This is a genomic window from Nonomuraea sp. C10 (genome assembly GCF_008017515.1).
Classification (GTDB): domain Bacteria; phylum Actinomycetota; class Actinomycetes; order Streptosporangiales; family Streptosporangiaceae; genus Nonomuraea; species Nonomuraea ferruginea.
In genome coordinates this window covers 4,982,925-5,094,879 of record NZ_VPFF01000001.1, presented here as the reverse complement: position 1 = coordinate 5,094,879, position 111,955 = coordinate 4,982,925, and the positions used below count along the sequence as shown (strand labels likewise).

The window sequence follows — 111,955 nt, the reverse complement described above, 5'->3', positions numbered from 1 at the left end:
GCCGGTCGAGCAGCGCCAGCAGCCGGTCGACGTCGGCCGGGTGCAGGCCCCTGGTCGGCTCGTCGAACACGTACACGTGACCGGTCTCGTGCAGCCGGTGCGCCAGCTTGAGCCGCTGCCGCTCGCCGCCCGACAGCGTGGCCAGCGAACGCCCCAGGGTCAGGTGGCCCAGCCCCAGCTCGCCCAGCCGGTCGAGGCCCGGCAGGTCGTAGTCGCGCACGGCCTCGCCGGCGGTCAGCGCCAGCACGCCGGCGATGTCGCGCCCGGCCAGGCGGTACGACAGGGCCTCGCGGTTGTAGCGGGTGCCGCCGCAGGCGTCGCAGACGCGGGTCACCGGGTCCATGAACGCCAGATCGGTCCTGATCTCGCCGCGCCCGCCGCACTCCGGGCAGGCGCCCGCCGAGTTGGCGCTGAACAGCTTGGCCGGCACCCCGTGCGCGGCCGCGAACAGCTTGCGCAGCCGGTCCATCGCCCCCAGGTAGGTGGCGAGCGTCGAACGGGGCGAGGCGTGCACGGCCGACTGGTCGACCAGCACCGTGCCGGGGTGGCAGGCGGGCAGCTCGCGGGTCATCAGCGTGCTCTTGCCCGACCCGGCCACGCCGGTCACCGCCGTCAGCACGCCCAGCGGCACCCGGACCGTCACGTCCGCCAGGTTGTGGGTCCGGGCGCCGCCGATCGTCAGCCACCCGGACGGTTCGCGTACCCGCTCCTTGAGCCCGCGCGCCCGCCGCAGCGCGCGGCCGGTCGGCGTGTCGCCGAGCCCGGCCACCGGGCCCTGGTAGACCACCCGCCCGCCGTCGGCGCCCGCGCCCGGCCCCAGGTCGACCACCTGGTCGGCGAGCGCGATCACGTCGCGGTCGTGCTCGACCACGAGCACCGTGTTGCCCTTGTCGCGCAGCTGCAACAGCAGCCCGCCGAGCAGGTGCACGTCGCGCGGATGCAGGCCGGCGCTGGGCTCGTCGAAGACGTACGTGAGACCGGTGAGGCCGCTGCCCAGGTGGCGCACGGTCTTGAGGCGCTGGGCCTCGCCGCCCGACAGGGTCGGCGTCTCCCGGTCGAGGCTGAGGTAGCCGAGCCCGATGGCCTCGACGCGGCGCAACGCCTCCACCGCCGCGCGGGCGACCGGGTCGGCCGTCTCCGCCAGCACGCCGATCAGGTCGGTGATCTCCATCGCGCAGTGGTCGGCCAGGCTGCGGCCGTCGATGCGGGAGGCCAGCGCCGCCGGGTTGAGCCGCCGGCCGCCGCACGCGGGGCAGGCGCGCTCGCGCACCACCTCCCGCGCCGCCTGGTCGAGCGACTCCACGTCGCGGTGGAGGTGGACGCGGTCGAACCGGGTGATCACGCCCTCGTAGTCGTGGGCGCGGCCGTCGCGCTCGACCTTGAACCCGCTCCCGTGCAACAGCAGGCCGAGCTCCCGCTCGGTGTAGTCGCGCAGCGGCTTGGCCGGGTCGAACAGCCCCGACTTCGCGTAGAGGCTCCACACGTAGCCGCCGACCGCGTACGGCCGCAGCGCTCCCTGGGCCAGCGACAGGTCGAAGTCGACCAGCCGCCCGACGTCGACCTCCGTCTTCCGCCCGAGGCCGGCGCACTCCGGGCACATGCCCGCCGGGTCGTTGAACGAGTAGGCCGTCGCCGGGCCCGCCGAGGGCTCGCCGCGCCGCGAGAACAGCACCCGCAGCATGGGGTGGATCTCGGTCATCGTGCCGACCGTGGAGCGGGCGTTGCCGCCCACCGGCCGCTGGTCGACGACCACCGCGGCGGTCAGCCCCTCCAGCCGCCCGGCGCGCGGGCGCTCGTGCTTGGGCAGCCGGTTCCTGACGAACGCGCTGTAGGTCTCGTTGAGCTGGCGCTGCGACTCGGCCGCGATGGTCTCGAACACCACCGACGACTTGCCGGAGCCGGACACGCCGGTGAACACGATGAGCCGCTCCTTGGGCAGCCGCAGGGAGACGTCGCGCAGGTTGTTCTGCCGGAGACCGGTGAGCACGATCTCGCGGGACATGGCTCTCCTCCATAGCTTCAGCTATTACCTGTAGCCTAAGCTACATGTCATGGCTGACATTCCCGATCGGAGGGCCCGCCGGCGGGCGGAGACGCTGGAGGAGATCCTGGCCATCGCCCTGGAGGTGATGGCCGAGGACGGCGTGGCCGGGCTGAGCCTGTCGGCCGTGGCCAGGCGGCTCGGCATCCGGCCGCCGTCGCTGTACAAGTACTTCCCGTCCCGGCACGCCGTCTACGACGCGCTCTTCGAACGCGGCCAGCGGGCCTACCTGGAGGCGGTGCTGCGGGGCGCCGCGGGCGCGGAGCCCGGCCTGGCCGCGATGGCCGCCTCGCTGGAGGCCGGCGCGCGGTGGGTGATGGCCAACCAGGCGCTGGCCCAGCTGCTGTTCTGGCGGCCGGTGCCCGGCTTCGAGCCCTCCGAGCGGGCGTACGCGCCGGCCCTGGCCGTCCACGACCACTTCACCGCGCTGACGTCGGCCGCCATCGAGCGCGGCGAACTGCATCCGGACGCCGCCGGCGAGGAGGGTCAGGCCCTGGGCTCCAGCCTGATCGCCGGCCTGCTGTCGCAGCAGCTCGCCAACGAGCCGGGCGCCGCGTTCGAGGAGGGGCGGTTCACCCGATGGGTGGCCCGCCTGCCCGGGGTGCTCGGGGCGATATACCCGCCGCGGTGAGCTGCGCCCCCAGCGGGGGCGCGCCGCGCCGGTTGTCGATCTCCAGGTGCGGCACCGCGGGCGGCTCGTCCACCCTGATCCTGGCGAGGTACGCGTCGAAGGCCGCCAGCTTGCCCGCGTCCCTGGGCAGGCCCCTGGCCTCCAGGCGCTCGCGCAGCGTCGAGGCGTCGGAGCGCACCCACACCAGCCGCACCGGCGGGCCGCCCAGCTCCGTCACCCAACGTCGCCAGCGCGCCGCGTCGTGCACCTGGCCGGTGAAAGGGCCGTCGAGCATGACCGGGCAGCCGTGCTCGCGGATCCGCCGGGCGGTCGCGGTCATGCCGGCATACTCGTGCCGTTTGACGTGCTCGTCGTACCAGGAGCCCTCGCGTTCCCCATGAGGCCTGCCGTAGCCGGCCAGCACCTCGGCGACGAGGCCCCCGTACATCGTGTCCTTGTCGAGCAGGGCGGGCACCGGCGACAGGCGGGCGAGCAGCGCGGCGGCCACCGTGGACTTGCCCGCCCCCGGCGGGCCGCTGACGACCCAGATCACGGTCTCAGTCTGGCAGGCCCCAGGAGATGACCTTCGCCGGCTTGACGCGGATGACCGCGTCGGACATGCCGGGCCTGGGCGGGCGCACGCCGGTGAGCGCCTCGGCGGTGCCGCGGATCTCCACCCCGCGCACGATCCACGGGCTGACCGAGGCCAGCTCGTCCACCACCAGCGAGACCGTGCTGCCGGCCTGTACGTTGCGGAACTTCTTGGTGGCGGCCAGGTCGAGGCCGCCGATGTCGATCGTGCCGGCCTCGGCGTCGACGAAGAAGCCGACGGGGTTGTTCTGCACCTGGCCGCCGGGCGCGACCGTGGCCAGGCGGCCCAGCCGCTGGGTGGACAGGAATGCCAGCTCGGATTCGGTGAGTCTCATGACCTCAAGCATGAGACCTCAACTCAGCTTGAGGTCAACCCGTCCGTCAGCCAGCGCAGCGGGTTGTCGTGGGTGATCGCGCTCAGCGTCTCCCCTTCGACGCCGGCCTCGCGCAGTCCGGTCAGCACCGCGGTGGTCAGGTGCCCGTAGCCGGGGCCGCCGTACTTGCCGAGCTGCGCGACCCGGCTCACGCCGCTGCTGAGCAGCAGCCGGCCGGCGTGGCCCTCGCGGATGAGGTCCAGGGCGACGGCAGCGGCCCGCTCGGCGCCCACGCCGATCGAGCCCAGGCTCACGTACGCGCCGGACTCGGCGATCTTGCGGGCCGCGGCCGGGTCGGCGCCCGAGCAGCCCACGGACACCCGGGAGGCGGGCAGGCCCTCGATCATCAGCAGTTCCAGCATGGCCAGGCCGTCCTGGCCGTAGGTGGCCACCGACAGCCTGGAGGAGAGCGCGGCGCGGGCGGCGGCCCGCAGGGCGCGCTCCTCGGCCGGGGTGGGGTGCGCGCCCCAGCAGCCGACCTCGCCGATCACGCCGGGGAACACGCCGCTGTCGTCCATCCCGTCGAGGATGTCGGCCATCAGCAGGCCGGTGAGCGTGTCGGCGTCGGCGTCGGCGGCGCCGGAGAACGGCCCGGTGGAAAGGCCCGTGGCGGCGACCACCGGCACACGGCTGCCGGCGGCGATCCTGGCCAGGGCGGCCGCGTCGCGGCCCATGCCGATGGAGGTGAGCTCCACGACCAGGCCGAGCGGGTCGTCGCCGGTGCGCAGCGCGCGGAGCTCGGCGATGACGGCCTGCTCCTCGTCCAGCCAGCGGTACGGATCGGAGTCGATGCCCACTGCCCAGCGCATGTCGGCGCGGAGGTGTTCGTGGGGGAGTACGGCACCGGTCACCGCGGCCGCGCGGACGGGGCCGGTAACAGTGCGAAGCATAACCTCGGGCATGCTCTACAGTAGCTGAGAAAAGCCCGATATATCCTGGTTTAGCGCCAGATTTTACCGTTCAGCGGGTTTGACGGACGTTCCGGGTGTAGTCCACATTTGGCCACTCGTGCCTGTGGGCCTACCCGTATCCTGGTGACCACACCGACTGTCCGGGGGGACCGTGCCGACGCAGAAATCCGAGACGGGGGACGCCGACCTCATGAAGGACGAGGCCGCGCGTCACTCCAGCATTCCTCGCCGTCGCGGGCTCAAGGGCTGGCTCGACGGCGTCAGGGCCACGCGCACCGGCGCGCTCACCCTCAAGGTGGTGATCGGCGTGATCGGCACCATCATGGTGGTCGGCGGCCTGATCATGGTGCCGTTCCCCGGCCCCGGCTGGCTGGTCGTGTTCGGCGGCCTGGCGGTGCTGGCGACCGAGTTTCACTGGGCGCACCGGGTGCTGGAGTTCGGCAAGCGGATGCTGCACGCCTGGACCGAGTGGTACAAGCGGCGGGGCTGGACCGTGCGGATCATCGTGGCGTTCGTGACGCTCTGCGCCATGGGCCTGATCATCTACCTCAGCCTGCTCACGTTCGGCGTGGACGTCATCCAGGTGGCCAGGCAGTTCGTCCTCCCCTGAGGCGGGGGCCTCAGAGATAGAGACCCGTGCCGTGGTCGGTCTCCTGCGTGGCCACCGCGTGCAGGTCGCGCTCGCGCATCACGAGATAGGTCTGCGCGTGCAGCTCCACCTCGAACTGGTCTTCAGGATTGAGCAGCACCTTGTCGCCGACCCGGACCGAGCGCACGTTGGCGCCGACCCCGCAGACCTCGCCCCAGGCGAGCCGGTTGGCCATCTTCACCGTCGCCGGGATGACGATGCCCGATCCGCTGCGTCGCTCCTCGGTGTCGCGCTCCAGCCGGATCATCACCCGATCGTGCAGCATCTGAATCTCGAACTTCGGCTCTTCCACGTGCCAAGTTTACGTTCCGCCGGGTAAGGATCACTCCACGCCCGTACGGCGGACTTCAAGGAAGGGTGAGAACGGCGGAGACCGGGTGGTGGTCGGTGCCCTTGAGCGTGTGCACGCCGAAGGAGCGGACGCCGATGCGGGAGTCCGCCAGGACGTGGTCGATGGCGACTCCCGGGAGCGGGCCCCAGCCGCCCTGCGGCCAGGTGGTGCGCAGGCCGTGGCCGGTGACGTCGGCGGCGTCCCGGTAGCCGCTCGCGAGGAGCTCGCGCATGGGCAGGTGGTCGAGCGTGGCGTTGAAGTCGCCGGCCAGGACCCGCAGCGGGCCGCCGGCGCGGGGGAGCGCCTCCAGCCCGGCTCGCCAGCAGGGCTGCCGACCGTACCTCTTGGGCGCGCACGGGTGCACGGAGACCAGCTCCACCCGTGCCCCGCCCGGGTGCGCGAGCGCCGCGCGGACCTGGCCGAAGCGGCCGTGCTCGATCGCCTCGCCGGGGGTGAGCGGGTGCCGCGCGTACAGGGCCGAGCCGCCGGCTCCCTGCCTGGGCCGGGTCACGGCGTACGGGAACGTCTCGGGCAACCCGGCTTCCTCCAGCCGCTCCATGGCGTCAGGCGTCAGCTCCTGCAACGCCAGCACGTCGGGCCGGAGGCGGGCCACCAGCGCCATCAGCTCGCCGGTGTCGGCCACGCCGACCATGAGGTTGGCCGCCAGCACCCGCAGCGGCGCCCCGGCCGGCTCCGTGCCGCCGTCGGCCAGGCTCCTCGGCACCACGGCGAAGCCCAGGGCCACCGTGGCGGCCAGGGCCAGCGCGGCCGCCGCCCGCTTCCTGAGCGCCGCCGCCAGCACCAGCCCGGCCCCCGCGGCCGCCGCGACGTGCGGGGTGACCGCCACCGCGGGCACCCACGGCCAGTCCGGCTCGAACCCCGACAGCCGCAGCGCCGCCCACACCGCCGCCGCGCCCGTCACACCCCACGCCACCAGACTCGCCACGATCTTCACGCCTGAGTATCGCCACAACTCCCGGTACGAGTTCACGGGATTTCCTGGCATTCCCGTCATGAGCCGTCATGAGAAGGTGTGCGCATGCGTGACGTGGAACTCAGGGTGCTGGACGCCATCGACGACTCCGAGGCCGTGAACCTGCTGGCCGAGACCGTCGGCGTGCCCAGCGTCACCGGCACCGACGCCGAGTCGGAGCTGCAGCATCACTTCGCCGGCCTGCTGACCGAGGTCGGCATGGACGTGGACGTGTGGAAGCTCGACCTCGACGACCTGCGCGAGCGCGACGGGTTCCCCGGCACCGAGGCGCCGAGGAGCGAGGGGTACGGGGTCGTCGGGGTGGTGGGCGGCGACGGCGTCCCCGCGCTGGCGCTGCAGGGGCATGTGGACGTGGTGCCCGTCGGAGACCTGGCCAAATGGGAGGGGAACGACCCGTTCGCCGCCCGGATCAGCGGCGACGTCCTGCACGGCAGGGGCGCCTGCGACATGAAGGCGGGCCTGGTCGCCAACCTGGCCGTGGTGCGGGCCGTCCAGCGGGCCGGGATCAGGCTCACCCGCCCGCTGGCCGTGCACTGCGTCGTCAGTGAGGAGGACGGCGGGCTGGGCGCGTTCGGCACCCTGGCCAGGGGGCATACCGCCGAGGCGGCCGTGATCACCGAGCCGACCAGCGGCCAGGTGATCACCGCCAACGCGGGCGCGCTCACGTTCCGGCTGGAGATCGCCGGCCGGGCCGCGCACGGCGCCGCCCGGCTGGAGGGGGTCAACGCCATCGAGGTGTTCTGGCCGGTGTTCGAGGCGATCAGGCGGCTGGAGGCCGAGCGGAACCGGGACGTCCCCGTCGTGTTCGGCGGCAACCCGCTGCCGTACCCGATCGAGATCGGCACCGTCCACGCCGGCGACTGGGCGAGCACGGTGCCGGACCTGCTGGTCGCCGAGGGCCGGCTGGGCGTGCGGCTGGACGAGGACCCGGCGGCGGCGCGGGCCGCGTTCGAGGAGGCGGTGCGGTCGGCCGCGCACCCGTGGCTGCGGGCGAACCCGCCGGCGGTGACCTGGCCAGGCGGCCAGTTCGCCAGCGGCCGGCTGCCCGCCGGTCACCCGCTGCTCAGCGAGGTGAGGCAGGCGGTCGCCGACACCGGCGGGGCCACCCTCACCGAAGCCGCCGCCCCGTACGGGAGCGACCTGCGGCTGTACGCGGGCAGCGGGATCCCGACGCTGCACTACGGCCCCGGCGACGTGCGCTTCGCGCACGCGCCCCGCGAGCAGGTGGCGGTGCCGGAGTTCCTGGAGGTGATCCGCGCCCTGGCAGTCCTGGCGGTCCGCCGCTGCGCGCCCTGACCGGGCCGAGGCGCGGGCCTCAGGCCGGGGACGCGACCCTGCGGCGGGACTCGGGGACGATCAGCGGGGTGCCCGACTGGGGGTCCTGGATGATCTCGCAACGCAGCTCGAACACCTGCTCGACCAGCTCCGGGGTGACGATCTCGGCGGGGTCGCCCTCGGCCAGCACGCTGCCCTCCCGCATGACGATGAGGTGGGTGGCGTAGCGGCAGGCCTGGTTCAGGTCGTGCAGCACGGCCACCATCGTCCGGCCCGCCTCGTGCAGGTCGGCGCAGAGGTCGAGCACCTCGATCTGGTGCGAGATGTCGAGGAACGTGGTCGGCTCGTCCAGCAGCAGGATCGGCGTCTCCTGGGCCAGCGCCATGGCCAGCCACACCCGCTGCCGCTGCCCGCCCGACAGCTCGTCGACGATCCGGTCGGCCAGCCCGGTCACGTCCGTGGCCCGCATCGCCTCGGTCACGGCCGCCTCGTCGGCCTTCGACCACTGCCGCATCAGCCGCTGGTGCGGGTAGCGGCCACGCGCCACCAGGTCGGCCACGGTGATCCCGTCAGGGACGATCGAGCTCTGCGGCAGCAGCCCGAGCCGCCGCGCGACCTCCTTCGACGGCAGCGTGGTGATCACGCTGCCGTCGAGGTGCACGGCGCCCTGCTTCGGCTTGAGCATCCTGGCCAGGGCGCGCAGCAGGGTGGACTTGCCGCACGCGTTCGGGCCGATGATCACGGTGAAGGACCGGTCGGGGATGGCCACGGACAGCTGACTGGCCACGACCCGCTGGTCGTAGGCGAGGGTGAGGTCGGTTCCCGAAAGGCGGGTGGTCATCAGTAGCGGTCCTTTCGCAGCAGGAAGGCCAGGTACGCGCCGCCGATGGCGGCCGTCACCACGCCGACGGGCAGCTGGACGGGGGCCAGCAGGCGCTGGGCGATCAGGTCGGAGGCGGTCAGCAGCACGGCGCCCATGAGCGCCGAGGAGGCGAGCGTGACGCCGGGTGAGCGGGTCAGCCGGCGGGCGAGCTGCGGCGAGGCCAGCGCGACGAACATCACCGGCCCGGCGGCGGCCGTCGCCACCCCGCACAGCAGCACGCCCGCCACGATCGCGACAGCGCGCACCGGCTCGACCCTGATGCCCATGGCGCGGGCGGCGTCGTCGCCCATCTCGATCATGCGCAGCGGCCTGGCCACGTACGCGCAGAGCGGCAGCAGCAGCGCCAGCGCGACGGCGACCGGGATCGCGTGGTCCCAGCCGCGCCCGCTCAGGCTGCCGGTCAGCCAGGCGGCGGCGGTGGCGGCGTCGTAGATGTTGGACCGCGTCAGCAGATAGGAGTTGGCCGCCAGGAGCAGCGCGTTCGCCCCGATGCCGACCAGGACGAGCCGGTAGCCCTGCACGCCGCGCCGGTACGACAGGGCGTAGACCAGCACGGCGGTGATCACGCATCCGGCCAGCGCGCCGCCGGCGATGACCGCGGCCGAGCCGCCCGCGACCACGGCCAGGATGCCGCCGGTCGAGGCGCCGGCGGTGAAGCCGATGAAGTCGGGGCTGCCGAGCGCGTTCCTGGTGAGGCTCTGGAAGATGGCGCCGCTCAGCCCGAACGCGGCCCCCACCAGCAGCCCGGTGGCCACCCGGGGAGCGCGCAGCTTGTTCACGATCAGCTCGGCGACCGGCGTGCCCTCACCCGCCAGCGCCGCCAGGATGTCCGGCACCGGCACGGTGAACTCGCCCGTCGAGATCGCCGCCACCGCCACCGCGCACGCGATGAGCAGCAGCAGCGCGGTGACGGCCAGGGAACGCGGGGCCAGCCGCATCGACCAGGGGCCCAGGCGGACGTTCATAGTGCGGCGAGCCTCCTGCGCCGGGCCAACAGGATGAAGATCGGCGCGCCGATCGCCGCGCACATGATGCCGACCTGCACCTCGCCCGGCCGGGCGATCAGCCGCCCCACGATGTCGGCGCCGAGCAGCAGCACCGGCGCCACCACCGCCGAGTACGGCAGCACCCACCGCTGGTCCTGGCCCACGACGGCGCGCACCGCGTGCGGCACCGCCAGCCCGATGAACCACAGCGGACCGGCCGCCGCCGTCGCCGCCCCGCACAGCAGCGTCACCGCCACCGCCGTCAGCGCGCGGGTGCGGCCGACCGCCACGCCCAGGGCGCGGCCGGCGTCGTCGCCCAGCGACAGCATGTTGAGCGGCCTGCCCAGGCACAGCCCCAGCGCCAGCCCGGCCACCAGGAAAGGCGCCAGCCGCAGCGCCGTGTCGGCCGTCTGCCCCGCCAGCGAGCCGGTCAGCCAGAACCGCATCCGGTCATAGGTCTGGGAGTCGATGCGCAGGATGGCCGACGACATGGCGGTGAAGACCATGCCCACCGCGATGCCCGCCAGCGCGAGCCGTACCGGACCTCCTCCGGTGCGGCCCGCCGCGCCGAGCGAGTAGACCACCAGCGAGGCCCCGGCGGCGCCCGCGAACGCGAACCACACGTAGACGGTCGGGTCCGTGAGCCCGAACAGCCCGAGCGCGAGCGTGACCCCCAGCGCGGCGCCCTCGTTGATGCCGAGGATGCCCGGGTCGGCCAGCGGGTTGCGGGTCAGGCTCTGCATGAGCGCCCCGGCCAGCCCGAGCGCCGCGCCGACGCCGATGCCGAGCAGCGTGCGCGGCACCCGGAGCTCCCTGATGACCGTGTGGTCGCTGGAGCCGTCGGGGGCGAGGAACGCGTCGAAGGCGGCCGTCAGCGGCATCGCCCGCGCGCCCAGCGCCACGCCGGCGAGGCCCACGAGGACTAACAGCCCGAGCGCCACCAGCAGCCCCGCGGCGAGCGTGACCTGCCGGCCGCGCCGCGGCGGCGGGTTCCCGCCCGCCTCGGTGGCAGGTTCGGTGTGCTCGGCCGGGCGCACCCGCCCCCCTCTCCTTACGGTCTGGCTTAGGCGAGGCTAATCTAAAGCCTCAGTACGAAGGCAAGCCTAACCTTAGGGAGTACTCATGTCGGGACCGGTCATGGCTCGGCGAGGTTTCCTCGCCGCGGCGGCGGGTCTGGCCGCCGCCGTCACGCTCGCCGCGTGCGGCGGCGCGGGCGGTACCGCGGCCGCACCGGAGGCGTCCTCCGCCCCGGCCGCCCAGCCGTGGACGTTCACCGACGACCGCGGCAAGAAGGTCGACCTCGACAAGACCCCCTCCAAGGTGGTCGCCCAGGTCGGCGCCGCCGCCGCGCTGTGGGACTTCGGCGTGCGCCCGGTCGGCGTGTTCGGCCCGCACAAGCTCCAGGACGGCAGCAAGGACCCGCAGGTCGGCAACGTCGACATCACCAAGGTCACGGGCCTGGGCAACGTGTGGGACGAGTTCAACGTCGAGCAGTACATCGCCCTGCAGCCCGACCTGCTGGTCAGCAGCATGTACGAGAACGGCACGCTCTGGTACGTGCCCGAGAAGTCCAAGGACACCATCGAGCAGGTCGCCCCCACGGTCGGCGTCATGCTCACCGGCAAGACCGCCACCGAGGTGATCGGCACGTACGAGAAGCTGGCCGCGTCGCTCGGCGCCGACATGGCGGGCGTGCCCGAGGCCAAGGCCCGCATGGAGGCCGCCACCAAGGAGCTGGCGGCGCTCAAGGACCTCAAGATCCTCATGATGTCGGGCGGCGCCGACCAGATGTGGGTGGTCAACCCGCCCGAGTACGCCGACATCCGCCACCTCATGGACAACGGCCTCGACATCGTGGTGCCAGGCAAGGTGGACGAGGGCGGCTTCTTCCAGACCCTCAGCTGGGAGAACGCCGACACCTACGACGCGGACGTGATCCTCTACGACACCCGCACGCAGGCGCTGAAGCCCGAGGAGATGATGAAGAAGCCGACCTTCGCCGAGCTCCCCGCGGTCAAGGCCGGCCAGCTCTACCCGTGGCGTGCCGAGGCCCCCTTCAGCTACCAGGGCTACGCCGACTTCCTGGAGGAGCTCGTGGCCAACCTGAAGAAGGCTAATAAGCTCCCTTGACCTCGACGATCTCGGCGAGGGGGAACTCCAGGTAGTCGCCCGCCTCCTCGCACCAGGCGTCGAGCGCCCCGTTGCGCAGCTCGCCGTGGCTGATGGTGGCGGTCAGGCCGTCGGTCAGCGTGATGCCGGCCCGCACGCCCCGGTCGACCACGAAGCCGAGCAGCGACTGCTGCGCCGTCGGCAGCCTGGTCGCCATCCGGCCGATCACCGCCCAGGTGCGGCCGTTGCGCTCGCCCGCCTCACGGCTCTCGGCGATGAGGCGGCGGGCGTGCTCGTGCGGGTCGGGCACCGGCTCGGCGATCATCGGCTCATCGGACGGCTGGGCGTCGGACAGCTCGGCCACCTGACCGCCCGGCAGCAGGATGAGCTTGCCGTTGCGGGGCTCCTCGGCGCGGGTGCGGCGGATGGCGATCTCGCCGGTGTCGGCGACGGGCACCGGCGCGTACCCCGCCTCGCGCAGCACCCCGAGCGTGCGCTCGGCGTCGGCGGAGGCGACCAGCACGGTCGGCGCGAGCAGCCGCAGCCCCAGCCGCGACAGCCGCCGGTGTGCGGCGATCTCGGCCAGCAGCGCGGGATCGGAGGCCTGCACCACGCAGCCGACCGTGGTCACCGTCACCTCGCCGTGGCGGCGGGCCACGTCGTGCACGAGGTACTCCAGCGGCTGCGGGACGGCGCCCACCCCCGACAGCTCGTCCAGCAGCTCGTCGGCGTCGTAGCCGCGGTCGAGGGCGCGGCGCACGCTCTCGGTGGTGAACCGCCACACCGAGGCAGCGCCCCGGGACTCGCGTTCGGCCACCCTGTCGAGCAGCTCGGCCAGCTCCGCCGACGGCGGCCCGGTCACCACCGCGGTCAGGTCGGGCCCGAACAGGGCGCTCCTGCGCACGCTGGCCAGCGCCCGGGTGGACGCCTCCACCAGCGCGGGGTCGTGCTCGACCAGCGGGGCCGCGTCGTCGCTCTCGCCGCCCGCCTTGGCCGCCAGCCCGGCCAGCGCCCGGCCGAGGTCGGTGAGCGCGTGGTTGGCCACCAGGCCGAGCAGCCGCGACTCGTCGATCACCGCGGAGGCGCACCGGTCGAGCAGGTCGCGGTCGACCAGCGGCGCGTGCCAGCGCACGTTGGCCACCAGGCTGTCGCGGTCGGCGAAGGCGGTGGCGGACGGCAGCCGCAGGAGCGCCGACAGCACGGCGTGACGGATGCGGGCCATCGCGGCGCCGCTCTGGTCGTCGCCCAGGACCGTGCCGTACCGTCCGTCGATCTTGCGGAGGGACGAGCGCTCCATGCGCCACCAGGCCGACAGCAGCACCCGCAGCCGGGCGGCGCCCTCGTCGAGCCGCCAGCGGTCGAACCGCTCGGTCGGCACCAGGCCGCCGGACTTCTCGTCCCACGCCAGCAGCCGCGCCACCGCGCAGATCTCCAGCAGCAGCCGGGTCTCGTCCTCGTCGCAGCCGGTCTCCTTGGCGACCCTGCGCACCTCGCGCACGCCCACGCCGCCGGTCTTGAGCAGCGGCAACGGCGCCTTGGACGTGTTGTCGAGCAGGGCCGCGCAGCGCTCCACGACGTGCGGCGCGGCCAGCGTCATCAGGTGGTCGACCTCCTCGGGGTCGACCGGGATCGTGGCCACCTCGGGCGCCCGCGGCGTGAACGGCGGATGGTAGCCGGGGCCGCGCCGGCCGAGCGCCACCTCGCGGGGCATCTCGGCGACGTTCCAGCTCGGCCGGTAGAGCAGGCCGTGGTCGGCCGCCCACTTCTCGGGCGTGCCGGGGGTGACGAACCTGCCGCCGTCGACCTCGCGTACGGGGCCGTGCCAGGCGAACTCGTCGAGCAGCGCGGCGGCTCCGGCGGGGGCGTGGCGCAGCAGCGCGGCCATGTGGCCGTCGTCGGCCAGCGCCTCGCCCACCCGCGCGACCGTGCGGCGCTTGCCGCCGTGGGAGGGCAGGCCCAGGTTGCCGGCCAGGGCGCGGAGCGTGTCGCCGCTGATCGTCCACGAGTTCAGGTAGTGGTCGAGCGGCTCGCCGAGGCCGAGCGGCGCGCTCCAGTAGCGGGTCACGGCCTCGGCCAGGTGGATCTCGCCGTCGGCCGAGGGACAGGCCAGCGCGTGGTCGTAGAGGTGGTCGAGCCACCGGTCCACCTCGGCGCGCGGCGCCCCGAGGAACCCGGCGAGCCGCTCGGCGGTCGGCCGGGTCAGGACCAGGCAGGCCTCGGCGAGCTGCAGGCAGGGGAGCGGCAGAACGCGCAGCGCCTCCATGACGGCGAAGCCGTTGCTCAGCCGCTGGGCCAGCGTGTCGAGCCGCCGCGGCCACGGCGCGGCGAGGGCGTCAGGCCGGTGCGTCAGGACGCGGGCGAGCCTGTCTTCGTCGAGGGTTCGTAGCCAGCCGAGCAGGTGATCGTCCATCGGTCAGCACTCTCATGGGGTCGCGCGTGGAACTCACCGTGAGCCATGACCATCCACGGTAGTGCAGATCACTCTCGGTCAGGAGAGGACCGCCCACACGATCTTCCCGTGGGGCGAGAGCGCGGACCAGCCCCAGCGAAGGCTCAGTGAGTCGACGATGTGGAGACCCAGGCCGCCGGTATCCAGGAGCCCAGAGTATCTCAGCGCGGGCACCGAGGACCCGGGATCGGCGAAGGCGCTGGCCACCAGGCGGCCGCGGCGCACCAGCGACATGTGCACGGGACCGAGCCCGCAGGGGTCGTCCGCGCGCAGGCCGTGCCGCAGCGCGTTCGTGGCCAGCTCGGAGACCACCAGCTCCATGTTCTCGGCCGGCTCGCTCAGGCCCCACGCGGCCAGCACCCCGGCGGCGTAGCTGCGCGCGCAGTGCACGGACGAGGCGGTGGGAGGGAGCACGAAGGTGGCGCTCGCGGACGGACCAGGCTCGAGGAGATCGCGCGCCGCCTCCGGCCACCAGCCGACAGGGGGCCACCAGTCGAACGTGGTCCACTGGCCGGCTGCCGTGGTGGATTGCACGTTGATCATTGTGCGGCAAACTCTCGTGCACTTGCAAGAGCGAATGCACGTGCAGACACGGTGTGCAAGCGCTACGGTTTCCCTTCAAAGGGTCAATCAGTGGGAAAGGGGATCTTGTCCGCGGCCCATGATCTTTCGGCCGTGAAGTGACAGACTGTGTGACAAGGAAACGACCAAGGAGCACCACGTGTCCATCGATCCGCCCGGTTCAGCTTCGACCGTTCGGCGCATCATGCTCGGTGCGAGCCTGCGGCGCCTGCGCGAGAAGCGCGGGCTCACGCGCGATCAGGCCGGATTCCACATCCGTGCCTCCGAGTCCAAGATCAGCCGTATGGAGCTCGGGCGCGTCGGTTTCAAGACACGTGATGTGGAGGACCTGCTCACGCTGTACGGCGTCATCGACAACGCCGAACGCCGTGCCCTTCTGGAGATGGTCCGAGAGGCCAACACCCCCGGCTGGTGGCAGAACTACTCGCAGGAGCTGCCGAACTGGTTCACCACCTACGTGGGGCTGGAAGAGGCCGCGAGCATGATCCGTACGTACGAGGTGCAGTTCGTGCCCGGCCTGTTGCAGACGGCCGCGTACGCACGATCAGTGATCCAGCTCGGAAATCCCGACATGTCAGCCGATCGGATAGAACGCCGTGTGCATCTGCGCATGCAACGGCAGGAGCGTTTCACCAAGAACGACGGGCCGCGCCTGTGGGCGGTCATCGACGAGGCGACGCTCAAGCGGATCATCGGCGGCCGGAAGGTCATGGCCGAGCAGCTCCGGCATCTGCTGGAGGTGGCGGCCCTCCCCAACATCACCCTTCAGGTGATGCCTTTCCGCTACGGCATGCACGCCGCCGAGGGGGGCGCGTTCAGCATCTTGCGGTTTCCCGAGTCCGACCTGTCGGACGTCGTCTACGTCGAACAGCTCTGGGGTGCCCTGTACCTGGACAAGCGCGAGGACATCGATCCGTACCTCACGGCCATGGAGCAGCTGTGCGTGGAGAGCACCACGCCGGGGGGCACCGTCGAGCTCATCGGCGGCCTTCTCAGAAAGATGTAGATGAATCAGACCTATAACGGCATGCCCGCCGGCGATCTGTCCGGCGTGGCGTGGCGCAAGAGCCGCTACAGCAACTCGCAGGGCAACTGCGTGGAGCTCGCGAAGCTCCCCGACGGTGGGATAGCGGTGCGCAACTCCCGCTTCCCCGACGGCCCCGCGCTGATCTACACCCGCGACGAGATCCGGGCTCTGGTGCTCGGAGTGAAGGACGGAGAATTCGACGGCCTGCTGGTGTAACGCGCTGTTAACCTCCGGCGGGCCCGCTTAACCGGGCCGCGCCGGAGGCGTAACGGCCCCACCGACTCCTCCGGGCAGGATCGGGTCATGCTCGACCAGACGACGCTCTACCCGATCGCCGACGACGTGCTGTTCGCGCCTGGCGGCAAGGTCGTGATCCGCACCTACGGCGTGGCGCCCGCGGCCTCCGGCGGCTCGGTCTCGTACCGGACCTGGGTGACCGGCATCAGGGACCATCCGCGCTACTGGCGCTGGGGCCACTTCGAGGACGCCACCCGCGGGCACCGCAGTGTCCTGGAGTGGCTGACCGGGCGCGGCCCGCAGCCTGGCCAGGCGCAAGCCTGAGCCGGTGCTGGTCAGACCCCGCCGACCGGCGCGTTCCAGGTCCTGATCACCGGTTCGCCGTGCTCGAAGGCCAGCCGCGAGTACGTGCCGGTGTCCAGCTTGAACAGCCGGCCGTCCGCCGGGGGCAGGCGCAGCCAGCGCGCGGTGAGCACGCGCAGCAGATGACCGTGCGCGACCACCGCCACCCGCCCGTGGACCCGCCGGCACCGCTCGATCACCCGGTCGGCGCGGGCGCCCACCTCGGCGGCGCTCTCGCCCGGGGTGCCGCCCGGTGGGACGCCGTCGCGCCACAGGTACCAGCCGGGCCGGTCCTTTCTGATGTCCGGGGTGGTGATGCCCTCATAGCCGCCGTAGTCCCACTCCCACAGATCCGGATCGACCTCGTACGAGCTGAGGCCGGCCAGGTCGGCGGTGCGGGTGGCGCGCCGCGCGGGCGAGACCACGACCAGCTCGGACGGGCTCTCCCCGAGCACCGGGATGAGCGCCTTGGCCTGCTCCTCGCCGCGCGGGGTCAGCGGCACGTCGGTCCGGCCGGTGTGCCTGCCCGTCCTGCTCCACTCCGTCTCGCCGTGGCGGAGCAACACCATCTCGTCCATGGGTCCATCATCCGCCACCCCGGCTTCAGGTGGCCGGGGTGCCCTGCTCGGACCGGCTCGCCCTGAGGAGCGGGACGGCCGCCGCCAGCACTCCAGCGGTGGCCGGCGCGGCGAGCCACGACCGTCCTGCGCCGGCCAGGGCGAGCAGGGTCTCGAGGACGGACCCCACGATCGCGGCCAGGGCGACGAGCATGAGCAGCGTGCCGCCCGAGCGGCCGAGCAGCCGGGGCGGCGTGATCGCCTGCCGGTGGCTGAGCAGGGCGATCGCCGCCGTCGCCGCGCCGGCCAGCGGCAGCGCCTGGCCGAGCACGTATCCGGCGGCCCCGGACGGGAACGCGAGCAGGAGCGCGAACGGCTGGGTCGCGAGGACGGCGAACCACGCCAGCCGGAGCGCGCCCACGCGGTGGTGCAGCACGACCGCGGCCGGCGCGCCCACCAGGGGCGGGGCCAGCATGGTGACGAGGTCCCACCCGTCCGCCAGCCCGTCCGGCCGCGGGGCGTCGATCAGCTGTTGCAGGGCCGCCAGCGCGACGAGATAGCCGGCGATCGCACGGAGCACCGGATGCCGGAGCGTGAACCGCACCCCGGCCACCGCCTCCGGCCACACCCCCTCCCTCGGCGGCGCCGGATCCTCGGGCACGTCCACGTACCGGAACAGCAGCGCCGAGACCGCGAACCCCACCGCCGGCACCACGAGCACGACCACGACGGCCGCCGTGGACGGCAGCCCCACGCTGACGGCGAAGCCGAACGTCCCCACCGACGCGATCCCGTACAGCCACGCGTTGACCGGGACGAACCGGTGCCGACCGGTCACCGCCGGCAGATAGGCCTCCAGCGCCAGCGCGCCCGTGACGGCCACCAGGGTGACGGCCCCGATCGCCAGCATGACGTGAGCCGTCGTGACGGCGCCGGCCAGGGCGGCGACCGCGAGCGAGCCGAGCGCGACCGCCCCCGCCACCCCCGACCAGACCAGCGCCGACCGGCGTGCCGCCCGGTCCACGAGCACCCCCATCGGCACCGGCAGCAGGAACGCCAGCAGCCCGGCCGGCAGGATCACCAGCCCCAGGGATTGGAAGCCTCCCTCGCCCAGGAACATGAGGGTGACACCGACCAGGCTCGCGTCGGCCCACAAGGCCATCTGGAGGACCGTGCCGCCCGCGACATAGCGGGCGAGCGGCCGGCTGGAAGTGATCATCACGGCATCCTCCCACCGAGGCCCTTCGAGTAGGGTCACGAATCGACTCATGATCGTGCGAAAGGGGATCGCGATGGAGCCGGTGGCGGTCGGTCTGGTCGGGGCGGGCCCGTGGGCGGAGATGGCGCACGCGCCGATGCTGGCCGCGGGCCCGCACACCAGGCTCGCCGGGGTCTGGGCGCGCAGGCCCGAGGCGGCCGCGCGGCTCGGCGCGCCCGTGTTCGAGCGGGTGGAGGAGCTGTTCGACGCGTGCGAGGCGGTCGCGTTCTGCGTGCCGCCCGCGGTCCAGGCCGAGCTGGCGGTACGTGCCGCGCGGGCGGGCAAGGCGCTGCTGCTGGAGAAGCCGCTCGGCGACTCCCTGGAGAGCGCGCGCCGGGTCGCCGACGCGGTCGCCGAGTCGGGCGTGCCGAGCCAGATGGTCCTCACCCTGCGGTACGCGGCCGGCACCCGGGCCTTCCTGGACCGGTGCCGGGAGATCGAGCCGTTCGGCGGGCACGCGGCCAACATCTCCGGCTCCCTCGTCGGCGACCACCCGTTCGCCACCCCGTGGCGGCTGGAACGCGGGGCGCTGCTCGACGCGGGGCCGCACATGGTGGACCTGATGGACGCCGCGCTCGGCCGGATCACCGGGGTGCGCGCGCACGGCGACCCGCTGCGCTGGGCGGGGCTGCTGCTGGAGCACGAGGGCGGCGCGGTCAGCGAGGTGTCGCTGAGCCAGGCCGCCGTCGGCGACCTGCCGCCCGCGAGCGTGGCCGTGTACGGCGGGAAGGGCGTCGCGGTGCTCGGGTCCGGCGGCGGCGACGCGTTGCCCCGGGTGGCCGAGGAGTTCGCCAGGACGGTGCGGCAGGGCGGCGGCCACCCGCTCGACGCCGCGCGCGGCCTCCGCGTCCAGGAGGTGCTCGAAGAAGCGGAATCACAGCTCCGTACCCCTTGACGCGGGCGCCTCCAGGAGGATTGATAGCGTTTGTCCGACGCGCAGTGCTGCAGCGAAGTCCGGTGCGAGTCCGGCGCTGTCCCGCAACTGTCATAGCCAGGTCGCCTGCCTCTGCGTGACGTCATCAACCCTCGTGGAAAAGGGTGATCCGTCGCTCATCGCGGGTCTCTCGGTTCCGACAGTGTGAAAGGACTACTCGTGAGGCCCGTACGCAAGGCGCTCGCGGGCGCGCTGCTGGGAACGCTCGTCCTGGCCGCATGCGGCCAGACCGGCACGACAGCCACCTCCGCCCCCGCCACCAGCCAGCCCTCCTCCAGTCAGCCCGCCTCCAGCCAGGCCGGCGCCGGCTTCCCCGTGACGGTGGAGGCCGCCAACGGCGAGATCACCATCGAGAAGAAGCCGGAGCGGATCGTCTCCCTGTCGGCCGCCCACACCGAGACGCTGTTCGCCATCGGCGCCGGCCCCCAGGTGATCGCCGTCGACGACCAGTCGAACTACCCGCCCGAGGCCCCCAGGACCGACCTGTCGGGCTTCAAGCCGAACGTCGAGGCCATCGTCGCCCAGAAGCCCGACCTGGTCGTGGTCTCCGACGACATGGACCAGGTGATCGCCGGGCTGGCCAAGCTGAACGTCCCCGTGCTGTGGGAGCCGTCCGCCAAGACCCTCGACGAGGCGTACGACGAGATCACCGACCTCGGCGCGGCCACCGGCAACCTGGAGAAGGCCGAGGAGGTGGTCACCACCATGCGGACCACCCTGGACCAGCTCGCCGCCGACGCCCCCAAGGGCAAGGGCCTGACCTACTACCACGAGCTCGACCAGACCCCCTACGCGGCCACGTCCACGACCTTCATCGGCCAGATCTACGCCCTCTTCGGCCTCACCAACATCGCCGACAAGGCCCCGGACGCGGCGGGCGGCTACCCCAAGCTGTCCACCGAGTTCATCGCCCAGGCCGACCCCGACCTGATCTTCCTGGCGGACGTGAAGTGCTGCCAGCAGAACAAGGAGGCGCTCGCCAAGAGGCCCGGCTGGAAGAACCTGTCCGCCGTCAAGAACGACCTGGTGATCGAGCTCGACGACGACATCGCCTCCCGCTGGGGGCCGCGCGTCGCCGACCTGGCGCGGACCGTCGGCGACGCGGTCGCGAAGGCGGCCTCCGAATAGTGCTCGCCGAGCAGGCCACCGGGAGGACCGAAGGGCGGGACCCGGTGGCGCACGTCAAGCCCGCCAGAGCCCGGCCGGTGTGGCTGGCCGGGGCGCTGGCGCTGCTGGCCGTCGTCATGATCGCCGGCCTGCTGGGCGGCGCCGCCGACATCGCGCCCTGGCAGGTCGTCCTCCAGGTGGCCGACTGGCTGCCATTCGTGTCGGCCGACGCCGGGCTGACGCCAGTCGAGCAGGGGCTGCTGTACGAACTGCGGCTGCCCAGGGTGCTGCTGGCGGCCGTGGTCGGCGGGCTGCTGGCCATGGCCGGGGCCGGCTACCAGGGCGTCTTCCGCAACCCGCTGGCCGACCCGTACCTGCTGGGCGCCGCGGCCGGAGCCGGGCTGACCACGACCGTGGCCGTCGTGCTGCTGCCGGGGTCCGCGCTCACCACCCCCGTCGCGGCGTTCGCGGGCGCGGTCGGCGGCGTGTTCCTCGCCTACGGGCTGGGCAGCGCCGCCGGCCGGACCGGTGGCACGGCCACGCTGGTGCTGGCCGGGGTGGCCGTCACCTCGTTCCTCACCGCGATCCAGACGTTCGTGCAGCAGCTCGGGGTGGAGGAGCTGCGGCGCGTCTACTCCTGGATCCTGGGCGACGTCGGCGGCGGCTGGGAGCAGGTCCGGCTCGTGCTGCCGTACGCGGTCGTCGCCGCGGCGGTGCTGCTGGCGCACGGGCGGATGCTCGACGTGCTGGCCGTCGGCGACGAGGAGGCCGGGGCGCTCGGCGTGCGGGCCACCCGGGTCAGGTTCGTGGTGCTGCTGGCCGCCTCCCTGGCCACGGCCGCGGCGGTGGCGGTGAGCGGGCTCATCGGGTTCGTCGGCATCGTCGTGCCGCACGCGGTGCGCCGACTGGCCGGCGGCTCCTACCGCAGCGTGCTGCCGCTGTCGCTGATCGGCGGCGCCGCGTTCCTGGTCCTCGCCGACCTGCTCGCGCGCACCGTCATCGCCCCCGCCGAGCTGCCGATCGGAGTCGTCACCATGTTCGTGGGCGCGCCGTTCTTCGTGGCCGTGCTGCGCATGACGCGGGGGACCGCCACATGATCCGGGTCAAGGAGCTGTCGGTACGGCTCGGCGGCCGCGAGGTGCTCGACGGGGTGGACGTCGACGTGTCGCGGGGCGAGTGGCTCGCGGTCGTCGGGCCCAACGGCGCCGGCAAGTCCACGCTGCTGAAGGCCGTCATGGGCGTGCTCGCCCACCGGGGCGAGGTGGTCCTCGACGACCGGCGGGGGAGCGGGCTCAAGCCGCGCGAGCGGGCCCGGCTGGTCGCCTACGCGCCGCAGACCCCCGCGCTGCCGCCCGACATGACGGTCTTCGACTACGCGCTGCTCGGCCGTACCCCGTACATCCCGTACTTCGGGCGGGAGAGCCGCAGGGACCGGGAGATCATCGCGGGCGTGCTGGCGCGGCTGGGACTGACCGGGTTCGCCGCCCGCAGGGTCGGCGAGCTGTCCGGCGGCGAGCGGCAGCGGGTGGTGCTCGCCCGGGCGCTCGCCCAGCAGGCGCCGGTGCTGCTGCTCGACGAGCCCACCACCGCGCTCGACCTCGGGCACCAGCAGCAGGTGCTGGAGCTGGTGGACCGGCTGAGGACCGCCGACGGCCTCACCGTGATCACCACGCTGCATGACCTGACCCTGGCCGGCCAGTACGCCGACACGCTCCTGCTGCTGGCAGGCGGCCGGTCCGTGGCCCGGGGCAGGCCGGCCGAGGTGCTCACCGGCGCCCTGGTCGGCGAGCACTTCGACGCCCGTGTCATGATCGAGCCGGGCCCCGGCGGGCGGCCCGTCGTACACCTGGTCAGGGGAGAGACGTGAAGCTCGGCTACCGCGTCGAGGACGGCGACCGGCTCGGGTCGCTGCTGTGGGAGTTCGGGCCGGGCTGGCGGATGATCTCCTCGGCGATGCTCGGCGGCGGCATCGGGCCGCGCACATGGGTGCTCAACGCCCAGGTCGTGGCCGGCTACGCGCGCATGGACCCGGTCGACCACCTGGCCGGGCTGGGGCCGGGCGGCGACGGCGTCGGCATGATGACGGCGGCCTCCGTCGACCGCTACACCAGCGCCGCCGACGGCGGGGCCGAGGCGGTGGCCACGGTCGGGTTACGCGTCCCGACCTGGGCGGCGGCCCCCGAAGGCGCGGCCGACCCGGAGCTGGCCCCGATGGTCGGCACCGTCAACATCGTCGCCACGCTGCCGGTGGCGATGACGGACGCCGCCCTGGTCAACGCCGTCATGACGATGACCGAGGCCAAGACGCAGGCCCTGCTGGAGGCGGGCTACCCGTGCACCGGCACCGCCTCGGACGCGGTCTGCCTCGCCGTGCCGGACTCCGGCCCGCAGGAGTTGTTCTGCGGGCCCCGCTCCGAGTGGGGCGCCCGGCTGGCCCGCGCCGTCCACGCCGCCGTCAGGCAGGGCGCGGTGTCGTGGCGTCCCGGTTACCGGAAGCCGGGGACCGAACTGAGTTGATCTTGAACAAGGTGTAACGCCGCCCGGCTTTCGCGCGATAGGGCCACGTGAGGGGTTCATGCGTCGGGGGAAGTACTGCAACCGCTTCGTCACACGCGGATCTATTGACTTACGACAGGTGATTGGGACCCTTGTTCTGACCCTTCGTGCGGGAGCGGTGATGGCGCGTCTCACAGTGCTGGCGGGCGGTGTCGTGGTGACGGTCGCCCTGCTCGCCATACCCGCGACGGCCCACGAGCATCCCAGCGGCATCACCGATCTGGTGACCCCCGCCGTGGTGCGCGTCGAGGCGGTCTCCCACGTCGAGATCACGCTCCTCGACCACGTCAGCCAGCTGCGTCACGTGGAGCGTTCCTACGATTTCCCCATCGGCCAGGGCACCGGCATCGTCGTCAACCCCGACGGCGCGATCGTCGCGCTCACCAGCGTGGTCAAGACCGACGACGAGGACGTCGCCGTAAGGGCGGCCAACAAGGTGTTCGCCGAGCACCACGACGTGAAGGTCCCGCAGGACGACAAGCGCCACTCGGTGGACGACGACCCGATACTCGACCGCCACCTCAAGGACTGCTACCCGCCGAAGAGGTCCACCGCGACCTGCATCATCGACGTCACCACCGACATCACGATCTTCCCGAACGTCTCGCCCGCCGACACCGACGGCTTCAAGGCCGAGCTGGTGCGGGCCGGTTCCGGCCCCGACGCCCCGGCCGTGCTGATGCCCGTCGCCCGCGCCGTCGGCAGCGTCGGCATGCCCACCGCCCCGCTCGCCGAGCAGGTGCCCGACCAGCAGGGCGCGCCCACCAGCGTGGCCGGCTTCCTCGGCCGACCCGGCCCCGACGTGCAGACCACCGTCGAGATCGCCCACCTGGGCAAGGGCGGCGGCGCCGGCGAGAAGGGCCGGCCGTTCGGCGACCCGGACAAGAAGGTCGACGAGCCCGCCAAGCTGGGCGGCCTGGCCGACCGCGGCCTGGCCGGCGCCCCCGTCATCGGCGACAAGGACGGCCACGTCGTGGGGCTGCTCATCGGCGGCGGCAAAGAAGCCAAGATGATCGGCGTACGGGAGATCACCTCGACCCTGTCGAAGGCCGGCATCGCGGCGCGCAGGGGAGCGATCGACGCCGCCTTCGAGGCGGCGCTGACCCGCTACCACACCAAGTACTACACCGAGGCCGCGCCGGGCTTCCAGCGCGTCCTGGAGCTCTACCCGGGCAACGTGGTGGCCGCCGACCTGCTCAAGGTCGCGCTCGCCAAGCGGGGCGGCCCGGAGGACGAGGGCACCAAGCGGACGGTCGCGCCGGCCTCCTCCGGCCTGCCGCTGTGGCCGTTCATCGTCGCGGCGAGCGTGCTGTTCCTCGCCGCGACCGTGGGCGCGTTCCTGCTGTGGCGGCGCCACCGGGCCGGAGACCGGGCCGACGACCACGGGCAGGCCCCGCCGCTCGTCCCCCCGCAGCAGGCATACGACGAGGGCGCCGACCAGACGGTGATGGTGCGCAGATCGCCGCAGTTCACGGCGGTCCCGCAGCAGCAGCAGCAGGTGCTGACCGCGCAGGAGTCCTCGGTCAAGTTCTGCACGGCCTGCGGCATGCGGCTCGGCCAGGCGCACCGGTTCTGCGGCTACTGTGGCCAGCCCATCGAGACGTCGTGATGCACGTGAACGACAGGGCGCTCATCGGTCAGGAGGTGGCCGGCTACTACGTCGAGGACATCATCGGCAAGGGCGGCATGGCCGTCGTCTACCTGGCGCTGGACCCGAGGCTGAGCCGCCGCGTCGCCCTGAAGATCCTCAACCCGGTGCTGAGCGTCGACGACCGGTTCCGCCAGCGGTTCATCCTGGAGTCCCGCACGGTCGCCAGCATCGAGCACCCCAACATCATCCCCATCTACGAGGCCAACGCCGACGCCGACGGCGTCCTCTACATCGCGATGCGCTACGTCGACGGGCTCGACCTGCGCCGGCTCATCTACGACCGGGGTCCGCTGCCGCTCGACCAGGGCACCAGGATCTTCGCCCAGGTGGCCGCCGCCCTCGACACCGCGCACGCGCACGACCTGATCCACCGCGACGTGAAACCGGCCAACATCCTGCTGGCCGCCGACCATGTCTACCTCACCGACTTCGGCATCACCAAGCACCGCACGTCGATCTCCGGGCTGACGCAGACCGACCAGTTCATCGGCACGCCCCGCTACATGTCGCCCGAGCAGATCAACAAGGAGCACATCGACGGCCGGGCCGACCAGTACGCCCTGGCGTGCGTGGTGTACGAAGGGCTGTCGGGGCGGCTGCCGTTCCAGCGCGACAACGACATCGCGCTGCTGTGGGCGCACCTGGCCGAGCAGCCGGTGCCGCTGACGCAGCTGCGGCCTGAGCTGCCGCTGGAGGTCGACGGGGTGATGATGCGGGCCCTGGCCAAGGCGCCCGAGCAGCGCTTCCCGTCCTGCGCGGCGTTCATCGTGGCGCTGCGCGAGGCGATCACCGGCTCGCCCGCCGACTCGGGCGCCTTCACCGGCCCCCGCACCGGCCCTCGCACCGGCCCGGGCACCGGCTACGGCTCCGGTCCGCATTCCGGTCCCCATTCCGGCCCGCATTCCGGTCCCCATTCCGGCCCGCATTCCGGTCCCCATTCCGGCCCGCATTCCGGTCCCCATTCCGGTCCCCATTCCGGCCCGCACTCCGGCCCGCACTCCGGTCCGCACTCGGGCGCGCGGCCCGTCGGCGTCGGCCCCGGTCCGGGCGCGCACTATGGTCCCGGTCCTGGTTCCGGTCCGCACTCCGGTCCCGGCACGGGTCCCGGTTCCGGCCCGCACTCCGGTCCCCATCCCGGCTCTCCGTACGGTTACGGGGAAGGGCCGCACACCGGACCCGGCAGCAGCGGGCCGGCGACGGGCCCGGGGACCGGCGTGTCCGCGCGCCCCGCACGCCGCCCCGGCAGGCTGCCCATCGTCGCGGCCACCCTCACCGCGGCGGTCGCCGCGCTGGCGCTGGTCGTGATGATCGTCTTCATGCAGCGCGGCGAGTCGTGGACGCGTTTCCAGGACACCGCCGCCGCCCCGGTCACGTTCGAGTACCCGGCCGGCTGGACCGCCCGCACGCACGCCGACCTGTTCGCGATCGCCTCGCCGCGGGCCGCCGAGTTCGAGTCGATGTTCGTCTCCGGCGCCAGCGCCGACTGGTCGCAGGTGAACAAGGTCATCACCGGCGACCCGGAGAACGCCGTGGGCGTGTACGTCCAGGTGTCCGACACGCTCGACCCGGGCGCCTCCCGTGAAGAGATGAAGGCCATGATGGAGGGCCTGCTGCCGGGCGAGGTCCAGGTGACGGCCCCGGTGCCCGACCGGGCGGGCAACAGCGACGCGACCCGCTACGACGGCACCCTGCGCGACCGCAACAGCGGCAACCAGCTGGGCTTCGTCAGCTACGTCATCGCCCACCGCCCCAAGCCGGTCCTGGTCCTGTACTTCTGCGCGCAGCACCGCTGCGACGACGAGACCCAGGTGCGGGTGCGTCAGAGCGTGCAGGTCTCCTGACCATCCGCTTGCACCTGACTTGCGTACGGCTTGACCTGCCTGTTCGGCGCCTGTTCACGAGCCCTCGCGACCTTTACCCTTCGGAAGCTGTGGGCATCAAAATCGTGATCGTGGACGACCAGGCGATGGTCAGGGCAGGGCTGCGCATGGTCGTGGAGAGCGACCCGGGCATGGAGGTCGTCGGCGAGGCCGCCGACGGCCGTGAGGCCATCGCCGTGGCCCGGCGCGTCAGGCCGGACATCGTGCTGATGGACATCTCCATGCCGCGCCTCGACGGGCTGAGCGCGACCAGGGAACTGCTCGAAACCCCGTCGCCGCCGAAGGTCATCACGCTGACGACGTTCGACACCGACGAGAACCTGTGGGCGGCGCTGCGCGCCGGCACCAGCGGGTTCCTGCTGAAGGTGTCGCCGCCGGAGCAGCTCATCGAGGCCATCCGCATCGTGCACGCCGGTGACGCGCTGCTCGACCCGGCCGTTACCAGCCGGGTGATCGCCTCGTTCGCGGGCCGGTCGGAGCCGACGCCGTCGCCCAGGCTGTCGGAGCTGACGCCGCGCGAGCTGGAGGTGCTGCGCCTGCTCGCCCGCGGGCTCACCAACGCCGAGATCGCCGGGCAGCTGTACGTGGGCGAGGCCACGGTCAAGACGCACGTGGCGCGGGTGCTCATGAAGCTGGCCCTGCGCGACCGGGCGCAGGCGGTCGTGTTCGCGTACGAGTCGGGCGTGGTGCGGCCCGGCACCGCGGCCTGATCTCAGCATGCGAGAGGGTTTGGCGGGGGATTCGGGTCGTATGTGTATATTTTTCGTCATAAGGCGGTAGCGACAGGAGATATTTCATGCACGCGTTCCCCAGGGTGCTGTTCGACGAGGCCCACAGCGAGTCGTGGACCATCCGGCGCGAGATCGCCGAGGCCGTGAACCCCGCACACCCCGACGACTCCAGCTACGCCCGCGCCGCCGAGCTGCTGCGCCACCTCGGCCACACGGTGACCGCCCACGCCGAGGGCCCGCTCGACCCTGGAACGCTCCGCGACCACGACGTGCTGGTCATCGCCCACCCGGCGGGCGAGCGCTGGGAGCGCACCACCGGCGGGGGCGGCCCGCTGCTCTCCCCGCGGGAGCTGGACGCCGTGCGTGACTTCGTCGCCGAGGGCGGCGGGCTCGTCGTGCTGGCCGAGGAGGAGCAGGACAAGTACGGCAACAACCTGGCCGAGCTGCTCGCCCGCTTCGGCGTGACCGTCCAGCACACCACCGTGCGCGACCCGCGCCACGCCCACCGCGGCGTCGCCTCCTGGGTCGTCGCCCCGCCCGCCACCGGCGACGGGCTGCTCGCCGGGGTCAAGGCCGCCTGCTTCTACCGCTCCGGCGTGCTAGCGGCCGAGGACGCCACCGTCCTGTTCGCCACTTCCCCTGACGCGGACCCGGCGGGCGCGCCGCTGGCCGTGGCGCTCCCGTACGGGCAGGGCAGGGTCGTGGTGTTCGCCGACTCCGACCTGTTCGGCGACGACTCCATCGACGACTACGACCACCGCACGCTGTGGGGCAACGTCATCACCTGGGCCGCCCGCGTGCCGGCCGACGCGCCGGCCGACGCGGCCGGGTCCGGTCCCAAGGCCGCGCTGTTCGGCGAGCTCAAGGCCCTGGTCGAGGAGCTGCGGCCGCTCCAGGTCAAGGACGGATCGGTGCCGGAGGAGAAGGGCCGGGCCAAGGAGCTGGTCGCCGCCGTCGCCGCCAAGGTGGGCGAGCTGGCGCCGCACTTCCCGCACGACGCCGCGTACCTCGAAGCCGTCCAGGACGACCTCGCCCGGTGGGCCGGGCAGGACCTCGGCGTGCCCGACTTCCTCGCCTCGCTCGACCGGTTCCACCCCGACACCCAGCGCGTCGACGGCCTCGAACACCTCGTCGTGTTCCCCATGTACACCCAGAACGGCAACCCCGACCGCAACCTGGAGGCCGTCTGGATCCGTACGATCTGGCCGGACTGGCTGGCCGAGCTGGAGGCCGGCGGCTACGACAACCCCATGTTCGTGCCGATCGCGTTCGAGGACTTCACCTCCGGCTACGACACCCACTCGGCCGTGCTCTTCCCCGAGACGGTCGCGGTCCGGCAGGCGCCCGCCCGCTTCACCTGGGGCGGCATCTTCGCCGACCGCGAGTCCGCCCGGTTCCGCCGGGTGTCCAGGGCCGCCGTCGACACGCTCAAGCTCGACCTGCCGCCGGACGCCGCCCGCCTGCTCGCCTCGCAGCGGCTCGCCCAGGACACGTTCGTGCTGTGGGACCTCGTGCACGACCGCACCCACAGCCACGGCGACCTGCCGTTCGACCCGTTCATGATCAAGCAGCGGATGCCGTACTGGCTGTACGCGCTGGAGGAGCTGCGCTGCGACCTGACCGCGTTCGGCGAGGCCGTCAAGCTGGAGCGGCGGGGCGTGCCGCACGCCCGGTACGTCCAGCACGCGATCCTGTTCGACCGGCTGTTCCGGTTCCCGATCACCGGCCCCCGGGTGCGCAACTACGACGGGCTCGGCGGCCAGCTGCTCTTCGCCTACCTGCACCGCAACGACATCGTGCGATGGACCGACAACCGCCTGTCCGTCGACTGGGACCGGGTCGCCGGCGGCGTCGCCGACCTGCGCGGCGAGGTGGAGAAGCTCTACCGCGACAGCATCGACCGCTCCAAGGTCGCCCACTGGCTGGCCGCGCACGAGCTGGTGAGCGCCTACGTCGCGCCCGACCCGTCCTCCCTCTGGGCCAGGGGCGCCGACGCGCTGCCGGCCGAGCAGAAGGCGAAGGTGGACGCGGTGCTCCCCGACGAGTTCCCCCTGAGCATGTTCTACGAGGCGCTGCGCCGTAAGCTGGCCGATGTGGTCGAGTCGACGAGGGGGATCAGGGCATGATCATTCTGGTCACGGGGGCCGCCGGCCCCACCGGCGCCGCCGTCCGCGAACACTTCGCCAAGCAGGGCCACACCGTGATCGGCGTCGACAAGCATGACGTCGACCTGCTCGACCGCGCCGCCGTCGAGGCCCTCGCCGCCCGCGTCGAGGCCGAGCACGGCCACGTCGACGGCGTCGTCCACCTCGTCGGCGGCTGGCGCGGCGCGTCCACCTTCGCCGAGATCGACCTCGCCGACTGGGACACGCTGCACGACCTGCTCGTCCGCACCCTCCAGCACGTCTCGCTGGCCTTCGAGCCGCTCCTGCGCAAGAGCGCGAACGGCCGGTTCGTGATCGTCTCCGCGAAGGCCGCCCAGCGTCCCACCGCCGGCGGCGCCCCGTACGCCGCGGCCAAGGCCGCCGCCGAGGCGTGGACCCTCTCGCTCGCCGACGCGCTGCGCGACACCTCGTCCGCGGCCGTCATCCTCGTCGTCAAGGCCCTGGTCAACGACGCCATGCGGGCGGCCAAGCCGAAGGCGGCGTTCGCCGGGTTCACCGACGTGCGCGACCTCGCCGAGGCGATCGGCCGCCTCTACGACCAGCCCGCCACCCAGCTCAACGGCACCAGATTGGACCTCACCACGTGACCGTCCGGCACGACCCCCGGCTCAAGGGCTTCGCCAGCGACAACTACGCCGGAGTGCACCCGGAGATCCTCCAGGCCATCGCCGACGCCAACGGGGGCCACCAGACCTCCTACGGCGACGACGTCTACACCGAGGCGCTGCAGGAGGTCTTCCGGCGACACTTCGGCGACACGGCGCGGGCCTGGCCGGTCTTCAACGGCACCGCCGCCAACGTCGTCTCGCTGCGCGCGATGACCGCCCACTGGGAGGCGGTCGTCTGCGCCGAGACCGCCCACATCAACACCGACGAGGGCGGCGCCCCCGAGGTCGCCGGCGGCATCAAGCTGCTGACCGTCCCCACGCCCGACGGCAAGCTCACCCCCGAGCTGATCGACCGGCAGGCGTGGGGGTTCGGCGACGTGCACCGCGCCCAGCCCAAGGTGGTGTCCATCTCCAACACCACCGAGCTCGGCACCGTCTACACCCCCGGCGAGATCGCCGCGATCTGCGCGCACGCGCACGACCTCGGCCTGCTCGTCCACCTCGACGGCTCCCGCCTCACCAACGCCGCCGCCGCGCTCGACGTGCCGCTGCGGGCGCTCACCACCGACGCCGGCGTCGACGTGCTCTCCTTCGGCGGCACGAAGATCGGGCTGCTGTACGGGGAAGCGGTCGTGGTGCTCAACCCCGGGGCGGCCACCGGCGTCGACTACATCCGCAAGACGTTCATGCAGCTGTCGTCCAAGATGCGGTTCGTCTCGGCGCAGTTCGAGGCGCTGCTCACGGACGACCTGTGGCTGCGCAACGCGCGCCGGGCCAACGCCATGGGACGGCGGCTCGCCGAGGCCGTCAGGGACCTGCCCGGCGTCGAGGTGCCGCGCCCGGTCGAGGCCAACGCGGTCTTCGCGATCCTGCCGAAGGACGTCACCGCCCGGCTGCAGAAGCGCTTCCGCTTCTACACCTGGGACGAGTCCACCGGCGAGGTGCGCTGGATGTGCGCCTGGGACACCACCGAGGACGACGTCGACGCCTTCGCCGCCGCACTCGCGGAGGAACTCGGCGCCTGAGCCCGGGGACGGCACGTCAGCGGAGCGCGAGGCGGGCGGCCTGCCAGCCGCCCACCCCGTGCACGCCGGGCCCCGGCGGGGTCGAGGCCGAGCAGAGGAACACCCCCCGCAGCGGGGTGCGCCAGGGCGCGGGCGACCACACCGGCCGCTTCAGGAACTGCCCCAGGCTCGCCAGCCCGCCGCCGATGTCGCCGCCGACCAGGTTGGGGTTGGCCGCCTCCAGCTCGGCCGGCCCCATCGCGTGACGGGCCAGCACCCGCTCGCGGAAGCCCGGCGCGTACCGCTCGATCTGCGCCTCGATCGGGCCTGTCATGTCCACGGTCGAGCCGTTGGGGACATGACAGTAGGCCCACAGCGTGTGCCCGCCCCGCGTCGGATCCGCCGCGTACGGCTGCACCAGCAGCACGTACGGCCTGGGGGAGTGGCGGCCGGCGGCCGTCTCCGCCTCGCTCAGCGCGATCTCCTCCATCGTGCCGCCCAGATGGACGGTGCCCGCCCCCGCCACCGCCGGGTCGCGCCACGGCACCGGCCCGTCGAGCGCCCAGTCCAGCTTGAACACCCCCGGCCCGTGGCGGAACCGGGCCAGCCGGTCACGGTAAGCAGGCGGCAGGTCGGCCATCTTGAGGAACTGGCGCGGCGACACGTCGAGCACCACCGTCTCCGCGTCGAGCTCGGCCAGCCGCCGCACCCGGTGGCCGGTCACCGCCTCGCCGCCCAGCTCGCGCAGCCGCGCCACCAGGGCGTCGGCCAGCCGCTGCGAGCCGCCCCGCACCACCGGCCAGCCCACCAGGTGGGCCGTGGCCGCGAGCATGAGCCCGTAGCCGCTCGTGATCGGCGCCCGCAGGTCGAGCAGGGAGTGCGCGGCCATGCCCGCCAGCACCGCGCGCCCTTCCACGGTGCGGAACGCCAGCCGCCCCAGCGTCGTCGCGGGCAGCGCCGCCGCCGCGCCGAACCGGGCCGCCGCGGCCAGCGCGGACGGCCGCGCCAGCCCCGCCGGCCACGGCCCGAGCGGTCGCAGCAGCAGGTCCACCAGCGGGAACCCGGCTCTCGCCGCCGCTCCCGCCGTCGCCCGCCACGCCGCCGCGTCGCGTCCCAGCCCCGCCGCGGTACGGCCGGCGTCACGGTGCACGAGCACGGCGGGACGGTCGTCCAGCGGGTGGGCGGCGGGCAGCGGCGGGTGGGCGTACTCGACGCCCTTCAGCTTCAGGTCGCGCAGGGCGGGGGAGGCCAGCGCCATCGCCATCACGGTCGCGCCCACGTCGTGGACCAGGCCCGGCAGCGTCAGCTCCGCCGACCGCAGCCCGCCGCCGAACGCGTCGGCCGCCTCCAGCAGCAGCACCCGCCGCCCGGCCTCGGCCAGCTTGACCGCCGCGACCAGCCCGTTCGGCCCCGACCCCACCACGACCGCGTCAACGCTCACCCGCCCGCCCCCCGCTCATCGGACCCGAGTCCCCTGCCGTGTTCAGGTACCCCGAAGCGGGGCCCGCGAGAGGTCAGTCGAGGATCGAGGGGAACGGCTGCGCGTCGCGGTGGCGGAGCATGTCGGTCATCAGCTTGATCTCGCCCTGCTGCCCGGTGACGATCTTGCGGGCCATGCCGGTCACCTCGTCCCGGCCGGACAGCCGGAGCACGCCTTCGGCCATCTCCACCCCGCCCTCGTGATGGCGGATCATCAGCTGCAGGAACAGCACCTCGGCCTCGGTGCCCTCCAGCTCGCGGAGCTTGGCCAGCTCCTCGGCGGACGCCATGCCGGGCATCGGATCTCCGGGCCGCGCCGAGGAGGCGTGGGCGTGGCCGCTCATCCACGCCATCGACCGCATGTCGGTCGCCTGCGTCAGGCCCCACTGCTGCAGCCAGCCCAGGAACATGCCGCGCTGGTTGGCCTGGGTGTTGATGATGTCGAACGCCAGGGACCTGATCTCCCGGGACTGGCTCTTGTCCCTGATGGTGAACGACATGTCGACGGCCTGGGCGTGATGGGTCGCCATGTCGCGGGCGAAACCGGCCTCGGCGGAGTTGTCGCCGGGGGTGCCCCGGCCGCCGAAGAGGAGCAGCGCCGCCGCCGCGACGAGAACCAGCACGGCGACGACGGCGAACATTGAGTTACGAGCGGGCTTTTCCATGGCGTTGTCCAGCGTACCCATCGCCACGCGCGGGTCGTGATCGGACGCTTACAACGCTCTTATTCTCCGCATACGCCCGGAGGGCATAAAGTGACCCCTGTTGGTTCGCCGATGGAGGAACGATGACAAAGGAGAAGGCGCAGGCGCGGCGGGAGCATCTGCAGAGGATGCGCGCCGAGCAGCAGCGCAAAGAACGCCGCACCGCATTCCTGATGTGGGGGACAGGCGGTCTGGTCATCGTCCTGCTCGTCGGTGTGGTGGGCTTCTACCTGGTGAAGCAGGCGCGCGAGACGTCGCTCGACGCCGTGGTGAGCGTCAAGTACGACGGTGGCCAGCATGTCTGGAACAAGGTCGCGTACAAGGAGACCCCGCCCGTGGGCGGTGAGCACAACAACTACTGGCAGCAGTGCGACATCTACGACAAGCCCATCCACAGCGAGCACGCCGTCCACTCGCTGGAGCACGGCGCGGTCTGGATCACCTACCGTCCCGACCTGCCCGCCGACCAGATCGCGAAGCTGAAGGACGTGGCCACCAGCACCGGTCAGCAGGACTACATGCTGATGAGCCCGTTCGAGGGACTCCCGGCGCCGATCGTGGCCAGCACCTGGAACCACCAGCACAAGTTCGACAACCCTGACGACCCGAAGCTGGGCGCGTTCATCAAGCGCTACCAGAACGGCGCGGACACGCCCGAGCCGGGCGCGACCTGCGGCGGCCCCGACGCCATCGTCACCACCGCCGACCAGGCCCCCCTCCCGCCGGAGCCCACGGGCCAGAGCCAGACCCCGATGGACACGGCCTCTCCGCAGCCGTCGCAGTCCCAGCAGTAACCCGATCCTCCCGAAAGGCCCGGCCTCGACCGCCGGGCCTTTCGCGTTGCAGGATGGGCGGGTGATCCGGTTCGACGTGGTGACGCTGATCCGGGCGGCTCCCCGCCGGGTGTTCGAGGAGTCGCTGTCCGTGGAGGCCCACATGGCGTCCATGGCGGGCTCGGGGGAGCGGGCCGTGGACGGGGTGACGTCGGGGCGGATGGGCCCCGGCGACCAGGTCACGTGGCGGGCCAGGCACTTCGGGGTCGCGTGGCGGATGACCTCGGTGATCAGCGCCTACGACGCTCCCGTGTTCTTCGTGGACGAGCAGGTCGCCGGGCCGTTCCGGAGGTGGCGGCACGAGCACCGCTTCGCCGACGACGGCGGCGGGGGCACGGTCATGCGTGACGCGGTGGAGTTCGCGGCGCCGCTGGGCGTCCTCGGGCGGGTGGCCGAGGCGGTGGTGCTGGGGCGCTACATGGAGGCGCTGATCGTGCGGCGCAACGCGCATCTGAAGGCGCTGCTGGAGGCTAGCTGAGCACCTCCTGCGGGGGCGTCCACTCCAGGCGGTGCGCCTGCGCGACCGGGCGGCTGGTCAGGTGGCCCTCGTGGGTGCTCAGGCCGAGCGCCAGCGCCGGGTCCCCGCGCAGCGCCGCGGCCCAGCCGAGGTCCGCGATCGCGAGCGCGTACGGGAGCGTCACGTTCGTCAGCGCGAACGTCGAGGTGTGCGGCACCGCGCCCGGCATGTTGGCCACGCAGTAGAAGACGGAGTCGTGCACCCGGTAGGTCGGGTCGGCGTGCGTGGTGGGACGCGAGCCCTCGAAGCAGCCGCCCTGGTCGATGGAGATGTCGACCAGCACCGAGCCCGGCTTCATCCGCGCGACCAGCTCGTCCGGCACCAGCTTCGGAGCCCTGGCCCCGGGCACCAGCACGGCGCCGATGACGAGGTCGGCCTCCAGCACCGCCCGCTCGATCTCCAGCGTGTTCGAGGCCACCGTCTGGCAGTGGCCCTGGTAGATCAGGTCGGCCTGGCGGAGCTTGTCGACGTTCTTGTCCAGCAGCAGCACCTCGGCCTGCATGCCGAGGGCGATCGCGGCCGCGTTCATGCCCGACACGCCCGCGCCGATGACCACCACGTGCGCGGCCCGCACGCCGGACACGCCGCCCATGAGCACGCCCCTGCCGCCCCGCGAGCGCATCAGATGGTACGCGCCCACCTGCGGGGCGAGCCTGCCCGCCACCTCCGACATCGGGGCGAGCAGCGGCAGCCCGCCGCCGGGCGTCTGCACCGTCTCGTACGCGATGCCGGTGACGCCCGCGTCGAGCATCGCCTTCGTGCACGCCGGCGAGGCCGCGAGGTGCAGGTACGTGAACAGCACCTGGCCCTTGCGCATCCGGTGGTACTCCTCGCGGACCGGCTCCTTGACCTTGAGTATCAGCTCGCACCCGGCCCACAGCTCGTCGGCGTCCGGCAGGATGGCCGCGCCCACCGCCTCGAAGTCCTCGTCGGGGAGCGACGAGCCGGCGCCCGCGCCCCGCTCGACGAACACCTGGTGGCCGTGGCGCACGAGCTCGTGGGCGCCCGCGGGGGTGAGCGCCACGCGGTACTCGCCGTCCTTGACCTCGCGGGGAACACCGACCTTCATGAGGACACTCCCTTTCCCGGGCGGGCGCGCGGTTGCCGTAATTCTTTCTCCATCCCCGGCTTCTGAACACGAACTCGAGAAATGTTCGGCTGATTACCCGGCACCGACCGGTCCTCGATAAGCTCACCGCAGCCCGTAGTCAGGATGGGGACGTCGACGATGGACAAGGCGGAAGAGCCGCCCAAGGCAGCGGATCCGGGGCCGCCGAGGGCCAGCAAGGTCACCACCGTCATATTGATCGTCTCGCTCGTCCTGATCGTGCTCATCGCCGGCGTGCTCGGCACCGTCGCCGTCCTGATGACCCGGACGCCCGACGCCCCGCTCCTCGGCGGCGCCCCGCCGCAGCGGCTGTCCACGCCGATCCACTTCGCCCCCGTGCGCGAGACCAAGGCCGCGCCGTGCCCCGGCGAGGAGGCGGCGCTCGACGACACGCAGACCACCTGCTACCTGCTGGAGGACGGCGTCACGGTCAACGCCGTGCAGGCCGTCGAGGCGGTCCGCGGTCGTGACGGCACCTACTCGGTGCGCATCGCGGTCGCTCCCGCGTACAAGCAGAAGCTCGTCGACCTCATCGACGAGCAGGTGTCCGACCAGCGGCAGATCGCCGTCGTGCTGGTGCCGCGTACGGTCCTGGCCGCGCCCATCGTGACCCAGGGCATGGACGGCGACAGCCTGAGCATCGCGGGGATGACCCAGCAGGAGGCCGAGGCGCTGGCCACCCGCGTGCTCGGCGACGCCGCCCCGCCCTCCTCGCCGCCCGCCTCCACCGATCCGGCCGGTACGGGTGATCCCACCAGCACCGGCACCGGCGACCCGGCCGGCACCGGCGACCCGGCCGGGACCGGCCAGACGACGGGCACCGGGACCCGGACCCCCGACCAGCGGTTCGCGAGCTGCCAGGAGGCCACGGCCGCCGGCTTCGGCCCCTACACCAAGGGCACGCACGAGGAGTACGCGTGGTACGCCGACGTCGACGGCAACGGCGTCGCCTGCAACTCCGGCGACCTGCGCTAACTGAAGAACCCGCCCACCCAGTCGATCGCGAAGTAGGCCGCGAACACCAGCGACACCACCCACAGCAGCCACGGGATCTCGCCGAACTTCCCCCGCGCCGCCTTGATCAGCGTGTAGACGATCACCCCGGCGCCCACCCCGTTGGTGATCGAGTACGTGAACGGCATCAGCGCGATCGTCAGGAAGGCCGGCAGCGCCAGATCCGGATCGTCCCACGGCACGTTCTTGCTCTGCATCATCATCAGCGCCCCGACCAGCACCAGCGCGGGCGCGGCCGCCGCCGCGGGCACCACCGCGGCCAGCGGGGTGAACAACAGCGCCAGCGCCATCAGCGCCCCGGTGACCAGGCTCGCCAGGCCGGTCCGCGCGCCCTCGCCGACGCCCGCGGCCGACTCCACGAAAACCGTGTTCGCCGAGGAGCTCGACACCCCGCCCATCATGGCGGCCACGCCGTCCACGGTGAGGATCCGGCCCAGCCGCGGCACCCGCCCCCGCTCGTCCACGAGCCCGGCCTCGTCGCTGACGCCGATGATCGTGCCCATCGCGTCGAAGAACCCCGACAGCACCAGCGTGAACAGCACCACGGTCGCGGTCAGCGCGCCCGCCGTGACGAATCCGCCGAACACGTCGACCTGCCCGACCAGCCCGAAGTCCGGCGCCGACACCACCGACTCGGGCACCCGCGGCGCCACCACCCCCCAGTCGGCCTGGTCGATCGTGGCCACCGAGTTCACCACGATCGCCACGATCGCCGTCACCACGATGCTGATCAGGATCGCCGCCGGCGTGCGCCGCGCGTACAGGGCGATCATCAGGAGCAGCCCGAAGCAGAACACCGCCACCGGCCATCCGGTCAGGTGGCCGGTCGTGCCGAGCTGCACCGGCGTGCCCGAGCCGCGTGTCACGAACCCGGAGTCCACCAGCCCGATCAGCGCGATGAACAGCCCGATCCCGACGCTGATGGCGTGCTTGAGCGCCAGCGGGATCGAGTTCATGATCAGCGCGCGCAGGCCGCTCACGGCCAGCACGATGATGACCGCGCCTTCCAGCACGACCAGGCCCATCGCCTGAGGCCAGGTCATGTGCGGGGCGGCCTGGTAGGCGACCACCGCGTTCAGCCCCAGGCCCGCGGCCAGCGCCAGCGGCGCGTTGCCGACCAGGCCCATGAGCAGAGTCGAGATCGCCGCGGTAAGCGCGGTCGACGTGGTGAGCTGCGCGATGGTCAGCTTGGCGCCGGTGACGTCGTGGGCGCCCGCGAGGATGATCGGGTTGAGCAGGATGATGTACGCCATGGCCATGAACGTGGTGACACCACCGCGCACCTCACGGCCGACGGTGCTCCCCCGCCGGGACAGCTCGAAGAACCTGTCGAGCACCGGCATCCCCCTTCAGCGACGCGGGGGATCGCCCGGTGCCCTACCCGGCGGGGGAACCGATCATGCCTTCTCGTGCCTGCCGCCGCCGACCAGAGCGGCGAACTCGTCCAGCCCGATCCGGCCGTCGCCGTCGCGGTCGGCGGCCTCGATGAATGCCTCGATCTCCGCCTCCGAGGCGCCCAGGCCGCCCATGGCCTCGTTGGCCTTCCTGATCTCGGCGGTCGTCAGCAGACCGTCGCCGTCGGCGTCGAACCGCTCGAACTCCGCCTTGGCCGCCTCGCGTGCGTCAGCCATAAGGGTCCTCCCCGTGGTCGTTCAGCCCCCGATGTGGGCCAAGGCGATATCTTCGGGTCTTATCGGAACGCGCGTCAACCGCAGGCCGGTCGCCGCGCGCACCGCGGCCGCGATCGCGGGGGTGGAGGAGAGTGTCGGGGGCTCACCGGCGCCACGCAATCCGTACGGGGCAGCCGGGTCTGGATTTTCCAGGATTTTCATCGTCATGGGCGGCATGTCGAGAATGGTGGGGATTAGGTAGTCGGTGAAGGACGGGTTCAGCACCCTGCCGTCCCTGAGCTGGATCTCCTCCATCAGGGCCAGCCCGAGGCCCTGCGCCGACCCGCCGTGGATCTGGCCCTCCAGCGCCTGCGGGTTCAGGATCCGGCCGACGTCCTGCACGGCCGCCAGCTCGACCACCTTGACCAGGCCCAGCTCCACGTCCACGTCCACCACCGCCCGGTGCACGCAGAGCGCGAGCTGGGTGTGCGAGTCGCCCTGCCCGGTGAGCGGGTCCAGCGGGAACGTCGGCCGGTGCCGGAACTCCCGCGTCTCCTCGACGGGACCGAACTTCTCCAGCGCCTCCCGCACGGGCAGCCCGCCGAACCGCTCCCGCACCGCCTCGCAGGCCGCCTTCACCGCGCCGCCCGTCACGTACGACTGGCGCGAGGCCGACGACGACCCGGCCGACCCGACCGAGGTGTCGGCGGTCGCCACCGTCACGTGCTCCACGCCCAGCTCGGTGCGGGCGATCTGGGCCTGGATCGTCACCAGCCCCTGGCCCACCTCGGCCGCCGCGGTGTGCACGGTGACGTGCGGCTCGCCGTTGACCAGCTCGGCCCGCACCCGGGCCGTGGAGTAGTCGTCGAACCCCTCCGAGAAGCAGATGTTCTTGATCCCGACCCCGTACCCGACGCCGCGCCGCACCGACTCGCCGTGCGTGGTCTGCGACACGCCGCCCGGCAGCCCGCGCAGGTCGTCACCGGCGGGCGGCGGCAGCGGGAACGACTCCAGCTCGCGCAGCATGTCGGCGAGCGGCGCCGGCGAGTCGATCACCTGCCCGGTGATCAGCGCCGAGCCCTGCGACACCGCGTTGCGCCGCCGGATCTCCACCGGCGACAGCCCGCACGCCTCGGCCAGGCGGTCCATCTGCGACTCGTACGCGTAACACGCCTGCACCGCGCCGAACCCGCGCATCGCGCCGCACGGCGGGTTGTTGGTGTAGACGCCGGTGGCCTCCACCAGCACGTTCGGCACCTCGTACGGGCCCACGCCGAGCGAGGCGGCGTTGCCCACCACGGCGGGGGAGGAGGAGCAGTAGGCGCCGCCGTCCAGCAGGATGGCGGCCTTGACGTAGACGAGCCGGCCGTCGCGGGTGGCGCCGTGCTCGTACCGCATCCGCGCCGGATGGCGGTGCACGTGGCCGAAGAACGACTCCTCGCGCCCGTACACGATCTTGACGGGACGGTTCAGCCGGAGCGCCAGCATGCACGCGTGCACCTGCATCGACAGGTCCTCGCGGGCGCCGAACGCGCCCCCGACCCCGGCCAGCGTCAGCCGCACCTTCTCCGGCGGCAGCCCCAGGCAGGGGGCGAGCTGGTCGCGGTCCACGTGCAGCCACTGGGTGGCGATGTAGAGGTCGACGCCCCCGTCCTCGGCAGGCACCGCCAGCCCCGACTCCGGGCCGAGGAACGCCTGGTCCTGCATGCCGACCTCGTACTCGCCGCTGACCACGACCTGTGCCTCGAACACCTCGCCCGTGCGCACCGGTTGGTGGCGCACCAGCTCCGTCGCCAGGCGCGGGTCCGTCACGGCCTCGCGCACCTCGTAGTCCACCACGATCGCGTCCGCCGCCCGCCGCGCGGTCTCCGGATGGTCGGCGGCCACCAGCGCCACCGGCTCGCCCTGGTAGCGGACCTGGTCGACGGCGAGCACCGGCTGGTCCTTGCGCTCCAGCCCGTAGAACTTCTCGCCCGGCACGTCCTCGTGCGTCATGACCGCGCGCACGCCAGGGACGGCCAGCGCCGGCCCCACGTCGATGGACCTGATCCACGCCGACGGGTGCGGGCTGCGCAGCGTCGCCCCCCACACCATGCCTTCGAGCCACAGGTCAGAGGCGTAGGCGAACTCGCCCGTCACCTTGAGCACCGCGTCCGGCCGCCGCGCGCTCTCGCCGACGCCCAGCCGCAGCGAACTCGCCGTCTCCGTCATCCTTCGAGTAGAGCACCGGCCCGGTGCGGGCGGTATGCGCGCCAGGTGAAATCGGGGTAAGCGCCGCCACCGGCGGGCTTGTATATTCCTCCAAATGCGGATACGTGACCTGCTGGCCGTCGGCGAGCCGCGTCTCCGGCTGCTCACCGGCGACCCGGACCGCGCGTTCACCTCGGTCCACATCACCGACCTGCCGGAGCCGGGGCGCTACCTGTCGGGCGGCGAGCTCGTGCTGACCGGCCTGATGTGGCGCCAGGGGCCGGAGGACTCGGCCCGGTTCGTGGCCGCGCTGGTGGAGGCGGGGGTGGCCGGGCTCGGCGCCGGGCAGGCGTGGCTCGGCCACATCCCCGCCGACCTCGTGGCGGCGTGCGAGCGGGCCGGGCTGCCGCTGCTGGAAGTGCCGACCGAGGTGTCCTTCCGCACCCTGGCCGAGCAGGCCGGGCACCGCCTGACGGGCGACGCGCGCGAGGCGCTCGGCCGTCACCGCAGGCTCGTCGCCGCCGTGGCCGAGGGCGCCGACCTGCCCGAGCTGTTCGCGCTGACCGCCGCCGAGCTGGGCGTCACCGGGGCGGTCGTGTCCGCCGCGGGCGAGGTCATCGTCGGCGCGCCGGACGACCCCGCCGGCCTGGCGCGCGCCTACCTGACCGCGACCCGGCTGCCGTGCCTGGCCGGCGGCCACACGCTGTTCGGCGTCGGGCGCGGCCACCGGGCGGGCGGCTGGATGCTCGCCTGCGACGGCGACCTGCTCGACCGGGCCGACCTGGGCTACGAGCTGGCGGCCTGCGTGGCGCTGGAACGCAGCCGCATGGAGGAGGGGCGGCGGGTGGAACGGCGGCTCGCCGGCGAGCTCCTGGCCGCCGCCCTCGCCGGCGCCGACGCCGCGGAGCTGAACGCCCGCTTCCGCACCTCCGGCCTGGACATCGCCGAGCCGTACGCGGTCGTCAACGCCGCCATCACCCACCCCGGCCCTGCGCCCGTCCCCGCCTGGCCGGACGCGGCGTCCGGTCCCGGCGAGCCCGGCGTGGTCGGGGTCGCCCGCTCCGCTGGGCACGGTGCGCCCCGCGAGCACGGCCCGGGGGTGCTCGGGGGGCAGGTGCTGGAGGAGTTGCTGGGCCGGGAGATCGTCGCACCGCCGGGCGCCGACGGGGCGGTGGCGGTGGTGCCGCTGCGCGGCGGGGAGGTCGCCGATCTGGCCGCCCGCCTGCGCGCCGGGGCCGCGATCCTGTCGGCGCTGCCGGACGCCCGCGTCTGTCTGGGCCTGAGCGGCGCACTCACCGGCGCGGCCGCACTCCGAGGCGGCGTCGAGGAGGCCGGTCACGCCAGACGGCTGGCCGAGGCCCGCGACGGCGGGGTGGTGACGTCCGACGAGATCTACACGCACGCGCTGCTGCTGGCCACCGTCCCCGGCGACGTGCGCAGGTCGTTCGCCGGGCGGCTGCTCGCCCCGCTGCTCGACTACGACGCCGGCCACCAGTCGGAGCTGGTGCGCACGCTCGCCACCTTCCTCGACTGCGCCGGGTCCTGGAACGCGTGCGCCGAGCGGATGCACGTGCACGTCAACACCGTGCGCTACCGGATCAAGCGGGTGGAGGAGCTGACCGGCAGGGACCTGTCGACGATGGCCGACCGGGTCGACCTCTTCCTCGCGCTCAGGGCGAGATGACCGGCCGTCACACGCGCACGGTGGGGACGCCGACCAGCTCGTGCACGATCCGCTGCTCGTTCTCCGTCTCGATCCGCCACTTGGCGTTCTCCAGCTCCGCCGCCAGCGGCATCGCCTCGGCGATGTGCGGCAGGGCCGCGTGTGCGTCGCCCAGCTCCCGGCGCGCCCGGGACAGCAGGACGAGGCACTCCAGCTCGCCGAGCCGGTTGCGATGGGCCCGGCTCGCCGCCAGCGCCCGCTCCAGGTGGTCCGCGGCCTCGCCCGGCTTGCCCTCGTCGAGGCAGAGCTCACCGAGTATCCGGCGCATGTTCATCTCGTGACCGGTGTCGCCGATGCTCTCGGCGGCGGCGAGCGCCTCTTCCAGAGGCCCGCGCGCCTCCGCCGGGCGGCCGAGCTTCTGGCAGGCCAGCCCTCTCATCATCAGCGCGTAACGCACCCCCACGTCCGCGCCGATCCGCCGCGCCAGCGCGAGCTGCCGGCCGGCGTAGCCGAGCGCCTGCTCGTGCAGCCCCCGCTCGACCGACAGGTTGGCCAGGTTGCCCAGCGTGCGCTGCTCGCTGAACCGGTCGCCCAGCTCCCTGGCCAGGATGAGCTGCGCCTCCAGATGGCCCATGGCCTCCGCCTTGCCCTGCAGGGCCAGGCCGCAGGCGACGTGCCCGTGCGCGTGATAGGCGCCGAGCCGGTCGCCCAGCCGCTCGCAGACGTCCAGCGCCCGCCGGTTCAGCGCGATCAGAGGCGCGGGCTCGTGCGCGTACTGCTGATACCAGAACAGCGAGAAGCACAGCGCCACCCCCAGCGCGGCCAGCCCGGAGTCAGGGCCGGCCATGGCCTGCCCGGCCGCGGCCACCAGGTTGGTCTCCTCGCCGGCCAGCCAGGCGATCGCCTCGTCCGGTCCGCCGACGGCGTGCGGCACGGCGTCGACCTCGGGACCCTCGGCCTGCACCCGGTGCGGGTCCATGGTGGTGACGGCCAGCCGCGCGGAGGCGATGTAGAAGCTCAGCGCCCGGGCGAGCGGCCCGGCGGCGTCGCCCGGCGCCATCTCGGCCGCGAACAGCCGGACCAGGTCGTGGAGCTGGTAGCGGCCCGGGCCCGCGAGGTGTTCCAGCAGGTGGGCGTCCACCAGCCGTTCGAGCGCCCGCTCGGCCTCGTCGGCGCCGGTGCCGAGCAGCGCCGCCGCCACCTCCGCCGTCACGTCGTGCAGGTGCAGCAGGCCGAGCAGGCCCAGAGCGCGGGCGGCGACCCGGTCGATCGGCCTGGCGCTGCCTGCCAGGGCGCTCCAGCTCGACGCCAGGCTCGCCCGTACCGCCAGCTCGCCCGCCTCCAGCTCGTGCAGCCTGCGGCGCTCGTCGCGCAGCCGGCCGGTCAGCGCCGACACGCTCCAGGCCGGGCGGTCGGCCAGGCGCGCGCCCGCGATGCGCAGCGCGAGCGGCAGGCCGTCGCAGAGCCGCACCAGACCGGCCGTCTCCTCGGGGTCCGCCGCCATCCGCTCGGCCCCGGCCAGCTTGGCCAGCACCGTCACGGACTCCGGGAGCGACAGGCGAGGCAGGTGGAGCTGGACGCAGTCGTCGCCGGCGGCGAGCGTCTCGCGGCTGGTCACCACGATCGCGGTGCCGCGCGGAGCCGGTAACAGCGGCAGGATCTGCCCGAGCCCGGCGGCGTCGTCCAGCAGGATCAGCGTCCGCCTGCCGGACAGCGTGCTGCGCCACAGCGCCGCGGCCTCGTCCACGTCGCCGGGGATGGCGTCGCCGTCGATACCGAACGCGCGCAGGAACCGGCCCAGCACGTCCAGCGGGTCGAGGCCCGGCAGCCCGACCGTGGCCCCGCGCAGGTTCACGTAGAGCTGGCCGTCGGGGTAGCGGTCCTTGACGAGGTTGCCGATCCGCACCGCCAGCGCCGACTTGCCCACGCCCGGCGGCCCGGAGATGACCACGAGAGGGTTCGGCTCGGTGTCGTCCCACGGCGCCAGCAGCCCTTTGAGCCGGATGACCTCCTGGGTCCTGCCCACGAACCCGGCCAGGTCGCGGGGCAACTGGCGGGGCAGCGGGGGCGGCCCGTCACCGGGCCGCTCGCGGGGCCCGGCCGCCAGCGCCAGCCGGTGGGAACGGCGCAGCGCCTCTCCCGGGTCCACGCCCAGCTCCTCGCGGAGCAGCCGCCGGCTCTCCTCGTAGACCACCAGGGCCTCGGCACGCCTGCCGCACCGCACCAGGGCGAGCATCAGCAGCTCGCGCGGCCGTTCGCGGAGGGGATGGCGGTAGGTCATGGCCCGCAGCGGGGCCAGCGCGTCCTGCGGCCTGTCGAGCCCGAGCAACGCCTCGGCGCGGTATTCCTGCGCGGCGAGCCGCGCCTCGGTCAGCCGGGCGCGCTCGCTCTCGGCGAAGGGCCCGGGAACCCCCGGCAGCGCTTCGCCGTGCCACAGGGCGAGGGCCTCTTCGAGGTCGGGCAGGGCGCCCGCGTGGTCGCCCCGCAGGACGGCGCGGCGCGCGTGGTCGAGCCGCTCGGTGAAGGCGATGGCGTCCACCCGGGAGCCGTCGAGGCGGAGCCGGTAGCCCCCGGCGGCGCCGACGACCAGCTTCGAGGGCTCGCGCCGCCCCCGGGACGGCTCCAGCGCGTTCCTGAGCCCGGCCACGTAGGTGTAGACGCTCTGCTCGGCTGTCTTGGGCGGGTCGTCGCCCCAGATGCCGTCGATGATGCGCGGAATCGGCACCACGCGCCCCGGCCACGCGGCGAGGATCGCCGTCAGCGCCTGCCGGCGGGGTGGACCGAGATCGATCTCCTTGCCGTCGCGCGCGGCGGTGACCGGCCCCAGGAGCCGGACGATGACGCCCTCGGCCAACGGACTCTCCCACCCGTGGAGCTGACCACGGCGGCGTAGACCGGATCACGGTGAGGGAGCAGGGCCGATCGGGCCGACGTGGCGACGTCTAGAGGAAATGTAGATGCCCCGCCTAGGCTGCTCGCCTACGGGGAATGCGCGGAGACTTCTACGGGTGATGCGCGGAGAAGCGGAGAGAACGAGGGCAGCGGCGACGGGGGTGTGACACGCAGGAGATGGCTCTCACCTGACATGGCGGCCCCGCCGCCGGTCTCACCCGCGTGCTCAGCAACAATAGGCGTCGCCGAGGACGGCGAGAGAGACGGCGGAGACTGCTGCGGGGGCAGACGTTTCCGCATTCGCGACCGTACTATTGCCTGCAACGGCCACCACGGCCCCGAGCAAGGCAACAAGTGCGGACATCGTGAGGCGCGTGCGCATGAGGATCTCCCTCGCGGATCTACGGGACTTGCTTGGAACTTATCATTTCAGGGAGCGACGACCGTGACCACATCTGACCTAGTCGGACTCCGTATCAAGACGGTGCGGCGGCAGCGCGGCCTCTCGCAGGCACAGCTCGCGCACCCCGAGTTGTCTGACAGTTACGTCTCCTTGATCGAGAGTGGCAAGCGTACTCCCACGCCGGCGGTCCTGGAGCTGCTGGCCCAGAAACTGGACTGCTCGCTCTCCTATCTGATCAACGGTGTGACGGCCGAGCAGATGGAGGACATCGAACTCTCGCTCGGCTATGCCCGGATCGCGCTGGAGAACGGCGAGGTCGCCGAGGCCCGCAACCGCTTCACCGAGCTGCTCGCGGACAACAACCTGACAGGTCTGACCGAGCTTCGTCAAGACACCGAATTCGGGCTGGCCCTCGCCACGGAGGCGTGCGGCGACAGCGACGAGGCGATCGCCATCCTGCAGCGGCTGCAGGGCGAGGACGTCCCCGCCGAGCGCCGGATCGAGATCGCCATCGCCCTGTGCCGCGTCTACCGGCAGAGCAACCGGCTCGTGGAGGCCGTCGAGATCGGCGAGCGCATCCTGGGCGGCGCCAACCGGCCCGCGTGGTCCGACCTGCTGGTGGAGCTGGGCGCCACCCTGCTGGCGGCCTACTTCGTGCGCGGCGACCACCTGCGCGCCCGGCAGTTCGCCGCCGAGCTGCTCAACGCCGCCGACGCGCTCGGCTCCCCGCGCGCCATGGCCGCGGCCAACTGGAACGCCGCCTTCGCGGCCGACTACACCGGCCACCGGGAGGAGGCGCTCGTCTTCGCCGAGCGGGCCCTGGCGCTGGTGGCCGAGTCCGGTCACCCGCGCCTGCTCGCCATGATGCGGGTCGCGTACGTCCAGCTGCGGCGCCGCGTGCAGCCCGAGGAGGCGGCCTCGCTCCTGGAGCACGTCAACCGCGCCATCAGGGACCAGGAGCAGAGCTCCACCAGCGTGACCGACCGGGCGCGGGCGCTGACCGAGCTGGCCCACGTCGAGTTCATGACCGGCGACCTCGACCGGGCCCTGGAGCACGCCCACACCGCCGGCGGCCTCCTGTCCGGCGCCGCCGTCGCCCAGGTGCCGCAGACGCACCTGCTGCTGGGGCGGGCGCACAGCGTGCGCGGCGAGGCCGCCGAGGCCGACCGGCACCTGCGGACGATCCGCGACGCCCTCGACTCGGTCCCGCCGTCCTTCCTCTCGGCCGGCGCGTGGTACGCCACGGCGGAGACGCTCTACGAGATCGGCGACGCCGAGGCCAGCGTCGAGGCCTACCAGCGGGCGCTCGCCTGCGCGGGTCTCTGATCGGGGTACGAACCGGGCGGGGTGCTCGGTAGCCTTGAAGGCGCCATGAAGAGTTCCCCGCTCGCGGCCCTCACCGCGATCCTCGCCACGCTGCTCGTCCTCGTCACCGCCGGGCCGGCTCTGGCTCACGACGCGCTCAAGAGCAGCGACCCCGCCAAGGACGCCACGGTCGAGTCCGTGGACGAGATCACGCTGGAGTTCACCGGCAAGATCCGCATGCCCTTCGTGAGCGTCCGCGGGCCGGGTGACACCCAGCACCAGGCCGGCGACCCGGAGCTCGACGGGGTGAAGGTGAAGCAGGCGCTGAAGGGCGAGCTGCCCGACGGCGACTACACCATCGCCTACCGGGTCGTCTCGTCCGACGGCCACCCGATCGAGGGCGAGATCCCGTTCACCGTCAAGGGCGCGAGCCCGTCCCCGGCGGAGACTCCTGAGGGGAGCACGGCGCCGACGGCCGAGGCGACCACCGCCGAGCCGGCCCCCACCGCCACCGAGCCGGCCGAGGCCCAGCCCGCCGAGGAGGTGTCCGCCGAGAGCGACGCCGCCACCTTCCCGGTCTGGCTCCTCATCGTGGTCGGCGCGCTCGTCGGCATCGGCATCGGGTTCCTCATGAGCGCCAGGAAGAAGAAGCAGCCGTGACCAGAGCCGCGCGTCTCGCGCTGGCGGCGGCCGGGGCGGCGATCGCCGCCCTCGTGATCGCCATGATCGCCGGAGGCGCGGCGTTCCCCAGGATCATCCTCGGCGTGCCCTCGTCAGGCGTCGTGACGCGCTGGGGGCTGCCGGTCTCCAAGCTGGCCATGGACGTCGCGGGCGTCGCCACGGTCGGCCTGCTGCTGGCCGCCGCCCTGCTGCTGCCCAACGACAAGGGCGTGCTCGGCAAGACCGCGCAGGGCTACCTGCGGGCCGCCTCCTGGACGGGGCTCGCCTGGGCGGGCGCGGCCTTCCTCACCATGGTCTTCAGCGTCTCCGACGTGTGGGCGCGCTCGGTCCCCGAGATCCTCAACCGCAACTTCCTGGTCGGCTTCGCCACCCAGGAGAGCCCCGGCATCGCGCTCACCCTCGTGGTGCTGTTCGGGCTGTCGATCGCGCTGTTCTCCCGCGGCGTCATCACCGCCGGGGCGGCGGCCGGGCTGCTGGTGCTCGCGCTGGTCACGCTGATGCCGCCGGCGCTCACCGGCCACTCCGCCTCCTCGCCCAACCACGGCCTGGCCATCACCTCGGTCACCCTCCACCTGCTGACGCTGGCTCTGTGGGTGGGCGGGCTGGCCGTGCTGGCCCTGCACGCCGCGCTGAAGCGGCCGCAGCTCGACGTGGCGGCCTCCCGCTTCTCGCGGATGGCGCTGTGGGTCTACATCGGCGTGGGGATGTCGGGCGTGTTCAGCACGCTCGCGCGGCTCACGTCGCTGTCCGACCTGTGGACGTCCAGCTACGGCGTGCTCATCGTGGCCAAGACCGTGGCGTTCGTGCTGCTCGGCTACGTCGGCTGGTGGCACCGCCAGCGCACGCTCGCCGACCTCGGCGCGGGCCGCCCGCGCGCGTTCGCCCGGCTCGCGGCCGGCGAGCTCATGCTCATGCTGGCGACGATCGGGCTGGCGGTGGCGCTGTCGCGCACCCCGCCCCCGCCGGTCAGCCTGCCCGCCGACCGCGCCTTCGACCTCCTCGGCCATCCGGTCCCGCCGCCGATCTCGGCCGCGAACATCCTCTCGCTGTGGTGGTTCGACCTGTTCTTCGCGCTGCTGGCCGCGATCCTGGCCGGGCTGTACGGCGCGGGCGTCGTACGGATGCGGCGGCGCGGCGACGCCTGGCCGTGGGGCCGCACCGCGTCGTGGTTCGCCGGCGTGGCCATCCTGGTCTTCACCACCCAGAGCGGCGTGGCGCGGTACGCCAAGGTCATGTTCGACGTGCACATGATCGAGCACATGACGCTGGCCATGATCGTCCCGATCTTCCTGGTGCTCGGCGCCCCCGTCACGCTCGCGCTGCGCGCGCTCAAGCCCGCCGCCCGGCGCGGCGACCGCGGGCCGCGCGAGTGGCTGATGGCGATCCTGCACAGTGGTTACGCGCGCGTCGTCACCCATCCGGGCATCGCCACCGCGATCTTCATCGCGTCCACCTACGCGCTCTACTTCACGCCGCTGTTCGAGGCCGCCATGGAGGAGCACCTCGGCCACATCCTCATGATCCTCCACTTCCTGGTCAGCGGGTGCCTGTTCTTCTGGGTGGTCATCGGGGTCGACCCCGGCCCTCACCAGCTCCCGTACGTGGGCAGGCTGCTGCTGCTGTTCGTCACCATGCCGTTCCACGCGTTCTTCGGCATCGCGCTGATGATGACCGGCACGCTCATCGCGCCCGGCTGGTACGAACAGCTCGACCGGTCCTGGGGCGGGCCGCTGCTGCAGGAGCAGCAGAACGGCGGCGCGATCGCGTGGGGGTTCGGGGAGATCCCGACCCTCATGGTGCTGCTGGCCATCGCGGTGCAGTGGTACCGCAGCGAAGACCGCAAGGCCCGGCGCGACGACCGGTCCGCGGCGCGTTCCGGCGATCCGGAGCTCACCTCGTACAACGACTATCTGGCCAGGCTCAACGAGCTCGACAAACGCGAGTAGCCGTTCAGGCAGGGCCTGCTATCTTCACCCGGTGTGACGGCGGCACGGCGGGTAGCCTTTCCCGATAGGGGGTGGCGCGAGCCTGCCGTGGGGGGTGGCGCTCCGCGCTTTCGGCGCCGGCGGTGGAGCCGGCGCGCTCGGGCCTCAGGAAGGCGTGGAGCGGTGATGGAAGTGACGCGCATGCGCGGGGGTGAAAGCCTGGCCGAAGCCCTTGAGGGCAACCTGGCCGAATGGTCGCGGCGTACGGGGATCGCGGTGGAGGTGTGGGCGCTGCCCGCGGCCGACGTGCGGCCGCGGGTCGCCAAGGGGGTTCTGGAGGCGCTGGCCGAGGCGCTCGACAACGTGCACAAGCACAGCGAGGCCACGACGGTGTCGATCGCCGTCACGGTGGGCCGCGGCGGTCTGCGGATGACGGTCAGCGACCACGGCAGGGGCTTCGATCTCTCGCGGGCGGGCCGCGGGATCGCCCGCATGCGGGCGGCGCTGGGCGAGGCCGGCGGGTCGCTGTCGGTCAACAGCGTGCCCGGCGAGGGCACCACCGTGACGGGGGTCGTGCCTAAGGCGCGGTGAGGATCTCGCTGCCGGTGGCGGTGACCACGATCGTGTGCTCGAACTGTGCCGTGCGCTTGCGGTCCTTGGTCACCGCGGTCCACTTGTCGGGCCAGATGTCGTAGTCGATCGTGCCCAGCGTCAGCATCGGCTCGATGGTGAACGTCATGCCCTGCACCAGCTCCACCCGGAGCGACGGGTCGTCGTAGTGGGGCACCATCAGGCCGGAGTGGAAGCTGGTGCCGATGCCGTGGCCGGTGAAGTCACGCACCACGCCGTAGCCGAACCGCTTGGCGTACGCCTCGATCACCCGGCCGACCACGTTGAGCTGGCGGCCCGGCGCGACGGCCTTGATGGCGCGCATCATCGCCTCGCGGGTGCGCTCGACCAGCAGCCGCGACTCCTCGTCGACCTCGCCGACCAGGAAGGTGGCGTCGGTGTCGCCGTGGACGCCGCCGATGTAGGCGGTGATGTCGACGTTGACGATGTCGCCGTCGCGCAGCACGGTGTCGTCGGGGATGCCGTGGCAGATCACCTCGTTGATCGAGGTGCACAGCGACTTGGGGTAGCCCTTGTAGCCGAGCGTGCTCGGGTAGGCGCCGTGGTCGACGAGGAACTCGTGGCCGATGCGGTCGAGCTCGTCGGTGGTGACGCCCGGCCGCACGTTCCGGCCGACCTCTTCGAGCGCCTGGGCGGCGATGCGGCCCGCGACCCGCATGCGCTCGATGATCTCGGGGGTCTTCACGTCGGACTCGCCGGTCTTGGGGCGCTTCTTGCCGACGTACTCCGGCCGCTCGATGTGGGCGGGAACCTTTCGCATGGGCGAAATTCGGCCGGGCTGGAGCAGTGTCGTCATGAAACCTGAGTCTACGGGGCAGAATCGACCTCATGACCGATGGCCAGTGGTGGTTCTGCCTCAAGCACATGCGGGTCGAGCCCGACGTGGGCTGCCCCAACAAGGACCGGATGGGCCCGTACGCGACCGAGCAGGAGGCTGCCGGGGCGCTGCAGCGCGCGGCCGAGCGCAACAAGGCGTGGGACGAGGCCGACCAGGACGACGACTGACGGGAGTGCCACGGGTTCCGGCCCGTGGCCTCCGGCTCTCAAGCTGCGATAACGTTCCCTCATGGCCTCATCCGCTCAGCCTCCGACGATCCACGACGTGGCAAGGCTGGCCAAGGTGTCCACCTCCACCGCGAGCCGCGTGCTGGGCAACTACGGCCGGTTCAGCGAGGCGACGCGGAAGCGCGTCCTCGACGCGATAGAGACCCTGGGCTACCGGCCCAACAGCGTGGCCAGGAGCATGGTGACCCGGCGCACCGACACCCTGGGCGTGGTGTGCGCCGACATCAGCAGCCCGTTCTTCTCCGGCGTGGTGCGCGGCATCACCGACGAGGCCAGGAAGTCGGGCTACAGCATCCTGCTGACCAACACCGACGAGGACGTCCGCAGCGAGCGGGAGGCCGTCAACCTGCTGATCGACAAGCAGGTCGACGGCCTGATCGTCGCCACCGCCGACGTCGGCGACGTCGAGCACCTGCGGGCGGTCCGGTCGCACGGCAAGCACGTGGTGCTCTTCGACCGGCCGAGCAGCGCCGTCGGGGCCGACGCGGTCACCGTCGACGACGTCGCGGCCATGCGGGAGGCCGTGACCTACCTCCTGAGCCACGGCCACCGCCGCATCGGCATCCTGACGGAGCTGCGCATCGAGCGCGAGGCCGACTGGGCCACGCTGCTCCGTCCAGGGCTCGACCGCCTGCGCGGGGAGATCAACGCCAGCGCCGCCCGGCTGCTCGGCTACCTGCGCGCCCACCGCGACGCCGGGGTGGAGGTGGACCCGTCGCTGGTCGGCCGGACGGGCGGCTACGACGTCGAGGGCGCGGCCGAGGCCACCCGGCGCCTGCTGGCCTCGCCGGCCCGGCCGACGGCCCTGGTCACCACCGACAACATGATGACGCTCGGCGCCTACCAGGCCGTGCGCGAGCTCGACATCGAGATGCCGCGTGACCTGTCGTTCGTGGGCTTCGACAACCTCGACTGGACCACGCTGGTCCGGCCCGCCCTCACCGTCATCGAGCAGCCGGTGCACGAGATCGGGGCCAGGGCGGCCCGCAAGCTCATCGACCGGCTCAACGGCGACGAGGGTCCGCCCGAGCTCATCGAGCTGCCCACGTCGTTCCTGGTCCGCGAGTCGGTGGCGGCCGTCTGAGAACGTGCGGGGGCCCGGCGGACATCTCCGCCGGGCCCCGTGCGCGGTCAGGCGTGCTCGCCGCCCGCCGCCCAGCTGTCGAAGCCGGGCTTGTTGGCCAGCAGTCCGAGCTCGATCCGCAGGCCGAGGTCGTTGAGCAGGTAGCGGAACCGGACGCTGTCGTCAGGCTCCAGCCCGTCGGCCTCGACGCGGTACCTGCCGGTCGCCAGGAGCCCGGCCGTGGCCTCCTCGATGTCCGGCACCCAGTAGGTGAGGTGGTGCAGCTGCTGCACCCCGCCGGTGGGGGCCCAGACGCTGCCCTCGGCCGACTCGATCATCTTGACGTGGGCGGGCCCGCTCGCGGCGGTGACGAACCGTACCGGACGCTCCTCGCGCGAGCCGTCGGGGAAGCGGACCACGGTGTCCCACTCCAGGATGTCGCTCCACCCGCCGGCCACGGGCGTGGTGGCCGCGACGGCCTCCTCCAGGTCGTCGACCACGATCCCGACGTGCGCCACGCCCAGGAACCCGGCGGCCATGTCAGCGCGTCCTCTCGTAGGCGGCCGCGCCCGCCGCGGTGATCCGGCCGTCCCTGAGGTCGGCCTCGACCAGCTCGGCCGGGCGCTCGGCCGGGTCGCCGTAACCGCCGCCGCCGCCCGCGCGCAGGCTGACGATCTCACCCGGCAGGGCCGAGCCCTGGCCCTTGGAGGGGAGCGCGGTCTCGGTGCCGTCCTCGTGGATCAGCGCCAGCGACGCGGGCATCCCCGGCCGGCCGCCGGTCAGCCCTTGCGGCGCGAACTCCGGCCGGGTCTGCTCGGCCTCCGACAGGAAGCCCAGCGGCTTGCTGGAGATGTTGCGGTAGTCGGCCCGGATGCCGAGCCCGCCCCGGTGACGGCCGGCGCCCCCCGAGTCGGGGATGAGCGCGTACCGCTCCACCCGCAGCTCGTAGGAGGACTCGATCACCTCGGCCGGGATCAGCTGGCAGTTGGCCATGTGCACGTCGAGGGCGTCGGCGCCGTCGTGGTCCACGCAGGCGCCCGCGCCGCCGGCGACGTTGGCCAGCAGGACCACGCCGTCTCCCGACTTGGGGGAGCGGGACTCGCAGATGAGCACCGGCCAGCCCACGAACCACTCCGCGGACGCGCGGTGCGGAGCCGCCGCGGCCAGCGCCCGGGTGACGATGGACGCCAGGCGCTGCGAGGCCAGGTGCCGGTCCCCGACCGCGGCGGGGAACTCGGGGTTGACCGCCGTGCCGCGGGGCGCGTGGAAGGAGACCGGATCCAGCGAGCCCTCGTTGAACGGCACGTCGGAGGGCATCAGGCACTTCACCGCATAGTGCACCACGGAGCGCAGGGTCGAGTCGGGGATGTTCATCCCGCCGCGCATCTGCGGGTCGGAGCCGGTGAAGTCGAAGTGGATCTCCTCGCCCGAGATCACCGCCTTGACCACTATCCTCACCGGGGCGTCGAGGTCGAGCCCGTCGTTGTCCAGGCAGCCCTCCGCCGTGTAGTCGCCGTCCGGAAGCTTGGCGATCTCCGCGCGGGTCCGCCGCACGGTGTAGGCGAACAGCTCCTCGAACGTGTCGAGCAGCAGGCCGGTGCCGAACTTCCCGGCCAGGCCCGCGAACCGGCCGGCGCCGGAGCGGGCCGCCGCGATCTGCGCCCGCAGGTCGCCGTGGTTCTGGGCCGGGTGACGGGTGTTGGCGGTGATGATGTCCAGCAGGCCCCGCTCGGGAACCCCCTTGACCTCCACCTTCAGCGCAGGGAGGAGCACGCCCTCCTCGTACGCCGACTCCGACCGGGCCGCGGCCGTGCCGGGGGTGCGCCCGCCCCAGTCGGCGTGGTGGGCGATGACGCCGGTGAACCCGACGAGCGTCGCGGCGGCGTCGAAGACCGGGACGAAGATGTTGATGTCGTTGGTCTGGCAGGCGCCCAGGTAGGGATGGTTGTTGATGAAGACGTCCCCGGGATGGATGTCCTCACCCCACTTGTCCAGGCAGGCGCGCAGCGCCGGTGCCATGGACGCGAGCAGACTCGGGATGTCGAGCGCGGCGGCGAGCATCCGCCCCCGGGCGTCGAACAGCGCGCAGGAGTAGTCGCGCATGTCCTTGACCACCACGCTGAGCGCGGTGCGGCGCAGCGCGGTGCCCATCTCCTCGGCGATGGTCTCCAGCGCATGCCGGACGACCTCGGTGGTGATCGGGTCGGCGCCGTTCTCGCGCGGCGTCATCATGCCTCCTCGCCGGGCTTGTCGTAGGTGATGACCAGGTTGAGGTCGTCGTCGACCCGGAGCGTGGTGCCGGGAACGACCACCGTGGTGGCCTCCCGCTCCTCGACGATCGCCGGGCCGCGCAGCACGGTGCCCGGCGCCAGCGCGCCGCGCTCGTACACCGGGGTCCGCACCCGGCCGGGGCCCTTGAAGTAGACCTCGCGGTGGCGGGCGGGCTCGCCGCCCGCCTCGTCCGTACGGGCCGGGACGCCGGGGCCGTGGTCCAGGATCCCGTACGCCTCCAGGCCGACGGCCACCAGCTCCACCCGCTCCTCGGGGTTGCTGTGACCGAACTCGAACCGGTGCTGCTCGTGGAAGCGCTTGACCGCGTCCGCCAGCGCGCCGGCGTCGAGTTCCGGGGCGTCGATGAGCACCTCGACGTCGTTGTCCTGCCAGGCGTAGCGGAACCGGGCCAGCCGCACGTGGTCCACGCGCTTGACGCCGGTGCCGGCGAACCGCTCGGCGGCCGTCTCGACCATGCCCTGGTACAGGGCCTCGACGTCCTCCGCCGGCACGTCGCCGACGCCGGCGTCGACCACGCGGGCGAAGGTGTACTTGATGTCGGAGCCGGCCAGGCCGACCGCCGAGAACGTGCCGGGGCTCGGCGGGATCAGCACGCCGCCGACGTCCACCAGGGCGCCGACGCTGAGCGCGTGCATCGGCCCGGCGCCGCCGAACGGCAGCAGGTAGAAGTCGCGCGGGTCGTGGCCGCGGTTGACGCTGACCACGCGGACGCCGCGGGCCATGATCGCGTCGGCCACGTCGAGGATGCCGATGGCCGCGGTGTCGACGTCGACGCCGAGCGGGTCGGCCACGTGCGTCTTCACCGCCCGCCTGGCCGCCTCCACGTCCAGGGGCATCTCGCCGCCGAGGAACGCCGCCGGGTCGATCCGGCCCAGCACCAGGTGCGCGTCCGTGGTGGTGGGACGCGTCCCGCCCCGGCCGTAGCAGGCGGGGCCGGGCATCGCGCCGGCGCTCTCGGGCCCGACGCGCAGCCCGCCGGCCTCGTCGACGCTCGCCAGGGAGCCGCCGCCCGAGCCGATGGTGTGGATGTCGAACTGGGGCACCAGCATGGGCCGCCCCTCGAACACGCTCTCCCGCTCGACCCTGGCCCGGCCCTCGTGGATCAGGCAGATGTCGGTGGAGGTGCCGCCCATGTCGAACGTGATCTGGTCCGGGTACGCCGACTGCCTGGCCACCTGGGTGGCGGCCAGGACCCCGGCGGCGGGCCCGGAGAGCACCATGCGGTGCGCGTTCGCGGCGGCCTCCTCCGCCTTCATCACGCCGCCGTTGGACTGCATGATGAAGGTGGGACAGGTGACCCCGGCCGGCTCCAGACCGCTCAGGATGCCGGACATGTAACGGGCGACCAGGGGCCGCAGCGCGGCGCTCACCACGGTCGTGCAGGCGCGCGGATACTCCTTGATCTCCGGCGCGACCTCGCAGCCGACCGCCACGGAGAGCTCCGGCATGGCCTCCCTGAGCGCCGCGGCGAGCCGCCGCTCGTGCTCCTCGTTGCGGAACCCGAACAGGAAGGTGATGGCGCACGCCTCGACGTCCGCGGCCCGTACCTCCTCGACCAGGCGCGCGATCTCGGCGTCGGTCAGCGGGGTCACCACCTCGCCCAGCCGGTCCACGCGCTCGGTGGCCTCGAAGACGAGGGACCGGGGCACGTACGGGCGGGGCTTGGCGACCCGCAGGTCGAACAGGTCGCCGCGGAGCTGGGTGCCGATCTCCAGCACGTCGCGGAAGCCGCGGGTGACCACCAGCGCGGTGCGGGGCAGCTTGGACTCCAGCAGGGCGTTGGTCGCCACCGTGGAGCCGTGACTGAACGTGTCCAGCGCCGCGACGTCCACGCCGCGGGTGCGCCGGATCTGGGCGATGCCGTCGAGGATGCCGATCGAGGCGTCATGCGGCGTGCTCGGCACCTTCTCGACGACCCGGCGGCCGTCCTCGTGCAGGACGACGACGTCGGTGAAGGTGCCGCCGACGTCGATTCCCAGCCTGGCCATCGCTCACTTCCCTTCCGGCTTGACGTACAGGTACTGGCTGATCTCGGGGGTGTCGAGGTTGTCCTTCGTCGCCACGACGAAGTCGTAGAGCTTCTCGCCCTGCGGGCGGGTGCCGTCCTTGGTGTACGCGGTCAGCGCCTCGACCGCGTCCTTGCCCATGTCGTACGGCTTCTGCACGACCAGCGCGTCGACCAGGCCCTGGCGCAGCAGGTCGACCTGGTCGGGGGAGGCGTCCACGCCGACGACCTTGATGTCGCCGGTCTTGCCGGCCTGCTGCACCGCCTTGGCCGCGCCGATGGCGGCGTTGGTCCAGGAGGCGAAGACGGCCTTCAGGTCGGGCACCCTGGAGATCAGGGCCGAGGTCTTGGCGACGTTCTCGGAGATGTCGGCGCCGGCGTACTCCTCGCCGCTGTTCTCCAGGCCGGCGTGCTTCTTCAGCTGCTCCTGCCAGCCCTTGAGCCGGATGTCCACGCTCTGGATGCCCGGGATGTAGCCGACGTAGCCCACCTTCCCGGTGCCCGCGAGCAGCTCGTTCACGGTGTCGGCGGCCATCTCGCCGCTGACGACGCCGTCGGACTTGAAGGTCGCCAGCCGGGCGTCCTGGTCCTCCACGTCGGCGTCGACGGTGACGATCGGGATGCCCTGCTCGTTCACCTGCCGCATCGGGGCCGACATCGCCTTGGCGTCGAGGGCCGACATGATGATGCCGTCCGGCTTGGTGGCCGCGATCGACTGCAGCAACTGGGTCTGGGCGGCCACGTCGAGCGTGGTCGGAGCCTGCCAGGAGAATTCGACGCCGAGCTCCGCCGCCTTCTCCTCGGCGCCCTTGGCCAGCGTCAGGTAGTAGGGGTCGAACTGGTCGTTGAGCAGCATGACGACCCGCGGCTTGGCGCCCGCGCCGTCCGTGCCGCCCGCCTTCGCGGCGGTGTCCGGCGCCTCGGTGGCGCACGCGGCCAGGGTCAGGCCGGCCAGTGCCAGTACGGCGACCTTCTTGATATTCCGCAACATGATGGAGTTCCTCTCATTCGCCGGCTCTGGGCCAGGCAGGGGGGGTTGAGCCGGGTGTTCAGGTGACGTTCATCGCCCGTCTGCGGTACTGGTCGACGAAGACGGCGAAGATGAGGACGCAGCCGACCGCGACGTTCTGCCAGAACGGCTGCAGGTTCATGATCACGAACCCGCTGGTGAGGGTCGCGGGGATGAAGGCGCCGACGACCGTGCCGGACATCTTGCCGCGGCCGCCCCACAGTGAGGTGCCGCCGATGATGACCGCGGTGATGCTCTGCAGCGCGATGTTCGCGTACCCGGAGACCGACGCGGTGGAGAAGCGCGAGATGTCGATCATCCCGACCAGCCCGGCCAGCAGGCCGACCATGCAGTAGATCGCCAGCAGGTGCCGGTCGACGTTGATGCCGGCCCTGCGGGCCGCCTCGGGGTTGGCGCCGATCGCGTACGTGCGCAGGCCGAACCGGGTACGGGCGAGCACGACCCACAGCAGGCCGGTGACCGCGGCGGCGGTCACGACCGGCCACGGGACGCCGAGCAGGGTGCCCATGCCGAAGGCGTCGGTGAGCGCCTGCGGCACCCCGCTGACGTTCATGCCGCCGGTCCAGACCTGGGCCAGGCCGAGGATGATCGTGCTGGTCGCCAGCGTCACGATGAAGGACGGGATCTTCGACTTCACCACCAGCATGCCGTTGACCAGGCCCCAGGCCGCGCCGGTGACCACACCCGCCCCGACGCCGGCCAGGATCGGCAGCCACAGCTCCGCGCCGCCCTGGGCGGTGCCGGCCAGGCCGGAAGTCAGGCCCAGCATCAGCTTGGCGGCCAGGACCGAGGAGAAGACCACCACCGCGCCGACCGACAGGTCGAGCCCGGCCGCGATGAGCAGGAAGGTGACGCCGGCCGAGAGGATCAGCAGCTGGGACCCGGCCAGCGCGATGCTGGTCAGGTTGTAGTTCGAGAAGAACGTCCCGGACGGGGTGACCACCGTGAAGAACACGATGATCGCGACCAGCAGTCCGAAGATCGTCAGGTTGGAGAAGCGCTGGCTGGCCAGCAGCCGCGCGGTGAGCGAAGGCCCCGCTTCGACGCCGGGGCGCGTGATCGTGCTCATGTCGTCGGTCCACCCGCTGGAATTCCCGCGCCGGTCATGGCGGCGATGAGGTCGTTGGTCGACAGGGCCGAGATCTCCTCGGTCAGCACGGTCTGGCCCAGGCGCAGCACCGTGACCCGGTCGGCGACCCTGAAGACGTCCGGCATGCTGTGCGAGATGAGCAGCACCGACAGGCCCCGCTCGTCGCGCAGCTGCTCGACGAGCTTGAGCACGAACTCGGTCTGGGAGACGCCGAGCGCCGCGGTGGGCTCGTCGAGCATGATGAGGGCGCTGCCCCACAGCGAGGCGCGGGCCACCGCGACCGCCTGCTTCTGGCCGCCGGACAGCGAGCCGACCTCCGAGGCCAGCGACTGCAGCTTGGCGCCCAGCGTCGACAGCTGCCGCTCGGCCGACCGGTTCATGGCGGCGCGGTCGACGAAGCCCAGCCGGCCCAGCAGCCCCGGCTTGAGCACCTCGCGGCCCAGGTACAGGTTCTCGCCGGCGGTCAGGGTCGGCGCGAGCGCCAGGTCCTGGTAGACCGTCTCGATCCCGGCCGCCTGCGCGTCGGCGGGCCTGGCGAAGGTCACAGGGCGGCCGTCGACCGCGATGGTGCCGGAGTCGGGCGACACCGCGCCGGCGATGATCTTCATAAGGGTGGACTTGCCGGCGCCGTTGTCGCCCACCAGGGCGTGCACCTCGCGGGGCCGAACCTGGAGATCGACGCCGCGCAGCGCCTGCACGTGGCCGTAGCTCTTGGTGACGCCGGCCACGTCCAGGACAGGTGGGGGTGCGGTCATCTGGCCGCCTCCTTCCGGGAGTCGCTGATGGCGGTGGGATGGCCGAAAGCACCGAAGTGCTCGCAGACCGCGGCGGCGTACGCGGCCGCCCGCGCGGTCGCGTCCGGCAGGGCGAGCCCGTCGGACAGGCCGCACATGAGCGCGGCGAAGTAGGCGTCGCCCGCGCCCAGCGTGTCGACCGCACGGGCCGGCACGGCGGGCTGGACGACCAGCTCGCCCCGCCGCCAGACGATCGACCCGCGGGTGCCGCGGGTCACCACGACCGTGTCCGGCCCCAGGCCGCGGACCTCCTCGACGAGGCCGAGACACTCGGCCTCGGTGTCGTCGGCCCGGGAGAACATCGCCGCCGTCACGAACGGCAGGACCGGGGCCGCGACGTCGAGGCCCTGGTACGAGAAGTCGTAGGCGACGGCGGTGACCGCGTGCATCTTCGGCACCTCGGAGACCGTGAAGCTGCTGTGCCCGGTGTGGACCCAGTCGCAGCCGGACAGGTAGGCGAGATCCCGGTCGTCGAGCTCGATGCGGGTAACCGGCGGTTGGAACGTTCCGAAGAAGCGGTTGCCCTCGTCGTCGAGTGTGACGTCGGCGAAGGAGTTGGGCTCCGCCCGGTGCCGCACCCGCGTGACGTCGACGTCCTCGGCCAGCAGCGCCTTGAGCACGTGCGCCGCCGCCTCGTCGTCACCGAGGACGCCGAGGTAGCCGGCGGTCGCGCCCAGGCGCCGGGAGTGCACCGCCACGTTGGCCGCGCTGCCTCCCGGATACATCAGACCGGCGTGGAGATAACGATCGACGACGTTGTCCCCCACGCCGCACATGCGTGTCGTCATCGGGCTCAGTACTCGACCTTGTGCATGTATCGGCGGATGTCGAGATCGTGACCGGTCAGCGGCTCGAAGTGGTACGCGATGCGGGAGGCCACCGACGCCATGGCGATGTGGGCCACCTTGCCGCGGACCGCCGGGTCGATCCCGGGGAGGGTCAGCTTCGCCGGGTCCACGACGTAGTGCTCGCGGCCGTACCGGGAGAGGAAAGCGTTGACCCGCTCCGAGATCGGCCGCGTCTCGTCCTCGCTCATGAGGTGGATGACCCGCGTGCTGCGCGGGTCCACGATCTCGAACGGGCCGTGGAAGAAGTCGGCGCTGTTGAGGTGGGTGGACTTCTGCCGCTGCATCTCGACCAGGTAGCAGACCGACAGCATGTACGCCAGGCCCAGCAGCCGGCCGGTGCCCAGCACGAAGATGTTGTCGGCGTCGTAGAGCCGCGCCACGGCTTCGGCGGTGGCCCGCTCGGTCTCGTCCACGGCCGCGGCGGTGGCGTCGGGGATGAGGTCGAGGGCCGCCCGCAGCTCGTCCACCCCGTCCTTGAGGCCGTGGGCCTCCAGCAGGGAGCAGGACATCTCTTCCAGGAGCTCGTACTTGCCGCCGGTGGCGGTGCTCTCGCTGCCGTAGACGAGGCTGAACTCGGCGGCCCGCGCCAGCTCGTTGTCGGCGTCCCTGGCCACGCTCACGACCAGCGCGCCGGCCTTGGCGGCGGCCTGGGCCGCGGCGACGGTCTCGGGCGTGCCGCCCGAGTGCGAGGAGGCGATCACCAGCGTGCGCCGCCCGGTGCGGCCGAGGTGGGTGAGCGGGAACTCGCCGGCGTTGACGTTCTGCACGCCGAACCCGGTGGCCTTGGCGCCGAGCGACATGGTGGCGGCGACCGACGACGCCCATGACCCGCCGACTCCGGCGAAGAGCACGGTGTCGACGTCACGGCGCACCGCCTCGGCGGCGATCTCCTGAGTGAGCGCGCGCTGGCCCACGGTGGTGCGCAGAGTCGACGCGATGTCCGACGCGATGGGGCGCAGGGGCAGGGCAGGGGAAGGCATACCTATCCTTGAGCTGGTTGTTTTGTCCTAGTTCGACCTTGCGAGAACGTTCCCGCGTTGACGTCAACGCTGCCACCCCCAGGTCAGCGTCGGCCAGAGAAATTCAATAACGTTTGGGTAACCGTCTTGACGTGAGCGGTGTCACTCGTTCAAGGCGGGAGCGGAATCGCCCGTACCGTCAGCGCGTGCCGACCGGGCCAGCCTCATCAGCTTGACCAAGGCGACCACGCCGATGGAGGCCCACACCAGGTTCAGCCCCGCCGAGGGCCAGGCGTCGTTGTAGGCGCTGTTGACCATGAGGCCGACCGCGCCGCCCAGGTTGATGAGCTGATAGAGGAGCCCGTCGCCGTGCACCCGGGCGGACGAGACCAGGGCGTAACCGGTCAGGAGCAGGGCGGCGCCGAGCCAGCCGATGGCCTCGAGGAGAAGATCCATCAGGACATTCTGCGGATCCGCCGAGCGGAAGGGCAATCAACGGAAATCGCGGACACGCGTAAGGTCGGCTTCATGGACATCGACCCCCGGCGGTTACGCGTGCTGCGCGAGGTCCACCTGCGCGGCGGCGTCATGCGGGCCGCGGAGGCATTGCATCTGACCCCCTCGGCGGTCTCCCAGCAGCTCGTGCAGCTGGAGCGGGAGGTCGGGCTGGCGCTCGTCGACCGCTCGCAGCGCCGCGTCTCGCTCACCCCCGCCGGGCGGGTCCTCGCCGGGTACGCGGAGCGGGTCGAGGAGGAGCTGGCCGAGGCCAGGCGGGAGCTGACCCGCTTCACCGAGCGGCTGGCCGGGCCGGTGCGCATCGCCGCGTTCCCCACGGTGATCCAGCACATCCTGGTGCCGGCCCTGCGCGACCTCGCCGCCCGCCACCCGAGGATCGAGCCCGCCATCCACGAGGTCTTCGGGCCGCCAGCGCTGCAGGAGCTGCGGCTGGGGGAGGCGGACGTGCTCATCACCGAGCAGGACATGAGCCGGCCCGTGCTCGCCCAGCCCTCGCTGGCCACGCGCGCCCTGTTCGTCGACGAATATCGCGTCGTGGTGCCGCCTGACTGGCCGGAGCCGCCCCGGCACGTCTCCGAGCTGGCGGACGTGCCGTGGGTGGCGAGCGAGCCGCACCTCGCCTGTGGGCAGGCGCTCGACCGGCTGGCCGGGCTGCACGGGTTCGAGCCGCGCAAGCTGCACGTCATCACCGATTTCGCGCCGACGCTGGCGCTGGTGACCGCCGGGCGCGGGGTGGCGATCGTGCCCACGCTGGCGCTGCTGGACGTGCGGGAGGGCGAGGTACTGGTCAGCGACATCCGCGACGTGGGCGCCCGCCGGATCGACGCCGTCACGCGGGTGAGCCGGACCCGTTCGGGCGAACCCGACCCGGTGCAGGCCGTGGTCATCGCCGCCATCGAGCGCGCCACCGCCGAGCTGGAATCCTCGCTCAGCGCCCGCCTCGGCCAGCCCCGCGACGAGATCCCCGGCTGACCACCGCGGAGCGTGCCTGACTGGACAGCGAGGCGGCCGGCGCGGCAGGCGAGGGTGTCGCCGGGCAGCAGGCCGGCGTCGTGCGCGTCTTGCCGCGGAACGACTACGGAGTCCGCGCCGAGCGGCGAGATGCCGCCCGCTGTCAGTCGGAGACGCGGGGGCCGCTCATCTTGTCGAGCAGGCGGGCCAGCCGCTCGCGCAGCCCTGGCCGTTGCGGGATCTCGCCCGCGGCGATGCTCACCAGGTGCTGGGCGCCGTCGAAGCTGACCGGCGCGTGCTCGGGGACGGCGATCGCGTCGTGCGCCAGCCCGGCCAGCTCAGCGTCGCCGCTCTCCAGGGCCAGGATGGTGGCGCCGACGCGGCGGGCGTCGTCGACCCGCTCCAGGAGCGGGGCCGGCGCCTGCTGCCCGGCCACCACGAACAGCGTCTCGCCGCGCGTCGTACGCTCGATCCGCTCCAGCCCCACCCGGAGGTGGGCGGGGGCGCCGGCGGGCGGTGACCAGCGGACCAGGGTGGGCGCGAGCTGCGGCAGGCCGGACAGGCGGGCCTCGTCGGTGAGGTGCGCGGTCAGGTGCCAGGGCTCGTCGCCGGGCGTGCCCACCAGCAGCAGCCCGCCGGGGGAGCGGGTGGTGCGCAGCGCCCGGCCCAGCTCGCGGGTGCGCTCCACCCAGCCCGTCTCCGCGAGGACTTCCCGCAGGTGTGCGACCGCCCCTGAATCCATGGCTCCATCGTGCCTGACAGGTGCGTCCGGGGTGAGAGGTTTCGCGGTGACCTTCGTGCACCCCCGACGTGTCAGTCCTTGACAGCTGGTGGCGTCCGCCGCGCCGGGGGCGTGTGTGGGCGCTGATGGCGTGCTGGCATGATGCGTCGTATGACTGACGTGAGCGGGCTGAGCATCGGCATTCTGGGCGGCACCGGTGACCAGGGGAAGGGGCTGGCGCGGCGGTTCGCGCTGGCCGGGCTCAAGGTGGTGATCGGGTCGCGGCGCGCCGAGCGGGCGCGGGAGGCGGCCGAGTCCATCGGGGCCGGAGCCACCGGGGCGGAGAACGCCGTCGTGGCCGCCGAGTGCGACCTCGTGATCGTGGCGGTGCCGTACGACGGGCACAAGGCGCTGCTGGAGTCGCTGGCCACGCAGCTCGCCGGGAAGATCGTGGTCGACTGCGTGAACCCGCTGGGCTTCGACAAGCAGGGCGCCTACGCGCTGCCCGTCGAGGAGGGCAGCGCGGCCCAGCAGGCGGCGGCGGTGCTTCCCGAGAGCCGGGTGGTGGCGGCGTTCCACCATGTGTCGGCCGTCGTGCTGATGGACCCGGCGGTGGAGAAGGTGGACCTCGACGTGCTGGTGCTGGGCGACGACCGGGAGGCGACCGACACCGTGCAGGCGCTGGCCGACCTGATCCCCGGTGTGCGCGGCGTCTACGGCGGGCGGCTGCGCAACGCCTTCCAGGTGGAGGCGCTGACCGCGAACATCATCTCGGTCAACCGCCGCTACAAGGCCCACGCAGGCATCCGCGTCACCGACATCTGACGGCCTCCTCCGTACGACCGCGCCTCGGCTCGCGACCGTGAGCCGAGGCAACCGGTATCCGCCCTGAGGGACGCGCACGTCGTCGCGGACGTGGACAGATCCGGCAGCGCCGGACCAAGCGGCCGTCCAGGAGCTCACGAAGCGGAGGCACAGGTGACGCGCGCCGACCGGCCCTGGCCCAGTGACCTCGTCCGGAGGTGCAGGTGACGCGCGCTGACCGGCTTCGGCCCAGTGACCTTGCCCGGGAGCACGGGCTGTCCGCGCAGGCCGTGCGCAACTACGAGGATGACGGGATCCTGCCCCCGGCCCCGCGCGGTGACCAGGGGTACCGCCGCTACACGCCGGTCCACGCCCAGGCCCTCCGGGCCTTTCTGGCGCTCCGGCCGGGGTTCGGGCACCAGGGCGCGGCCGCGATCCTGCGGGCCGCCAACGCGGGCGACGAGGAGGCCGTCTTCCGCCTCCTCGACCAGGGCCACGCCGAGATCCTGCGCGACCGGGCCACGCTGGACGAGGTGACCGCCGCCCTCACCGAACTCGCACCGGCGGGCGACGAGCCGGTACGCGGGGCGCCGTCCGTGGGCGCCCTCGCCCGCCGGCTCGGCATCCACCCGGCCACGCTCCGCAAGTGGGAGAAGGCCGGGATCCTCCGCGCCGAACGCGACCCGGTGACCGGCTACCGCCGCTACCCGCCCGCCGCGGTACGCGACGCGCACCTGGCCCGCCAGCTCCGGCGCGGCGGCTACCCGCTGCGTCAGATCGCCGGGGCGATCGCGAACGTCCGGGAGGCCGGCGGGATCGGCCCGCTGGAGGAAGCGCTGAGCACCTGGCGCTCCCGCCTCCGGCGGCGCGGCCGGGCGATGCTCGACGGCACGGCCGAACTCGCCGCCTACCTCCGCCTGCGCGGCCTCTGACCCGGCTGGACAGGTCCTTTCGAAGCCGGTTCCGCATGAGACGCGGCCAATTTCCTGAATCCTCGGCCTATTTCATTCGGCCGGCGTTCACAGAAATGCGACACGGCGCCGGCAACGTTGTGCGCGCTTTGCGGCGGACTATATGCTCGGCGATCGTGAAACGACCTGCAACTGGTATTCGGAGGCGGTAGTGGGATCTCTGCAGAGAAATCTGATTCGGCTCGCCATGGTCGTGACAATGACCGCTTCCGGCATGATGACGGCCGGAGCCGGTATGTCGGCGGCCGACCCGGAACCCCAGGCGCCTTCTGAGCTGTCGCGCCTGCTGGGCGCCGACCTGGGCACGGTGTTGCACATGGTCCCCGGCGTCTTCTGCGGCAACCGGCTGGTCAACTACAACTCGCCTTCCTCTAATTCTCCCACGAAATGCGTCAACGGCGCAGAAAACAGCGGTAACTCCACCAACAGTGGGAATTATTACAGCGAGGGGGACCCCATCAACAGCGGCAACTTCTCGAACGTGAACGGCTCCACAGCGAGCAACAACGCGACCAACAGCGGGAACACGGCCAACGGATCCCAGTCTCTCGTGCGGTGACCCGGCGGCGGTAAGAGCGGGAAACATTGGAGTGTGAATGCATATGACTGGTCTTGCCATCGCCGGTATCGGACTGGCGTTGCTCGCGGCGGGGACGCCCGCCTCTCCCGCCGAGTCGGCGATCCGGCAGAATCCCGCGACGTCCAGCGTGGCTGAGGCGGGCCATCCCCTGGACAGGGGTAATTCCCGAAACAGGGGAAACTTTTGGAACAAGGGAAAGTCCGTCAACAGCGGAAACTTCGCGAACGTGATCGGATCCTACAAGTCCAACAATGCCTATGAGGGCAGCCAGAACAACGTCAACGGTTCGCAGCACATCATCGTGAGATCCAACAAGTGATGGAGGGCCGCGTCAGAGCCAACCGGCGTCTTCCGCGATGCGAATGGCGTCGATCTTGTTGCGGGCGCCCGTCTTGGTGATCGCGCCCGTCAGGTAGTTGCGCACCGTGCCGGGCGACAGGTGCAGGCGGGAGGCGATCTCCTCCGCCGAGGCGCCCCGGGCGGCCTCCTTGAGCACGGTCGACTCGCGCGGCGTCAGCGGGCTCTCGCCGTACTCCATCGCCGCCGACACCAGCTCGGGATCGAGCACCCGCAGCCCCGCCGCGGTGCGCCGGATGGCGTCGGCGAGCCGGTGGCCGGGCGCGTCCTTGACCAGGAACGCCCCGATCCCGGCCGTCAGCGCGCGGCGCACCTGGCCTGGCTGCCCGAGCGCGGTCAGCACGAGGATCCGGCACTCGGGGAGCCGCTCGCGCAGCTCGGCGGCGGCGGTGATGCCGTCGACGACCGGCAGGTCGATGTCCACGATCGCCACGTCGGGGCGGTGTTCCAGGGCGGCGGGCACGATCTCGTCGCCGCGCGTCACCTCGGCGACCACGTCGATGTCGGACTCCAGGCGCAGCAGCGCGGTGAGCGCGGCCCGGATCATGTGCATGTCCTCGGCCAGCATCACCCTGATGGCCGTCATGCCGGGACCTCCATCGCCAGCAGGAAGCCGCCCGTCTCGCCGCGCGCCGCGGTGAGGGTGCCGCCGGCCTGGGCGGCCCGCTCGGCCAGCCCGGTCAGCCCGCCCCCGAGGACGACAGGAGCGTCCGGGACGCCGTCGTCGGCCACCTCCAGGCGCACCCTCCCGTCACGGGCCGACGTGGTGATCGTGCAGGTGGTGGCGTGGCTGTGGCGCAGGATGTTGGTGACCGCCTCCCGCACGGCCCAGGCCAGCGCCTCGTCCGACCGCTTCGGCGGCGTCACGTCCGCCAGGTGGGCCTGGCAGCGCACCCCCGACGACTCCAGCAGCGCCACCGCCCGGTCCGTCTCGCCCGCCAGCGACAGCTCGCGGTAGCCGCGCGCCACCTGCCGCACGTCCTGCGCCGCCTCCCTGGCCACCTGGACCAGCTCCGTCACCTCGCCCCGCGCCGACGCGGGGTCGCGGTCGAGCAGCCGGGAGGCCAGGTCGCCCTTGAGCGCGATGGCGGTGAGGCTGCGGCCCAGCCCGTCGTGCAGGTCGCGGGAGATGCGCAGCCGCTCCTTCAGCACCGCCGCCTCGGCCAGCTCCGCCCTGGCCTCCTCCAGGTCGGCGGCGAGCCTGGCCAGCCGCACCAGCGTGTAGATCATGGCCCCGGTGATGGGCACGGCGAGGGTGAAGAAGAAGGACACGATGGCGAAGGGCAGGCCGAGCCAGGTCGCGGTCGCCCCGTACAGCGTCATCACCGCGACGAGCGGCCCGCCCCAGCGCAGCGGCAGGAGCACCAGCACGCTTCCGGCCAGCATCGGCGCCGCCACCGACGAGTAGCCGGACGGCAGCAGGAAGTCGGGCACGTAGGTGACCAGCGCCTGCAGCACCAGCGTGAGCGGGAACAGGGCAGGCCGCCCGCCGCGCAGCCCCGCCCGCATGTTCACGTAGTGCAGGGCCACGACCGTCAGCATCATCGCCGTCGCCATGAGCCCCAGCAGCGCGCCGAACTGGTAGTAGAGCAGCCCGAGCAGCGTGTAGGCGATGGCGACGCCGGTCAGCAGGCCGCTCGCCATGCGCCGGGCGGAGGTGGAGGTCACGACGTCAGATTATGAGCGCCTCGGCTCCCACCGGAACCAGAGCCTCAGGCTCACGACCCCGATCACGGTCCACGCGGCCAGGTTCAGCGCGGGCGCCAGCACCTCGCCGTGGCGCACCGCGGCGACCACGGCGGCGGTCGGCAGCAGGTCGAGCGCCGTCTGGACGAGGGACGGCAGCGGGATCGGCCCCATCGCCCCCGCGCCCACCCCGGCCAGCAGGAACACCGGCATGGCGAACGCGGCCGACAGCTCGGCCCGCGGGATCGCCGCCGTGTACGCGGCGGCCAGCAGCGCCATCACCGCCGAACCCGCCACGACGGCCGCCGCGAACAGCAGCGGGTCGTCCGGCAGCGGCACCCCCGCCAGGACCCGCACCGCCACCGCCGACAGCGCGACGATGACCACGGTCTGGGTCACGACGCTGGCGATCTGCCCGCCCAGGATCTGCCCGTCGGTCAGCTCGGTCGTACGCAGCCGCTTGAGCACGAGCTGGTCACGGCGCATGGTGAGGGCGACGACCATGGTCATGAACGTGGTGGTCGCCAGGACGATCGCGATCATGCCGTGGAAGAGATGGGCGACGTCGGCTGCGCCCGCGCTGGTGACGTTCCGCATCAGGACCGGCAGCCCGATGGCCAGGCCCACGGGCGTGACGACCGAGCCGAAGAGCATGCCCCGGTCCTTCCAGAACAGGCGGGTGCCGAGCCGGTAGGTCGCGGCGAGACTCATCGTGCGCTCCTGGGCAGGTCGAGGAAGAGGTCTTCGAGGGTGGCGGTGCGGACCTCCAGGCCCGCCAGCCGCAGGCCGCGCCCGGCGGCCCAGGTCAGCAGCGTCTGGGCGGCCAGGTCGGGGTCGTTGGCGCGGCATACGGCCAGCTCGCCGTCGAGCGAGACCGGCAGCGGCAGGTCATCGGGCCGCACACCGGCGGGCAGCCGGAACGCCACCCGGCCGCGCAGCCTGGCCAGCGTCTCGGCCATGCCGCCCGCGGCCACGACCGCGCCCTCGTCCATGATCGCCATGGCGGCGGCCAGCCGCTGCGCCTCCTCCAGGTAGTGGGTGGTCAGCAGGACCGTGGTGCCCTGCCGGGCCAGCTCGCGCACCACCTCCCAGGTGTCCACGCGCGCCCGCGGGTCCATGCCGGCGGTCGGCTCGTCGAGGAACAGCACGTCGGGCCGGCCAAGCAGGGCCAGCGCCAGGTCGAGCCGCCGTTTCTCCCCGCCGGACAGCTGGCGCACCCTGGTCGCCGCCTTCTCCTTCAGCCCGGCCAGCTCCAGCGCCTCCTCGCGGGGACGCGGCGCGGAGGTGAAGTCGCGCCAGGTGTCGACGGTCTGCGCCACGGTCAGGTCGGGGAAGAACCCCGCCTCCTGCAACATGACGCCGGTACGCTGCCGTACCGCCGCCCGGTCGGCCATCGGGTCGAGGCCGAGCACCCGCACCGAGCCGCCGTCAGGCCGCTGGAACCCGGCCAGCACCTCCACGGTCGTGGTCTTGCCCGCGCCGTTCCTGCCGAGCAGGGCGAAGATCTGCCCGGCGGGCACCTCGAACGAGACGCCCTTCACCGCCTCGAAGGCGCCGTAGCGCTTGACGAGCTCGTTCACCAGGATCGCTGTCATGCCTGCGACTCTTCCCGGCCGGGGCGCGCGGCGGCAGTGAGGAATTCACGACCTGCGGGAGAGCTTGAGCAGCGCGTCGGTCACCGCCTCCGGGTCGACGACCGGGTGGAGGTGGCGGCCGGGGACGCGGAGCACGGGCCAGCCGCGCCGCCGCGCCTGCTCCGCCACCGTGTCGTACGGCGGCCCGAACCACAGGAAGGAGCAGCGCACGGCGTCCCACCCGGCGGGCACCGGCACCGGGTCGGTGTAGAAGCCGAGCGGCAGCCGCGGCTGCTCGGCGACCACCCGGTCGCGCACGGCCGGGTCCGCGGGGAACATGGGCGCCACGTCCTCCTCGCTCCACCAGTCGGTCCAGCGCGGCAGCACGCCGTCATCCCCGGCCAGCTCGCGCAGGAACGGCAGGAAGTCGTCCTGCCCCGGCCTGACCAGCCCGCGCTCGGGCGGCAGATGGGCGTCGGCGAACACGCACGCCACCACCCGGTCGCCCAGCCCTTCCTTGATCACCGGCACGAACAGCCCGGCGTTGCTGTGGGCCGCCAGCACGATCCGGCCCCCGGCGGGCGTCGCGGCGCGCACCGCCTCCACGATCCGCGGCCAGTGCGGCGGGCCGCCCCCGGTGACTCCGGTCAGATCGGGCACCACCGCCTGGTGGCCCCGGCGCTCCAGCGCCTGGGCCACCGGCGCCCACGTGGACGGGCCCACGCTGGGGCTGTGTACGAGCACGAAGGTCATGCTCCACACCTTGCCGTACGCGCGCGCCCGCCCGCCGCGGTGTCAGCTCCTGGCGGATCCGCTCTCGGCCGGTGTCAGACGACGAGGGTCGGCCGTGACGGCAGGCGCTCGGTGGGGTCGTAGGCGTGCCAGGCCGCGGCGAGCGCCCGCACCGCCGCCGACAGCTCCGCCTCGGGGAACAGGAAGTGCAGCCGCATCCGGTCCGCGAGGCCGCCGAGCGGGTCGAAGGAGCGGCCGGGCGGCACCGCCACCCCGTGCCTGAGCGCGACCTGGGCGAAGGAGTCGGCGTCGCCGCGCGGCAGCCGGACCCAGATCGTCTGGCCGCCCCGTGCCGGTTCGAACGACCAGGACGGCAGGCGCGCGCGCAGCTCGGCGCACAGGTGGTCGTGGCGGGCGCGCAGGACCCGTACGCGGTCGCGCCTGATGTCGTCGAGGCGGTGCAGCAGCGCGGCGGCGGCGAGCTGGCCGACCACGTCGCCGCCGAGGTCGTGCACGGCGCGGAGCCGGGCGAGCCGGGCGGCCAGCGGCGCCGGCGCCCTGATCCAGCCGACGCGCAGGCCGCCCCAGACGACCTTGCTCAGCGACGCGATCGTGACCACCTGCTCGCCGGTGGTGTAGGCGGTGAGCGGGGCCGGTGTGTCGCCGTCGAAGCAGAGCTCCGCGGAGACCTCGTCGTCGATCACCGGCAGGTCGTGCTCGGCGGCCAGCGCGGCCAGCCGGCGGCGCGCCGGCCCGTCCATGACCGACCCCGTGGGATTGCTCGCGGTCGGCACCGTGTAGAGCAGCGCGGGCCGCTCCCGCACGGCCCGGACGAGGTCGACCGGCGCGGGGCGGCGGGCGGGTGGTTCTCCGGGGGAGAGGGTTTCCCGGGGGTCGAGGGTGACCGGGCGGATCGCGGCCGCGGCGTGGCGGAAGACCTCCAGGGCGCCGGGGTACGTCGGGGACTCGGTCAGGACCCGGTCGCCGGGCGACACCAGCAGGCCGGTCAGCAGGGTGAGCGCCTGCTGGGCGCCGCTGGTCACGATGATCTCCGCCGCGCTCGTGGGCACGCCGCGCCGCCGGTAGTAGGCGGCCACCGCCTCCCGCAGATCCGGCTGGCCGGCGGGCTGGTAACCCAGGTCGCGCATGCCCGCGAGCCGCCCGGCCGCCTCCTCGTACGCCTCCGCCAGCTCCGGCGGCGGCTCGTCCGGGGCGGCGCAGGTCAGGAGCGTCACCCCGTCGGGCGGGTGCAGGATGTGCAGCAGCAGCGGGTTCGCCGTCACCCCGTCGCCGGTGCGGGTGGCCGGCAGGTCGAGTTCGGCGACGCGGGTGCCGCTGCCCTGCCGCCGCATCACCCGCCCTTCCCGCTGGAGCAGCTCGTACGCGGCCACCACGGTGCCGCGGCCGACCGCCAGCCGTCTGGCCAGCACCCGGTCCGGCGGCAGCAGCTCTCCGGGAGGCAGCACGCCGTCGTCCACGAGCGCCCTCAGCCGGGCCGCGAGCAGCAGGTAGAGCGGCCCGCGCCCGGACGCCCAGCGGCCCAGCAGATCGACGAGATGGTCGACATTGGCCCCATTCATAGACCAATCTTGTGGGATTGGCTCTGATCTCGTGCGACTTTTCCGGACATCCTTACGTACATGACCGAATACCGTCCTGAAACCCGCGCGGTCCACGTGCCCCACCCCGTGGTCGAGGGCAGCCGCCCGATCACCGTGCCCATCTACCAGACCTCCGGGTTCACCTTCGACGACCCGGCGGTCATGGCCGACGGCATGGGCAGGCCCGACGGCCCGTACGTCTACGGCCGCTACAGCAACCCCACCGTCCGCGCCCTGGAGGAGGCCGTCTCCGGTCTGGAGGGCGGCGTCGCCGCCATCGCCACCGGCTCCGGCATGGCCGCCATCAACACCGTGCTGCTCGGCCTGCTCAAGCCGGGCGACCACCTGATCGCCCAGCGGGCCCTGTACGGCGGCACCGCGGGCATGATCAACGAGCTGGTGTCGCGGTTCGGCGTCGAGGTCAGCTACGTGCCCGAGCACGACCCCGCCGCGCTCCGCGCCGCCGTCGGGCCGCGGACGAAGCTGGTCTACCTGGAGACCATCGCCAACCCGATGTGCCAGGTCGCCGACCTGCCCGCGATGTGCGCGGCGGCCCGCGAGCTGGGCCTGGTCAGCGTGGTCGACAACACCTTCGCCACCCCTCTGCTGTGCCGCCCGATCGAGCACGGCGCCGACGTCGTCGTCCACTCCACCACCAAGTACCTGTCCGGGCACACGGACGTGGTCGGCGGCATGGCGGTGTTCGCCGACGACGCGCTCTACCGCGACGTCTGGCACTTCGCGATCGAGCTGGGGCCGTCGCCGGACCCGTTCGCCGCCTGGCTGAGCCTGCGCGGGATGCAGACGCTGGGGCTGCGCATGGAGCGCCACTGCGCCAACACCCGCCTGCTCGCGACCCGCCTGGCCGAGCACCCGTCGGTGGCGGCCGTGCACTGGCCGGGCCTGCCCTCGCACCCGTCGCACGAGGTGGCGGCCAAGCTGCTGCCCGACTTCGGCGGCCTCTTCTCGTTCGACCTGACGGGCGGGCGCGCGGCGGGGGAGAGGTTCATGCGGTCGGTACGGCTGGCGCTGGTCGCGCCGTCGCTGGGCGGCGTCGAGACGCTCATCCTGCACCCGGCCACCACCTCGCACCGCTCGCTCACCGCCGCCGAGCTGGCCAGGCACGGCATCGGTGAGGGCACGGTACGGGTCGCCGTCGGCATCGAGCACCCCGAGGATCTCTGGGCGGACTTCGAGCAGGCGTTGACTTAGTCCTTAGGCATTGAGGAAAATGCCTAAGTGCTGTCCGAGCTCCGCGCCGTGGCCAGCGAGCCGCGCCTGCTGATCCTCCACTGGCTCAAGGACCCGGTCGCGCACTTCCCGCCCCAGGTCGACGGCGACCTGGTGGCCGACGGGGTGTGCGGCCGGTCCATCGCCGGCAAGCTCGGCATGACCCAGCCCAGCGCCACCGTCCACCTCAAGATCCTGGAGCGCGCCGGCCTCATCCGCGGCAAGCGGATCAGGCAGTGGGTGTTCTACCGGCGCGACGAGGAGCGGATAGCACAGCTCAAACGGATGATCGAGGGGGAGCTGTGACGGTGACGTACGAGGACGTGGTGGCGGCGGCCGGGCGGATCGGGGCGCACGTGCTGCGCACGCCGGTCCTGGAGGTCGCGCCGGGGCTCGTGCTCAAGCTGGAGCTGCTGCAGCACTCCGGGTCGTTCAAGGTGCGCGGGGCGTTCAACCGGATGCTGGCGGCGGGCGAGCTGCCGCCGGGCGGGGTGATCGCGGCCAGTGGCGGCAACCACGGGCTGGCGGTCGCGTACGCGGCGCGGGCGCTGGGGGCGCGGGCCGAGATCTTCGTGCCGGAGGTGACCAGCCCGGTCAAGATGGCCGGGCTGCGGGCGCTCGGCGCCCGGGTCAACCAGGTCGGGGCGATCTACTCCGAGGCGGCCGAGGCGGCCGCCAAGCGCGCCGCCGAGACGGGCGCGCTGAAGGTGCACGCCTACGACCAGGCCGAGGTGGTGGCCGGGCAGGGCACCACCGGGCTGGAGCTGATGGAGCAGACGGGCGGCGTCGACACCATCCTGGTCGCCGTCGGCGGCGGCGGCTTCGCCGCGGGCATCGCCCTCGGCTCCGCTGTCCCGCCTTCCTTCCAGGAGCCGCCGCTGTCCGGCTCGGAGGCCTCGCCCACGTTCGCTTCGGGTCAGGGCTTCCGCCGGGGACGGCCCAGGATCGTGGCGGTGGAGCCGGAGCGGATCCCCACCTTCCACGAGGCGCTCAAGGCGGGCCGGCCGGTGCCCGTGGAGGTGGGCGGGGTGGCGGCCGACTCGCTGGGCGCCACCGCGCTGGGCGACATCGCGTACGAGATCCTCGCCTCGTCCGGCGCGCGCAGCGTGCTGGTCGCCGAGGACGCCATCGTGGCCGCCCGCCGCACGCTCTGGGAGAGGCACCGCCTGGTCACCGAGCACGGCGGCGCGACCGCGTACGCCGCGCTGCTGTCGGGCGCCTACACCCCCGCGCCCGGCGAGCGGGTGGCGGTGGTGGTCTGCGGCTCCAACACCGACCCCGCCACACTCGCCGCCGAGTGACCGCCCACGGGACCGGGCGGCGGGTGGAACGGTCGCGCGGTGATTTCGGTACGAAACAGGGTGCGATGCCGGCATCGCCGGAATAGCGTCGCCCCTCATGAGCATGTCCCGGGAACGTCCCCCTTTCGTTGCCGATGAACGCACCCAGCTTGTGGGCTGGCTCGACATGCAACGCGCGATCGTCCAGTGGAAGTGCACGGGGCTGTCGGAGGGGGACGCCGACATGCGGATCGACGGCGTCCCCCTGGCGAAGCTCCTCGACGAGTACGAGCGTCAGTGCCGGATCTCGAACGAGATCGTCGCCGCCCACTCGCTGGACGACGTGGGCAAGCACCCCGGCTACCGCTCGGGCGCGGCGAGCCTGCGCTGGATGCTGATCCACATGGTCGAGGAGACCGCCAGGCACGCCGGCCACCTGGACACCATCAGGGAACTGGTCGACGGCGAGAAGGGCTGCTACTGACCCCCACCCGGGGTCAGCTGTACGTGTGTTCGGGGCCGGGGAAGGAGCCGCCGACGACCTCGTCGGCGAACGCCCGCGCGGCCCTGTCGAGCTCGGCGCCCAGGTCGGCGTAGCGCTTGACGAATCGGGCCGGGCTGGGGGTCAGCCCCATCATGTCCTGCCAGACGAGCACCTGGGCGTCGGTGGCGGCGCCCGCGCCGATGCCGATCGTGGGGATCGACAGCGAGGCCGTCACCCGTTCCGCCAGGTCGGCGGGCACGCATTCGAGCACGACCGAGAACGCGCCGGCCCGCTCCAGGTCCTTGGCGTCGGCCATCAGCTCGTCGCCCGCCTCCCCGCGCCCCTGGACGCGGTAGCCGCCGAGCGCGTTGACCGACTGGGGGGTCAGGCCGAGGTGGGCCATGACCGGCACGCCCGCCGAGACGAGCGCCTCCACCTGGGGCACCACCCGCCGGCCGCCCTCCAGCTTGACCGCGTGCGCGCCGGCCTCCTTCATGAACCGGGCCGCCGACTCCAGCGCCTGCCCCGGTGACGTCTGATAGGAGCCGAACGGCAGGTCGGCGACCACGAGCGCGCGAGAGGAGCCGCGCACCACGGCCGCGGTCAGCGACAGCAGGTCGTCGACGGTGACCGGCAGGGTGGAGTCGTAGCCGTACACCACCATGGCGGCCGAGTCACCCACGAGCAGGACGGGAATGCCCGCCGCGTCGAACACCCGGGCCGTCATCGCGTCGTAGGCGGTGATCATCGGCCACCGCTCCCCGCGCTCCTTGGCCGCGGCGAGGTCGCGCACGGTGACCCGGCGGCCGGAAACGCCGCCGTACAGGGTGGTTGAGGACATCAGGTCAACCTCCGAAAGCGTCTCGAGGCGCCCTGGTGGCGTCCCCGGACTCCCTCCGATGATGCCAGGCGCGGCCCCGGCAGGAAAACCCGTGGCGGAAGTGTCGGTGGGGGCTGGAACAATGGGCCTGGAGGTAAGCAATCTAGATGGCAATCGAACCTTACCGGCGTCTTTTCCGGCTGCCGGGTGTGGGCGTGCTGCTGCTGGTGGGACTGGCCGCCCGGGTCCCCACCACGGCCATGAGCATGGCGCTGACGCTGCATGTGGTGGAGACGCTCAAGCTGGACTACGTCATGGCCGGGACCGTCACGGCGGCGATCACGCTCGGCATGGCCGTGGGCTCCCCGCTGGCCGGGAGGTTGGTCGACCGTTACGGGCTGCGCCCGGTGCTGATCGTCACCACGGCCGCGCAGGCGCTGTTCTGGTCGTCGGCCTGGAAGCTGCCGTTCCCGGTGCTGACGGGCGCCGCGCTGGTGGCCGGGCTGCTCGCGCTGCCGGTGTTCTCGGTGGTCCGCCAGTGCCTGGCCGCCATGGTGCCGCTGGAGCAGCGCCGCACGGCGTTCTCGTTCGACTCGATGTTCGTCGAGGTGTCCTACATGACCGGGCCCGCGCTGGCGGTGGCGGGCATCACCGTGCTCGGCAGCGGGCCGACGATGACCGCCATCGCGGTCGGCACCGCCGGCGCCGGGATCGGGCTCCTGCTGCTCAACCCGCCGACCAGGTCGGCGGCCGAGCTGGCGGAGCCGGAGGTCAGGATCCCCAGGCGGACGTGGCTCACCCCGCGCATGGTCGCGCTGCTGGGCACCGCTGCCGCCGCGACGTTCGTGCTCACCGCGACCGAGCTGGCCGTGGTCGGCACCATGAAGGACTCAGGCCACACCCAGTGGATCGGCCTGGCCGTCGGCATCTGGTGCTTCTATTCGCTGCTGGGCGGGTTCCTCTACGGGATGCTGTCGCGCGGGTTCTCGCCGCTCGTGCTCATCGGCCTGATAGGGCTGCTCACGATGCCGGTGGCGCTGGTCTCCGGCGGCTGGTGGTGGCTGGTGCTGGCGCTGCTGCCGTCGGGCCTGCTCTGCGCGCCCTCGCTGTCGTCCACCGTCGAGACGCTCAGCCGCTGGGTGCCGGCGGGCGCCAGAGGAGAGGCCATGGGCCTCAACGGCACCGCGCTGCTGATCGGCGGCGCGGCCTCCGCGCCGATCGCGGGCAAGGTCATCGACCTGTACGGCGCGTCCTGGGCGTTCGTGGTCGCCGGTGCGGCAGGCGTGGTGATGGTGCTGGTGGCGCTGCCGTTCTGGCGGCGCGGCAGGGAGATCGCCCCGGTCGCCGCCGATCCCGCGAAGGTGCCGGAGGAGCTCCCCGCCTGACCTGATACGAAACGATACGGTTGCGTATCGGAACGCGCTGCGATACGGTCACGTTGCGAAACTTGACCGTATCGGAATTTGGGTGTGCTCATGGACGAGAACGCGGGACATCCGCGCCGGTGGGCGATCCTCGGCGTGCTGGTGTTCAGCCTGCTGGCGGTCGTGCTCGACAACACGATCCTGAACGTGGCGATGAAGACCATCGCCGACCCGGTGGCCGGGCTGGGCGCGACCCAGAGCGAGCTGGAGTGGGCGATCAACTCCTACACGCTCGTCTTCGCCGGCCTGCTCTTCACCTTCGGCGTGATCGGCGACCGCACCGGACGCAAGCGCATGCTGTTCGTCGGCATGGTGCTGTTCGGCCTGTCGTCGCTGGCCAGCGCCTACGCCCAGGACCCCACCCAGCTGATCCTGGCGCGGGCGGCGATGGGCATCGGCGGCGCGGCGATCATGCCGGCCACGCTGGCCATCATCTCCAACGTCTTCCCGGCACGGGAGCGCGGGAAGGCGATCGGCGTGTGGGCGGCAGGCGTCGGGCTGGCCGTCGCCATCGGCCCGATCACCGGCGGGCTGCTCCTTGAGCGCTTCTGGTGGGGCTCGGTCTTCCTGATCAACGTGCCGATCGTGCTCATCAGCATGGCGCTGATCGGCCCGGTCGTGCCCGAGTCGCGCGACCCCAGGCCGTCGCGGCTCGACCCGGTGGGCGTGCTGCTGTCGATCATCGGCCTGGTCGCCGTGGTCTACGGCATCATCCGCGGCGGCGAGCTGGCCACCGTCACCTCGCCCGAGGTGTTCGTGCCGGTGCTGGCCGGCGTCGCGGTGCTGGGCGCGTTCGTCTGGTGGGAGCGGCGCATCGACAACCCGGCCTTCGACGTGCGCTACTTCGGCGACGTCCGGTTCACCTCGGCCATCGCCACGATCGGCATCGTCTTCTTCGCGATGATGGGCGGGATGTTCTTCCTCACCTTCTACCTGCAGGTGGCGCTGGGGTTCAGCCCCGTGCAGGCGGGGGCGCTCATGCTGCCGTTCGCGGTCGCGCAGCTCATCTTCGCGCCGCTCAGCCAGCGGGTGAACGAGAAGTTCGGGGCCAAGCTGTCGGCCACCGTCAGCCTCCTGGTGCTGACCGCGATCCTGCTCGGCTACACCCTCTTCGACCTGCACACGCCGGTCCCCGTGCTGCTGGCCGTGTTCTTCGTGCAGGGCGTCGCGATGGCCAACATCATGCCGCCCGCCACGACCGCCATCATGGAGGCGCTGCCCCGGGAGAAGGCCGGGGTCGGCTCGGCCATGAGCAACACCGTCCGCCAGGTCGCCGGCGCGCTCGGCGTGGCCGTGCTGGGCTCCGTGCTCTCCTCCTCCTACCGCGGCGAGATCGCGCCCGCGCTGGCGGGCCTGCCCGCGGACGTCCAGCACGCGGGCGGCGAGTCCGTCATGGCGACGGCCGCGCTGGCGCACTCACTCGGCGAGCGCGGCGAGTCGCTGCTGGGCCTGGCCAACGAGGCGTTCGTGCACAGCATGCACGTCACCTCCCTGGCCTCGGCGGGGATCGCCCTGGCCGGCGCCGCGGTGGTGGCCCGGTGGATGCCCGGCAAGCCACGCCCGGTCTCCCAGCCGGAGCAGCAGGAACCAGCGGTAGTCTGAGATCGACATGACCACCCAGCACCAGGCCCGGGCGGGCCGCCCGCGCAGCGAGAAGGCCGAGAAGGCGATCATCGAGGCCACCCTCGACCTGATAGCCGAGGGCATGGGCGTCGCCGAGCTGTCGATCGAGGCGATCGCGTCCCGCGCGGGCGTGGGCAAGACCACGATCTACCGGCGCTGGGCCAACAAGGAGGATCTGGTCGTCGACGCGCTGGCGACGCTCCGCGAGCCGCTCCCGCCGCTGGCGGGCGAGTCGGTGCGCGACGACCTCATCGCCCTGCTCGACGTCGTCCGCCGCGAGGCGGGTCAGCGGCGGGCCCGCTGTGTGATGAACGTCGCGATGGGCGAGACCGACCGGTCCAAGCGCGTCAGCGAGCGGTTCTTCAAGCTGGCGCTGGAGCCGAGGCGGGTGGCCATGAGGCGGGTGCTCGGCCGCGGCGTCGCCAACGGTGAGCTCCGCCCCGACCTGGACGTGGAGCTGGGCATGGCGCTGCTGTCGGGCGCCATGATCTGGTTCAGCAAGTGGGGTCCCGAGGGCGACCTGCCCGAAGACCTGGCCGAGCGCGTCGTCGACCACGCCCTGGAAGGGCTCGTCTCACGCCGCTAGGGGTAGGCACAAGGTGAGCCTTGCTCTACTCTCGCGATCATGCGTCCCTTACGCAGGATCACGGTGCTCGCCGCGCTTGCCCTGGCCCTGCTGGCGCCCGCCGGCGCGGCGCTGGCGCACGAGGAACGGCCGGTCACGTTCCCCGACGGGTCCGGCAGCGTCCCCGTGCTGCGCACCGAGGATCCCGACCTGCTGGTCTGCAAGACCGACCGGGCCGACTTCGAGCGGCGCGTCGCGGGCTTCCCCGCGGACCTGAGGGAACGCAACCTCCGCCTGTTCGCCGACTGCCAGGAGAACGGGGTCAGGCACCTCCAGGAGGCGGTCGACCGGGTCGACGAGCCGGGCATGACGATCGCGATCCTGCCCGGCCTCTACCGTGAGGAGCCGAGCCAGGCCCCGCCCACCGGCGAGTGCGCCCGGCTCCCCGCCCGCTGGTCGGACTGGGGCTACCAGATCCTCTCCTACGAGCAGCAGGTCCTGTGCCCGCACAACCAGAACCTGGTCGCCATCCTCGGCAAGGAGAACCTGCAGATCGAGGGCACCGGCGCCGGCCCTCTCGACGTGATCGTCGACGCCGAGTACCGCAAGCTGAACGCCATCAGGGCCGACCGCACGAACGGGATCTACTTCCGCAACCTGACCGCCCAGCGCACCACCTTCAACTCCCTGTACGTGCTCGAAACCGACGGATTCGTCATCGACCGCGTCCTCACCCGCTGGAACGACGAGTACGGCTTCCTCACCTTCGCCAGCGACCACGGCCTCTACACCGACTGCGAGTCGTACGGCAACGGCGACGGCGGCCTCTACCCCGGCAGCGCCTCGAACATCAACGACGGCCGCGGCCACGACGTCCCCCGCTACGCCATCGAGATCCGCCGCTGCAAGAGCCACGACAACGCCCTCGGCTACTCCGGCACCGCGGGCGACTCCGTATGGGCGCACGACAACGAGTTCTACGACAACATGGTCGGCGCCACGATGGACAGCCTCTGGCCCGACCACCCCGGCCTGCCGCAGAACCACGCGCTGTTCGAGAACAACAAGATCTACGACAACAACCGCGACTACTACCGCTTCACCCGCGACGGCACCTGCTCCCGCCCGCCCGCCGAACGCGGCTACGAGCAGGGCGTCGTCTGCCCCCAGGTGGGCGTCCCGCCCGGCACCGGCGTCATCGTCGCGGGCGGCAACCACAACGTGTTCAGGAACAACCACCTGTGGAACAACCGCGGCGCCGCCTTCCAGCTCTTCGGCGTCCCCGCGTTCATCCGCGGCGAGGGCGACCTGGCCAAACAGGCCGACACCTCCAACCACAACCGGTTCGAGGCCAACGTGCTCGGCGTCGCGCCCACCGGCGAGCGGCGGCCCAACGGCAGGGACGTGTGGTGGGACGGTCAGGGCACCGGCAACTGCTGGCAGCCCGGCGTCGCGCTGACCACGCCCGCCGCGCTGCCCCGCTGCGGCGCGCGGGCGCCCGAGCTGTCGGGCGGCTCCGACCGGCTCCTCGCCGAACCCGTCAAGATCGCCAAACTGTTCCTCTGCTCCGACTTCAACGCCGCCCAGGCCCGCCTGCCGGCCGGCTGCGACTGGTTCGGCGCCTCCGGACTTGGCCGGGTGGAGACCCAGCTCGCCCTGGGCGGCTCGCTCGTCCTCGGGCTGTTCGCGGTTCTGTTCTGGGTACGGGCGCACCGCGCGGCCAGACGGCGCCGCGGCACCCCCGGAGGGAACGGGGTGCCGCCGGGCGTGGGCGAGGCGGGGGAGCGGCGGCTGCGCCTCATCTCGGCCGGGTCGGTCGTGGGGCTGACCGGGCTGGCGCTGGACGTGGTCGCGGCCGCCATGGACGACCCGTACCTGACGGGGGTGGCGCTGCTGCTCGTGGCCGGGTGGTCGATCTGCCTGGGCGCGGCGCTGCGGCCGGGGGCGTTCGCCTGGTTCACGATCGTGCTGGGCCTGCTGACCGTGGCGGACGCCTACGACCGGATGGTCGGGCTCATCCCCCTCATCCCGCTCGGACCGGGCTGGATCCGCGGCTTGCTGACGGGCGTCTGGGTCCTCTGGGCCGTGGTCCACCTCGCCCCGCGCCGCACCCGTACGGAGGAGAAGACCCCCGGCGACACGGAGGCCGTCGCGTGAGGGGTCGCGGCGTCTGCGCGGTCCTGATCGCCGTGGTCGCGACGGCGGGATGCGGGCCGCTCTCGGATACCCATCACAGGCCAGGGAACAGTCACGAGGTCGCCACCGCCGCGCCCGTGCCGGGGGAGGCGCACGCCGAGATCACTATCGAGGCGGGCCGCGTCCGGCCCCCGTCCGGCTGGCTGGAGGCGGCCCGCGGCCAGACCGTCAGCATCACCGTCACCAGCGACGTCCCCGACGAGCTGCACGTGCACGGCTACGACGTCGAAGCGGCCCTGCGCCCCGGCGAACCGGCCACCGTGCGGTTCGTGGCGGACATGACCGGGGTGTTCGAGGTGGAGACCCACAACAGCCATCTGGTCCTCGTCCAGGTGGCGGTCCGATGACGGCGCTCCCGCACGGGGCGGTGCCCTGGGCGGCGGGGTATCCGGACGTCGTCCGGCGAGGGGAGGCGCTGCTCGCGCACGGCATCGGCGACCGCGCCGACCTGCCGATCCCGCTCTTCTACGCCTACGCCGGGGCGCTCGCCGCCCTCGTCGTGTCCTTCCTGGCGCTCGGCCTGCTCTGGGCCGACTCCCGCTTCCGCGGCGACCGCGCCGGCGTGACCCTGAACCTCCGCCTCCCCGCCCGCCCGCTCCGCGTCCTCACCCTGGTCGCCGCCGCCTACACCGTCGGCTGGCTGCTGCTCGGCCCCGAAGCCGGGAACGCCGGCGCGTACCTGGTCTATGTGCTCTTCTGGGTCGGCCTGATCCCCGCGTCGCTGCTGTTCGGCCCGGTGTGGCGGCTGCTCAACCCGTTCCGGCTGCTGCCCGACCGCCCCCGCCGCCCGCTCCCGCCGCGCCTCGGCTACTGGCCCGCCGCCCTCGGCCTGCTCGCCTTCACCTGGATGGAGCTCGTCGCCCCCGAACCCGCCGCCCCGCCCACCCTCCTCGCCTTCCTCACCCTGTACGCGGCCGCGCAGACGACCGGAACCCTCGTGTACGGGCACGGATGGCTGGAACGCGGCGACCCGTTCGAGGTGTACTCCACCCTGGCCGGCCAGCTCGCCCCCATCGGCCGCCGCGCCGACGGCACCCTCGTGCTGCGCGGCCCCTTCGACGGCCTCGACGCCATCCGGCCCGCCCCCGGCCTGGTCGCCACCGTGTGCGTGCTCCTCGGCAGCACCGGCTACGACGGCTTCTCCACCACCCCCGCCTGGGTGGACGCCCTCCAGTCAGGCCCGCTCGGCCGCGCCGGCCTCGGCACCGCCGGCCTGCTCGCCGCCATCGCCGCCGTCGCCCTCCTGTACGGAGCCTGCCTGTGGCTGGCCGGCCGGATCGGCGGCGCCCGCGACCTGGCCCCGCGCTTCGCCCACTCCCTGGTCCCGATCGCCATCGGCTACCTGATCGCGCACTACTTCTCGCTCCTGGTCATCGAGGGCCAGCGCGCGGTCATCCTGTCACTGGGGCTGGACGCGGAGGTGAACCCGGACCTGGTGTCGCCCCCGGTGATCGCCACCGTGCAGGTGCTGGCCATCATCGCCGGTCACGTGGCGGGCGTGGTCGCGGCCCACGACCGCTCGGTCCGGCTGCTTCCCCCGGCCAAGGCGGTGGCGGGCCAGATCCCGCTGTTCGTCCTCATGCTCTGCTACACCCTCGGCGGCCTCACCCTCCTCCTGGCCTGACAGCCGGGAGGACATGTGCGAACCGTCACATCAGGGGCAACATGGCCGGCACGGCCCTGGCCGCGACGACCACGCTGGTGGCGGGCGCGGCCCCGGCCGGCGCCGCCGGACCCTGCGGCAGCAGCTACTCCCGGGTCGGCGTCTACGCGGTCTCCAAGAACGGCACCCGCACGGGCACGCTGGAGGTGTACTACAGCTCCAGCACCGGAAAGAACTGCGCCCTGACCTACGGCTACGGTCAGTACGACGGCACCACCAGCTGGAAGCACGTCACGATCTCGAGAGGTGACGGCAGCGGGGCGGACACCGACGCGGGTAACTGCAAGTACTACGCCGGCCCGGTGTACGTCTCGGCGCCCGGCCAGTGCATCGACGTCAGCGCGACCGTCCCCGCCTGGACGATCCTCGAGCTCAACAACGTGCACTGCGGCTGATCCCCTGACCAGGAGAAAGGCCCGCCGCGCGGCGGGCCTTTCCGTAGGGGAGAAGGCCTACGTGGTCTCGCGCCAGCGGTTGGTGATGGGGAGACGCCGGTCGCGGCCGAAGTTCTTCGGGGTGATCTTGGGACCCGGCGGATACTGGCGGCGCTTGTACTCGGCCAGGTCCACCAGCCGGATGACGCGGGCGACCAGCGCCGGATCGTGCCCGGCGGCGATGAGCTCCCGGGAGCCCATGTCCTTCTCGACGTAGTCGTCCAGCAGCTTGTCCAGGACCTCGTACGGCGGAAGGGAGTCGGTGTCGCGCTGGTCGGGGCGGAGTTCGGCGCTGGGCTCCTTGGTGATGGAGTTCGGCGGGATCGGCTCGTCCACCTGGAGCCGGAACGACGGGTCGCCACCGCCGTTGCGCCACCTGGACAGCTCCCACACCATGAGCTTCGGCACGTCCTTGATCGGCGCGAACCCGCCCGCCGAGTCGCCGTAGAGCGTGGAGTAGCCGGTGGCCAGCTCGCTCTTGTTCCCGGTGGTGAGCACCAGGTGGCCGTGCTGGTTCGACAGGCCCATGAGGATCATGCCGCGCACCCGGGCCTGGAGGTTCTCGGAGGCCAGGCCGGACAGCTCGATCTCCTTCTCGAACGAGGTCACGATCTCCGCGATGGGCACCACCTGCGCCCGCAGGCCCTGCCGCCGTACCAGGTCCTGGGCGTCCGACAGCGAGTGCTCGGAGGAGTAGCGGGAGGGCATGAGCACCACGTGCACCCGAGACGGGCCGATGGCGTCGGCGGCGATGGTGGCCGTCAAGGCGGAGTCGATGCCGCCCGACAGCCCGAGGATGACCGACTCGAACCCGTTCTTGGCCACGTAGTCGCGCACCGACAGCACCAGCGCCTCGTAGACCTCGGCGACCGTGTCCAGCGGCTCGGCCACGCTCGGGGGCTCCGGCTCGTACGCGGGAAGCGGGTCGTCCGACAGCACCAGCCGGTCCACGGTGATGGTGGTGCCGTCGCCGGCGTCGTACGGGAAGGACCCGGGCTCGGCGGACGAGACCGGCAGGTCGAGGTCGCAGACCAGCAGTTCCTCACGGAACTGGGCGGCCCGCGCGACCAGCTCGCCGCGGGCGTCCACCACCAGCGAGTCGCCGTCGAAGACCAGCTCGTCCTGCCCGCCGACCTGGTTGACGTAGACGAGCGCGCTGCCGGCCTCGCGCGCCCTGCGCGCGCACAGCTCCAGGCGGATGTCGTCCTTCTCCTTCTCGTACGGGGAGGCGTTCGGCACCACGAGCAGGCCCGCTCCCGCCTGGCCGACCACGGCGACCGGGCCGCCGTCCTGCCAGAGGTCCTCGCAGACCGCCACGGCGACGTCGACCCCGTGCAGCCGGAAGATCGGCAGCCGGTCGCCGCGGACGAAGTAGCGGTACTCGTCGAACACCCCGTAGTTCGGCAGGTGGTGCTTGGCGGTGCGGGCCACCACCCGGCCGCGGTGGAGCAGGGCGGCGGCGTCGAGCGGGGCGCCCTTGGGCTGGCCGACCCGGGGGGCCAGGCCGGCCCGGTCGACGTAGCCGACCACCACCGGCAGGTCGCCGAGGCCCTCGCGGTCGAGCCGGAGCGCCACCTCCTCGATCGCGGCGATGCCGGCGTCCACGAAGGAGGTGCGCAGCACGAGGTCCTCGACGGGGTAGCCGGTGAGGAACATCTCGGTGAACACGGCCAGGTGCGCGCCGCGGTCGGCGGCCCGGCGGGTCCACGCCACGAGCTTGTCGGCGTTGCCGGCCAGGTCGCCTACGGTCGGGTTCGTCTGGGCCAGGGCGATACGCAGTTGTGCCACGGCCCCAGCCTAGTACGGGGTTATTTTTAGCCTCAAAATGACGATAAATCGGCCTACTTCGCTGCGATGCTTCCCGGGGTCACCAGGCCGGACTCGTAGGCCGCGACCACGAGCTGCGCCCGCTCGAACAACCCCAGGTTGTCGAGCAGCGTCCGCACCGTCCCCTGCACCTCCGGCTCCGGCATGGCCAGCGTCTGGCCGATCTGCCGGTTCGTGAGCCCGCGTGCCACCAGCTTCAGCACGTCGAGCTGGGCGTCGGTGAGCCCGGCCAGCGCGGGCGGCGAGGCCGGGTCGGTGCGCCCGGCGAAGGCGGAGATCAGCCGGGTGGTGACCGCCGGGTCGATGAGCGCGTCGCCCGCGGCGGCGGCCCGGATGGCGGCGACGAGCTGCTCGGGCGGCGAGGTCTTGAGCATGAACCCGCTGACGCCCGCGCGCAGCGCCGCGTAGAGGTTCTCGTCGCTGCCGAAGGTGGTCATCATGATCACTTTGGGCGGATCGGCGGCGGTGAGGATGCGGCGGGCGGCGGCCAGGCCGTCCAGGTTCGGCATCTGGATGTCGAGCAGCACGACGTCGGGGCGCAGGGCGCGGGCGGCGGCGATGGCCTCCTCGCCGTCCCCGGCCTCCCCGGCCGCCTCCAGCCCCGCCTCCGCGGCCAGCACGACCTTGAGCCCGGCGCGTACCAGCGCCTGGTCGTCGGCGACGAGCACCCGCAGGGGCGGGCCGCCGGGGGAGGCCGCGGGCTCCGCGTCGGCGGCGGGCCGGTCCGCCACGGGGGTCTGGGGGATGTCCGGCAGGGTCTGGGAGAGCATGTCGTGCTCCAGCCGCTGCAACCCCGCCGTGAGGTCAAGGCCCAGCTCGTCCCGCCAGACCGCGCGGGCGCGGCGCAGCGCGGCGAGCGCGTCGCCCTGCCGGCCGGTGCGGTAGAGGGCCAGCGCCAGCAGGCGCCAGGCCTCCTCGCGCAGCGGATGCGCGGCGGCGTGCGCCTCCAGGTCCGCGACCAGCGCCGTCGGGCTCCCGAGCGCCAGCCCGGCCGCGCCCCGCCGCTCGATCGCGACGAGCCGCAACTCCTCCAGCCTGGCCGCCTCGGTCGCCGCCCACGTCAGGTCGGCGAACTCGGCCAGCGCGGGCCCGCGCCACAGCGCCAGCGCGCCGTCCATGGCCGCCCACACCTCGCCGGGCGGCCCGTCGGACTTGGCCAGGCGCTCGAACCGCCAGGTGTCCACCTGCTCTGGACGGGCCCGCAGCGCGTAGCCCGGCGGGGCCGACACCAGGACGGACGCCTCCTCGCGGGGCGCCCGGCCCGGTTCGAGCACGCGGCGCAGCCGGGAGACGTACCCCTGGATGGTCGAGAGCGCCTGCGCGGGCGGATCGCCGGGCCAGAGCTCGTCGATGAGCGTGTTCACGGGAACGGCCCGGCCCCCGGCCACGATCAGCCGGGCGAGCACCGCCCGCTGTCGCTGACCGCCGAGGTCGAGGGGGACGCCGTCCGCCCAGGCCTGGAACGGTCCGAGCGCAGTGAAAGTCAACATTGTGGGCATAAGCCTACGGCCATCCAGATGTGCCGGTAAATGGGAACTCATGGCGTGGGCAGATCCGCGCTCACCACGGTTCCGCCGTCTTCGGCGGCCCGTATCACGCAGGTGCCGCCCAGCTCGGCGGCGCGCTCGCGCATGGACCCCAGCCCGACGCCCGCGCGGGCGTCCGGCGGCAGGCCGATCCCGTCGTCGGCCACCGTGAGGCGCAGCACCCGGTTGTCGCGCTCCAGCCGGACCGTCACGCGGGAGGCGGCGGCGTGCTTGCGCGCGTTCGTGAGCGCCTCCTGGACGATCCGGTACGCCGCCACCTCCACCGCCGCGGGCAGGCCGTCCAGGTCGCCGTCGGTCTCCACCGAGGTCGCCGGCTCCTCGGGCGTGCGGGCCAGCTCCCCGATCGCGCCGGCCAGGCCCAGCTCGTCGATCGCCGGGGGGCGCAGCCCGTACACGAGCTGCCTGATGTCGCCGCTGATCGCGTCCATGCCCGCGCGCAGGTCGGCCAGCAGCCGTTCGGCCTGCTCGGGGGAGCGGCGCAGGGAGACACGGGCCGCGTTGATCACCATCGCCATCCCGGTGAGCGACTGGCCCAGCCCGTCGTGCAGGTCGCGGCGCAGGCGCCGCCGCTCCTCCTCGCGCGCGGTCAGGATCCGCTCGCGCGACCGCCGCACGGCCGCGGTCATGCGCACCGCGTGCGCGGCGTCGGCGAGGTACGGGAGGAGCGTGGCGATCACCCGCTCGTCGTGCGCGGCGGGGAAGCGGCGCCGGCCCGCCGGGCCGATGAGCAGCAGCCCGACCGGCTCGCCGTGCCAGACCAGCGGGACGGTACGGGCGACGGGCTCGGGCGAGCCGGTCACCGTGGTCGCGCCGTCCACCTCGACCGCCGCCCCGGTCACCGACAGCCCTTCGCGCAGCACCTCCAGCGCGGCCAGCAGCCCGTGGCCCGGGTCGACGCGCTGCAGCCGGTGCTTGAGCCGCTCGGCCAGCTCGGCGGGCACGCCGATGCCGCCGTAGAGCAGGCGGTCCACGCCGCGCTGCAGCGCGTGCCGCATCGGCTGGAAGAACACCCCGGCGAACAGCGCGGCCGCCAGCCCGGCGACCGGGTCCACCTCGGCCAGGAACAGGCTGGAGGCGGCGCCCACCGCCAGGTAGACGGCGGTGATGACCAGGGCGAGCCCGGTGCCGACCATGGCCCGGCTGATCAGCGTGTCGATGCCGAACAGCCGGTAGCACAGCACCGCCACCGCGATCGCCGCCGGGATGAGCGGGATGCCGAGCGTGGCCAGCCACCAGAACGGCCCGCCGAGCATCCAGGGGATCAGCAGCCCCGGCAGGGTGACGAGCACCCACAGGATCTGCCGCCGCTCGACCGGGTCGCCCCGGGTGAACCGCACGGCCAGCGAGGCGAAGGCCAGCGCCATGCCCGCGGCGACGAGCACGTGGGCGGCGTCCCTGAGCTCCCTTTCCATGATCACGATCGCGGTCCAGTCGAGCAGGTGACCCGCCACCGCCGGCAGGAGCGCCCACCGCCAGCGCGGCGACGGCATCCGGCCCGCCGGGTAGAGCAGGGGCAGCAGCACGCCGAGCGAGAGCTGGCAGGCCTGCCAGGTTGCCTGCACCACGATCCAGCCCCACCCCGGCTCCCCGTACAGGGCGATGAGGTTGGCGGACAGGATGTTGGCGGCGGCGCTCACGCCGCCCGCGCACAGCAGCCACCCGATGGCCAGCCGCGGCCTGCGCACCACCAGGATGGCGCCGAACACCGGGAACGCGGTGCCGGCCACGTCCTCCGGCGCGAACGGGAGCGGCGTGTAGGAGGCGGGCGGCAGCTGGGCGGTCACCCAGGCGTTGGCGAGCTCCAAGGCGATCGCGAGCGTGGCGAGCCCGATCGCCACACCGCGCGCCGCCCCTGCGTGGCGCATGAAATCCGTCCTCCCAGCCCTCTGGCAGGGAGGAAATTATCGGGCCTGGGCCAACAATGAATCAAAATCCGTTCAACGGCGCCTGATCGCTGGGCCGATCGCGAGCATCCCCGCCGCGGAGACGAGGCCGATCCCGCCCGTCGTGAACCAGAGCGCCGGCTGTCCGCCGACCTCCAGCAGGGCGCTGCCCATCAGCGGCGTCAGCATCCCGGCCGCCGACCAGGCGAACCCGAACAGTCCCGCGTACCGGCCGCGCAGGTGGGCCGGGGCGAGCCTGGCCAGGATGGTCCCGGCGATGCCCGCGGTGACGATCTCGCCGGCGGTCCACACGGCGATGGTGACCGCCAGCATGGCCGTGCTGGTGACGAAGGCCGTCAGCGTGAACCCCACCCCCATCACCGCCAGCCCCGCCGCCAGCGTCCTGGGCGCGTCCCTGCGGCCCAGCCAGCCGGACACGAGCGGCTGCACGATCACGATGAGCACCCCGTTCAGCGCCATCGCCGCGCCGAACTGGGCGGTCGTCAGCCCGGCCAGCTTCGTCATCGCCACCGGCAGCATCGTGTACGTCTGCGCGTACATCAGCGCGTTCCCGAGCGTCACCAGCGTGAACGCGACCATCAGCCGGTCGCGCAGCACCATCCCGAACCCGCCGGGCCCGGACTCGCCCGTGGGCCGGGTCTCCGGCACCGCCCGCCACACCAGCGCCGCGAAGACCAGGCAGCTCGCCGCGTTCAGCCAGAACAGCAGGAGGAAGCCCTGCTGCGCCAGCCACCCGCCCGCCGTCATGCCGACCGAGTAGCCCAGGTTGATCGCCCAGAACAGCAGCCCGAACGCCCGCGGCCGGTGCTCCGGCGAGACCAGGTCGGCGACCAGCGCGTTCGAGGCCGGCCGGTAGGCGTCCACGACCAGGCCGAGCGCCAGCATCGAGGCCAGGATCGCGGGCAGCGTCGTGCTGTAGCCGAGCGCCATCAGCGCCGCCGCGGTGGCCACCATGCCGCCGGCCAGCGTGGCCCGGCGCCCGATCCGGTCGGCCAGTGTCCCGGCCAGCAGCTGCGACAGCAGCGACCCCGCCCCGAAGACGGCCATGACCAGACCGGCGGCGGCCACGGACAAGCCGCGCGCCTGGGTGAGGAACACGCCGGTGAACGGCAGCACCATGGCGCCCAGGCGGTTCACCAGGGTGCCGCCCCACAGGGCCCAGAAGGGGCGGGGCAGCCCGCCGAACGCGGCGCGCAGGAAGGGCGGTTTTTCGGGAGCGGTGGTCGTCACCCCGCCAGGTTCCGGCCCTCGGATCGCCGGGTCGAACGATTTAGGGCACACTAAAAGCATGCCGGTGACGTGGGAGCTGAAGCCTGAGGACGTGGCCCGGATCCGGTTCGCCTTCTCCCCGCTGTGGGAGCTGGTCGCGAGCCTGCGCACCCTCCAGGACCCGGCCAGGCAGGCCCTGCATCTGCCGTGGCTCACCTGCGTGCGGCCCCGCCTGGCCGGGCTCGACCTGGCCGAGCTGCTCGCGCTCGTGCCCCCGAGCGGCTATCTCGCCGACTTCCTCACGCCGCCGCCCGACACGCCCATGCCCGACTTCGCCGCCGAGCTGGAGCGCGTCCGGCGCACCTCGCCGGAGCGGGCGCTGCACGAGGCGCGGGAGGTGCGCTCCGCCGATCCGGCCGCGCTCGGCCGGTTCGTCGCCGACCCGGCGGGCGGGATCCAGCGGGTCGCCGACGCCCTTGAGGCGTACTGGCGGACGTGTCTCGCCGAGTTCTGGCCGCGCGTCCACGCGCTGCTCGAACGCGACGTGCTGCGCCGCTCGCGGCAGCTCGCCAGGGGCGGCGCCCGCGAGCTGTTCGACGGGCTCGACCCGGCCGTCACCTGGGCCGGTGGCCGGCTCCTCGTCGACCGGCCCTGGTGCAACGACGACCCGGCGCTGCACGGCGACGGCCTGGTGCTGGTGCCGAGCGCGTTCTACTGGCCGTCGGTCGCCGTCATGTCCGCCCCGTACCAGTCGATGCTCGTCTATCCGGTGCTCGGCGTCGGCACGCTGTGGGAGCAGGGCCCGCCGCCCGCGCCCGGCGCGCTCGCCGCGCTCATCGGCCGCAGCCGCGCCCGCATCCTGCTCGCGCTGGCCGAGCCGGCCACCACCACGGCGCTGGCCGGCCGCATGGCGCTGACGCCCGGCGCGGTCAGCCAGCACCTGACCGTGCTCAGCGGCAGCGGCCTGACCGTCGGCATGCGGGTCGGCAAGCAGGTCGTCTACCGCCGCACCGCCACCGGCGACGCGCTCGCCGCCGCCCCTCACGCGTAGCGGGACGACTCCAGCAGCCAGTCGAGGTGGGCCCGCGGCGCCGCGAGGTAGGCGCACGCCACCTTGCTCACGTCCCTGGCGGTGCCCGGCGCGAGATCGTCCAGCGGCAGCCGACGCGCGGCCCCGCTCATGTCGCGGCACCGCTCGGCGATCCGGTCGAGCACCCAGCCGACCGCCTCCCGCTCGCCCAGGCCCAGCTCGCGCATCGCGATCACGACGAGGTTGTGGCCGTCGCCGCGCTCCTTGGGCCGCGAGGCCACGTCGTTGCACCAGGCGGTGATGTCGCTGCAGGAGTTCACCAGCTCCTGCCACGGCTCCGACCGGTGCACCCAGGCCGGCACCTCCACCCGCAGGCACGGCTCCACCAGGTCGTACAGGTAGGGGCCGACCGTGCCCCTGCGCAGCATCGGGTAGTCGGCCAGCGTCGGCGCCTGGCCCGCCGCCCTGTTGTCGGCCTCGGTGCGGCAGGCGTAGTGCTGGCGCTGCAGGTTGACCGCGAACCGGCGGCGCCACTGGTCGCTCATCCGCGCGCTCGTCACCCGCCACAGGTCGGCGAAGGCCGCCTCCAGCGGATGGCCGCCGGCGCCCTCCAGCATCCCCTGGAACACCTCCAGCGGGCACGGCCCCTCGTCCAGCTCGTCGTCCAGGTGGAACAGCCACGTCAGCCACTGCGCGAACAGCGCCGCCGCGGCCGCGTCGAACTCGGCGAACGCCCGCCCCGCCATCCGGTGGAAGCCGACCCCCGGGTCGGCGCGCAGGCCCGTACGGCGCGCCCAGTCGATGACGGCCGCCTCGATCGCGTACACGGCGGGATGCATCCGGCACGGCGCCGCCATCCCGGGCACCCGCTCGACCAGCGGCAGCAGCGCGGCCGCGGCCCTGCTGCCCCGGCGGGGCAGCGGCAGCAGGGGCTTCCAGTGCAGGACGGATCGGAGCGCGGACCGTACGGAAGCCATCACGGTCGTGCTCACCGCGGTGTTCACAGGGGCCCGAAGAGCCAGTTGCCGGGCGCCTCGGGGTCCTCGCCCGTGTAGAAGTCGCGGGCGGCGCGCACCAGCTCGTCCACCGTCAGCACGCCCCGGCCCGTGGTGTCGAGCCGGTCGAACGCCGCGTCGGCGTCGTCGTGGCCGGTGCCGAAGGCGGCCAGCAGCGTGCGGAACTCCTCCGGCCCCGCGTAGCCGTCGCCGCCGCGGTCGCACAGCCCGGCCACCGCCGCGGCCGCCGGGCCGAAGACCGGGTCGTACCTGTCGCCCTTGACGAACGCGGCGGTCATGGCGAGCGCGAAGTCCTCGCGGGACATGTCGACGTCCTCGTCGCGGCCGAGCGCGGCCGACAGCTCCGCCCAGACGCGGTCGAAGCCGTCGACGAGGGCGCTGCCGGTCACGGACGTGGGGGACTCCCCGAAACCGACCAGGATGCGGGCCCCCAGGCCCAGCAGGTCCTCGCGGTCCACGACGCCCCTGCCGGCCGCGTCGATGTGGTCGAAGGCCCGATCGAGCTTGTGATTGAGCAGGTCGATAGCCACCAATGCCTCCCCCGAGACTGACTGCGTGATCACATTAAGACCGGGCACGCCCTTTGTCAGTGAGGCTCGCACCGGCACCCCTCGTAACCTGTGCGAAACACGGACACGGCATGCTGATAAGTGACCTGTACCATCTGCACGAGGGGATGCCGTGGACCGCCAGCAGGAGTTCGTGCTCCGCACGCTCGAGGAACGCGACATCCGGTTCATCCGGCTCTGGTTCACCGACGTGCTGGGTTTCCTCAAGTCCGTCGCGATAGCGCCGGCCGAGCTGGAAGGCGCGTTCGCCGAAGGCATCGGCTTCGACGGCTCCGCCATCGAGGGGTTCGCCCGGGTCTACGAGTCCGACATGCTCGCCAAGCCCGACCCGTCGACGTTCCAGATCCTGCCGTGGCGCAGCGAGACGCCCGGTGCCGGGCGCATCTTCTGCGACATCCTCATGCCCGACGGCTCCCCGTCCCACGCCGACCCGCGCTGGGTGCTCAAGCGCACGCTCGCCAAGTGCGCCGACATGGGGTTCACCTTCTACACCCACCCGGAGATCGAGTTCTTCCTGCTGAAGAACCGGCCGGGCGAAAGCCTGCGGCCCGAGCCGATCGACTCCGGCAGCTACTTCGACCACACCCCCCACAGCTCCGGCCACGACTTCCGCCGTCAGGCGATCATGATGCTGGAGTCGATGGGCATCTCGGTGGAATACAGCCACCACGAGGGCGCCCCCGGCCAGCAGGAGATCGACCTGCGCTACGCCGACGCGCTCACCACCGCCGACAACATCATGACCTTCCGCCTGGTCATGAAGGAGGTCGCGCTGGAGCAGGGCGTCTGGGCCTCGTTCATGCCCAAGCCGTTCACCGAGCACCCCGGGTCCGGCATGCACACCCATATGTCGCTGTTCGAGGGCGACCGCAACGCCTTCCACGAGCCCGGCGCCGACTACCAGCTGTCCAAGGTGGGCCGCTCGTTCATCGCCGGCCTGCTCAGGCACGCCGCCGAGATCACCGCCATCACCAACCAGTGGGTCAACTCCTACAAGCGGCTGTGGGGCGGCGCCGAGGCCATCGCCGGGCAGGGCGGCGAGGCCCCCTCCTACATCTGCTGGGGCCACAACAACCGCTCGGCCCTGGTGCGGGTGCCCATGTACAAGCCGCACAAGGGCGGCTCGACCCGCATCGAGTTCCGGTCGCTCGACTCGGCCTGCAACCCGTACCTCGCCTTCGCGCTCGTCCTGGCCGCGGGGCTCAAGGGCATCGAGGAGAGCTACGAGCTGCCGCCGGCGGCCGAGGACAACGTGTGGACCCTCACCAGCGCCGAACGGCGCGCCCTGGGCATCCAGCCGCTGCCGCAGTCGCTCGACGAGGCCATAAGCGTCATGGAGCGCAGCGAGCTGGTGGCAGAGACGCTCGGCGAGCACGTGTTCGACTTCTTCCTGCGCAACAAGCGGGCGGAGTGGCGTGACTACCGGCGCACGGTCACCGAGTTCGAGCTCGGCCGTTACCTGCCCGTCCTCTGACGCCTATACGCCGATTTGGGTCCTAGTTTGGGCGCTTTGTCGCGTTCTCGGGTAGGCCGTGCACTGGAAGGGTCACTTCCTCGGCGCATCAGCCGTTCCCGACGGGCGGGGAGGAGCGCGGACATGACCGATGACGTGCCGGAGGCCGCCGGCGAGCATCCGGACCTGCTCTACTCCGAACCGGAGCGGAGGCCGTCCGGCTCCGCCGACCCGGATGTCCTGCTGGACGTCCCGACGGTCAAGGTCGACAAGATCAGCCTCGATGTGGAGGACCTGCGGGCGCGGGTCTCCCTCCAGGCCGACGTGCTCGACCTGCTGAACCTGCACGTCGGTGTGGACGTCGTGCTCGGCAAGGTGAACCTGGAGATCGACGGCGTGGACGCGCAGGCGATGCTCAAGGTGCGGCTCGACAACGTCGCGTTGATCGTCGGTGACGTCCTGCGGACGATCGACCGCAACCCCGAGATCGTCACCGGCGCCGTCGACAGCGTGGCGACCGCCGTCCGGGACGTGGGCGACGCGCTGCCGGAGGTCGAGCGGCCGATCGCGGACCTGGGCCGCGACGCCGAACTCCTCGGCGAACACGAGGAGCCGTACGCACCCGGCGACGCGACACTCGAAGAGCCGGAGCCCGAACCCGAACCCGAACCCGAACCCGAACCTGAGCCCGAGCCCGAGCCCGAACCTGAGCCCCAGCCGGAGCCCGAACCCGAGGACGAGTCCGAACCCGAACCCGAGCCCGAACCTGAATCAAAACCGTCGCCCGAGTCCGCGTCCGCCCGGCCCGAGTCCGGGGCCGGGGAGGAAGGGCCACATCTGGGGGACTCTCTGCGGGATCTCGGCAGGGCCGTGGGGCGGGTGGGCGCGCGCCAGCTTCTGGAACTGTCCAAACGGGTCCGCCGCTAGACCCTGGAGCCGTGATGAACGACGACCGTCCCAGCCGCCGGCTCATCGAGGACGCCGACATCGTGTTCACCGCCACGGTGCGCGCGGACCGCTTGCGGTTCGCGGAGGTGCCCGAGACGTCGGTGCGGTTCGCCGGCGAACCGGGGGAGGAGTCCGCCTCCGGCAGCCGCCGGGACCGGTTGCCCGACCGGGTCCACGAGGGCGAGGAGTACCGGAACGTCCGGATCGAGTACGTGATCGCGTCCAGGATCGCCCTCCCCGGCGCCGAGGACGGCCGGGAGGAGCCGGACCGGCGAACGTGAGCAACATCACTTCCACCCGGAAGTCACCTGCTCGCAACGTCGGCACCGTATCTTTTACTGATTCCGGAGGTTCCCTCCTGGAGATCTCGGGCAGCGGCAGGGCTCCGCGATGCGCGGGACATCACCTGGTGTGGGCCCGAGTATGGGCTGATCAGCAGGTCCAGTAGTATCGGCCCATCTCAAACGACGTTTCAGGACTTCGCCGATTTATGGCGATATTGGAGGGTGTTGCATGACGACGGCTGCCCTGCAGACCGTACTGACCGTTCCCGACCGCTTCCGGGGGCCCGCGCGATCCGCCAACGGCGGCTGGCTGGCCGGCACCCTCGCGGGCGTGCTGAACGGCGGGCGATCGGCGGTCGAGGTCACGCTGCGCGCCCCGACACCGCTCGGCACCGAGTTGAAGCTGGAGCATCTGGCCAACTCCGTCTCCCTCTACGACGGCGGGAAACCGCTGGTCGAGGCCATCCCGGTGGCCGAGGACGTGCAGGCGCCGCCGTTCGTGTCCTTCACCGAGGCCGCGCGGGCGGAGTCCGGGTTCGCCGGTCGGCGCGCGCACGCCTTCCCCGAGTGCTTCGCGTGCGGGTTCCGCGAGCCGGGTGACGGCCTGCGCATCTTCCCCGGCCCGGTCGAGGGCAGCGACAACCTGGTCGCGGCGGGGTGGCGGGTGCCGTTCACGGTGGCAGACGAGGACGGTGTGCCGCCCGCGGTCGTGGGCGCCGCGCTCGACTGCGTCACCGGCTGGGCCCACTTCAGGCCGGGCCAGTCGGCGCTGCTCGGACGGCTCGCGGTGCAGTTCCACCGCAAGGTGACCGCCGGCGGGGTCTACTCCGTGGTGGCCCGCGAGACCGGCCGCGAGGGCCGCAAGATGTTCGGCCAGAGCGCGATCTACGAGGTGGACGGCACGCTGGTGGCCGCCGCGAACGCCACGTGGATCGCTCCTCGCTGACCCACGGCGCCGGACGGCCCCCTGTGCGGGGCCGTCCGCCGTGTCAGGAGGTGAGCCGCTCGACGATGGTCGCCACGCACCGCTCGTCGAACAGGATCGTGTAGTGGTTGCAGTCCGGCACCACCTCGTCCCTCAGCTCCGGCAGCCGGACCAGCCAGGGAGCGGTCAGGTCGTCCGGGAACATGCCGACGTCCTGGTTCAGCAGCCCGCGCGGAGCGCGCAGCAGGTGCAGCGGCGCCTCGATGTTCTGGAGCGCGTCGCCGATCCTCGCCCCTTCGCGCAGCAGCCAGTGCCCGTCCTCGGCCACGGCCTCCGGCACCGCCCGCGAGCGCAGCGCGCCCTCCGGCCCGGTCAAGTCGTAGCGCACGTACTCCTCCACCTCGGCGCTCCAGAACCCGTCGAAGGCGGGATGCGCCCGGAAGAACTCCAGGTACGCCTCCGCCGAGGGGAACGTCTGGCGCAGCCGGGCCAGCGCCGGGCCGAGCGTGGCGACCATGGCCTCGTCCGCGTCCATGCCCGGCGGCAGCGGCAGCGGCAGGCCGCCGTCGATCAGCACCACCCGGGCGAACTCCCGCCGCGCCGCCGCCAGCGCCGCCACGTACCCGCCCATCGAGTGGCCGGTCAGCACCGCGTCCGGGCCGGCGCCCACGTGGTCCGCCACCCGCAGCACGTCCTCGGCGTGCCGGTCCAGCCCGTACGGACCGGGCAGGCCGGCGCTGTGGCCGCGGCCGCGCAGGTCCATGGCGACCATCGACCATCCGTCCGGGAGCCGCCGCCCGACCGCCTCCCAGGCCTTCGACGAGGCGGTGATCCCGTGCACCGCCACGATCACCCGCGGCCCGGCGCCGTACGTGGCGATCCGCAGGCCGTCGACATCCTCGATCCTCATGCTGGGAGTTTAGGGACAAAGCGGGCTTTACATTAGGTGCTATGCGCATCACGGTGATCGAGAACGAGGCCGACGCTCCGCTCGGCTACCTGGCCGGCTGGCTGGGGCTGCCCTGCGACGTCGTCCGGCCGTACCTCGGGGAGGAGATCCCCGAGCGGGCGGCGGACGGGCTGATCGTGCTCGGTGGCGAGGCCGCCGCGTGGGAGGACGAGCGCTGCCCCTGGCAGCCGGCCACCCGCGCGCTGCTGCGCCGGGCCGTCGAGGACGGCACGCCCACGCTGGCCGTCTGCCTCGGCGCCCAGCTGCTGACCATGGCCTGCGGCGGCACCGTGGAGCGGGGCGGCGACGGGCTGGAGGCCGGCGCGTGCGAGGTCGTCGCGCTGCCCGCCGCGGCCGCCGACCCGCTGCTGGCGGGCGTCGGGCGCGCGGTCGCCGTGCAGTATCACCGGGACGCCATGACGCGGCTGCCCGACGGCGCGGTGCCGCTGATGACCGGCGACCGCTACCCGAACCAGGCCTACCGGCTGGGCGAGGCCTGGGCGGTCCAGTTCCACCCCGAGGCCACGCCGGACATCTTCGCCTCGTGGACCGCGGGAACCGGCCTGGAACATCTCGACGACCAGGTGCGGGCCGCGGCGCCCGCACTGGAGTCCACCTGGCGCCCGATGGCGCGGGCCTTCGCGGCCCGCGTCCGCGCCCACGCCGACGCGGCCCCCCTCACGCCCGCCCAGGGCGCCTGATCCGGGTCCGCCCGCGGCCGGTGAGGACGTGGGCGAGACCGTGGACGGCGGCGGCCAGCACAGGGAAGGCGGCGAGTGACGCCGAGGGTCCGGCGTCCACCGGCACGCCCGCCGCCTTGAGCCGCCGCCACGCCCACACCGAGAACGGGATCACCACCAGCGGCGAGGTCACCACCCCCGGCGTGTAACCGCGGGTGAGCGCCGCCTGCGCCAGATGAACGACGCCGTGCGCGCCGAAACCCGCCAGCGCCGCCTGGAACAGCGGGCTGCGCCCGCCGGTGCGGGCGCCCTCGGCCGACGCCGCCGCCATCACCGCGCCCATCAGCCCGATCGCCACGGTGACGTGCGCCTGCGAGACCTCCAGCCGCTCCCACGGCACCGAGGGGAACAGCCGCTCCAGCCGCGGCCGGGCCGAGCGTGACCATCGGGCCATGGTCGCCAGCTCCTCCGCGTCGTGCACCACCCACGCCGCGAACAGCCCCCACGTCACCGTCGCCGGCACCCGCTCCACCACGAAACCTCCCCAAACGCAACGCACCGTTGCGTTTTATCCTAGGCCGCCGCCCGGCGGGCCTGTCAAACTGGAGGGGTGCCCAGGATCGAGTCCACCGCCGCCCGCCTCGCCAGACTCGGATTCGCCGACGCCGCCACCGCCGCCCGCCTGGTGGAGCAGGCAGGAGTGGAGCTGGGCGACCTGCTCGACGCCCTCGCCGGCGTCGCCGACCCCGACCTCGCGCTGGCCTCGCTGACCAGGCTCGCCGAGCGCGAGCCCGCCGTCCTCGACCGGCTGCGCGCCGACGGCGCGCTCAGGGAACGGGTGCTCGCCGTGCTCGGCGTCAGCGCCGCCCTGGGAGAGCACCTGGTACGCCACCCCGCCCAGCTCGACACGCTGGCCCTGCCCGGACTCGGAGAGGCGAGGGCGGAGCTGCTGCGCGCCGTCGGCGCCGACCCCGGCGACCCCGAGCCGCGCGCCACCGGCTCCGGCGCGCTCGCCCGCCTCCGGATCGCCTACCGCGGCCGGCTCGCCCACCTGGCCGCCCGCGACCTCACCGGCCAGGCCGGTTTCCAGGAGGTCACCGCCGAGCTCTCGGACCTCGCGGGCGCCGCCCTGGAAGCCGCGCTGGCGATCGCCCGTACCGAGGTCGACACCGACGACGCGCGGCTCGCCGTGATCGGCATGGGCAAGTGCGGCGCCAGAGAGCTCAACTACATCAGCGACGTGGACGTCGTCTTCGTCGCCGAGCCGCGCGAGGGCGCCGACGAGACCAAGGCGCTGCGCACCGCCACCCGGCTCGCCCAGGCCATGATGCGCGCCTGCTCGGCCGCCACCGCCGAGGGGTCGCTGTGGGAGGTGGACGCCGGGCTGCGCCCCGAGGGCCGCTCGGGCCCGCTGGTGCGCACCCTCGCCAGCCACCTCGCCTACTACCGGCGCTGGGCCAAGACGTGGGAGTTCCAGGCGCTGCTCAAGGCCCGGCCCGTGGCCGGCGACCTGGAGCTGGGGCAGGAGTACGTCGGCGCGGTCAACGAGCTCGTCTGGTCGGCCGCCACCCGCGACAACTTCGTCGAGGACGTCCAGGCCATGCGCCGCCGCGTGGAGGCGCACGTGCTGGCCGAGGGGGAGCGGCAGATCAAGCTGGGCCCCGGCGGGCTGCGCGACATCGAGTTCGCGGTGCAGCTGCTGCAGCTCGTGCACGGCCGGCTCGACCCGCTGCTGCGCCGCCGCGCCACGCTGCCCGCGCTGGCCGCCCTGTCGCGGGGCGGGTACGTCGGGCGCGACGACTCGCGCGGCCTGGCCGAGGCGTACACGTTCCTGCGCCAGGTGGAGCACCTGCTCCAGCTCCACCGGCTGCGCCGCACCCACGTGCTGCCCGGGGACCCCGCCGACCTGCGCAGGCTCGGCCGGGCGCTGGGCATGCAGGCCGACCCGGTCGGCGAGTTCACCACCCGGTGGAGGCGGCACGCCAGCCAGGCCCGCCGCCTGCACGAGAAGCTGTTCTACCGGCCGCTGCTGCAGGCCGTGGCCCGCCTGCCGGAGACCGAGGCGCGGCTGTCGACCTCCGCCGCCGAGGCCCGCCTCGGCGCGCTCGGCTACGTCGACCCGGAGGGCGCGCTGCGCCACATCGCCGCCCTGGCCGGCGGCGTGTCCCGGCGGGCGGCGATCCAGCGGACGCTGCTGCCGGTCATGCTCGGCTGGTTCGCCGACACGCCCGACCCCGACGCCGCGCTGCTCGGCTTCCGCCAGGTGAGCGACAAGCTGGGCGCCACGCCGTGGTACCTGCGGCTGCTGCGCGACGAGACCGCCGTCGCGCAGCGCCTGGCGCGCGTCCTCGGCACCAGCCGGTACGCCACCCAGCTGCTCACGCACGCCCCCGAGGCGGTCGCGCTGCTCGGCCGCGACGAGGATCTGGCCGTCCGCCCGCCCGAGGCGCTGCTCGGCGAGGCGTCCGCCGCCGTGTCCCGCTACACCGACGAGGCGGAGACCGCGGTGGCCGCCGTCCGGGCGCTGCGCCGCCGCGAGCTGTTCCGCACCGCCGTGGCCGACGTCGCCGGGCTGATCGACATCGAGCGGGTCGGCGTGGCGCTGTCCGCGCTGAACGACGTCACCCTCCAGTCCGCGCTCGACGCGGCCATCGGCAAGGTGTCGGCCGAGCGGCGCGGCGAGCTGCCCACCCGGTTCGCGATCATCGCCATGGGCCGGCTCGGCGGCATGGAGTCCTCCTACGCCAGCGACGCCGACGTGATGTTCGTCCACCGGCCGCTGGAGGGCGCCGCCGAGCGCGACGCCACCGACGCCGCCTTCGCCGTGGCCAACGAGGTGCGCCGGCTGCTCGCCCTGCCCGCGCCCGACCCGCCGCTGCTCATCGACCCCGACCTGCGCCCCGAGGGCAGGCAGGGGCCGCTGGTCCGCACCCTCGCCTCCTACCGCGCCTACTACGCCCGCTGGTCGTCGCCGTGGGAGTCGCAGGCGCTGCTGCGCGCCAGGTTCTCCGCCGGTGACGCCGAGCTCGGCGCCGCGTTCATCGCCATGGTCGACGAGCTGCGCTACCCGGCCGGCGGCATCACCGACGACGCCGTACGGCAGATCAGAAGGCTCAAGGCGCGGATGGAGGCGGAGCGGCTGCCGCGCGGCGCCGACCCCGCCCTGCACACCAAGCTGGGCCCCGGCGGCCTGTCCGACGTGGAGTGGGTGGCCCAGCTCCTGCAGCTCCGCCACGCCGGCGCGCTGCCCTCCCTGCGCACCACCCGCACGCTTGAGGCGCTGCGCGCCGCCGTGGCCGAAGGGCTGCTCGACGCGGCCGACGAGACGGTCCTGGCCGAGGCGTGGCGGTGCGCCTCCGGCGTCAGGGACGCGATCATGCTGGTGAAGGGGCGGCCCGGCGACAGCGTCCCGGCGAGCGCCCGCGAGCGCCGCCACCTCGCCCGCGCCCTCGGCTACCCGGCCGACGGGTCGGAGGACTTCCTCGACGACTACCGCCGCGTCACCCGCCGCGCCCGCCAGGTCGTCGAGCGCGTCTTCTACGGAGACTGAGTCTTTCCGTTGCGGCCGCGCGGCGCAGGGTGTATCAAGGCGCGGGGTGATCGGCTTGTTATCCGCTTACATCGATCTGGCGCTCGGCCTCGTGCTGGCCTTCCTCCTGCTGTCGCTGCTCGTCAGCGGGCTGAACGAGGCCATCGTGCGGCTGCTGGCGATCCGCAGCAAGTTCCTCTGGGCCTACCTGCGCGACACGCTCGACGACGACGCGCCGAAGGGCCGCTCGTGGCTGCCGTCGGGCCTGCGCGAGGTGTTCGCGGCGCTGCCGTTCGCCCGCGACCCGCGGCCCGAGCACGAAAGCCGGCCCGCCCCGGCGGTGCCCGCCGCCGTGCCGGCCGGCGCGCCCGCCGGCGCGGACGGGTTCACTGGTCTGCTGTACGAGCGCGTACGGGAGATCGACCACCCCACCCGGGGCCGCACCAGCATCGCCGACCTGCCGCCTGGGCGGTTCTCGATGGCCATGATGGAGCTGGCCGCGAGCGAGCCGGGCGGCGTCGAAGGGCTCCTGGAGAAGCTCAGGGCCACGGGCAGCCCGCTCTACGGTCATCTCCAGGGTGTGTGGGAGTCCGCCCAGCGCGACCTCGACCGGTTCCGCCAGGGCGTCGAACGCTGGTTCGACAGCGAGATGCAGCGGCTGTCGATGCTCTACAAGCGGTACGTCAAGTGGGTGCTGGCCCTGCTCGCGCTGGTGGTGACGCTGCTGTTCACGGTCGACGGGCTGGAGTACGGCAAGACGCTGCTGCGCGACAACGCCTATCGCGCCACCGTCACGGCCGTCACCGAAGCGGGTCCTGACGCGTACAGCGAGTTGAAGGCGCAGTGCGAGCAGTCGGACCCGGTGCCGTGCGTCACCGAGACGCTCAGCCAGCCCGCGCTGGTCAAGGTGCTCGACAACGCGATCGTCAGCATGGCGGTCCCCGCCGAGGGCGAGCCGTCCTTCCACTGGAACGGCGGCGCCTGGTGGGACCGCCTCACCACCCCCAGCCACTGGCCCGGCTTCCTGCTGACGTACGTGGCGCTGCTGTTCGGAGCCCCCTTCTGGTGGGACGTCCTGCGCCGCATCACCGGCATCCGCTCCCGTCGCTAGGGTGTCGGGGATGGAGACCGAGCGGCTGATCATGCGCAGGTGGCGGGAGAGCGACCGGGAGCCGTTCGCGGCGCTCAACGCCGACCCGCGGGTGATGGAACACTTCCCCGCCCCGATGACCCGGGCCGAGAGCGACGCCCTCGTGGACCGGATCGAGCAGCGGTTCGACGAGCACGGGTACGGGTTGTGGGCGCTGGAGGTGCGGGAGACGGGGGAGTTCATCGGGTTCGCCGGGCTTGCCCTGCAGACGTTCGAGGCGCCGTTCACGCCCGCCGTCGAGGTGGGCTGGCGGCTGGCCCGCTCGGCCTGGGGACACGGCTACGCCACCGAGGCCGGCCGGCGGGCGCTCGCTCACGGGTTCGGCGAGGCGGGGCTGGAGGAGATCGTGTCGATCACGGCCGTCCTGAACGTGCGCTCCCAGGCGGTGATGCGGCGGCTCGGCATGACCCGCGACCCGGCCGACGACTTCGACCACAGCATGATCCCGGAAGGCCACCCGCTCCGCCCGCACGTCCTCTACCGGATCAGCGCGGCTGGGGTCGTTCGTCCCACGACTTGACCATAAGCATGATTCCGTGTCAGAAGTGGCACGACGGGCATGTGGGAGCTTTCCGCCACTGTCCGGCAGTCGATTGCGGGCACCCGGCCGACCCACTTCCATAGGGCCATGACCGTGACCCGCAGGGAGATCGTCGCCGTGCTGACGCGCTATCTCGGCGCTCACCCCGGCCGCGCCGCCGACGCCGTCATGCTGGCGCAGGCGCTCGACCGCGAGCAGGACCTCGCCTCGCGCGAGACCCTGCCCCTGCACGTCACCACCAGCGCCGTCGCGATCGACGGCTCCGGCCGGGTGCTGATGATCCGCCACAGCGCGCAGGACCGCTGGCTCCTGCCCGGCGGCCACGTGGAGCCCTCGGACGACAGTCTGTGCGACGCCGCCCTGCGCGAGCTGGAAGCGGGGACGGGTGTTCCCTGGCGGGAGGTCGTCGTCCCGGCCGAGGCCGTCCCTGTGGACATCGAGGTCCACGAGATCCCCGCCGACCCCGCCAGGGGTGTGCCCTCGCACCAGCACGCCGACTTCCGCTTCGCCTTCCGGACGCTGCATGCCCGGATCACGCCGCAGGCCGGGTCCCTCGCCTGGCGCGATCCCGCCGGACTGCTCACCGATCGCCTCGTACGCGGCATCGCGGCGATCCTGTCTTCGACACCTCCGCGAGTCGCACAGGGCGAAAGCACGAATGAGTCATGAGCCGAGACGCGACAAGGCGGGCATCCCCCACGGGCGGCCGGCGGCTACGACGTGCCGGATCGGCACCCGCGCGCCCATCGGGCAACGCGCCGACCACCCACCGCGTCGGCCTCGCGCCGCAGGCGGCAGCGGCCGGCGCGGCGCCCCAGATCGGCCAGGAGCACTCCGGCACCCAGGCACCCCATTCGGCGAAGGCGAACCGGCCTGCGATCGTCCACCGGATGTCACCCTCGCCTCGCCGCTGGAAGGGCTGGCCGCGTGCGTGTTCTGGGGGCCGGGCGCGCTCCTCGCCGCCGCTGTCGGGGGCTACCTGCGTTCTCGATGTACGGCAGACCCGCGCCGTGACCGCCCCGCGTTATCGTTTCCGGCGTGACGGACGGGACGCTCACGTACAGGGATCAGATCTTCATCAACTTCAGCGCGTTCCCCTTCGAGGACCACGCGTTCCGCTGGATCGACGTCAAGCGGTTCGGCCTGTCCCGCCGGGACGTCGCCGGCGGCCGTCTCCTGGCTGACCTGGTCGGGCATGAGCAGTACCGGGACGACTACGCCGGGGGAGGAGTCGAGGCCGCGGGGCTCCGGCACGGCCCCTACTGGCTGCGGAACCTGAGCCCGGCCGCGTACGAGCAGGTCGACGGGGCGGTCGCGCACGCCGTTCTGCGCGGCTGGGCGGACCAGTTCGGGCCGCTTCCGGCGGCTCTGTCCGCCCGGCTGGAGGACGAGGTCCACCCGCTGCTCGCGGACGCCACCGAGCGGTACTGGCTGAAGGACCTCGGCCGTGGGGCGTTCCACGACTGGGGCGGGGTCCAGATCGACTTCCACGAGCTGGTCCTCGTCGATCGGACCGCCGGGACCTTGTCACTCCTGGTCGCCGCCGACGACTGACATCCGGGCGTCATGATGGCATGCCGTCGGCGAGTTCCAGACGGGAGCCGGTGAACCCGGCCCGCAGGCGCCGATCGTGCGTCACGACCACCAGCGCGCCGGGGAACGAGGCCAGCGCCTCCTCCATCTGCTCCACCAGCATCGGCGACAGGTGGTTGGTCGGCTCGTCGAGCAGCAGCAGGTCCACGGGCTCGCTCACCAGCCGCGCCAGCTCGACCCTGCGCCGCTGCCCATACGACAGCTCTCCCAGACGCAGCCCCAGGTCGGCCGGCCCGAACAGCCCCAGAGCCAGCAGCGCGTCCGCGTGCTCATCCAGACTCCCGGCCCGCCCGTGCGCATAGGCCCGCAACACGGTCCATTCGGCCCTCACCAGCACATCCCTGGTCCGCCGCGCGTCACGCCTGTCCGGCTCGTCCTCCCCGAGGAACTCGACCCGTCGGCTCCGCCGCGTGTCACCGTCGTCCGGAAGGTCCTGGGGGGAGGACCCCGACCGTTCGGTCCGCCGTACGTCTGTGTCCGGGTCGTCCTGGCGGAAGAGTCCGGTGCGGCCGCTCCGCCGTACCTCGCCCGCGTCGGGCAGCAGTTCGCCGGCGAGCACGCGCATCAGCGTGGTCTTGCCGGCCCCGTTCGGGCCGGTGACGAGCAGGCGCTCGCCGGCCCTGATGGTCAGGGAGTCGAGCTGGAGCCGTCCCGCCACCACCACGCCGTCGAGCGCGGCGACCTTCGCACCCTCGCGGGCACCCGCGGCGGCGAGGGTGGGGGTGAAGCGCAGCGGCTCGGGCGGCGGCGGCGCCGGGTGGTCGGTGAGCCGGCGCAGCCGCTGCTGGGACTGGCGGATGCGCCGGGAGGCCCCGTGGGTACGCGAGCGCGCACGCCACGTCCCGGTGCCCATGCCCGCCTTGGGCGTCTTGCGCGGGATCACTGCCAACCGGCCCGCGTTGGCCGCCACCAGACCGGCATGCCGGTCCAGCTCCGTCTTCCACTCCTCGTGGGCCCGCGCCTGCGCGGCGCGTTCGGCGGCCTTGGCCGCGAGGTATCCGGCGTACCCGTCGCCGTAGCGGCGCACCTGACCGCCGGAGACCTCCAGGATGGCGGTGGTCACCCGCTCCAGGAACACCCGGTCGTGCGTGATCGCCACGACCGTGCCCCGGTGGGCGCGCAGGCGCTGTTCGAGCCAGGACACGGCCCGGTCGTCCAGGTCGTTGGTCGGCTCGTCGAGCAGCAGCAGCTCGGGGTCGGACGCCAGCGTGGCGGCCAGGGCCAGCCTGGCGCGTTCGCCGCCGGACAGCGTGCCCAGCGGGCGGCTCCGGTCCAGCCCGGGCAGCCCGAGTTCGTGCAGCGCGACATCCACCCGGACGTCGGCTTCGTAGCCGCCCCGGGTCTCGAACTCCGCCACCAGCTCCGCGTACACGTCCAGATCCGGAGAGGACTCCTCCCCGAGTGACCGCTCGGCCGCCCGCATGCGGGCTTCGAGCTCCCGAAGGTCGGCCAGCGCCAGGTCGACGGCTTCCGCGACGGTCACGTGCGGCGGCAGCGCGAGCGTCTGCGGCAGGTATCCAACGCCACCGGGCGCGACGACCACCAGCTCACCGTTGGTCGGCTGTTCCTCGTCCGCCATGAGCCTGAGCAGCGTGGACTTGCCCGACCCGTTGTCGCCGATCACCCCGATCCGCTCGCCGGGCTTGACGGCGAACGACACGCGGTCCAGGACGACGCGGGTGTCGTATCGCTTCGTGATCTCGGCCAGTGACAGTTGGGCAGCGGTACGTATGAGGCCCACCTCCTCGCTTCCAGTGAGACGAGACGATCCGTCTCATGAGAGAGTAGCGTCACGTCCTCCAAGACGCAACGTCTCGTCTCAGGTCTATCCGAGGAGAAGGCGGCGGCGTAAGATCAACGCCGATTCCCCACCCTCCAGGGAGCGGCCATGCGGAAGGCAGTCGTCACCGGCAGCACCAAAGGGCTCGGGTTCGCTCTCGCCCGCGAACTGCTCCGGCGCGGGCACTCCGTGGTCGTGTCGGGCCGTACCAGGGCGGCGGTGGACGAGGCCGTGGCGCGACTGCGCCCGGAGGCGGCGGAAGGCGCGGCGGTGCACGGGTGCGCCGTCGACATGACCGACCCCGAGCAGGTCGAGAAGCTGTGGGCCACCGCGGTGGACGCCCTCGGCGGCGTGGACTTGTGGATCAACAACGCCGGCGTCGCCAACACCACCCGCCCCATCGTCGAGACCGCGCCCGGCGATGTCCGCGCGATGGTCACCACGAACATGCTCGGCACCGTCTACGGCTCCCAGGTCGCGGTACGCGGCATGCTCGCCCAGGGCGGCGGCCAGGTGTTCAACATCCTCGGCGGCGGCAGCGACGGCCGGATCCGTCCCGGCATGGGCGTCTACTCGGCCACCAAGCGTGGCCTCGACTCCTTCACCCGGGCGCTGGCCAAGGAGGTCGCGGGCACCGGCGTACGGGTCGGGCAGGTCAGCCCCGGCATGCTCATCACCGAGGGCTGGCTGCGCGAGGCCGCCGCCGCCCCCGAGCAGGTCGCCAAACAGCGCAAGCTCCTCAACATCCTCTGCGACCACGTCGACGAGGTCGCGCCGTACCTGGTCGGCAGGATGCTGGCCGGCACGGGGAACGGCGACGTCATCGCCTGGCTCACCACCGGCCGGATGGCCCGCAAGTTCCTCACCGGCCGCAAGCGGGACGTGCTCGGCCGCTACGGCCTCTGAGCGGGGGATGCGGGTCCGAAGCCCGCCGGAAACACCGGTCCGAACGTCGCCAGCCCGCGCCGGGGGCCCGCACCTAGCGTGTTCCGCGATGGAAACCCTCCGGTCGTCCGGAGGGCCCCTACGGCGAAGGAAGACCTATGGATCTGCAGTTTTCCGGCCGCGTCGCGATCGTCACCGGCGCGTCCAAGGGCATCGGCCTGGCCGTGACCCGCACCCTGCTCGGTGAGGGGGCCAGTGTCGTGGCCGTTTCCCGCAAGACCAGCCCCGAGCTGGCGGAACTGGGCGGCGACCTGCTCCACGTGCCGGTCGACCTGATGGACCCCGAAGCGCCCGGCCAGGCCGTGGCGCGGGCCGTGGAGGAGTTCGGCGGGCTCGACATCCTGGTCAACAACGCCGGTGGCCCGCCGCCCGGGGTTGCCCTGCCGCGCTTCTCCTTCATGGCCCCCGCCGACGAGGACTGGCGGGCCATGTTCGAGTTCAACCTGTTCGCGGTGGTGCGCTTCGTCCGGGCCGCCATCCCGCCGATGCTGGCGCGCGGCGGCGGCTCGATCGTCAACGTCTCGTCGGGCTCCGCACGGCTCCCCGCCCCGATGAACGTCGACTACAGCGCGGCCAAGGCGGCCCTGAACAACGTGACCAAGGCGCTGTCGGAGGAGTACGCCCCCCAGGGCATCCGCGTCAACACGGTCTCTCCTGGACCGGTGCGTACGGCGTGGTGGACCGAGGAGGGCGGCGCGGCCGACATCATCGCCGGACAGGCGGGCGCCGACCGTGACTCCGTGCTGGACCGGCTGGCGCCGGAGATGATGAACCTGTCGATCCCGAGGCTGGTCGACCCCCAGGAGGTCGCCGACGCGATCGCCCTGCTGGCCTCGCCCCGCTCGGCCGCCACGACCGGCGCCGACCTCGCCGTGGACGCGGGCTTCCTCAAGCAGGTCTGACGGATCCGGCGACGCGGCCGGACGCGGAAGGCCATCGATCGCGCCCTCGATGGCCTTCCGAATGCCGCAGACCTGGCCGTCAGGGTCCGTTACGCGGGCAGGACCGAGCCGGTCCACACAGCGCCGGCGGCGGAGTAGACGCCGGCCAGTTCGCCGTCGAAGTAGGGAGAGAAGCTCGTGTCGTAACGCAGGCTGCCATCGGTGTCGGCGACGCTGATGGTGATGCCGTTGAGGTACCCCATGCGGCTGGCCTTGTCATAACGCAACAGCCAGGATGAGCCGAGGGCCCCTTCACCGGTGAACCGGGAATCCACGGCCATGAGTTCCTCCGCCTTCAAGCTGGGGACCCTTACAGCGCTTGTGTCACCCCTGGACGATTCGATGGTCTCACCCGTGTACGGCCGGGTGCCGTCGGGATGGGGGCCGGCGGGATAGCCGAAGACGTCGACCGTGGAGCCCAGCGGCTGGCTCCAGGCCAGCCCCTGGCCGCCGACGTTGTCGACCAGCCTTCCGAAGTTGGTCAACCCGCCTGAGGCAGAGGAGACGACGCCGCCGTAGACGTTGACGAAAGCGTAGTCGCGGTCGTAGTCGTCGTAGGTGGTGAAGTCGTAATGGCCGGAAACCTGCTTTCCGACGTAGAGACCCCACGGAGTCGTGCCGCCGGAGTAGCCGGGAACGAAGACCCACTTGTCGAGGGTGGCGTAGGAACGCTGGGTGTCGTACACGCAGTGCGCTGCGGTGGCCACGAGGTTGCGGTACTGCGACTGCACGGCGGTGCCGGTGCACCAGTGCGGCTGACCGTCGGCGCCGACGAAGAACACCTTGCCCGAGGTGCCGGGCGCCTTGGCCTTCGCCGGATCGGAGGTGGACGGGGGCGTCGGCGGGATAGTGCCGGGCTTGGTGTCCGCGGGGATGCCGCTGATGGGAAGGACCTTGTCGACGGCGGTCCGGACGTTGTACGGAGTGGCGTTCATCAGATGGGCCCCGCCGTCGCCGAGCCAGAACGCCGCGATCTCAGCAGCGGCCGCTTGGGAAGAGGCCAGAGGATCGGTCACTACGCTGGAGGCCCCGGCCGGTGCGGTCACCAGACCGGAGACCAGCAGACCGACAGTTAACAGACTCAGTGTTCGCTTCATCTCGCATCTCCAGATCTGCGGGCCGGACAGATGGCGAAAATTCGAACAGGTGATCGCCATTGATCGCAGACGCTACCTGTCGGCCTCGTAAGGATCAACGATTTTTGCGCGGCGCCATCAACCACTGTCAGACGAGGAGTCACCGACCTGCGGGCTCCGCCGGAATCCGTCCGTGACAGCGTTGAGATCTTCGATTGCGACGATCTACCACAGCCTCCGTTCCGGACGGCACGGAATCGAGCGGGGAGTGCATGAGCATGGGTCGCCGGACGATCGGGCTGGCTCTCGTGCTGACAGCATCGATCCCGGTCATCGGCCCGCACGCCGGAGCCGTCACCCGTCCAGATCCGGTCGCGGCGTTGAAGCGGCAGCTCGACGGTCATGGCGGGGTGCGGGCGAGTTCGGTCTACCGAATTGTCTGGGGTCCGAAGAAGGACCACGTCACCCGCCGATCGCGGACCGTCTACAGGTTCGGTGGTGGTGGAATCGTGGCCCTCGATCTCCGCCATTCGAAGCCCTCAGCCGACGGTGCCTCCCGGGCCGTCGTCTTCCCGGCTCGTTCCTACGGCTGGTACCCCGACCGCCCTGCCCACCTGCCGGAGGGCAAGTCCTGGATTCTGGACACCGAGAAGAACGAGCTGTACCTGGAATGCGGGAAGATCAGGCTGAGCGATCCCGCCACTCTCCGGTACGTGCTGTCCACCACGGCGGCCAAGCGGCCCGCCGGCGTCTACGACGGCCGCCGCACCACCCTCTACGAGGGCAGCACCACCATCGGCAAGCTGTACAAGCTGAATCCGCGTCTATGGGTGGGCGACTTCGAGAAGCCCACAGGACGCTACGCGAGCTACGCCAAGTTGCCCGTGAAGTGGCGGCTGTGGCTCGGTCCGGATCAGCTCGTACGCAGGTGCCAGACGCGGTATGACGAGCCCGAATACCCCTGGAACGTCACAGACCGCAGCCTCACGACCGCCGATGTGCGGTTCTCCGGCTGGGGCGACGCGATCCACATCGAGCCGCCCCCCGCCGAAGAGGTGGCTACGCGCGATGAGCTGGTCTTTCCCGACCACGACTGAACACGGCGATGGCGGGACCCAGACGGAAACCGCGCGGTGAGCGTGAAGCTCACCGCGCGGTAACCGGTCACACGTCGTAGTAGAGCTCGAACTCGTGCGGGTGCGGGCGCAGCCGGATCGGGTCGACCTCGTTCTCGCGCTTGTAGGAGATCCACGTCTCGATCAGGTCGGGCGTGAAGACGCCGCCTTCGAGCAGGTAGTCGTGGTCCTCCTCCAGGGCGTTGAGCACGTCGGTGAGGGAGCCGGGCACCTGCGGGACCGAGCGGGCCTCCTCCGGCGGGAGCTCGTACAGGTCCTTGTCGACGGGCTCCGGCGGCTCGATCTTGTTGCGGATGCCGTCAAGCCCCGCCATCAGCATGGCGGCGAAGGCGAAGTACGGGTTGCAGGACGGGTCGGGCACGCGGAACTCGATGCGCTTGGCCTTCGGGTTGGAGCCCGTGATCGGGATCCGGACGCAGGCCGAGCGGTTGCGCTGCGAGTAGACCAGGTTGACCGGCGCCTCGTAGCCCGGCACCAGCCGGTGGTAGGAGTTGACCGTCGGGTTGGTGAAGGCCAGCAGCGACGGGGCGTGCTTGAGCAGGCCGCCGATGTAGTAGCGGGCGGTGTCGGACAGGCCCGCGTAGCCGACCTCGTCGTAGAAGAGCGGCGAACCGTCCTTCCACAGCGACTGGTGGCAGTGCATGCCGGAGCCGTTGTCACCGAAGATCGGCTTGGGCATGAACGTGACGGTGTGACCGTACTCCATGGCCGTGCTCTTGATGATGTACTTGTAGAGCATCAGGTTGTCGGCCGTCTTGAGCAGCGTGCCGAACTTGAAGTCGATCTCCGCCTGACCGGCGGTGCCCACCTCGTGGTGCTGCATCTCGACGTCGATGCCGCACTCGATGAGGTTGCGGACCATCTCCGAGCGCAGGTCGGTGAAGTGGTCCATCGGCGGCACCGGGAAGTAGCCGCCCTTGTAGCGCGGCTTGTAGCCCAGGTTGCCGCCCTCGGTGGCCTTGCCGGTGTTCCAGGCGCCCTCGATGGAGTCGATGTAGTAGTAGCCCGCGTTGGACTTCGTCTCGAAGCGGACGTCGTCGAAGATGTAGAACTCGGCCTCGGGCCCGAAGAAGACGGTGTCGGCGATGCCGGTGCCCTTGAGGTACTCCTCGGCCTTGCGGGCGACGTTGCGCGGGTCGCGGCTGTAGGCCTCGCCGGTCAGCGGGTCGTGCACGAAGAAGTTGATGTTGAGCGTCTTGTGCTGGCGGAACGGGTCGACCACGGCGGACGACGGGTCCGGCAGGAGCAGCATGTCGGACTCGTGGATCGCCTGGAAACCGCGGATCGACGAGCCGTCGAACATGAGGCCGTCAGAGAAGACGTTCGCGCCGAAGTTCTCGACCGGGAAGGTGAAGTGGTGAGTCGTCCCCGGCAGGTCGGTGAACCTGACATCGACGAACTGCACCCCTTCGTCCCTGATGAACTTCAGGACGTCGTCGGCGGAGTTGAACACTCTCGAACCTCCCTGGGGACGGGCTATCACCCGTGAAGGTACGGCGCGGCCGTTTCCGCATGGTGTCTCGATTGTTTCGCATGTGTTACGCGGCGTTCACGTCCCCAGAAGGGCCCGGAACGTGGGCGCGCAGGACCGGTGACGGCGACTCCGCGGCCGGCTCGGGGGCGGGGGAGAGCAGGTCGGGGCGGACGGCGACGATCAGCAGGGCCGCCACGACCACCGCCAGCACGGCCGCGAACGCGTACCAGACCCGTCCCACGCACCGACGCCGGCGCGGGCGGGCGCCCTTGCTCGCCGCGGCGCTCAGCCTGCG

At 72.6% G+C, this 111,955-nt stretch carries 108 protein-coding genes (2 of these 108 only partly in view); 58 read left to right on the top strand and 50 right to left on the bottom strand.

Features of this window, described 5'->3' with window-relative positions; translation table 11 throughout:
• Nucleotides 1-2,002, bottom strand: partial view of an excinuclease ABC subunit UvrA gene (locus FR742_RS23500; RefSeq protein ID WP_148032941.1) — the 5' portion only. The gene continues 212 nt to the left of window position 1, outside the view; only the first 2,002 of its 2,214 coding nucleotides appear in the window; it begins with the start codon at nt 2,000-2,002; its stop codon lies beyond the left edge, outside the window.
• A 49-nt stretch (nt 2,003-2,051) separates the two neighbouring features.
• Here FR742_RS23500 and FR742_RS23495 point away from each other — a divergent pair, with 49 nt between their 5' ends.
• Nucleotides 2,052-2,672 carry a TetR/AcrR family transcriptional regulator gene (locus tag FR742_RS23495; protein WP_148032940.1) on the top strand — a complete coding sequence of 207 codons (621 nt, stop codon included), beginning with the start codon at nt 2,052-2,054 and terminating at the stop codon, nt 2,670-2,672.
• Here the strand turns inward: FR742_RS23495 and FR742_RS23490 are convergent.
• From FR742_RS23490 to FR742_RS23480, 3 genes are read right to left on the bottom strand one after another with little or no spacing between them, the layout of a single operon-like run.
• Nucleotides 2,614-3,204, bottom strand: coding sequence for an ATP-binding protein (locus tag FR742_RS23490; RefSeq protein WP_148032939.1), 591 nt, complete (start codon nt 3,202-3,204; stop codon nt 2,614-2,616). The two genes, FR742_RS23495 and FR742_RS23490, sit on opposite strands and share 59 nt — an antisense overlap.
• 4 nt (nt 3,205-3,208) lie before the next feature.
• Nucleotides 3,209-3,577, bottom strand: a complete 369-nt coding sequence (locus FR742_RS23485; RefSeq protein WP_148032938.1) for a PPOX class F420-dependent oxidoreductase — start codon at nt 3,575-3,577, stop codon at nt 3,209-3,211.
• A 23-nt stretch (nt 3,578-3,600) separates the two neighbouring features.
• A complete protein-coding gene (locus FR742_RS23480; protein WP_261808700.1) occupies nt 3,601-4,506 on the bottom strand; it encodes an aryldialkylphosphatase in 906 nt (301 codons plus the stop codon).
• Nucleotides 4,507-4,678: 172 nt separating this feature from the next.
• Here FR742_RS23480 and FR742_RS23475 point away from each other — a divergent pair, with 172 nt between their 5' ends.
• Nucleotides 4,679-5,137 carry a TIGR02611 family protein gene (locus tag FR742_RS23475; protein ID WP_148032936.1) on the top strand — a complete coding sequence of 153 codons (459 nt, stop codon included), beginning with the start codon at nt 4,679-4,681 and terminating at the stop codon, nt 5,135-5,137.
• Nucleotides 5,138-5,147: 10 nt separating this feature from the next.
• On the opposite strand, the gene FR742_RS23470 is transcribed toward FR742_RS23475, so the two are convergent.
• Together FR742_RS23470 and FR742_RS23465 are read right to left on the bottom strand one after the other, a co-directional pair.
• Nucleotides 5,148-5,468, bottom strand: a complete 321-nt coding sequence (locus tag FR742_RS23470) for a co-chaperone GroES (RefSeq protein WP_148032935.1) — start codon at nt 5,466-5,468, stop codon at nt 5,148-5,150.
• A 55-nt stretch (nt 5,469-5,523) separates the two neighbouring features.
• Nucleotides 5,524-6,462, bottom strand: a complete 939-nt coding sequence (locus FR742_RS23465; RefSeq protein WP_222709028.1) for an endonuclease/exonuclease/phosphatase family protein — start codon at nt 6,460-6,462, stop codon at nt 5,524-5,526.
• Between the two features lie 84 nt (nt 6,463-6,546).
• Between FR742_RS23465 and FR742_RS23460 the strand changes: the two genes are divergently transcribed.
• A complete protein-coding gene (locus FR742_RS23460; protein ID WP_148032933.1) occupies nt 6,547-7,797 on the top strand; it encodes an ArgE/DapE family deacylase in 1,251 nt (416 codons plus the stop codon).
• Between the two features lie 19 nt (nt 7,798-7,816).
• Here FR742_RS23460 and FR742_RS23455 read toward each other — a convergent pair whose 3' ends face one another.
• Genes FR742_RS23455 through FR742_RS23445 form a run of 3 tightly spaced genes read right to left on the bottom strand, consistent with a single transcriptional unit; the run spans nt 7,817 to nt 10,682 of the window.
• Nucleotides 7,817-8,617, bottom strand: a complete 801-nt coding sequence (locus FR742_RS23455) for an ABC transporter ATP-binding protein (RefSeq protein ID WP_148032932.1) — start codon at nt 8,615-8,617, stop codon at nt 7,817-7,819.
• The gene (locus FR742_RS23450) at nt 8,617-9,624 is read right to left on the bottom strand and encodes an iron chelate uptake ABC transporter family permease subunit (protein ID WP_148032931.1); all 1,008 of its coding nucleotides are present in this window, start codon (nt 9,622-9,624) and stop codon (nt 8,617-8,619) included. Before FR742_RS23450 ends, FR742_RS23455 begins: the two co-directional genes overlap by 1 nt.
• Nucleotides 9,621-10,682 carry an iron ABC transporter permease gene (locus FR742_RS23445; RefSeq protein WP_148032930.1) on the bottom strand — a complete coding sequence of 354 codons (1,062 nt, stop codon included), beginning with the start codon at nt 10,680-10,682 and terminating at the stop codon, nt 9,621-9,623. The genes FR742_RS23450 and FR742_RS23445 overlap by 4 nt, the downstream gene beginning before the upstream one ends.
• An 85-nt stretch (nt 10,683-10,767) precedes the next feature.
• On the opposite strand from FR742_RS23445, the gene FR742_RS23440 reads away from it, so the two are divergent.
• Nucleotides 10,768-11,775 (top strand): ABC transporter substrate-binding protein, encoded by a 1,008-nt coding sequence (locus FR742_RS23440; RefSeq protein ID WP_148032929.1) that lies wholly within the window; start codon nt 10,768-10,770, stop codon nt 11,773-11,775.
• Here FR742_RS23440 and FR742_RS23435 read toward each other — a convergent pair.
• A complete protein-coding gene (locus tag FR742_RS23435; RefSeq protein WP_148032928.1) occupies nt 11,759-14,164 on the bottom strand; it encodes a helicase-associated domain-containing protein in 2,406 nt (801 codons plus the stop codon). The two genes, FR742_RS23440 and FR742_RS23435, sit on opposite strands and share 17 nt — an antisense overlap.
• Nucleotides 14,165-14,242: 78 nt before the next feature.
• A complete protein-coding gene (locus FR742_RS23430; RefSeq protein ID WP_148032927.1) occupies nt 14,243-14,746 on the bottom strand; it encodes an anti-sigma regulatory factor in 504 nt (167 codons plus the stop codon).
• Between the two features lie 223 nt (nt 14,747-14,969).
• On the opposite strand from FR742_RS23430, the gene FR742_RS23425 reads away from it, so the two are divergent.
• The 3 genes from FR742_RS23425 (at nt 14,970) to FR742_RS23415 (ending at nt 16,373) form a co-directional block, all read left to right on the top strand.
• Nucleotides 14,970-15,791, top strand: a complete 822-nt coding sequence (locus FR742_RS23425) for a helix-turn-helix transcriptional regulator (RefSeq protein ID WP_148034773.1) — start codon at nt 14,970-14,972, stop codon at nt 15,789-15,791.
• Nucleotides 15,792-16,028 carry a DUF397 domain-containing protein gene (locus FR742_RS23420; protein WP_148032926.1) on the top strand — a complete coding sequence of 79 codons (237 nt, stop codon included), beginning with the start codon at nt 15,792-15,794 and terminating at the stop codon, nt 16,026-16,028. It begins immediately after the preceding gene.
• 87 nt (nt 16,029-16,115) lie between these two features.
• Nucleotides 16,116-16,373, top strand: a complete 258-nt coding sequence (locus FR742_RS23415) for a hypothetical protein (RefSeq protein ID WP_148032925.1) — start codon at nt 16,116-16,118, stop codon at nt 16,371-16,373.
• A gap of 11 nt (nt 16,374-16,384) precedes the next feature.
• On the opposite strand, the gene FR742_RS23410 is transcribed toward FR742_RS23415, so the two are convergent.
• Together FR742_RS23410 and FR742_RS23405 are read right to left on the bottom strand one after the other, a co-directional pair.
• Nucleotides 16,385-16,969, bottom strand: coding sequence for a histidine phosphatase family protein (locus tag FR742_RS23410; protein WP_148032924.1), 585 nt, complete (start codon nt 16,967-16,969; stop codon nt 16,385-16,387).
• A 25-nt stretch (nt 16,970-16,994) separates the two neighbouring features.
• Nucleotides 16,995-18,167 (bottom strand): MFS transporter, encoded by a 1,173-nt coding sequence (locus tag FR742_RS23405; protein ID WP_148032923.1) that lies wholly within the window; start codon nt 18,165-18,167, stop codon nt 16,995-16,997.
• A 49-nt stretch (nt 18,168-18,216) separates the two neighbouring features.
• On the opposite strand from FR742_RS23405, the gene FR742_RS23400 reads away from it, so the two are divergent.
• The 11 genes from FR742_RS23400 (at nt 18,217) to FR742_RS23350 (ending at nt 30,863) form a co-directional block, all read left to right on the top strand.
• Nucleotides 18,217-19,101: a Gfo/Idh/MocA family protein gene (locus FR742_RS23400; protein ID WP_261808699.1), complete on the top strand. Its 885-nt coding sequence runs from the start codon at nt 18,217-18,219 to the stop codon at nt 19,099-19,101.
• A gap of 198 nt (nt 19,102-19,299) precedes the next feature.
• Nucleotides 19,300-20,268: an ABC transporter substrate-binding protein gene (locus FR742_RS23395; RefSeq protein WP_148032922.1), complete on the top strand. Its 969-nt coding sequence runs from the start codon at nt 19,300-19,302 to the stop codon at nt 20,266-20,268.
• 44 nt (nt 20,269-20,312) lie between these two features.
• Nucleotides 20,313-21,344: an iron ABC transporter permease gene (locus FR742_RS23390; RefSeq protein ID WP_187281443.1), complete on the top strand. Its 1,032-nt coding sequence runs from the start codon at nt 20,313-20,315 to the stop codon at nt 21,342-21,344.
• Nucleotides 21,341-22,114, top strand: a complete 774-nt coding sequence (locus FR742_RS23385) for an ABC transporter ATP-binding protein (RefSeq protein WP_148032921.1) — start codon at nt 21,341-21,343, stop codon at nt 22,112-22,114. The genes FR742_RS23390 and FR742_RS23385 overlap by 4 nt, the downstream gene beginning before the upstream one ends.
• Nucleotides 22,111-22,764, top strand: a complete 654-nt coding sequence (locus FR742_RS23380) for an adenosylcobinamide amidohydrolase (protein ID WP_148032920.1) — start codon at nt 22,111-22,113, stop codon at nt 22,762-22,764. Before FR742_RS23385 ends, FR742_RS23380 begins: the two co-directional genes overlap by 4 nt.
• 160 nt (nt 22,765-22,924) lie before the next feature.
• Nucleotides 22,925-24,412 carry a tol-pal system YbgF family protein gene (locus FR742_RS23375; protein ID WP_148032919.1) on the top strand — a complete coding sequence of 496 codons (1,488 nt, stop codon included), beginning with the start codon at nt 22,925-22,927 and terminating at the stop codon, nt 24,410-24,412.
• Nucleotides 24,412-26,295, top strand: a complete 1,884-nt coding sequence (locus tag FR742_RS23370) for a serine/threonine-protein kinase (RefSeq protein WP_148032918.1) — start codon at nt 24,412-24,414, stop codon at nt 26,293-26,295. Before FR742_RS23375 ends, FR742_RS23370 begins: the two co-directional genes overlap by 1 nt.
• A gap of 89 nt (nt 26,296-26,384) precedes the next feature.
• Nucleotides 26,385-27,044, top strand: coding sequence for a response regulator transcription factor (locus FR742_RS23365; RefSeq protein ID WP_148032917.1), 660 nt, complete (start codon nt 26,385-26,387; stop codon nt 27,042-27,044).
• An 86-nt stretch (nt 27,045-27,130) separates the two neighbouring features.
• Nucleotides 27,131-29,191 (top strand): DUF6421 family protein, encoded by a 2,061-nt coding sequence (locus FR742_RS23360; RefSeq protein WP_148032916.1) that lies wholly within the window; start codon nt 27,131-27,133, stop codon nt 29,189-29,191.
• Nucleotides 29,188-29,817, top strand: a complete 630-nt coding sequence (locus FR742_RS23355; protein ID WP_148032915.1) for an SDR family NAD(P)-dependent oxidoreductase — start codon at nt 29,188-29,190, stop codon at nt 29,815-29,817. Before FR742_RS23360 ends, FR742_RS23355 begins: the two co-directional genes overlap by 4 nt.
• Nucleotides 29,814-30,863 carry a low specificity L-threonine aldolase gene (locus FR742_RS23350; RefSeq protein ID WP_148032914.1) on the top strand — a complete coding sequence of 350 codons (1,050 nt, stop codon included), beginning with the start codon at nt 29,814-29,816 and terminating at the stop codon, nt 30,861-30,863. The genes FR742_RS23355 and FR742_RS23350 overlap by 4 nt, the downstream gene beginning before the upstream one ends.
• A gap of 16 nt (nt 30,864-30,879) precedes the next feature.
• On the opposite strand, the gene FR742_RS23345 is transcribed toward FR742_RS23350, so the two are convergent.
• Together FR742_RS23345 and FR742_RS23340 are read right to left on the bottom strand one after the other, a co-directional pair.
• Complete coding sequence (locus tag FR742_RS23345) at nt 30,880-32,283, bottom strand: NAD(P)/FAD-dependent oxidoreductase (protein WP_148032913.1); 1,404 nt, start codon at nt 32,281-32,283, stop codon at nt 30,880-30,882.
• A gap of 73 nt (nt 32,284-32,356) precedes the next feature.
• On the bottom strand, nt 32,357-33,007 hold the full coding sequence (locus FR742_RS23340) for a DUF305 domain-containing protein (RefSeq protein ID WP_187281442.1): 651 nt from the start codon (nt 33,005-33,007) through the stop codon (nt 32,357-32,359).
• A 101-nt stretch (nt 33,008-33,108) separates the two neighbouring features.
• On the opposite strand from FR742_RS23340, the gene FR742_RS23335 reads away from it, so the two are divergent.
• On the top strand, nt 33,109-33,819 hold the full coding sequence (locus tag FR742_RS23335) for a DUF3105 domain-containing protein (protein ID WP_148032911.1): 711 nt from the start codon (nt 33,109-33,111) through the stop codon (nt 33,817-33,819).
• 61 nt (nt 33,820-33,880) lie between these two features.
• Nucleotides 33,881-34,336, top strand: coding sequence for an SRPBCC family protein (locus FR742_RS23330; RefSeq protein WP_148032910.1), 456 nt, complete (start codon nt 33,881-33,883; stop codon nt 34,334-34,336).
• Here the strand turns inward: FR742_RS23330 and ald are convergent.
• Nucleotides 34,329-35,444 (bottom strand): alanine dehydrogenase, encoded by a 1,116-nt coding sequence (ald, locus tag FR742_RS23325; RefSeq protein ID WP_148032909.1) that lies wholly within the window; start codon nt 35,442-35,444, stop codon nt 34,329-34,331. The two genes, FR742_RS23330 and ald, sit on opposite strands and share 8 nt — an antisense overlap.
• A 159-nt stretch (nt 35,445-35,603) precedes the next feature.
• Between ald and FR742_RS23320 the strand changes: the two genes are divergently transcribed.
• Complete coding sequence (locus FR742_RS23320) at nt 35,604-36,458, top strand: excalibur calcium-binding domain-containing protein (RefSeq protein WP_148032908.1); 855 nt, start codon at nt 35,604-35,606, stop codon at nt 36,456-36,458.
• Here the strand turns inward: FR742_RS23320 and FR742_RS23315 are convergent.
• From FR742_RS23315 to FR742_RS23305, 3 genes are read right to left on the bottom strand one after another with little or no spacing between them, the layout of a single operon-like run.
• Nucleotides 36,455-37,840 (bottom strand): NCS2 family permease, encoded by a 1,386-nt coding sequence (locus FR742_RS23315; RefSeq protein ID WP_148032907.1) that lies wholly within the window; start codon nt 37,838-37,840, stop codon nt 36,455-36,457. The genes FR742_RS23320 and FR742_RS23315 overlap by 4 nt on opposite strands.
• 54 nt (nt 37,841-37,894) lie before the next feature.
• Nucleotides 37,895-38,128, bottom strand: coding sequence for an EF-hand domain-containing protein (locus FR742_RS23310; protein ID WP_148032906.1), 234 nt, complete (start codon nt 38,126-38,128; stop codon nt 37,895-37,897).
• 21 nt (nt 38,129-38,149) lie between these two features.
• Nucleotides 38,150-40,318: a xanthine dehydrogenase family protein molybdopterin-binding subunit gene (locus tag FR742_RS23305; protein WP_148032905.1), complete on the bottom strand. Its 2,169-nt coding sequence runs from the start codon at nt 40,316-40,318 to the stop codon at nt 38,150-38,152.
• Between the two features lie 94 nt (nt 40,319-40,412).
• Here FR742_RS23305 and FR742_RS23300 point away from each other — a divergent pair, with 94 nt between their 5' ends.
• Nucleotides 40,413-41,981 (top strand): PucR family transcriptional regulator, encoded by a 1,569-nt coding sequence (locus tag FR742_RS23300; RefSeq protein ID WP_148032904.1) that lies wholly within the window; start codon nt 40,413-40,415, stop codon nt 41,979-41,981.
• A 7-nt stretch (nt 41,982-41,988) separates the two neighbouring features.
• On the opposite strand, the gene FR742_RS23295 is transcribed toward FR742_RS23300, so the two are convergent.
• Nucleotides 41,989-44,814 carry an AfsR/SARP family transcriptional regulator gene (locus FR742_RS23295; RefSeq protein ID WP_148032903.1) on the bottom strand — a complete coding sequence of 942 codons (2,826 nt, stop codon included), beginning with the start codon at nt 44,812-44,814 and terminating at the stop codon, nt 41,989-41,991.
• A gap of 483 nt (nt 44,815-45,297) precedes the next feature.
• Between FR742_RS23295 and FR742_RS23290 the strand changes: the two genes are divergently transcribed.
• From FR742_RS23290 to FR742_RS23275, 4 genes are all read left to right on the top strand, one after another.
• Nucleotides 45,298-46,581, top strand: coding sequence for a helix-turn-helix domain-containing protein (locus FR742_RS23290; protein WP_261808698.1), 1,284 nt, complete (start codon nt 45,298-45,300; stop codon nt 46,579-46,581).
• A 45-nt stretch (nt 46,582-46,626) separates the two neighbouring features.
• On the top strand, nt 46,627-47,220 hold the full coding sequence (locus FR742_RS23285) for a copper resistance CopC family protein (protein ID WP_148032901.1): 594 nt from the start codon (nt 46,627-46,629) through the stop codon (nt 47,218-47,220).
• Nucleotides 47,217-49,187, top strand: a complete 1,971-nt coding sequence (locus tag FR742_RS23280; RefSeq protein WP_148032900.1) for a cytochrome c oxidase assembly protein — start codon at nt 47,217-47,219, stop codon at nt 49,185-49,187. The genes FR742_RS23285 and FR742_RS23280 overlap by 4 nt, the downstream gene beginning before the upstream one ends.
• A gap of 165 nt (nt 49,188-49,352) precedes the next feature.
• Nucleotides 49,353-49,757 (top strand): sensor histidine kinase, encoded by a 405-nt coding sequence (locus FR742_RS23275; protein ID WP_148032899.1) that lies wholly within the window; start codon nt 49,353-49,355, stop codon nt 49,755-49,757.
• Here FR742_RS23275 and map read toward each other — a convergent pair.
• Nucleotides 49,744-50,592: a type I methionyl aminopeptidase gene (map, locus tag FR742_RS23270; RefSeq protein ID WP_148032898.1), complete on the bottom strand. Its 849-nt coding sequence runs from the start codon at nt 50,590-50,592 to the stop codon at nt 49,744-49,746. The genes FR742_RS23275 and map overlap by 14 nt on opposite strands.
• A gap of 32 nt (nt 50,593-50,624) precedes the next feature.
• Between map and FR742_RS44680 the strand changes: the two genes are divergently transcribed.
• Together FR742_RS44680 and FR742_RS23265 are read left to right on the top strand one after the other, a co-directional pair.
• On the top strand, nt 50,625-50,801 hold the full coding sequence (locus tag FR742_RS44680) for a hypothetical protein (RefSeq protein ID WP_187281273.1): 177 nt from the start codon (nt 50,625-50,627) through the stop codon (nt 50,799-50,801).
• 61 nt (nt 50,802-50,862) lie between these two features.
• Entirely contained in the window at nt 50,863-51,945 is a 1,083-nt protein-coding gene (locus tag FR742_RS23265) for a LacI family DNA-binding transcriptional regulator (protein ID WP_148032897.1), read from the top strand.
• A 47-nt stretch (nt 51,946-51,992) separates the two neighbouring features.
• Here the strand turns inward: FR742_RS23265 and FR742_RS23260 are convergent, their stop codons facing one another.
• From FR742_RS23260 to FR742_RS23220, 9 genes are all read right to left on the bottom strand, one after another.
• A complete protein-coding gene (locus FR742_RS23260) occupies nt 51,993-52,463 on the bottom strand; it encodes a VOC family protein (RefSeq protein ID WP_148032896.1) in 471 nt (156 codons plus the stop codon).
• Nucleotide 52,464: 1 nt separating this feature from the next.
• On the bottom strand, nt 52,465-54,156 hold the full coding sequence (locus FR742_RS23255; protein ID WP_148032895.1) for a hydantoinase B/oxoprolinase family protein: 1,692 nt from the start codon (nt 54,154-54,156) through the stop codon (nt 52,465-52,467).
• Nucleotides 54,153-56,204 (bottom strand): hydantoinase/oxoprolinase family protein, encoded by a 2,052-nt coding sequence (locus tag FR742_RS23250; RefSeq protein WP_148032894.1) that lies wholly within the window; start codon nt 56,202-56,204, stop codon nt 54,153-54,155. The genes FR742_RS23255 and FR742_RS23250 overlap by 4 nt, the downstream gene beginning before the upstream one ends.
• Before the next feature lie 3 nt (nt 56,205-56,207).
• Nucleotides 56,208-57,212: a substrate-binding domain-containing protein gene (locus FR742_RS23245; protein WP_148032893.1), complete on the bottom strand. Its 1,005-nt coding sequence runs from the start codon at nt 57,210-57,212 to the stop codon at nt 56,208-56,210.
• A 58-nt stretch (nt 57,213-57,270) separates the two neighbouring features.
• On the bottom strand, nt 57,271-58,320 hold the full coding sequence (locus FR742_RS23240) for an ABC transporter permease (protein WP_148032892.1): 1,050 nt from the start codon (nt 58,318-58,320) through the stop codon (nt 57,271-57,273).
• Nucleotides 58,317-59,096, bottom strand: coding sequence for an ATP-binding cassette domain-containing protein (locus tag FR742_RS23235; protein WP_148032891.1), 780 nt, complete (start codon nt 59,094-59,096; stop codon nt 58,317-58,319). Before FR742_RS23235 ends, FR742_RS23240 begins: the two co-directional genes overlap by 4 nt.
• A complete protein-coding gene (locus tag FR742_RS23230; protein WP_148032890.1) occupies nt 59,093-59,923 on the bottom strand; it encodes a PfkB family carbohydrate kinase in 831 nt (276 codons plus the stop codon). Before FR742_RS23230 ends, FR742_RS23235 begins: the two co-directional genes overlap by 4 nt.
• Before the next feature lie 5 nt (nt 59,924-59,928).
• Nucleotides 59,929-60,963, bottom strand: coding sequence for an SIS domain-containing protein (locus tag FR742_RS23225; RefSeq protein WP_148032889.1), 1,035 nt, complete (start codon nt 60,961-60,963; stop codon nt 59,929-59,931).
• 141 nt (nt 60,964-61,104) lie between these two features.
• Nucleotides 61,105-61,398, bottom strand: a complete 294-nt coding sequence (locus FR742_RS23220) for a hypothetical protein (RefSeq protein ID WP_148032888.1) — start codon at nt 61,396-61,398, stop codon at nt 61,105-61,107.
• A 72-nt stretch (nt 61,399-61,470) separates the two neighbouring features.
• Between FR742_RS23220 and FR742_RS23215 the strand changes: the two genes are divergently transcribed.
• A complete protein-coding gene (locus tag FR742_RS23215; RefSeq protein ID WP_148032887.1) occupies nt 61,471-62,430 on the top strand; it encodes a LysR family transcriptional regulator in 960 nt (319 codons plus the stop codon).
• A 142-nt stretch (nt 62,431-62,572) separates the two neighbouring features.
• On the opposite strand, the gene FR742_RS23210 is transcribed toward FR742_RS23215, so the two are convergent.
• A complete protein-coding gene (locus FR742_RS23210; RefSeq protein WP_148032886.1) occupies nt 62,573-63,151 on the bottom strand; it encodes a hypothetical protein in 579 nt (192 codons plus the stop codon).
• Nucleotides 63,152-63,301: 150 nt separating this feature from the next.
• Here FR742_RS23210 and npdG point away from each other — a divergent pair, with 150 nt between their 5' ends.
• The 4 genes from npdG to FR742_RS23190 all read left to right on the top strand — a co-directional run bounded on the left by npdG (nt 63,302) and on the right by FR742_RS23190 (nt 65,804).
• On the top strand, nt 63,302-63,955 hold the full coding sequence (gene npdG / locus FR742_RS23205) for an NADPH-dependent F420 reductase (protein WP_148032885.1): 654 nt from the start codon (nt 63,302-63,304) through the stop codon (nt 63,953-63,955).
• A gap of 203 nt (nt 63,956-64,158) precedes the next feature.
• Nucleotides 64,159-64,866, top strand: a complete 708-nt coding sequence (locus FR742_RS23200) for a MerR family transcriptional regulator (protein WP_148032884.1) — start codon at nt 64,159-64,161, stop codon at nt 64,864-64,866.
• 142 nt (nt 64,867-65,008) lie between these two features.
• The gene (locus tag FR742_RS23195; RefSeq protein ID WP_222709027.1) at nt 65,009-65,464 is read left to right on the top strand and encodes a hypothetical protein; all 456 of its coding nucleotides are present in this window, start codon (nt 65,009-65,011) and stop codon (nt 65,462-65,464) included.
• A 43-nt stretch (nt 65,465-65,507) separates the two neighbouring features.
• A complete protein-coding gene (locus tag FR742_RS23190) occupies nt 65,508-65,804 on the top strand; it encodes a hypothetical protein (RefSeq protein WP_148032883.1) in 297 nt (98 codons plus the stop codon).
• A 12-nt stretch (nt 65,805-65,816) separates the two neighbouring features.
• Here the strand turns inward: FR742_RS23190 and FR742_RS23185 are convergent, their stop codons facing one another.
• The 6 genes from FR742_RS23185 to FR742_RS23160 form a co-directional block, all read right to left on the bottom strand.
• Nucleotides 65,817-66,428: a DNA-binding response regulator gene (locus tag FR742_RS23185; protein ID WP_148032882.1), complete on the bottom strand. Its 612-nt coding sequence runs from the start codon at nt 66,426-66,428 to the stop codon at nt 65,817-65,819.
• A complete protein-coding gene (locus FR742_RS23180) occupies nt 66,425-67,510 on the bottom strand; it encodes a sensor histidine kinase (protein WP_148032881.1) in 1,086 nt (361 codons plus the stop codon). The genes FR742_RS23185 and FR742_RS23180 overlap by 4 nt, the downstream gene beginning before the upstream one ends.
• Before the next feature lie 9 nt (nt 67,511-67,519).
• Nucleotides 67,520-68,239 (bottom strand): ABC transporter permease, encoded by a 720-nt coding sequence (locus FR742_RS23175; RefSeq protein ID WP_148032880.1) that lies wholly within the window; start codon nt 68,237-68,239, stop codon nt 67,520-67,522.
• The gene (locus FR742_RS23170) at nt 68,236-69,123 is read right to left on the bottom strand and encodes an ABC transporter ATP-binding protein (RefSeq protein WP_148032879.1); all 888 of its coding nucleotides are present in this window, start codon (nt 69,121-69,123) and stop codon (nt 68,236-68,238) included. Before FR742_RS23170 ends, FR742_RS23175 begins: the two co-directional genes overlap by 4 nt.
• Before the next feature lie 45 nt (nt 69,124-69,168).
• Nucleotides 69,169-69,855 carry an alpha/beta hydrolase gene (locus FR742_RS23165; RefSeq protein ID WP_148032878.1) on the bottom strand — a complete coding sequence of 229 codons (687 nt, stop codon included), beginning with the start codon at nt 69,853-69,855 and terminating at the stop codon, nt 69,169-69,171.
• A gap of 74 nt (nt 69,856-69,929) precedes the next feature.
• A complete protein-coding gene (locus tag FR742_RS23160) occupies nt 69,930-71,414 on the bottom strand; it encodes a PLP-dependent aminotransferase family protein (RefSeq protein ID WP_148032877.1) in 1,485 nt (494 codons plus the stop codon).
• Between the two features lie 60 nt (nt 71,415-71,474).
• Between FR742_RS23160 and FR742_RS23155 the strand changes: the two genes are divergently transcribed.
• The 4 genes from FR742_RS23155 to FR742_RS23140 all read left to right on the top strand — a co-directional run bounded on the left by FR742_RS23155 (nt 71,475) and on the right by FR742_RS23140 (nt 74,429).
• A complete protein-coding gene (locus FR742_RS23155) occupies nt 71,475-72,647 on the top strand; it encodes a PLP-dependent aspartate aminotransferase family protein (protein ID WP_148032876.1) in 1,173 nt (390 codons plus the stop codon).
• A gap of 27 nt (nt 72,648-72,674) precedes the next feature.
• Nucleotides 72,675-72,971, top strand: a complete 297-nt coding sequence (locus FR742_RS23150; protein WP_261808697.1) for a helix-turn-helix transcriptional regulator — start codon at nt 72,675-72,677, stop codon at nt 72,969-72,971.
• A gap of 2 nt (nt 72,972-72,973) precedes the next feature.
• Nucleotides 72,974-73,966 (top strand): threonine/serine dehydratase, encoded by a 993-nt coding sequence (locus FR742_RS23145; protein WP_261808696.1) that lies wholly within the window; start codon nt 72,974-72,976, stop codon nt 73,964-73,966.
• 166 nt (nt 73,967-74,132) lie between these two features.
• A complete protein-coding gene (locus tag FR742_RS23140) occupies nt 74,133-74,429 on the top strand; it encodes a DUF664 domain-containing protein (protein ID WP_396989635.1) in 297 nt (98 codons plus the stop codon).
• A 13-nt stretch (nt 74,430-74,442) separates the two neighbouring features.
• Here FR742_RS23140 and panB read toward each other — a convergent pair whose 3' ends face one another.
• Nucleotides 74,443-75,270 carry a 3-methyl-2-oxobutanoate hydroxymethyltransferase gene (gene panB, locus FR742_RS23135; protein WP_148032873.1) on the bottom strand — a complete coding sequence of 276 codons (828 nt, stop codon included), beginning with the start codon at nt 75,268-75,270 and terminating at the stop codon, nt 74,443-74,445.
• A gap of 146 nt (nt 75,271-75,416) precedes the next feature.
• Here panB and FR742_RS23130 point away from each other — a divergent pair, with 146 nt between their 5' ends.
• The 7 genes from FR742_RS23130 (at nt 75,417) to FR742_RS23100 (ending at nt 83,115) form a co-directional block, all read left to right on the top strand.
• Entirely contained in the window at nt 75,417-76,634 is a 1,218-nt protein-coding gene (locus FR742_RS23130; protein ID WP_148032872.1) for an MFS transporter, read from the top strand.
• A 90-nt stretch (nt 76,635-76,724) separates the two neighbouring features.
• Nucleotides 76,725-78,275, top strand: a complete 1,551-nt coding sequence (locus FR742_RS23125; RefSeq protein WP_187281272.1) for an MFS transporter — start codon at nt 76,725-76,727, stop codon at nt 78,273-78,275.
• 7 nt (nt 78,276-78,282) lie between these two features.
• A complete protein-coding gene (locus FR742_RS23120) occupies nt 78,283-78,882 on the top strand; it encodes a TetR/AcrR family transcriptional regulator (RefSeq protein WP_148032871.1) in 600 nt (199 codons plus the stop codon).
• A gap of 39 nt (nt 78,883-78,921) precedes the next feature.
• Nucleotides 78,922-81,018, top strand: coding sequence for a right-handed parallel beta-helix repeat-containing protein (locus tag FR742_RS23115; RefSeq protein ID WP_187281271.1), 2,097 nt, complete (start codon nt 78,922-78,924; stop codon nt 81,016-81,018).
• Nucleotides 81,015-81,404: a hypothetical protein gene (locus tag FR742_RS23110; protein WP_148032870.1), complete on the top strand. Its 390-nt coding sequence runs from the start codon at nt 81,015-81,017 to the stop codon at nt 81,402-81,404. Before FR742_RS23115 ends, FR742_RS23110 begins: the two co-directional genes overlap by 4 nt.
• Nucleotides 81,401-82,681, top strand: a complete 1,281-nt coding sequence (locus FR742_RS23105; protein ID WP_261808695.1) for a hypothetical protein — start codon at nt 81,401-81,403, stop codon at nt 82,679-82,681. The genes FR742_RS23110 and FR742_RS23105 overlap by 4 nt, the downstream gene beginning before the upstream one ends.
• 41 nt (nt 82,682-82,722) lie before the next feature.
• A complete protein-coding gene (locus FR742_RS23100; RefSeq protein ID WP_148032869.1) occupies nt 82,723-83,115 on the top strand; it encodes a spore-associated protein A in 393 nt (130 codons plus the stop codon).
• A gap of 57 nt (nt 83,116-83,172) precedes the next feature.
• On the opposite strand, the gene FR742_RS23095 is transcribed toward FR742_RS23100, so the two are convergent.
• The 4 genes from FR742_RS23095 to FR742_RS23080 all read right to left on the bottom strand — a co-directional run bounded on the left by FR742_RS23095 (nt 83,173) and on the right by FR742_RS23080 (nt 89,662).
• Entirely contained in the window at nt 83,173-84,942 is a 1,770-nt protein-coding gene (locus tag FR742_RS23095) for an NAD+ synthase (RefSeq protein WP_148032868.1), read from the bottom strand.
• Nucleotides 84,943-84,995: 53 nt separating this feature from the next.
• Entirely contained in the window at nt 84,996-86,471 is a 1,476-nt protein-coding gene (locus FR742_RS46410; protein WP_148032867.1) for a BTAD domain-containing putative transcriptional regulator, read from the bottom strand.
• A gap of 47 nt (nt 86,472-86,518) precedes the next feature.
• Nucleotides 86,519-88,393, bottom strand: coding sequence for a sensor histidine kinase (locus FR742_RS23085; RefSeq protein WP_148032866.1), 1,875 nt, complete (start codon nt 88,391-88,393; stop codon nt 86,519-86,521).
• Between the two features lie 72 nt (nt 88,394-88,465).
• Nucleotides 88,466-89,662, bottom strand: a complete 1,197-nt coding sequence (locus FR742_RS23080) for an MFS transporter (RefSeq protein ID WP_261808694.1) — start codon at nt 89,660-89,662, stop codon at nt 88,466-88,468.
• Nucleotides 89,663-89,720: 58 nt separating this feature from the next.
• Here FR742_RS23080 and FR742_RS23075 point away from each other — a divergent pair, with 58 nt between their 5' ends.
• Nucleotides 89,721-90,692: a DUF5937 family protein gene (locus FR742_RS23075; protein ID WP_148032864.1), complete on the top strand. Its 972-nt coding sequence runs from the start codon at nt 89,721-89,723 to the stop codon at nt 90,690-90,692.
• On the opposite strand, the gene FR742_RS23070 is transcribed toward FR742_RS23075, so the two are convergent.
• Nucleotides 90,683-91,663 (bottom strand): terpene synthase family protein, encoded by a 981-nt coding sequence (locus FR742_RS23070; RefSeq protein ID WP_261808693.1) that lies wholly within the window; start codon nt 91,661-91,663, stop codon nt 90,683-90,685. The genes FR742_RS23075 and FR742_RS23070 overlap by 10 nt on opposite strands.
• Before the next feature lie 8 nt (nt 91,664-91,671).
• Nucleotides 91,672-92,217 carry an EF-hand domain-containing protein gene (locus FR742_RS23065; protein ID WP_148032863.1) on the bottom strand — a complete coding sequence of 182 codons (546 nt, stop codon included), beginning with the start codon at nt 92,215-92,217 and terminating at the stop codon, nt 91,672-91,674.
• A gap of 151 nt (nt 92,218-92,368) precedes the next feature.
• On the opposite strand from FR742_RS23065, the gene glnA (FR742_RS23060) reads away from it, so the two are divergent.
• The 4 genes from glnA (FR742_RS23060) (at nt 92,369) to FR742_RS23040 (ending at nt 95,887) form a co-directional block, all read left to right on the top strand.
• Nucleotides 92,369-93,730, top strand: coding sequence for a type I glutamate--ammonia ligase (gene glnA, locus FR742_RS23060; protein ID WP_148032862.1), 1,362 nt, complete (start codon nt 92,369-92,371; stop codon nt 93,728-93,730).
• Between the two features lie 123 nt (nt 93,731-93,853).
• The gene (locus FR742_RS45300) at nt 93,854-94,636 is read left to right on the top strand and encodes a hypothetical protein (protein ID WP_222709026.1); all 783 of its coding nucleotides are present in this window, start codon (nt 93,854-93,856) and stop codon (nt 94,634-94,636) included.
• A 14-nt stretch (nt 94,637-94,650) separates the two neighbouring features.
• Nucleotides 94,651-94,938 (top strand): hypothetical protein, encoded by a 288-nt coding sequence (locus FR742_RS23045; RefSeq protein ID WP_148032861.1) that lies wholly within the window; start codon nt 94,651-94,653, stop codon nt 94,936-94,938.
• A gap of 232 nt (nt 94,939-95,170) precedes the next feature.
• Complete coding sequence (locus FR742_RS23040; RefSeq protein ID WP_148032860.1) at nt 95,171-95,887, top strand: PaaI family thioesterase; 717 nt, start codon at nt 95,171-95,173, stop codon at nt 95,885-95,887.
• Nucleotides 95,888-95,930: 43 nt separating this feature from the next.
• On the opposite strand, the gene FR742_RS23035 is transcribed toward FR742_RS23040, so the two are convergent.
• Nucleotides 95,931-96,776 carry an alpha/beta fold hydrolase gene (locus FR742_RS23035; protein ID WP_148032859.1) on the bottom strand — a complete coding sequence of 282 codons (846 nt, stop codon included), beginning with the start codon at nt 96,774-96,776 and terminating at the stop codon, nt 95,931-95,933.
• Nucleotides 96,777-96,817: 41 nt separating this feature from the next.
• Here FR742_RS23035 and FR742_RS23030 point away from each other — a divergent pair, with 41 nt between their 5' ends.
• Nucleotides 96,818-97,516 (top strand): type 1 glutamine amidotransferase, encoded by a 699-nt coding sequence (locus FR742_RS23030; RefSeq protein ID WP_148032858.1) that lies wholly within the window; start codon nt 96,818-96,820, stop codon nt 97,514-97,516.
• On the opposite strand, the gene FR742_RS23025 is transcribed toward FR742_RS23030, so the two are convergent.
• Nucleotides 97,494-98,030: an HXXEE domain-containing protein gene (locus FR742_RS23025; protein ID WP_222709025.1), complete on the bottom strand. Its 537-nt coding sequence runs from the start codon at nt 98,028-98,030 to the stop codon at nt 97,494-97,496. The two genes, FR742_RS23030 and FR742_RS23025, sit on opposite strands and share 23 nt — an antisense overlap.
• 75 nt (nt 98,031-98,105) lie before the next feature.
• On the opposite strand from FR742_RS23025, the gene FR742_RS23020 reads away from it, so the two are divergent.
• The 5 genes from FR742_RS23020 (at nt 98,106) to FR742_RS23000 (ending at nt 104,269) form a co-directional block, all read left to right on the top strand.
• Nucleotides 98,106-101,045, top strand: a complete 2,940-nt coding sequence (locus FR742_RS23020) for a bifunctional [glutamine synthetase] adenylyltransferase/[glutamine synthetase]-adenylyl-L-tyrosine phosphorylase (RefSeq protein ID WP_148032857.1) — start codon at nt 98,106-98,108, stop codon at nt 101,043-101,045.
• Between the two features lie 46 nt (nt 101,046-101,091).
• Nucleotides 101,092-102,135, top strand: a complete 1,044-nt coding sequence (locus tag FR742_RS23015; RefSeq protein ID WP_261808692.1) for a hypothetical protein — start codon at nt 101,092-101,094, stop codon at nt 102,133-102,135.
• A 10-nt stretch (nt 102,136-102,145) separates the two neighbouring features.
• Nucleotides 102,146-102,694, top strand: coding sequence for a GNAT family N-acetyltransferase (locus FR742_RS23010; protein ID WP_148032855.1), 549 nt, complete (start codon nt 102,146-102,148; stop codon nt 102,692-102,694).
• 108 nt (nt 102,695-102,802) lie between these two features.
• Nucleotides 102,803-103,384, top strand: coding sequence for an NUDIX domain-containing protein (locus FR742_RS23005; protein WP_187281270.1), 582 nt, complete (start codon nt 102,803-102,805; stop codon nt 103,382-103,384).
• Between the two features lie 369 nt (nt 103,385-103,753).
• Nucleotides 103,754-104,269, top strand: a complete 516-nt coding sequence (locus FR742_RS23000; RefSeq protein WP_148032853.1) for a hypothetical protein — start codon at nt 103,754-103,756, stop codon at nt 104,267-104,269.
• 10 nt (nt 104,270-104,279) lie between these two features.
• Here the strand turns inward: FR742_RS23000 and FR742_RS22995 are convergent, their stop codons facing one another.
• Nucleotides 104,280-106,040 (bottom strand): ABC-F family ATP-binding cassette domain-containing protein, encoded by a 1,761-nt coding sequence (locus FR742_RS22995; RefSeq protein ID WP_148034763.1) that lies wholly within the window; start codon nt 106,038-106,040, stop codon nt 104,280-104,282.
• Between the two features lie 156 nt (nt 106,041-106,196).
• Here FR742_RS22995 and FR742_RS22990 point away from each other — a divergent pair, with 156 nt between their 5' ends.
• Nucleotides 106,197-106,994, top strand: a complete 798-nt coding sequence (locus tag FR742_RS22990; RefSeq protein ID WP_148032852.1) for an SDR family oxidoreductase — start codon at nt 106,197-106,199, stop codon at nt 106,992-106,994.
• Between the two features lie 137 nt (nt 106,995-107,131).
• Entirely contained in the window at nt 107,132-107,935 is an 804-nt protein-coding gene (locus tag FR742_RS22985) for an SDR family NAD(P)-dependent oxidoreductase (protein WP_148032851.1), read from the top strand.
• A gap of 89 nt (nt 107,936-108,024) precedes the next feature.
• Here FR742_RS22985 and FR742_RS22980 read toward each other — a convergent pair whose 3' ends face one another.
• Entirely contained in the window at nt 108,025-109,131 is a 1,107-nt protein-coding gene (locus FR742_RS22980) for a serine protease (protein ID WP_261808690.1), read from the bottom strand.
• Between the two features lie 191 nt (nt 109,132-109,322).
• Here FR742_RS22980 and FR742_RS22975 point away from each other — a divergent pair, with 191 nt between their 5' ends.
• Entirely contained in the window at nt 109,323-110,147 is an 825-nt protein-coding gene (locus FR742_RS22975) for a hypothetical protein (RefSeq protein WP_187281269.1), read from the top strand.
• Nucleotides 110,148-110,214: 67 nt separating this feature from the next.
• Here the strand turns inward: FR742_RS22975 and glnA (FR742_RS22970) are convergent, their stop codons facing one another.
• Together glnA (FR742_RS22970) and FR742_RS22965 are read right to left on the bottom strand one after the other, a co-directional pair.
• On the bottom strand, nt 110,215-111,639 hold the full coding sequence (gene glnA / locus FR742_RS22970) for a type I glutamate--ammonia ligase (protein WP_148032849.1): 1,425 nt from the start codon (nt 111,637-111,639) through the stop codon (nt 110,215-110,217).
• A gap of 85 nt (nt 111,640-111,724) precedes the next feature.
• Nucleotides 111,725-111,955 carry the 3' portion of a hypothetical protein gene (locus tag FR742_RS22965; protein ID WP_187281268.1) on the bottom strand. It continues 93 nt past the right edge of the window, so only the last 231 of its 324 coding nucleotides appear in the window; its start codon lies beyond the right edge, outside the window; it ends in the stop codon at nt 111,725-111,727.

Coding starts and splice junctions, on each gene's coding strand:
- FR742_RS23495 (WP_148032940.1), top strand. CDS start 2,052: ATGGCTGACATTCCCGATCGGAGGGCCCGCCGGCGGGCGGAGACGCTG.
- FR742_RS23485 (WP_148032938.1), bottom strand. CDS start 3,577: ATGAGACTCACCGAATCCGAGCTGGCATTCCTGTCCACCCAGCGGCTG.
- FR742_RS23480 (WP_261808700.1), bottom strand. CDS start 4,506: ATGCTTCGCACTGTTACCGGCCCCGTCCGCGCGGCCGCGGTGACCGGT.
- FR742_RS23460 (WP_148032933.1), top strand. CDS start 6,547: ATGCGTGACGTGGAACTCAGGGTGCTGGACGCCATCGACGACTCCGAG.
- FR742_RS23455 (WP_148032932.1), bottom strand. CDS start 8,617: ATGACCACCCGCCTTTCGGGAACCGACCTCACCCTCGCCTACGACCAG.
- FR742_RS23450 (WP_148032931.1), bottom strand. CDS start 9,624: ATGAACGTCCGCCTGGGCCCCTGGTCGATGCGGCTGGCCCCGCGTTCC.
- FR742_RS23440 (WP_148032929.1), top strand. CDS start 10,768: ATGTCGGGACCGGTCATGGCTCGGCGAGGTTTCCTCGCCGCGGCGGCG.
- FR742_RS23435 (WP_148032928.1), bottom strand. CDS start 14,164: ATGGACGATCACCTGCTCGGCTGGCTACGAACCCTCGACGAAGACAGG.
- FR742_RS23430 (WP_148032927.1), bottom strand. CDS start 14,746: ATGATCAACGTGCAATCCACCACGGCAGCCGGCCAGTGGACCACGTTC.
- FR742_RS23425 (WP_148034773.1), top strand. CDS start 14,970: ATGCTCGGTGCGAGCCTGCGGCGCCTGCGCGAGAAGCGCGGGCTCACG.
- FR742_RS23420 (WP_148032926.1), top strand. CDS start 15,792: ATGAATCAGACCTATAACGGCATGCCCGCCGGCGATCTGTCCGGCGTG.
- FR742_RS23415 (WP_148032925.1), top strand. CDS start 16,116: ATGCTCGACCAGACGACGCTCTACCCGATCGCCGACGACGTGCTGTTC.
- FR742_RS23410 (WP_148032924.1), bottom strand. CDS start 16,969: ATGGACGAGATGGTGTTGCTCCGCCACGGCGAGACGGAGTGGAGCAGG.
- FR742_RS23405 (WP_148032923.1), bottom strand. CDS start 18,167: ATGATCACTTCCAGCCGGCCGCTCGCCCGCTATGTCGCGGGCGGCACG.
- FR742_RS23400 (WP_261808699.1), top strand. CDS start 18,217: ATGATCGTGCGAAAGGGGATCGCGATGGAGCCGGTGGCGGTCGGTCTG.
- FR742_RS23385 (WP_148032921.1), top strand. CDS start 21,341: ATGATCCGGGTCAAGGAGCTGTCGGTACGGCTCGGCGGCCGCGAGGTG.
- FR742_RS23375 (WP_148032919.1), top strand. CDS start 22,925: ATGGCGCGTCTCACAGTGCTGGCGGGCGGTGTCGTGGTGACGGTCGCC.
- FR742_RS23370 (WP_148032918.1), top strand. CDS start 24,412: ATGCACGTGAACGACAGGGCGCTCATCGGTCAGGAGGTGGCCGGCTAC.
- FR742_RS23360 (WP_148032916.1), top strand. CDS start 27,131: ATGCACGCGTTCCCCAGGGTGCTGTTCGACGAGGCCCACAGCGAGTCG.
- FR742_RS23355 (WP_148032915.1), top strand. CDS start 29,188: ATGATCATTCTGGTCACGGGGGCCGCCGGCCCCACCGGCGCCGCCGTC.
- FR742_RS23340 (WP_187281442.1), bottom strand. CDS start 33,007: ATGGGTACGCTGGACAACGCCATGGAAAAGCCCGCTCGTAACTCAATG.
- FR742_RS23335 (WP_148032911.1), top strand. CDS start 33,109: ATGACAAAGGAGAAGGCGCAGGCGCGGCGGGAGCATCTGCAGAGGATG.
- ald (WP_148032909.1), bottom strand. CDS start 35,444: ATGAAGGTCGGTGTTCCCCGCGAGGTCAAGGACGGCGAGTACCGCGTG.
- FR742_RS23320 (WP_148032908.1), top strand. CDS start 35,604: ATGGACAAGGCGGAAGAGCCGCCCAAGGCAGCGGATCCGGGGCCGCCG.
- FR742_RS23315 (WP_148032907.1), bottom strand. CDS start 37,840: ATGCCGGTGCTCGACAGGTTCTTCGAGCTGTCCCGGCGGGGGAGCACC.
- FR742_RS23310 (WP_148032906.1), bottom strand. CDS start 38,128: ATGGCTGACGCACGCGAGGCGGCCAAGGCGGAGTTCGAGCGGTTCGAC.
- FR742_RS23305 (WP_148032905.1), bottom strand. CDS start 40,318: ATGACGGAGACGGCGAGTTCGCTGCGGCTGGGCGTCGGCGAGAGCGCG.
- FR742_RS23300 (WP_148032904.1), top strand. CDS start 40,413: ATGCGGATACGTGACCTGCTGGCCGTCGGCGAGCCGCGTCTCCGGCTG.
- FR742_RS23285 (WP_148032901.1), top strand. CDS start 46,627: ATGAAGAGTTCCCCGCTCGCGGCCCTCACCGCGATCCTCGCCACGCTG.
- FR742_RS23275 (WP_148032899.1), top strand. CDS start 49,353: ATGGAAGTGACGCGCATGCGCGGGGGTGAAAGCCTGGCCGAAGCCCTT.
- map (WP_148032898.1), bottom strand. CDS start 50,592: ATGACGACACTGCTCCAGCCCGGCCGAATTTCGCCCATGCGAAAGGTT.
- FR742_RS44680 (WP_187281273.1), top strand. CDS start 50,625: ATGACCGATGGCCAGTGGTGGTTCTGCCTCAAGCACATGCGGGTCGAG.
- FR742_RS23265 (WP_148032897.1), top strand. CDS start 50,863: ATGGCCTCATCCGCTCAGCCTCCGACGATCCACGACGTGGCAAGGCTG.
- FR742_RS23260 (WP_148032896.1), bottom strand. CDS start 52,463: ATGGCCGCCGGGTTCCTGGGCGTGGCGCACGTCGGGATCGTGGTCGAC.
- FR742_RS23255 (WP_148032895.1), bottom strand. CDS start 54,156: ATGATGACGCCGCGCGAGAACGGCGCCGACCCGATCACCACCGAGGTC.
- FR742_RS23250 (WP_148032894.1), bottom strand. CDS start 56,204: ATGGCCAGGCTGGGAATCGACGTCGGCGGCACCTTCACCGACGTCGTC.
- FR742_RS23245 (WP_148032893.1), bottom strand. CDS start 57,212: ATGTTGCGGAATATCAAGAAGGTCGCCGTACTGGCACTGGCCGGCCTG.
- FR742_RS23240 (WP_148032892.1), bottom strand. CDS start 58,320: ATGAGCACGATCACGCGCCCCGGCGTCGAAGCGGGGCCTTCGCTCACC.
- FR742_RS23235 (WP_148032891.1), bottom strand. CDS start 59,096: ATGACCGCACCCCCACCTGTCCTGGACGTGGCCGGCGTCACCAAGAGC.
- FR742_RS23230 (WP_148032890.1), bottom strand. CDS start 59,923: ATGACGACACGCATGTGCGGCGTGGGGGACAACGTCGTCGATCGTTAT.
- FR742_RS23225 (WP_148032889.1), bottom strand. CDS start 60,963: ATGCCTTCCCCTGCCCTGCCCCTGCGCCCCATCGCGTCGGACATCGCG.
- FR742_RS23220 (WP_148032888.1), bottom strand. CDS start 61,398: ATGGATCTTCTCCTCGAGGCCATCGGCTGGCTCGGCGCCGCCCTGCTC.
- FR742_RS23215 (WP_148032887.1), top strand. CDS start 61,471: ATGGACATCGACCCCCGGCGGTTACGCGTGCTGCGCGAGGTCCACCTG.
- FR742_RS23210 (WP_148032886.1), bottom strand. CDS start 63,151: ATGGATTCAGGGGCGGTCGCACACCTGCGGGAAGTCCTCGCGGAGACG.
- npdG (WP_148032885.1), top strand. CDS start 63,302: ATGACTGACGTGAGCGGGCTGAGCATCGGCATTCTGGGCGGCACCGGT.
- FR742_RS23195 (WP_222709027.1), top strand. CDS start 65,009: ATGCTCGGCGATCGTGAAACGACCTGCAACTGGTATTCGGAGGCGGTA.
- FR742_RS23190 (WP_148032883.1), top strand. CDS start 65,508: ATGACTGGTCTTGCCATCGCCGGTATCGGACTGGCGTTGCTCGCGGCG.
- FR742_RS23185 (WP_148032882.1), bottom strand. CDS start 66,428: ATGACGGCCATCAGGGTGATGCTGGCCGAGGACATGCACATGATCCGG.
- FR742_RS23175 (WP_148032880.1), bottom strand. CDS start 68,239: ATGAGTCTCGCCGCGACCTACCGGCTCGGCACCCGCCTGTTCTGGAAG.
- FR742_RS23170 (WP_148032879.1), bottom strand. CDS start 69,123: ATGACAGCGATCCTGGTGAACGAGCTCGTCAAGCGCTACGGCGCCTTC.
- FR742_RS23165 (WP_148032878.1), bottom strand. CDS start 69,855: ATGACCTTCGTGCTCGTACACAGCCCCAGCGTGGGCCCGTCCACGTGG.
- FR742_RS23160 (WP_148032877.1), bottom strand. CDS start 71,414: ATGAATGGGGCCAATGTCGACCATCTCGTCGATCTGCTGGGCCGCTGG.
- FR742_RS23155 (WP_148032876.1), top strand. CDS start 71,475: ATGACCGAATACCGTCCTGAAACCCGCGCGGTCCACGTGCCCCACCCC.
- FR742_RS23140 (WP_396989635.1), top strand. CDS start 74,133: ATGCAACGCGCGATCGTCCAGTGGAAGTGCACGGGGCTGTCGGAGGGG.
- panB (WP_148032873.1), bottom strand. CDS start 75,270: ATGTCCTCAACCACCCTGTACGGCGGCGTTTCCGGCCGCCGGGTCACC.
- FR742_RS23130 (WP_148032872.1), top strand. CDS start 75,417: ATGGCAATCGAACCTTACCGGCGTCTTTTCCGGCTGCCGGGTGTGGGC.
- FR742_RS23125 (WP_187281272.1), top strand. CDS start 76,725: ATGGACGAGAACGCGGGACATCCGCGCCGGTGGGCGATCCTCGGCGTG.
- FR742_RS23120 (WP_148032871.1), top strand. CDS start 78,283: ATGACCACCCAGCACCAGGCCCGGGCGGGCCGCCCGCGCAGCGAGAAG.
- FR742_RS23115 (WP_187281271.1), top strand. CDS start 78,922: ATGCGTCCCTTACGCAGGATCACGGTGCTCGCCGCGCTTGCCCTGGCC.
- FR742_RS23105 (WP_261808695.1), top strand. CDS start 81,401: ATGACGGCGCTCCCGCACGGGGCGGTGCCCTGGGCGGCGGGGTATCCG.
- FR742_RS23100 (WP_148032869.1), top strand. CDS start 82,723: ATGGCCGGCACGGCCCTGGCCGCGACGACCACGCTGGTGGCGGGCGCG.
- FR742_RS46410 (WP_148032867.1), bottom strand. CDS start 86,471: ATGTTGACTTTCACTGCGCTCGGACCGTTCCAGGCCTGGGCGGACGGC.
- FR742_RS23085 (WP_148032866.1), bottom strand. CDS start 88,393: ATGCGCCACGCAGGGGCGGCGCGCGGTGTGGCGATCGGGCTCGCCACG.
- FR742_RS23075 (WP_148032864.1), top strand. CDS start 89,721: ATGCCGGTGACGTGGGAGCTGAAGCCTGAGGACGTGGCCCGGATCCGG.
- FR742_RS45300 (WP_222709026.1), top strand. CDS start 93,854: ATGACCGATGACGTGCCGGAGGCCGCCGGCGAGCATCCGGACCTGCTC.
- FR742_RS23045 (WP_148032861.1), top strand. CDS start 94,651: ATGAACGACGACCGTCCCAGCCGCCGGCTCATCGAGGACGCCGACATC.
- FR742_RS23040 (WP_148032860.1), top strand. CDS start 95,171: ATGACGACGGCTGCCCTGCAGACCGTACTGACCGTTCCCGACCGCTTC.
- FR742_RS23035 (WP_148032859.1), bottom strand. CDS start 96,776: ATGAGGATCGAGGATGTCGACGGCCTGCGGATCGCCACGTACGGCGCC.
- FR742_RS23030 (WP_148032858.1), top strand. CDS start 96,818: ATGCGCATCACGGTGATCGAGAACGAGGCCGACGCTCCGCTCGGCTAC.
- FR742_RS23010 (WP_148032855.1), top strand. CDS start 102,146: ATGGAGACCGAGCGGCTGATCATGCGCAGGTGGCGGGAGAGCGACCGG.
- FR742_RS23005 (WP_187281270.1), top strand. CDS start 102,803: ATGACCGTGACCCGCAGGGAGATCGTCGCCGTGCTGACGCGCTATCTC.
- FR742_RS22990 (WP_148032852.1), top strand. CDS start 106,197: ATGCGGAAGGCAGTCGTCACCGGCAGCACCAAAGGGCTCGGGTTCGCT.
- FR742_RS22985 (WP_148032851.1), top strand. CDS start 107,132: ATGGATCTGCAGTTTTCCGGCCGCGTCGCGATCGTCACCGGCGCGTCC.
- FR742_RS22980 (WP_261808690.1), bottom strand. CDS start 109,131: ATGGCGATCACCTGTTCGAATTTTCGCCATCTGTCCGGCCCGCAGATC.
- FR742_RS22975 (WP_187281269.1), top strand. CDS start 109,323: ATGAGCATGGGTCGCCGGACGATCGGGCTGGCTCTCGTGCTGACAGCA.